We start from the raw sequence: 115343 nt of genomic DNA on the forward strand, positions 1-115343 counted from the left end.
GCCTTCCACGAAGCATTGCCGGAGCCGGCGGTACGCTTCCATCCGGCCTGGTCGCGCGAGGGCGCGGCCCCTGCGGAAACGCAAGCCGAGGACATCGCGGTGGACCTGGTGCGTCAGGCGCTGATTGACCACAAGGGCGCCAAGCATCCCGTCGCCGTGCTGGTGCGGGCGCGCAGCCACCTGGGCAATCTGACCCGCCGCCTGGCGCAGGAAGGCATACGCTGCCGGGCGGTGGATCTGGTGCCGCTGGCCTTGCGGCCGGTGGTGGCGGATCTGGTGCAACTGGTGCGGGCCTTGTCGCACCCCGGCGACCGCCTGGCCTGGCTGTCCGTGTTGCGCGCGCCGTACTGCGGCCTGACGCTGACCTCCTTGCAACGCCTGTTCGGCGACGATCACATCACGCCGGTGCCGGTGCTGCTGGAACGCGCGCTGCGCATCGCGCCGCAAACCGCGCCCGTGGCGGCCGCGAGCGCGCCGCAGGGCTCCCTGTTCGACGCGGCGCCCGACACGCCGGAAACGCCGGCGGCGCAGAACGTGCTTGGCGCCGACGAGTTCGAGCGCTTGCGCCAGGTGGCGGCCATCCTGCTCGACAAGCGCAACGCCGCCGGCGCCATGCCCTTCGCGGCCTGGGTGGAGTCGTTGTGGCGCCGTCTGGGCGGCCCGGCGTTGTATGCCGGCCTGTCCGTGGCCAACGACGCGGAAAGCCTGTTCCAGCTGATCGAGCGCCTGGCGCCGCATGGCGCCATCGATGTCGCCGCGCTGGATACCGGCATCGCGCGGCTGTTCGCCGCGCCGGACGCGGCGGACGAGGACACCGGCGCGGTCGAAATCATGACCATGCACAAGTCCAAGGGCCTGCAGTTCGAAACGGTCATCCTGTACGGCCTGCACCGCGCGCCGCGCGGCGACCAGGCGCCGCTGGTGCGCTTCGAGCAGAGCGGCGGCCGCGTGCTGTTCGGCCCGGTCAAGCCGCGCGCCGAAACCGAGGCCGATCCCTTGTCGCGCTATCTGGGCGCACGCGAGGCGCGCCGCGCGTCCTACGAAATCGACCGCCTGCTGTACGTGGCGGCGACGCGGGCGCGCAAGCGCCTGCACCTGGTGGGCCACGTATCGGTGGACGAGGCAAGCGGCCAAGTCAAGATGCCATCGTCCGCCAGCCTGCTGGGACGCTTGTGGCCTTGCCTGGCCGTGCCGACGCCGCCGTCGCTCGATGGCGAAACGATGGCGCCGCAGGCCGACGGCCCCGAGTGGCAGGGCGAGCCCCTGCGGCGCGTGGACCGCGCCGGCCTGGCGCAACTGGCGCGCATGGCGGACCTGGTCGTCAGCCCCGGCTTTGGCGCCGCGGCGCGCGGCGCCTGGGGCGATGGCGGCGAGCATCCGGCGTGGCAACTGGAAGCCGGCTACGACGCCGCCATCGGCACCTTGTCGCACGCCTGGCTGGCGCGCATCGGCCAGGACGGCGTGCACGCTTGGTCCGCCGACGCGCTGGCGCAGCGCCTGCCCGCCATGCGCCGCCAACTGACGCGCGCAGGCATCCCCGCCAGCCAGGCGGACGCCGCATCCGAAGCCGTGCTCGAAACCCTGCAAGCCACCCTGGCCGACGAACGCGGCCTGTGGCTGCTGTCGCAATCCGGCGCGCGCCGGGAATGGCCCCTGATCGACGCCGCTGGCAAGGTATCCGTCATCGACCTGGCCCTCAGCACCGAAGACGGCTGGCTCATCGTCGACTACAAAACTGGCCGGCCGCATCCGGGCGAGGCGCCAACTGCCTTCGCCACGCGCATGCGGCAGCGGCACGGCGACCAGTTGCTGCGCTATTGCGCGCAAGTCACGGCGCTGGACGGCCGCACGGCGCGCGCCGCGCTTTACTTCCCGCGGGCTCGCGCCTGGATCGATCTGTAGCGCGGGCCGCCTGCCCGGCGGCCCTCAGGTGAACGAGCGCACCGAGTTATTGATGCCGCGGGCGCAATCGAACACCAGCGGCCCCAGGCGCGCCAAAGCCTCTTCGAGAGTCCAGCGGCTGGTCGGCGCCACGATATGCACGGACGCAACGGGCGTGCCGCGCTGGCCCATGATGGGCGCGGCGATCGTCATGTCGCCGAGGAACAGTTCTTCCTTGTTGTGCGCGATGCCTTCGCGCCGCGCCTGCCGGACGATCTCCATCAGCTTCGCCGGATCGGTCTCGGTCCATTGCGTATGGCGCTGCAGCGCAGAGGCGTCCAGGATGGCCTGCGCCTGTTCCTCCGGCAGCGCGCCGAGGTAGGCGCGGCCGCTGGCCGTGCAGTACATGGGGATGCGGCTGCCGATGGGCATGTGGATGGGAATGAACTTCGCCGCCACGACCCGCGACACATACACCATCTCGTGGTCCAGGGGTTCGGTCAGGTTGACCGTTTCCCCCGTGATATTGGACAACTCGGCCAGAAAGGGATTCGCGGCTTCGACCAACGGGTCGGCCGCGATGTAGTTGTAGCCCAGCTCCAGGACCCGCAGAGTGGGGCTGAACTTGCGCGTCTTGGGCGACTTGCTGATGAGCCCCAGCTTTTCCAGCGTGTACACGGTGCGCTGGGCTGTGCTGACGCTCGTGCCCACGGCTTGCGCCACTTCGGACAGAGACATTGCGCTCTGCGCACCACGGAACGCGAACAGAACTTTCAGTCCCCTCGCGAACGAGTGGTTGAACATGCCTTCGTCGACTTCCAGTTCGGCCTGTTCCAGCATTTTCGGCTCCTCGTTTTCCCGTATTTTGGGTATTAATTACCGCCTAGCGATAATAATAAACCTTGGTGCGGGATTTTACTATTGCCCAAAGCGTATCTGCTCCAATATCCTGCGCTCATTCATCGGTTTTGCCGGAGTGTGTGAGCATGGGGCAGGGTCAGAAAACAGCGGGGACGCCGATCCTCCAGATCCAGAACGTCACCAAGACGTTCGGCGCGTCGGCGGCGTTGAAGGGCGTGAGCCTGGACGTGCGCGAAGGCGAGTTTCTGACGCTGTTGGGCCCCAGCGGTTGTGGCAAGACCACGCTGATCCGGATCATCGCCGGCTTTGAAACGCCCACCGCGGGCGAGGTGAAGATAGATGGACAGTCGATCCTGTCATCGCCGCCGTACCGCCGTCCGCTCGGGATGGTGTTCCAAAACTTAGCCCTGTTTCCGCATCTCACCGTCGCCGAGAACATCGGCTACGGCTTGAAAATGCGGCGCGAGCCGCCCGCCGCCATCCGCGGCAAGGTGGAGCGGTCGCTGGCGATGGTCGGCCTGGAAGGCTACGGCGCCCGCTACATCGGCCAGATCTCGGGCGGACAGAAGCAGCGCGTGGCGCTGGCGCGCGCCATTGTCATGGAGCCCCGGGTTCTGCTGCTGGACGAGCCGCTCGGCGCCCTGGATATGAAGATCCGCCGTCAGATGCAGACCGAGTTGAAGCTGATCCAGGAAAAACTCGGCACCACTTTCATCTTCGTGACGCATGACCAGGAAGAGGCGTTGACCATGTCCGATCGCGTCGCCGTGTTCCGCAACGGCCTGATCGACCAAGTCAGCGACCCCGCCACCATCTACGAAAAACCGCAGACCCGCTTTGTCGCTGAGTTCGTGGGAGACACGAATTTCTTCGAAGGCGTGGTGCAGGCCGGCGCGGTCCGTCTCGACTGTCCGGAACTCGGCTGCGAATTCGATCTGCCGGACTCGCGCTTCGCGGCAGGCAGCGCAGTGGGCATATCGCTGCGGCCGCAACACCTGAAACTGGCGCCCGCCGGCAACGTTCGCTTGCAGGCCCGCGTGGAGCGCCGCGTCTACGCTGGACAGAACACGCGCCTCTGGCTGCAGGCCGGCGCCCGGACCCTGATCGCCGATTGGCCAGCGCAGGACGGGCAACCGTTGCCGGCGCAGGGCGAAGCCGTCGGACTGACCTGGGACGACAGCCGCATTTCGGTCGTCTCCCTCTAGCGCTGTTCACTCTCACAGGAGTCGCACAATGAGCACCTATCGATTTGCCCACTGGACCGTCGCGGCGGTCATGGCCGTTTGCGGCACCGCCAGCGCGCAGGAAATCACCATGGCTACCTGGGGCGGCGGCGTGGGGGCGGCGTGGCGCGAGGCTTACGCGGAACCCTTTACGAAGGAAACGGGAATCGGCGTGAAGATCGTCGAAGTCCCCACTCCCGAGGCCCAGGTGCGCGCGCAGAAGGATGCGCCCAAGTTCAATGCGGCGCTTTCGTCGTTCTTCGAGGCCTCGCAGATGTACAGCGACGGACTGCTCGAAGACTTCGACATGAGCGAGGTTCCCGCGCTGAAGAACGTGCCGGAGAAGTACCTGCTCAAGGCGCCTTCCGGACGCCTCATAGGCGTCAGCACCTACTTCGCGTACTACGGCATCGCGGTCAACAAGGATCTTGCGAAACCTTCCGACTTCTCTTCGTGGAAGGCGCTGGGGGATTCCAAGTGGGCGGGAAAGCTGTCGGTCACCCGTCCGGTCTACAGCTCGGCCTACGACCTGACCATCATGTCCGTAGCCGAAGGCGGCAACGAGCGCGACACCGCCAAGGGCCTGGCGTTGCTGACCGCCTTGGGCAAGAACTCGTTGGCAATGTATAGCTCGATGGCGCAGATGAACCAGCTGCTGCAGCGCGGAGAAGTGACGGCTGCGCCCTACTACTCGACCCGCGTCTGGCAGATGAAGCGCGACGGGCAGACCAACATCGAGATGGTGATTCCGAAGGAGGGCGCGCTGATTCTTCCATACATCGTGGTTGTGCCCAAGAAGGCGCAGGGCCGCGCCAGCTACCTGAAGTGGCTGAACTATGTGGCCCAACCGGAGGGCCAGTCGCGCATTGCCGATATTGCCGGCTACCTGCCGCTGAACAGCACGGCCAAACTGTCTCCCGCGACAGAAAAGGAACTGGGCCAGCCGCTGACCGCCCTGCGCGACCAGCTCTATCAGCCGGATTGGAACTACATCGCCGAATCCCGCAAGTCGCGCATCGAGCTGGTCGAACGCGCGATGGCGGGCGCCGGCCGGTAAGCTTGGAGAAGCCGCAATGAAATCGACCCGGCCGCCGCTGATCCTGCTGCTTCCCCCGGCGATCCTGATCCTGATGTTCCTGACGGGGATCGCCTATCTCGCCGTGGAATCGCTGCGCACCGCGGATGGCTTTGGCCTGGACAATTTCGTGCGCTTCTTCGAGCGGGCCGACTACGTCGCGGTACTGCTGCGCACGATAGGGGTCGCGCTGGTCGTCACGTTCTTTTCCGTGCTGGTCGGTTATCCCATCGCCTATGCGATTTCGCGCTATCGCGGCAACCGCAATTTCCTGATGATGCTGGTCATCACGCCGTGGCTGGTCAGCGTGGTGGTGCGCACCTACGGCTGGGTGGTGATCCTGGGGCCCAAGGGCACGCTGAATTCGCTGTTGCTGTCGCTGGGTGTCATCGATACGCCGATGCGCCTGATTTTCAACATGACCGGGGTGGTGATTGGCCTGGTGCATGTCTTCAGTCCGTTTTTCATCGTCTCGGTGCTGGCGGTGCTGCTGCATCTGGATCGCGCCCTGGACGAGGCCTCGCAGACGCTGGCGGCCGGTCCGCTCAAGACCTTTTTGCATGTCACCCTGCCGCTGAGCCTGCCGGGTGTCATCACTGGCGCCATGCTGGTCTATCTGCTGTCGACCGGGGCCATCGTTACGCCGCTGTTGCTGGGGGGCGTGCGTGACGGCATGCTGGCTACGCAGATCTACCAGGACGTGCTGCAGGTTTTCGACTATCCGAAGGCAGCCAGCATGGCGATCGTGCTGCTGCTCGCGGCGTTCTCGCTGGTTATTCCCTTGCAACTGCTCGAACGCCGCGTCGCGGCGCGCGTGTCCGGAACGGGAGCCTGATATGCGCTGGCTATACCGCTTGCTGCTGGTTCTGCTGTTTGGCTTCCTGCCCTTGCCCATTCTGGTGGTGGCGGTGTCGTCGTTCACGTCCACCGGGTACTTCACCTTGCCGCTGGCGTCGCTCTCCTGGCGTTGGTATCTGGAGTTCTTCACCGATCCGCAATGGTTGGGTCTGTTGGCGGTCAGCGCCGGCATCGCCTTGCTGGTGGCATTCATCAGCACATCGGTGGCTCTGCTGGCCGCGCTCGTGCTGGACCGCAGCCGGATCAGGGGGGGCGGCATTATTGAAGCGCTGATCATGTTGCCATTGGTATTCCCCAACGCGGCGCTGGGCGTGGCGTTCCTGGGGCTGCTCGGCCTGCTCGGCGTCAGCGGCTCGTATTTGGGCATCGTATTGGCGCATTGCATCATCACGCTGCCGTTCGCGTACCGCCCCATCCTGAATTCCCTGCGCAAGTTGGACCCCGCGCTGGGAGAGGCAAGCATGAGCCTGGGCGCGCGGCCGGCGCAGGTCTTGCGCACCGTGACCCTGCCCATGCTCAAACCGGGGCTGATCACCGCCTTCCTGTTCTGCTTCATCGTGTCGTTCGACGAGGCGACGATCACCGTCTTCCTGGTCGCGCCGGACGTCAACACCTTGCCTGTGCGCATCCTCACGCAGATACAGGAAAGCGCCAGTCCCGTGATTGCCGCCATCGCCACGTTCCTGATTGTCTTCACGCTTGCGCTGGTGCTGCTGCTGGAACGCACGGTCGGCCTGGAGATGTTCGCCGCGCCAGAGCGCGACCACTGAATCGATTTTTCATGCCCGGAGCGCGATATGTACGAGATCCAGCCCGAAGACGCGGAACTTCTCAAACACTTCAGGACGACGACCACCAAGAACCGGCCGCTGAAGCTGAACCGCCTGCTCAACCGGTTGCGGATGGAGCCCATGGCCGGCAAGCAGGTCATCGTCTGCACCCAGCCTTACTCGGAGTACGCCATCGGCACGCTCGGCGCGGGGCGGGGCGATCCGGTCGAACTGGCGCCGCAGCGCTATGCCAAGCTGGCCGACGCCCAGTGGGCGCTGCTGAAGATCCGCTGGGCCATCCACTCGCCTTATCCCTGGCCGTCCGACCTGGACTGAACGCAGGCCGCCACACCGAGTCGCCCGAATCAAACTGACGGAGCTTGTATGTACGAGATCCTGGGGTACCCCAGCACCTGGACGATCGCGCCGGGAGAGACCATAGAATTCAAAGTGAGCTGCGCGCATGCGCTGCGCTATGACGCCGACCTGGTGCGTATCCGCAGCGGCGACGTTACGCCCGGCGCTCCCGGCTTGAAAGAGACCGTGGTGATGCAGGGCATCGCCACCGCCATCGCCGGGCGTCCCCAAGCCACCGAAACCGGTTCGCGCGCGGTGGCGCCCGCTTTCGGCGAGCCTGCCACGGGCTGCAAGAGCTGGATCCTGGCGGTGATGCCGACTTTGCCTTGCAACGGTGGCGATCAGGCGATCCTGTCGCGCTGGGACGACGCCGCGCGCGTCGGATATCTGTTGGGCCTGGATCGGGATGGCTGTCTGTTCTGGGAACAGGGCAGCGGCGGCAAGAGCGAGCGCGTCACGCTAGGATTGCCCATGACCGCGCGCCAGTGGTATCTGGTGGCGGTAACGCTGGACCTGGACTCGGGGACGGTCGATCTGCGGCAGGTGCCCGCCAACCCCTTGCTGGCCGTGAATTCGCATGCGCAGGCGAGCGGCCGGCTGCCGGCGGTCGATCCGGTCGCGTTGGCGCAGCTTCCGCTGACGATGGGCGCGGCCGCCACTGGCCTGCCGCGCCCACAATACGCCAAGCACTTCAACGGCCGCCTGGATTCGCCCACGCTGCTGCCGTATGGCGCCGGGGATGCAGACCTGGCGCAATTGCGCGTCGAGGCCCAAGGCCGCCGCCATGCCGCGCCGCCACTGCAGGCCTGGGATTTCTCGCAGCGCATCGACAGCGATGTGCTCGTCGACACGGCCAGGCCCTGGTCGGAGGGGCGCATCGAGAACCTGCCCGCGCGCGGCGTGCCCGGCCTGCGCTGGGATTCCAGCGTCATGTTCTGGCGCGAATGTCCCGACCATTTCGCCGCGCTGCACTTCCATGACGACACCCTGGAGGACGCGCGCTGGGAGACCGATTTCAGCCTGACCGTGCCTGACGACCTGCCCAGCGGCCTGTATGCGGCGCGCCTGACCGGCACAGCGGGAGAGCAGGAACGCATTACCTTCATCGTGCGGCCGAAGGCGGGCGGACCGCGCAAGCGGATCGCATTCCTCGCGTCGACGGCCACCTATATGGCGTATTCGAACTCGCACTACCGCCTGGATGAAGAAGGCATGGAAATGAAGTCGGGCAACTTCATGGTCCTGTATCCCTGGGAGACTTACCTGGGCGAACACCGCGAGTTGAGCCTTTCCATGTACGACACGCATTCGGACGGCTATGGCGTCTACTACGCCTCGCGCTTGCGGCCGGTCTTCAGCATGCATCTGCAATGCCGTACCTGGTCGTTGAACGGCGATACCCACTTCCTGGACTGGCTGGACGAAAAGGGCTTTGACTACGACGTCATCACGGACGACATGCTGCACGCCGAAGGCTTGCAGGCCCTGGAGGGCTACAGCGTGGTCATGACCGGGGCGCATCCCGAGTACTGGACCACGCGCATGTGGCAGGCAATGGTGGCGTACCAGGGGCAGGGCGGCCGCCTCATGTACATGGGCGGCAACGGCTTCTACTGGCGCTGCGCCTACCATCCCGAAAAGCCCTGGTTGATGGAACTGCGCCGCACCGAGACCGGCGCCCGCTACAGCGAGACGCCGGCCGGGGAGAGCTACCACAGCTATACCGGCGAATATGGCGGCACTTGGCGCCGCATCGGGCTGGCACCGCAGACGCTGACCGGCATCGGCACCACCGCGACCGGGTTCGACGCCTCGTCCTACTATCGCCGGCGGCCCGAAAGCCGCGACCCGCGCGTGGCTTTCATGTTCGAAGGCGTGGCGGATGAAATCATTGGCGATTTCGGCAGCAGCGGAGGCGGCGCGGCTGGCGACGAGATCGATCGCGTCGACTACCGGCTGGGTACGCCGCCGCATACGCTGATCGTCGCCCGATCGGAAAAGCATACGCGCTACTACAACGTGGTGCCCGAGGAGACGACCTACCACCACCCCACCATCAACGGTGAGGAAGCCAAGCACTGCTATGCGGACCTGGTGTTCTACGAGTGCCTGAACGGTGGTGCGGTTTTTTCCACGGGCTCGATCACGTGGGGGGCGTCGCTGGCCTGGAACGGCTACGACAACAACGTGTCGCGCATTACGGCGAACGTGCTGACCCGATTCGCGGAGGCCACCCCCTTCGTGTTCCCCCAGGCCAGCGGACGCTGAGATACACCATGCGCGCACCAGATTCGGCCGATGCCCCGCAATCCTTGTGGCAGCAGACCGCGGGGCAGGCGCCCGCCGCACCCGCCTTGGCGGCTTCCCTCCAATGCGACGTCGTCATCGTCGGCGCCGGCATTACCGGCTTGTCGACCGCCTTGCACCTGAGCGAACTCGGACTGCGCGTTTGCGTGTTGGATGCCCAGGAACCGGGCTGGGGCGCCTCCGGCCGCAACGGTGGGCAGGTCATTCCGGGCATCAAGCACGATCCGAAGGCGATCCTGGCGCGCTACGGCAAAGCGCTGGGAGAACCGCTATTGCAGATGGTGGCGTCTGCCTCCGACGCGGTATTCGAGCTTATCGAAAGGCATGCCATCGCCTGCCATGCCATGCGGGCCGGCTGGATACAGCCGGCCCATTCTCCTCGCGCATTGGAAACCGTGTCGGACCGCGCCCAGCAGTGGCTGGATCGTGGCGCAGCCGTGGAAATGCTGAACAAGGACGCCGTCAGCGCGAGGCTGGGCACGGACCGGTTCCTGGGCGGCTGGATCGACCGGCGCGCCGGCAGCATCCAGCCCCTGTCCTACACGCGCGGGCTGGTGGCGGCGGCGCAAGCGGCTGGCGCGTCGGTGCATGGACACACCCGCGTCACGGCGCTGGAACGATCAGGCCAGCAATGGCTGGCGCGCACGGAGCAGGGTGTCACTGTCCGCGCCGAGCACGCGCTGATCGCGACCAATGGCTACACCAACGGGCTCTGGCCCGGTCTGCAGCGCAGCGTCATCGCCGCCAACAGCTTCATCGTCGCCACCGGACCGCTGGATCCGAAGGCCTGCGGCCACATCATGCCCGGCGGCGTGGTGGCCTCGGACTCCCGCCGCCTGCTGCTGTACTTCCGCCGCGATCACGAGGGCCGTTTCGTGCTGGGAGGCCGGGGCCATTTCGCCGACCCCGCATCGGAACAGGATTGGGACCACCTGGTGCGCGGCGCGCGCATGCTGTTTCCGGAACTGGCCCGGATTCCCTTCACTTATCGCTGGGCCGGCCGGATCGCTTTGACACGCGATTTCGTGCCGCATGTCCATCAGCCATCGCCCAACCTGCATATCCTGCTGGGCTACAACGGCCGCGGAGTCGCCCTCGCCACGCAGATGGGCCGCTACCTCGCCCGGACCATCGCCGCGGGCGAGCCCATGCCATACCCCGTCACCCCCATCAGGCCACTGCCGTTCCACGGCCTTAAGCGGTTCTACATCGCGCTCGGCGTCGCCTACTACGGCCTGTGCGACAAGCTCTCGTAGACGCGCGCCTCCACCCTCCTGAGCACACCATGACCATCCAACACATCCCCCAGACCCGCGACACAGCCCAGCTGGACGACCTCGGCCCGGTCGGCATCCCGCTCAGCGAACCCGCCTGCGCATTGCGCGCCAGGAAAATAGTGGTCCCCGGCGCCGAAGCCACCAGCGCCGGCATCTGGGAATGCTCCCCCGGCCAATTCCGCCGCCAGGTCCTGGAAGGCGAAATCATGCACATCCTGGCCGGCGAAGGCTCCTTCACCCCCGACGGCCAGCCCCCGCTGCAATTCCGCGCAGGCGACACCCTGGCCATGCCCCCCAATACCCAAGGCGTCTGGGATATCCGCACCCCCGTCCGAAAACTCTACGTCCTGGCTCCCTCCAGTCAGGCGGAAAACTAAGCGTCTAGCCAACGACGCCCCGAGCAAGCAAAGTTCTGAAGACCCCACAAGGCAAAGCGAAGCGAGCCGAAGGGACCAGCGAAGCGAAGTCCCAAACTCCCTCCCCCTCGGGGGGAGGGCTGGGGAGGGGGCCCACATACTGCCCCCTGGGGCCCGCCGGCCGAGGTTCTAGCAAGCAAGCGAAGCGCAGCTCTGCTAGAATCTCGGCTGGCGGGCCCCTCCGCATGGTTCGGCGGTGAACCTGGTCAGGTCGGGAACGAAGCAGCCATAGTCGTTTAGGGTCAGTGCCGGAGTAAGGCTCGCCAACCGGATTCTTCAAAGCAACGCGTCATGCCAAACCCATGACGCGTTTGTTTTCAAGGGGGACGGGGTTATTTTCCAAGGATATCTTCCACGGGAATAAACCCGTCCCCTTTGCGTTTCAGGCCAGCTTCCGAAACAGGCTCTACAATCCACCCATGACTTATCTGGTACTGGCCCGCAAGTGGCGGCCGCGATCGTTCGATACCCTCGTGGGACAGGATCACGTGGTGCGCGCGCTGACGCATGCGCTCGACACCCAACGCCTGCACCACGCCTGGCTGTTCACAGGAACTCGGGGGGTGGGCAAGACCACGCTTTCGCGCATCCTGGCCAAGTCGCTCAACTGCGAAACAGGCATCACTTCCAAGCCTTGCGGCGTGTGCCGCGCGTGTACGGAAATCGATTCCGGGCGTTTCGTCGACTACCTCGAACTGGACGCGGCCTCGAACCGCGGCGTCGAGGAAATGACGCAGCTGCTGGAGCAGGCGGTGTACGCGCCGGGCGCGGGGCGCTTCAAGGTCTACATGATCGACGAAGTCCACATGCTGACCGGGCACGCGTTCAACGCCATGCTCAAGACGCTGGAAGAGCCACCGCCCCACGTCAAATTCATACTCGCCACCACCGACCCGCAGAAGATTCCGGTGACGGTGCTGTCGCGCTGCCTGCAGTTCAACCTGAAGCAGATGCCGGCCGATTCCATCGTCGGCCACCTGCAGGCCGTGCTCGGCCAGGAAGACGTGGGCTTCGAGGTCCCGGCCCTGCGGTTGATCGGGCAAGCGGCTTCGGGTTCCATGCGCGATGCCCTGTCGCTGACCGACCAGGCCATCGCCTACAGCGCCGGCAACCTGACCGAGGATGCCGTGCGAGGCATGCTCGGCACCATCGACCAGCGGCACCTGGTGCGCCTGCTGGACGCGCTGTCCGCCGGTGACGCCAAGAGCGTGCTGGCGGTGTCGGATGAATTGGCGATCCGCGGCCTGTCCTATGCCGGCGCCCTGGCCGACCTGGCCGTGCTCTTGTCGCGGGTGGCCATCGAGCAGCGTGTGCGCGGCGTGACGCCGGCCGAAGATCCCCTGGCCGGCGATATCGCCCGGCTGGCTCAGGTGTTGCATCCCGATGCGGTGCAGCTGTTCTATTCGGTTGCGGTGCATAGCCGCAGCGAACTGACCCTGGCGCCCGATGAGTACGCAGGCTTCATCATGGCCTGCCTGCGCATGCTGGCGCTCAATGGCGACGCAGGCCCGCAGACCGCGCTCGAAGCGCCTGCCGCGCCGGCCCGCCAGACGGCCGATGCGGCCGCGGCTCCCGCGCCGGTCGCCGCGCCTGCGCAAGCCCAGCCCGCACCTGCACCTGTGCCTGCACCGGTCTCGGCCGTTGCCGCGCCGGTGGCTGCTGCAATAGCCCCGGAACCCGCGGTCCAGGCGCCGGTTGCGGCTCCGCAGGCGTCCGCGCCCGCCGAGTCCTCCGCTCGCGCCGAACAGGCTCCCGAGCCGGCACCGGTTGCCGCAGAACCCGAACCCGTCGCCGTAGAACCCGAACCCGTCGCCGCGGCGCAAGCCCCGCAATCTACCCAGGCCGGCAGCGTGCCGCCTTGGGAGGACCTGCCGGCCGGAGCGCCGGCGGCGCCCGAGACCGAGGCCGGCAAGACCGCCGGTTCGGCGGCGCTGGCGGTCACGCCGGCTACCGCCGCGGCCATTGCGCCCGTGCCCGCGTCGCAAGCCGACCATGGCGATGGCCCGCCTTCCTGGGTCGACGAAGAAATCCCGTTCGAAGCCGAAGGCGGTTTCGCGCCGGACAACGGCTTTACGTCGGATCCCGACGACGATGATTTCGAAACCCTGGCCAGCGCGCCTTCGGCTGCGCCGCCCGCCGCCGCGCCCGTCCGGCGCGAAGGCCCTGCGCCCGCGCGCAAGCGGCAATCGTCGCGCGCCCGCATGGCGGATATGACTTCCGAAACCTGGCCCGAACTGGCCGCGCGCCTGCCGGTCACCGGCCTGGCGGCGGAGTTGGCGCGCCAGAGCGCATGGGCCGGCGTGCAAGGCGACGCCATCATTCTGCGCGTGGCCGTCAAGACACTGGCCGAAAGCGAAAGCCGCGTCCGTCTGCAGACCGTGCTGTGCGAACATTTCGGCCAGGGCATACGGCTGGACGTCGAGGTCGGCGTAACGGGCGAGGCGACGGCGCATGCCGTGGCCCAGGCCGAACGCGCCGCCCGCCAGCAGGCTGCTGAAGACGCGGTCGCTGTCGATCCTTTTGTACAGGCGCTGGTCGCCGATTTCGGCGGCCAGGTCGTGCCCGGCTCGATCCGCCACGTCGATTCCCCCGCCGCCGCTGCCTGAAGCGGCGGCCATCTCTCATTCCCCTCATTCAAGGAAGCATCGATCATGATGAAAGGACAACTGGCCGGCCTGATGCGCCAGGCGCAGCAAATGCAGGAAAACATGAAGAAGGCGCAGGACGCGCTGGCCGACATCCAGGTCGAAGGCGCTTCCGGCGGCGGCTTGGTCAAGGTCACCATGACCTGCCGCCACGACGTCAAGCGCGTGGCCATCGATCCGTCGCTGCTGGGCGACGACAAGGACATGCTGGAAGACCTGGTTGCCGCCGCGTTCAACGACGCGCTGCGCAAGGCCGAAGCCACCTCGCAGGAAAAGATGGCATCGGTCACCGCCGGCATGCCGTTGCCCCCGGGCATGAAGCTGCCGTTCTGAGCGCAGTCCCAAGGCCGCAATGGATCCGTTACTGCCCGAACCCGAGCCGCTCGTCTCGCTGATCGAGGCGCTGCGGCGCCTGCCCGGCGTGGGCGTGCGTTCTGCCCGGCGCATGGCCTATCACCTGCTGCAGCATGATCCGCAAGGCGCGGACATGCTGGGGCGGGCGCTGGCGGGCGCGGTCCAGGACCTGAAGCATTGCGCCCGCTGCAACAGCTTCTCGGAAGATGAGGTCTGCGGCACCTGCGTCAACCCCAAGCGCGATCCCTCGTTGCTGTGCATCGTCGAGACGCCGGCCGACCAGAACATGATCGAGTCCAGCCACGGCTACCGTGGCCTGTACTACGTGCTGATGGGCCGCGTCGCGCCGCTCGAAGGGATCGGTCCGCGCGAACTGGATTTCGAGCGGGTGATCAAGCGCGCGACCGACGGCGTGGTGCAGGAAGTCATCCTGGCCACCAACTTCACCGCCGAAGGCGAAACCACCGCCCATTTCCTGGGCGAAGCATTGGGCGAACGCGGGCTGCGCGTCACGCGGCTGGCGCGCGGCGTGCCTGCCGGCAGCGAGCTGGAATACGTAGACGCCGGCACCATCGCGTGGGCGCTGATGGAGCGCAAGACCACCTGATTCCGCAGTACCAGAACGCCTTGCCGGCAATGTATCGGCAACGGCAAAACAGTGAGGTAGACAAACCATGTCAGCGCTGACCGGACTGAAGGTCCTGGAACTCGGCACGCTCATTGCCGGCCCGTTCGCCGCGCGCATCTTCGGCGAATTCGGCGCCGACGTCATCAAGGTGGAAACGCCCCACGGGCCTGACGGCACGGGCGGCGGCGATCCCATCCGCAGCTGGCGCCATCTGCACGAGGGCAACTCCCTTTGGTGGACGGTGCAGGCCCGCAACAAGCAATCCATCGCACTCAATCTGAAAGATGCGCGCGCGCGGGAAATCGCCCGCAAGCTGGCGCTGGACGCCGACGTGGTGGTCGAGAATTACCGGCCAGGCGTGCTGGAGAAGTGGGGCCTGGGCTACGAGCAGCTACGCGCGATCAATCCCGCGCTCATCATGGTGCGCCTGTCCGGTTATGGGCAGACCGGTCCCATGAAGGACCAGCCGGGCTTCGGCGCCATCGGCGAATCCATGGGTGGGCTGCGCTATGTGTCGGGCCATCCGGACCGGCCGCCCCTGCGCGTCGGCATCTCCATCGGCGATTCCATCGCCGCGCTGCACGGCGTGATCGGCGCGATGATGGCGCTGCGCCACCGCGATGCCACCGGCGGACGCTGGAACGGCAAGCAGGGCGTGGATTGCCAGGCGGGGCAGGGGCAGATGGTGGACGTGGCGCTGTACGAGGCCGTGTTCAACATGATGGAGAGCCTGGTGCCGGAATATGACGTGGCCGGCGTGGTGCGCGAGCGCACGGGCGGCGCGCTGCCCGGCATCGTGCCATCGAATACCTACACCACCCGCGACGGCCAGAACATCGTCATCGCCGGCAACGGCGACGCGATATTCCACCGGCTAATGCGCGCCATCGGCCGCGATGATCTGGCCACGGACCCTGGCCTGGTGCGCAACGACGGCCGCGCCAAACGCGTGGAAGAGATCGACGGCGCGATCCAGCAGTGGTGCGGCGCGCGCGGCATCGAAGAGGCGCTGGGCGTCCTGAAGGGCGCCGACGTGCCCGTGGGCAAGATCTACAGCGTGGCCGACATGTTCGGCGATCCGCAATTCCTGGCGCGCCGCATGATAGAGCAGCATCGCTTCCCCGACGGCACGCCGGTCAAGCTGCCCGCGGTGGTGCCCAAGCTGTCGGAGACGCCGGGCGAGACGCGTTGGGTGGGCCCGGTATTAGGGGAACATACCGAGGAAGTCCTGAAATCGCTGGGGTATGATTCAGCGGCTATAGAAGAGCTGGCAAAGACCGGCGCTATCGGTCTGCCCGACAACTAGGAGACAACCACATGTCAGTCACTCGCCGTGATCTGCTCAAGATGGCCGGCGCCGCCGGCGTCATGGGCATGGCGCCCGCCATCGTGCGCGCGCAGAAGCTGGAGAAGACCAAGGTCCAGATCGCAGTCGGCGGCAAGCCGCTGATCTACTATCTCCCCCTGTCCATCGCGGAAGCCCGCGGCTACTTCAAGGACGAAGGGCTGGATGTCAGCATCGCCGACTTCGCGGGTGGCTCCAAGGCCTTGCAGGCCGTGGTGGGCGGCAGCGCCGACATCGTGTCGGGCGCGTTCGAACACACCTTGTCCATGCAGTCCAAGGGCCAGGCCTATCGCGCCTTCGTGCTGCAGGGCCGCGCGCCCATGATAGGCGTGGGCGTGTCCAAGAAGAACCTGCCCAACTACAAGGGCCCCGCCGACCTGAAGGGCAAGAAGATCGGCGTGACCGCGCCGGGCTCGTCCACCAACATGGTGGTCAGCTTCTTCCTGGCCAAGCACGGCCTGAAGGCCTCGGACGTGTCCATCATCGGCGTGGGCGCTGGCGCCGGCGCGGTGACCGCGCTGCGCAGCGGCCAGATCGACGCCATCTCCAACACCGACCCCGTGGTGTCGATGCTGGAAATGCCGGGCGACATCCAGATCATCGTCGACACGCGCACGCTCAAGGACACCAAGGACATTTTCGGCGGCAATATGCCGGCGGGCTGCCTGTACGCGCCGCAAGCCTTCATCGACGCCAATCCCAACACCACCCAGGCCCTGGCCAATGCCCTGGTGCGCGCCGACAAGTGGATCCAGAAGGCCGGCGCCGACGAAATCGCCAAGGTCGTGCCGGAAACCTATCTGCTGGGCGATCCGGCCGTCTACAAGGCTGCCATCGCCAAGAGCCTGGAAGGCCTGTCGCCGGACGGCCTGATCCCCGAGGACGGCGCCGCCACCGCGCTCAAGGCGCTGGCGGCCTACCAGGCGGACTTCGACGGTTCCAAGATCGATCCGTCCAAGGTCTGGACCAACGACTACGCCCGCCGCGCCAACGAGAAGTACCCCAATGGCTGAAGCCGCGCTGTCGCTGGAAAACATCAGCTGCACCTTTGTCTCCCGCGACGACCGGTCGCAGCGCTACACCGCCGTCAGCGACACCACCCTGGCCATCGAGCCGGGCGAGTTCGTGTCGGTGGTGGGCCCGACCGGCTGCGGCAAGTCCACCCTGCTCAACGTCGGCGCCGGGCTGCTGGCGCCGTCGTCGGGCAGCGTGAAGGTGTTCGGGCAGCCTTTGTCCGGCATCAATGAGCGCGCCGGCTACATGTTCCAGGGCGAGGCCCTGCTGCCCTGGCGCAGCGCGCTGGACAACGTGGTGGCCGGCCTGGACTTCGCCGGCGTGCCGCGTTCGCAGGCGCTGGAACGCGGCCGCGAATGGATGCGCCGCGTCGGCCTGGGCGGCTTTGAAAGCCGTTATCCGCACCAGATGTCGGGCGGCATGCGCAAGCGCGCGATGCTGGCGCAGACGCTGATCCGCGACCCCGACATCATCCTGATGGACGAACCGTTTTCGGCGCTGGACATCCAGACCCGCCAGCTCATGGAGAACGAGGTCCTGGACCTCTGGATGGCCAAGCGCAAGGCCGTGCTCTTCATCACGCACGACCTGGACGAGGCCATCGCCATGAGCGACCGCGTGGTGGTGCTGTCGGCGGGGCCGGGCACGCACCCCATCGGCGAATTCGTCATCGACCTGCCGCGTCCGCGCGACGTGGCCGAAGTGCGCACGCATCCACGCTTCGTCGAATTGCATGCCGCCATCTGGGGCGTGCTGCGCGAAGAAGTCCTAAAGGGCTACGCCCAACAGAAGCGAGCCTAGGCCATGCCCAAGCTGATCAAACCCGGTTCGGCCAGCCTGCGCTTCTGGCAGTTGCTGCTGCTCGTCATCATTTTGCTGGTCTGGCATTTCGCCTCGCGCGATCCCAAGGTGGCCTTCTTCTTCGGCGAACCGCTGAAGGTGTGGGGCCGCATCTGGGCCTGGTTCGTCACCAATGCGGACATCTATACCCACCTGGGCGTGACGCTGACCGAGACCGTGCTGGCCTTCTTCATCGGCACCATTGCCGGGCTGGCCTTTGGCCTGTGGCTGGGCCTGTCGCCGGGCGCCAGCGCAATCCTCGATCCCTACATCAAGGCCGCCAACTCGATGCCGCGCGTCATCCTGGCGCCCATCTTCGGCATGTGGTTCGGCCTGGGCATCTGGTCCAAGGTGGCGCTGGCTGTGACGCTGGTGTTCTTCATCGTGTTCTTCAACGTCTACCAGGGCGTGCGCGAAGTCAGCCCCACCTTGCTCGACAATGCTCGCATGCTGGGCGCGCGCCGGCGCCAGCTGCTGCGGCACGTGTACTTGCCGTCGGCCACCAGTTGGGTGTTCTCCAGCCTGCATACTTCGGTGGGCCTGGCTTTCGTGGGCGCGGTGGTGGGCGAGTACCTGGGCTCGGCCAGCGGCGTGGGCTACTTGATTCTGCAGGCCGAAGGCACCTTCGATGTGAACACCGTGTTCGCGGGCATCATCGTGCTGACGGCGTTCGCGCTGGTGCTGGACGCCGTCGTCGGCATAGGTGAGAAACGCCTGATGAAATGGCAGCCCCGGTCCGGCGAAACCGAAAAAATCTGAAGGAGTTCCCATGGCCCGTCTGCCCTATGCCGACCTGACCCATCCCGAAGCCAAGCCGCTGGTCGACCGCATCGTCGCCGAGCGCGGCAGCGTGCTGCACCTGTACCAGATGCTGCTGCACAGCCCCGCCGTGGCGGGCGGCTGGCTCAACTATCTGACTTCGATCCGCCAGCTCAGCACCTTGCCGGGCGACCTGCGGGAACTGGTGATCATGCGCGTGGCGGTCATCAACGGCGCGCCTTACGAGGCCGACCAGCATGCGCCGATCGCGCTGAAGGAAGGCGTGTCGCAGGCGCAACTGGACGCACTGGATGCTTGGGAAAGCTCGGACCTGTTCGACCAACGCGAAAAGGCCGTGCTGGCTTACACCGACGCCATGACGCGGCAGGTACAGGTGCCCGAGGCCGTATTCCAGGCCGCCCGGGCGGCGATGGGTTCGGAAAAACTCATCGTGGAACTGACTGCGACGGTAGCGGCCTACAACATGGTGTCGCGCTTCCTGGAAGCGTTGCAGGTGCATTCGCACGATCACCGCTGACGCAGGCGCGCGGCCGCCGGCCGCGCATCCTTTCGCCTGCGTAGCGACGGGCGCCGCGGCGCCCGCCCGGTTCAGGTCCGCTGCGCCTCGATCAGCGCATCCAGCTTGACCGCGTCCGCCACGAACAGGCGGATGCCTTCCGACAACTTCTCGCTGCCCATCGCGTCTTCATTGAGCAGGGTACGGAACGTGACTTCGTCCGCGCCGATGCGGGCGATGTTGGCGGGGACGTCGTCCGCGCGCAATTGTGCCGGCGCGTCGCCCTGGGTACCGGCCAGCTTGGTCAGCAGCTCCGGGCTGATGGTCAGCAGGTCGCAGCCCGACAGCGCCAGGATCTGGCCGACGTTGCGGAAGCTCGCGCCCATGATTTCCGTGGGGATGTCGAAGTGCTTGTAGTACTGGTAGATCCGGGTCACGGACAGCACGCCCGGATCGCGCGCGCCGGCGTTATCGGCTTCGACCCAATTGGCGCCGGCGGATTTCTTGTGCCAGTCGTAGATGCGGCCGACGAAGGGCGAGATCAGCTGCACGTGGGCGTCGGCGCAGGCCACGGCCTGCGGCAGCGAGAACAGCAGGGTCAGGTTGCAGCGCACGCCTTCCGATTGCAGGGCGCGGGCGGCCTGGATGCCTTCCCAGGTCGAGGCGATCTTGATCAGCACGCGCTCGCGCGGCACGCCGGCGGCTTCGTACAGGGCGATCAGGCTGCGGGCGCGCTCGATGGTGGCGCGGGTGTCGAAGGACAGGCGGGCATCGACCTCGGTCGAGACGCGGCCGGGCACGATGTCCAGGATGGCGCGGCCGAAGGCGACCAGCAGGCGGTCCATGAGTTCGGCGGTGGGCGCGCCGCGGTGCTCGCGCGCGGTCTTTTCCAGCAGGGGGCGGTAGGCGTCCTGCTGGACGGCCTTGAGAATAAGGGACGGGTTCGTCGTGGCGTCGGTGGGACGCAGCGCCTTCATGGCTTCGAAATCCCCCGTGTCGGCGACGACGGTGGTGTGGTTGCGCAGGGCGTCAAGTTGGCTGGACATGGACGATACGGCTCGCAGCAGGCTAGGGTTGAAGGTGTCCTAGCGTATCACTGAGGCCGCCAGGGCGCTGTCGGCTGGATGAGGGAGGGGGACGGCGGGACGCGGAAAAACAGGCCAAAACGCCGTTTCCGGCCTTATTTGGCGCGGTTCGCCAGGGAAAACGCCCGCTCAGGGTATAATCCGAAGGTTTGATTATCGATTCTAAAACCGGGGTTTACTGTGCTGCCGCAACTCTTTCCCGAGGGGATCAACCGCTTCCCTCCTGCAATTCTGGCTCTGGCGGACGGTACCATTTTTCGAGGCGTGTCGATCGGTGCGCCTGGGCATACCGTTGCCGAAGTGGTGTTCAACACCGCGATGACCGGGTACCAGGAAATTCTCACCGATCCCAGCTATAGCGGCCAGATCGTTACGCTGACCTATCCGCATATTGGCAATACTGGCGTCAACGCCGAAGACGTGGAAGCCAAGCGCGTCTTCGCCGCCGGCCTGGTGGTCCGTGACTGTCCCGCCCGCGTGTCGAACTTCCGTTCCACGCAATCGTTGCCTGAGTACCTCGCCGAGCAAGGCGTCGTCGCCATTTCCGGCATCGACACCCGCAAGCTCACCCGCATCCTCCGCGAAAAGGGCGCCCAGGGCGCCTGCATCTTCGTCGGCGCCGACGCTGAGCGCGCCGTCGAACTGGCCCGCGGCTTTGCCGGCATGGCCGGCCAGGACTTGGCCAAGGTGGTGTCGCTCAAGGACAGCGCCGAATGGACCGAAGGCACCTGGCAATTGGGCAAGGGCTTTTCCAAGCCCGACCAGTCCAAGTTCCACGTCGTGGCCTACGACTTCGGCATCAAGACCAACATCCTGCGCCTGCTGGCTGACCGCGGCTGCCGCCTGACGGTGGTGCCGGCCCAGACCAGCGCCGAGGAAGTCTTCAAGCTCAACCCCGACGGCGTGTTCCTGTCCAACGGCCCTGGCGACCCCGAGCCCTGCGACTACGCCATCGAGGCCACGCGCGCCTTCCTGGACAAGAAGCTGCCGGTGTTCGGCATCTGCCTGGGCCACCAGATCATGGGCCTGGCGCTGGGCGGCAAGACGCTCAAGATGAAGACCGGCCACCACGGCGCCAACCACCCCGTGCAGGACCTTCAGTCCAAGCGCGTGTTCATCACCAGCCAGAACCATGGCTTCGCGGTCGACGCGGCCAGCCTGCCGGCCACCGCGCGCGTGACGCATGTTTCGCTGTTCGACGGCACGCTGCAGGGCTTCGAGCTCACCGACCGCCCGGCCTTCTGCTTCCAGGGTCACCCCGAAGCCAGCCCGGGTCCGCACGACATCCTTGAACTGTTCGACAAGTTCATCGACCTGATGTCCGGCCAAAAGTAAAGATTGCATCATGCCCAAGCGTACAGACCTAAAAAGCATACTCATCATCGGCGCCGGCCCCATCATCATCGGGCAGGCCTGCGAATTCGACTATTCCGGCGCACAGGCGTGCAAGGCGCTCAAGGCCGAGGGCTATCGCACCATCCTGGTGAACAGCAACCCGGCCACGATCATGACGGATCCGGAAACGGCCGACGTCACCTACATCGAGCCCATCACCTGGCAAGCCGTCGAAAAGATCATCGAGCGTGAAAAGCCCGATGCGCTGCTGCCCACGATGGGCGGCCAGACCGCGCTGAACTGCGCGTTGGACCTGGCCCACCACGGCGTGCTGAAGAAGCACAACGTGGAACTGATCGGCGCCAACGAGCACGCCATCGAAAAGGCCGAGGACCGCCAGAAGTTCAAGCAGGCCATGACCGACATCGGCCTGGAATCGGCCAAGTCGGGCGTGGCCCACAGCATGGACGAAGCCTGGGAAGTGCAGCGCCGCATCGCGGCCGAAGTCGGCACTTCCGGTTTCCCCGCCGTGATCCGCCCCAGCTTCACCATGGGCGGTTCGGGCGGCGGCATCGCCTACAACGCCGAAGAATTCGAAACCATCTGCCGCCGCGGCCTGGAAGCTTCGCCCACCAGCGAACTGCTGATCGAAGAGTCGCTGCTGGGCTGGAAGGAATTCGAGATGGAAGTGGTCCGCGACAAGGCGGACAACTGCATCATCGTCTGCTCCATCGAAAACCTGGACCCGATGGGCGTGCACACGGGCGACTCCATTACCGTGGCGCCGGCTCAGACGCTGACCGACAAGGAATACCAGATCATGCGTAACGCATCGATCGCGGTATTGCGCGAGATCGGCGTGGATACGGGCGGCTCGAACGTGCAGTTCGCGGTCAACCCCCGCGACGGCCGCATGATCGTCATCGAGATGAACCCGCGCGTGTCGCGTTCGTCGGCGCTGGCCTCCAAGGCCACCGGCTTCCCCATCGCCAAGGTCGCCGCGCGCCTGGCCGTGGGCTACACGCTGGACGAACTCAAGAACGAAATCACCGGCGGTGCCACGCCCGCTTCGTTCGAACCCTCGATCGACTACGTCGTCACCAAGGTGCCGCGTTTCGCCTTCGAGAAATTCCCCACCGCCGACGCGCGCCTGACCACCCAGATGAAGTCCGTGGGTGAAGTCATGGCCATCGGCCGCACCTTCCAGGAATCATTCCAGAAGGCGCTGCGCGGTCTGGAAGTCGGCGTCGACGGCCTGAACCAGAAGACCACCGACCGCGAGAAGCTGCAGGTCGAACTGGGCGAACCCGGTCCGGAACGCATCTGGTACGTGGGCGACGCCTTCGCGCAGGGCTTCACGCTGGACGAAGTGCACAACATCACGCACATCGACCCGTGGTTCCTGTCGCAGATCAAGGAAATCGTCGACATCGAACTGGCGCTGGAACAGAAGACGCTGGCCGACCTGGACTACGCCACGCTGTGGGAACTCAAGCGCCGCGGTTTCTCCGACCGCCGCCTGGCTTTCCTGCTGGATTCCTCGGAATCCGAAGTGCGCAAGCTGCGCCACCAGTTGAATGTGCGTCCGGTCTACAAGCGCGTCGATACCTGCGCCGCTGAATTCGCCACCCGCACGGCCTACATGTACTCGACCTACGAGGAAGAGTGCGAAGCCGCGCCCACCGACCGCAAGAAGATCGTGGTGCTGGGTGGCGGTCCGAACCGCATCGGCCAGGGCATTGAGTTCGACTACTGCTGCGTGCATGCCGCGCTGGCGCTGCGCGACGATGGGTACGAGACCATCATGGTCAACTGCAACCCGGAAACCGTGTCCACCGACTACGACACTTCCGACCGCCTGTACTTCGAGCCGCTGACGCTCGAAGACGTGCTGGAAATCGTCCACAAGGAAAACCCGGTCGGCATGATCGTCCAGTACGGCGGCCAGACCCCGCTGAAGCTGGCGCGCGCCCTGGAAGCGAACGGCGTGCCCATCATCGGCACCAGCCCCGAATCCATCGACGTGGCCGAAGACCGCGAGCGCTTCCAGAAGCTGCTCAACAAGCTTGGCCTGCGCCAGCCGCCCAACCGCACCGCGCGCACGGAAGGCGAGGCCCTGGCCCACGCCGCCGAAATCGGCTATCCGCTGGTGGTCCGCCCCAGCTACGTGCTGGGCGGCCGTGCCATGGAAATCGTGCACGAGCAGCAAGACCTCGAGCGCTACATGCGCGAGGCCGTGAAGGTCAGCAATGACTCGCCCGTGCTGCTGGACCGCTTCCTGAACAACGCCACCGAAGTGGACGTGGACTGCCTGGCCGACGGCGAAACCGTCTTCATCGGCGGCGTCATGGAACACATCGAGCAGGCAGGCGTGCACTCGGGCGACTCGGCTTGCAGCCTGCCGCCGTACTCGCTGTCGGCGGAAGTCATCGCCGAGATCAAGCGCCAGACCACGATGATGGCCAAGGCGCTGAACGTCAGCGGCCTGATGAACGTGCAGTTCGCGATCCAGGGCGGCGACGTCTACGTGCTGGAAGTGAACCCGCGCGCTTCGCGCACGGTGCCTTACGTTTCCAAGGCCACCGGCCTGCAGCTGGCCAAGATCGCCGCGCGCGCCATGGCAGGCCAGACCCTGGCCGCCCAGGGCATCACCAAGGAAGTCGTGCCGCCTTACTTCTCGGTCAAGGAAGCCGTGTTCCCGTTCGTGAAGTTCCCGGGCGTGGACACCATCCTGGGTCCGGAAATGAAGTCGACCGGCGAAGTGATGGGCGTGGGCACGAGCTTCGGCGAAGCCTTCGTCAAGTCGCAATTGGCCGCGGGCGTGCGCCTGCCGGAATCCGGCACGGTGTTCATCAGCGTCAAGAACCAGGACAAGCCCCTGGCGGTGGAAGTGGCGCGCGGCCTGCACGCGCTTGGTTTCAAGCTGGTCGCCACGCGCGGCACGGCTGCCGAGATTGAATCTGCCGGCATCCCGGTGCAGTTGGTGAACAAGGTCAACGAAGGCCGTCCGCACATCGTCGACATGGTGAAGAACGGCGAGATCGCGCTGGTCATCAACACCGTCGAAGAGCGCCGCAACGCCATCGCTGATTCGCGCACCATCCGCACCCAGGCGCTGGCCGCCCGCGTGACCTTCTTCACGACCATCGCCGGCGCCCGCGCCGCTGTCGAAGGCATGCAGTATCTGCGCCAAGGTCTGGGCCTGCAGGTGTATCCGCTGCAGGAGCTGCACGCTTCCTTGCAAGGCTAAGCCGGCAAGCGACACAATAGGGCACGCGAGAGCGTGCCCTATTTTTTTGCAACGCGATTCCGCAACGCCACTACAGGCATCAGGCACACATGGAAAGAGTCTTCATCACCGGCGCCAGCAGCGGCCTGGGACGCGCCCTGGCGCAGCAGTACGCAGCCGCAGGCGCCACCCTGGGCCTGCTGGGCCGGCGCGAGGACGCCTTGCGGGAACTGGCCGACAGCCTGCCGGGCGAGCACCGCTGCTATGCGGTGGACGTGCGCGATCGCCAGGCCCTGCATGCCGCGGCCCAGGATTTCATTGCGTTCTGCCAGGGACGGGTGGACGTGGTCATCGCCAGCGCCGGCATCAGCGCAGGCACCCTGACCGAGCATGGCGAGGACTACGATGTCTTCAAGGCTATCGTCGATACCAATCTGCTGGCCACCGTGGCGACTTTCGAGCCCTTCATTGCGTCCATGCGGGCGGCGGGATCAGGCCGGCTGGTGGGCATTGCCAGCGTGGCGGGGGTGCGGGGGCTGCCGGGAGCGGGCGCCTATAGCGCGTCCAAATCGGCGGTGGTGACCTACTGCGAAAGCCTGCGGCTGGAACTGGCCGCCGAAGGCGTGGACGTGGTGACCATAGCGCCCGGTTACATCAAGACGGCGATGACGGCGCACAATCCGTATTCCATGCCGTTCCTGATGGAGGCGGATGCCTTCGCCCGCCGCGCGCGCAGCGCGATCGGGCGGGGCGCGTCCTATGTGGTGATTCCGTGGCAGATGGGCATCGTGGCCAAGCTGATGCGGCTTCTGCCCAACGCCGTCTACGACAGGCTGGCGCGCAACGCGCCGCGCAAGCCGCGCCGCGCGCGCTGAAGTCTCAGGGCACCACGTCGTTGCCGACCTCGTCGGTCACGTGGCCCACGTCGCCCCAGTCCAGCACCTGCCACTTGCGGCCCTGTACGCCGACGCGGTTGATGCTGACATTCAGCAGCGAGGCGTCGCGCGGCCCGTTCAGTGGCACGCCCGAGGCATGGCGCCAGATGATGTCCAGCACGCCGCCGTGCGTGAACATCAGGATGCGCTCGTCGTCGTGGCGGCTGGCAATGTCGTCCACGGTGGAGATGACGCGGGACTGGAACTGGCCCAGCGTTTCGCCGCCGTCCAGCGGGCGCAGCGGATCGCGGCTTTTCCAGGCGGCCGCAGCTTCGGGGGCCAGCACGTCGATGCGTTCGTGGTCCAGGCCCTCCAGCACGCCGAAGCCGCGCTCGCGGATGCCCGGCTCCACGCGCACGCGCAGGCCGAGCTGTTCGGACACGGGTACGGCGGTGGCGTGGGCGCGCTGCAGATCGCTGCTGTAGATGGCGTGGATGGGCGTGTGGCGGGCTTCCTCGCGCATGCGCGCGGCCAGCAGGCTGGCCTGGTTGACGCCGAATTCGTTCAGGGGGATGTCTTGCCAGCCTTGCAGGCGCCGCTGGCGGTTCCAGTCGGTTTCGCCGTGGCGGATGAACCAGATTTCAGTCATTACGATCTTGATGCAGAATTAAAGCTGGGCCGGCGCGATGGGCGCGCGCGGTTTCCAGATGGTTTGAATGATCGAGCTTAACGCGACCAGCGCGGGCTCGCTAGCGCGCTCGTAGGGCAGGATGAATCCGAGCATGGCGTCGACGCGCGCCTGGCCCCAGACGATGAAGTCGTTCGAGGCCGCGCCCGCCAGCGCCGCTTCCTCGCGCAGCAGGGCGCAACCGGCGCCCGCGCGCACCAGCGCGTCCAGGTTGGCCTGGTCGTCGTTCTGCATCACGATGCGCGGCGACAGGCCATGGCGTTCGAACATATCGCGTAGCAGCAGGTGCGTGTGGCTGCCAGCGGGGCCGTCCAGCCAGGGCAATTGCGCCACCTCGCGCCAGCCGCCGCGCTTGAGCACCGCGGCGTGCTCGCGGGGCATGGCGATGCGGTAGCGCACGCTGCGCAGCGGCTGCCAGAGCACGCCGCGCGGCGGATTGGCGGCGATGATCAGCGCCGCCGGCAGGCGGCCGGTGCTGACTTGCTCGGCCAGCGCGGCGGCGGGCAGGGTCTGGGTCTTGAGTTCGACCAGCGGCAGGCGCTGGGTGACGGCCGAGGCCAGTTCACCCAGGCGCAGGAAGTCCGGCTTCTCGCTGGGCACGCCAAGTTCGACCGCGCCATGCAGGCTGCCCTGCAGCTGCTGGGCCTCGGATTTGAACTGCGCGCCCAGCACCAGCAGCGATTCGGCGGTGGGCAGCAACACCTCGCCGGCCTTGGCCAGGGCCAGCCGGCCGCCGCTGCGGTCGAACAGCGCCACGCCCAGGCTTTGCTCCAGCGCCTTGATCTGGGCGGTCACGGCAGGCTGGGTCAGCGACAGCGCCTCGGCCGCCTTCGTCAGGTTGCCCAGCCGGGCGACCGTGACGAAGGCGCGGATCTGATAGATTTCCATGGGCCAGAGTTTAGGCCGCCAGCAGCCGCACTTGGGTAGGTTCCAGCCCGATGGAGACCGGGGCGCCGATCGGGAAGGGCGACAGCCCCGCCAGATGCGACTGGTCCGCCGTCAGCCGCTGTTCGCCGATCTGCACCTGATAGCGGGTAAATTCGCCCAGGAACTCGCTGCTTTCCACGATGCCCGGCAGCCAGACGTAGCGCGCGTCGCCCAGCCCGTCCGCCATTTCGATCTGCACGGTATGCGGACGGAAGCTGGCCGCCAACCGCGACGCGGCCGGCGCTTCTCCGGCAAGCGGCAAGCGCAGGTCGCCCACGCCTTCCACCGCCAGCACCAGGCTGCCGCTGGTGCGTTCGCGCACATCGCCTTCCAGCACGTTCATCGTGCCCACGAAGTTGGCGACGAAGCGGTTGACCGGATAGTCGAACAAGGTGCTGGGCGCCCCGATCTGCTGGACCACGCCATGGTCCAGCACCGCCATGCGGTCGGCGGTGGTCATGGCTTCTTCCTGGTCGTGGGTGACGAAGATGGTGGTGATGCCGAGCCGGCGCTGCAGGCTGAGCAAGTCCTGGCGCATCTGCACGCGCAGCTTCTTGTCCAGGTTGGACAGCGGCTCGTCCAGCAGCAGCACCTGGGGCTCGATGACGATGGTGCGGGCCAGGGCCACGCGCTGCTGCTGCCCGCCGGAAAGCTGGTTGGGCCGGCGCTTGCCGTACTGGGACAGGCCGACCAGGTCCAGCGCGGCTTCCACCTTGGCGCGGATCTCGGCGCGCGGCAGCTTGCGTTCGACCAGGCCGAAGGCCACGTTGTCCCACACCGTCATGTGCGGCCACAGGGCGTAGTTCTGGAACACCATGCCGATATTGCGGTTCCAGGGCGGCGTGCCGCTGATGTCCTTGCCGTCCACCAGCAGCTGTCCGGCGCTGTGCCGGTTGAAGCCGGCGATCAGGCGCAGCAGCGTGGACTTGCCCGAGCCTGACGGTCCCAGCAAGGCGAAGAACTCGCCGGGCTCGATGCTGATGTTGACGTCCTTGAGCACTTCCGTCTTGCCGTAGGACAGCCGGATGTTGCGGCATTCGACGCTGACTTTCTTCATGCGGATTCCCCTTCATTGCGAGCCGGCCGCTGGCGCGACTGGGCGCGCTCCACCAGCAGGTGCGATACATACGTGCCGATGGCCACTGCGGCCACCGCCAGGACGCCGAGCGCAGCGCCCGGGCCCCGGCCCGCCGCGCTCTGCATGTACAGATAGATGCCGTAGCTCATGGGCGCCTGGCTGTCCTTGGTCACCAGCATGATGGTGGCTGAAAGCTCTACCGCCGCTGTCACGAAGCTGGTAACGAAGCCTGCCAGCATGCCGCCGGCCATCAGCGGCACCACCACGCGGCGTATCGTGCTCATGCGGGTCGCCCCCAGCGATTGCGCGGCTTCCTCCAACGAGATGTTGATCTGCTGCAGCGACGCCACGCAGGAGCGCAACGCATAAGGCAGCCGCCTTACCGAGTACGCGATCATGATGATGATCCACGACGAGGTCAGCAGGGTGCCGGTGCCCGGCAGTTCGATGCCGCGGAAGGTGCGCAGAAAACCGATAGCCAGCACGATGCCCGGGATCGCCAGCGCGGCGGAGGCCAGGAAGTCCAGCCACTGCCGCGCGGGCAGCCGGGTGCGCAGCATCAGGTACGCAATGGCGGTGCCGAGGATCACGTCCACGCCCGCGGCCAGGCCGCAATAGAGCAGGGTGTTGGCAATCATGCCCTGCGATTCGGAGAACACCGCCGAGTAATGCGCCAGCGTATAGCCGTCCGGTAGCGGCGCGAAGCTCCAGACGCTGGCCAGCGACAGCAGCAGCACGCCCATGTGCGGCGACAGCACCAGCAGCAGCACCAGGATGATCCAGCCATAGGCCAGCACGCTTTCCATCGGCCGCAGCTTGCGCTTCTGGATGGAACTGCCGCCCTTCTGCAGGGTGGAATAGTCGCGGCCCTTGAGCACGCGCGCCGACAGCCACAGGGCCAGGATCGAGAACCCGACCATGATGACGCTGATCACATACCCCAGCGGGTCTTCCAGACCGACCTGCGTGATGCGCAGATAGGCTTGCGGCGCCAGCATGTTGGTGGTGCCCAGCACCAGCGGCGTGCCCAGGTCGTCGAATACCTTGACGAACACCAGGGACGCGCCGGCCACGTAACCGGGCAGGGCCAGCGGAAAGATCACGCGGCGGAAAAGGCGGAAACCCCGCGAGCCCAGGTTGAAGGCCGCTTCCTCCATGGCGCCGTCGATATTGCGCAGCGCCACCACCAGGTTCATCAGGATGAACGGGAAGTAGTGCAGCGACTCCACGAAGATGACGCCGTTCAAGCCTTCCATGAACGGAATGGTGAAGCCGAACCAGTCGTTGAGCAGCAGGTTCACGCTGCCCGAGCGGCCGAAGATCAGTTGCATCGCGACCGCGCCCACGAAGGGCGGCATGATCAGCGGTAGCACGCCCAGCGTCTGGATCAGCAGCGCGCCGCGGAAGTCGAAGCGCACGGTGAAGTACGCCAGCGGCACGGCGATGAGCGAGGCTAGCAGCGCCGACCAGCCCGCTACGTAGAGGCTGTTGAAGAAGGCTTCCTTCATCAGCGGCTGGTTGAAGAAGGCGCCGAAATGGCCCATGGTGAAGCTGCCGTCGGCGTTCACGAAGGCGCTGTAGAACACCGTGCCCACTGGCACGGCCAAAAACAGCAGCAGAAAACCGAACACCAGTAGCGCCGTCAGCAAGGGGCCGACGGGCAGGCGCGAGTGGCCCGAAGAATTCATCGAGATTCCCGAAATCGTTGCCAGGGGAAAACCGCGGCGGCGGACGGGACTGGTCCCGTCCGGCCCGCGCGCGTCCTGCGGGTGTGGCGGCCTAGAGCGCGGCAGCCTGCTTGGCGAGCTTCACGGCTTCTTCATAGTTCGCCTTGGAACGGCCGTTCCACTCGCCTTCCAGCTGGGTGATCTGCTGGTTCACGGCGGCGTCCTTCTTGTTGCCCGCGAAGATCGCCAGGAACGCCGGATCCGCGGCCTTCTTGCCGTCGACCAGCGGCGCCCAGGTCAGCTTGCGGGCCTGTGCCAGCAGCTCGGCAGCCTTGCCACTCTTGGCCTTGTCGCCCAGCTTGGCTTCGGCGTCGTAGATGGCCTTGGTGGCGGCCTGCAGTTCCTTCAGGCGGAACGTCACCGTCTGGTCATACAGCGACTGCACCACGTAGTAGCGCGACTGCGACAGGTCGGCGTTGAATTGCACCTTGCTGCGCTTGGCGATTTCGGCGGGGTCGGGATAGCCCTGGGGAATCTTGCCGGCCAGCGCCGTGTAGGGCAGCACCGGCAGGCGCGAGATCTTGGGCTCCAGCAGCAGTTCCTGCCCGGCCTGGCTGAGCGTGAAGGCGATGAACTTCTTGCCTTCCTCGGTGTTCTTCGCGCCCTGGATCAACGCGATGTTGGCCGGCACGATGGCGGTTTCGGAGGGGTAGACGAATTCCACCGGGAACTTGGAATACTTGCTGGACAGGCCGAAGAAGTCGATCACCGGCCCGGCGCCGAACTGGCCGTTGTTCACGCCATCGGGCACGCCGAACGAGCGCTCGGTGACCGCGCTGCTGTTGCCCGACATGCGCAGCAGCGTGCTCCAGCCCTCATCCCAGCCCTCGCCCTGGAGGATGGTTTCCACGGTCAGGTGCATGGTGCCCGAGCGCGACGGCGAAGTGATGCCGACGTGGCCGAACCATTGCGGCGACAGCAGGTCCTTCCATTCGACCGGCGCGGGGATCTTGTGCGCGGCGATGTAGCGCGTGTTGTAGATGATGCCGTAGCCGGCCAGGGCCTGGCCCAGGTACATGCCGCCCGGATCGTTGATGGGGTAGTTGCCGATCTTGTCCGGCACCTGCTTGTTGGCCACGTCGGCGGAGTTCGCCAGCAGCTTGTCGCGGCCCAGCACTTCGAAGGCGTCGGGCGCGCTGGCCCAGAACACCTCGGGACGCTGGCCGGCGGGCGTTTCGCGCACATAGGCGATGCCCGACACGGTGTTCTTGTTCAGGATTTCCAGCGTGATGCCGGGGTTGGCCTTTTCGAAGGCCGTCTTGTAGGCCTGGGTCAGGTCTTTGGGGAACGACGTGATCACCGTGACGGTGCCTGCCAGGGCAGGGGCCGCGCAAACGGCCAGCACCGCACCTGCAAGGGCTGTGCGCATTGCATGCATGGTTTGTCTCCGTGGTTTTAGATTTGTCCGGAGACAGTACTGGCCGGCCTGGACAGCGTCCAATCAGAAATTTTGATGCGCGCCATCAATGCGGGCGCCCCGGCCGCGCGGGGCGCCGTGCCTTGCCCGCTAGGCGGTGGCGGATACGCCGCCTTGCATGGCCCGGGCCTGCTTGTCCATCACTGCTGTGATCTGCTGCTGGATCTGCATCGCCTGGGCATTGAGCGCCATCAGTTGCTGGGCCTTCATTTCGGCCGGCATGCCGCTGGCCTTGACCTTGGCGATCTGGTCCATCACGCGCTTGAGCTGCTTCTGCAGTTCCTTGATCTGGCGCGTGTAGGCGTCGTCGTTGCTGGAGTCTTCGGTTTCCTTGGTTTCCTGCACGTTGCCCATTTTCAGGCCGCCGGGGGCGTTGACGCGGATCTTGCCGTCCGCGGACACCGTACTCGCTTCCGCGTCCGAGGCGCTCTTGGCTTCCTTGTTGGCCTGGATCTTCTGGGCCCAGAGGTCGGCCAGGCTGTTGATTCGGGAACTGCCGCTGATGGGATCGATCGCCATGATTGCTCCTGCCGCCTATGAGGATTTCGGGGTTTTCACTAGTACGGCATTCTGACGGTGAACTTAAGCATTGCCGCCCGTTTGCGGCCCCCTTTACACTGGCGCCCGCTCACACCCAACACCTACTTTGGGATATCCATGTCCAATTCCTACTTTCCACGCTGGCGCCTGGCGGACGACTCCGAACCCGGCGTCATCATCGCGCCCGATGAAAGACTGTCCTGGCCCAAGAACGTGGCCATGGGCGCGCAGCACGTGGTCGCCATGTTCGGCTCCACCGTGCTGGCGCCGCTGCTGATGGGTTTTGACCCGAACGTCGCCATCCTGATGTCAGGGATCGGCACCCTGATCTTCTTCCTGTTCGTCGGCGGCCGCGTTCCCAGCTACCTGGGCTCCAGCTTCGCCTTCATCGGCGGCGTGATCGCGGTGACCGGCTATGCCGGCGGTGGCGCCAACGCCAATATCGGCGTGGCCCTGGGCGCCATCATCGCCTGCGGCCTGGCCTACACGCTGATCGGCCTGATCGTCTGGTTCGTCAACGCGAGGGCCGGGGGCGGCGCGAACTGGATCGACACCCTGATGCCGCCCGTGGTCACGGGCGCGGTGGTCGCGGTCATCGGCCTGAACCTGGCCCCTATCGCCGCCAAGGGCGCGATGGGCGCGTCGGGCTTTGACAGCGTGATGTCCATGGTGACCATCCTTTGCGTGGGCGGCATCGCCGTGTTCACCAAGGGCATGGTGCAGCGCCTGCTGATCCTGGTCGGCATGATCCTGGCCTGCGTGTTGTACGGCATCCTCGCCAACGGCATGGGCCTGGGCAAGCCCATCGATTTCTCCGGCGTGGCCGCCGCGGCCTGGTTCGGCCTGCCGCACTTCGCCGCGCCGGTGTTCAAGGCCGAGGCCATGGGCCTGATCGTGCCCGTCGCCATCATCCTGGTGGCCGAGAACCTGGGCCACGTGAAGGCGGTCAGCGCCATGACCGGCCAGGACCTGGACCGCTACCTGGGCCGCGCCTTCGTCGGCGACGGGGTCGCCACCATGGTGTCCGGCGCGGTGGGCGGCACGGGCGTCACCACCTATGCCGAGAACATCGGCGTGATGGCAGTCACACGTATCTACTCGACGCTGGTGTTCGTGGTGGCGGCCCTGATCGCCATCGTGCTGGGCTTCTCGCCCAAGTTCGGCGCGCTGATCCAGATGATCCCCGCGCCCGTGCTGGGCGGCATGTCGGTGGTGGTGTTCGGTCTGATCGCCATCGCCGGCGCCCGCATCTGGGTGGTCAACCAGGTGGACTTCAGCGACAACCGCAACCTGATTGTGGCCGCGGTCACGCTGGTGCTGGGCGCGGGCGACTTCACGGTCAAGCTGGGCAATTTCACGCTGGGCGGCATCGGCACCGCCACCTTCGGCGCCATCATCCTGTACGCCCTGCTGCGCCGCAGGAAGTAAGCGGCGCGGCCATGCGCGGACCTGGCGTCCCGCGCATGGCCGGCTGGCGCGCCTAGGTGCGCGACAGCCGCGAGGCGGCGCCCGTGCCGGTTAGCGCCACCGGCGCCGCCTCGATCACCTGTCCCGATTGCGTCTTGAATACGGAGGTTGCCTCCGCCAGGCGCCGCGCCTGTTCCTCCATCGCGGCCGCTGCGGCGGAGGCTTCCTCGACCAGCGCGGCATTCTGCTGCGTGACCTCGTCCATCTGCGTGATCGCCAGGCTGACCTGGTCGATGCCGCCGGCCTGCTGGGCCGACGCTGCTGAAATTTCAGCCATGATCGCGGCCACCCTTTGCACCGAATCCACGATTTCCTGCATGGTCTGCCCGGTGGCAGCGACCTGGGCCGATCCGGCGGCGACGGTGTCCACCGAGGCCTCGATCAGCGTCTTGATCTCCTTGGCGGCCTGTGCGGCGCGTTGGGCCAGCGTACGGACTTCGCCCGCTACCACGGCAAAGCCCTTGCCCTGTTCGCCGGCGCGCGCGGCCTCGACTGCGGCGTTCAGCGCGAGGATATTGGTCTGGAAAGCGATGCCGTCGATCACCGACACGATGTCCGAGATCCGCCGCGAGCTGTCCGAGATGCCGTGCATGGTGGCCACTACCTGCTCCACGTTCTGGCCGCCGCGTTGCGCCACGTCCATGCTGACCGCAGCCAACTGATTGGCCTGGGCGGCGTTCTCCGCGTTCTGCTTGACGGTGACCGCCAGCTCTTCCATGGTCGAAGCCGTTTCCTCTAGCGCCGCGGCCTGCTCTTCGGTGCGCACCGACAGGTTGGCGTTGCCGGCCGCGATTTCAGCCGCGCCCACGTTGATCTCGTCTACTCCCTGTCGGACCGACGTTACGGTGCGGGTCAAGCCTTCCTGCATGCGTTTGAGCGAGGCGAACAGGACGCCGATCTCATTGTTGGAGCGGGTCTCCACGCGGTTCGTCAGGTCGCCGGCCGCGATGCGATCGAAGTGCCGGCCGGCCTCCTGCAGCGGACGGAGCACGGCGCGCCGGATGAAGGTCCAGCACAGCGCGGTCAGGAGCAGGGCGACCGATATCAGCGCGACCGCCGAGATCCGTGCGGTGGCGTAGGTCTGCTCGGAGCTTGCCAGCACGCCGTCGCTACGCTCCTGGACCCGGCCCAGGAAGGCTTGCATGTCTTTCATGAAGTAGGCGTCGGCCTGGGGCAGCCGCCCCTCGTCCTGACGGTACTTGGCTGGCGAGCGTGCCTTGATGTTGGACTCCAGCGTGTCCAGGATGGCGGCGTATTCGGTGAATCGCCCCTGCAGCGTCTGGGCTAGCTGCTCACCGCGCGGGCTCTTGGGTACGGCCATGTAGCGGGCGAAACGCTCGCGCGCCTGCTTCAGGTGGTTGGCGGCTTCCTCGCCAGCCAGCCCGGCCTGGTCCATGCCGCCGGCCTGCATGGAGGCCATCCCAGCGCCGAGCGCCAGCCGCGCGCGCAGCAGAGCGGCGTTGGCTTCGTAGAGCGGGTCGACCTGATGGACCGCGACATTGTTCAGGTCCTTGATCTCGGTCACGCTTTTCTCGGCGTTCATCCAGCTCAAGCCGCAAGCCAGCGTCAGGGCGACCACAAAGCAGCCCAGAACCAGCAGCATTCCAGTACGGACTTTCAGTTTTTCCAGCATGAGAGCTCCTCGTTCTTGAACGCGATCCGCTGCGTGCGGGAACGGCCCCGGCCGCCCGCCGCCTGGCGGAACGGCGAACGTCGCGCCGGATGGCTGCGATGCGTCCGCCACCACTGCAAACACCCGCAAAAATAAGACTCTTGCGCCTGGCTTGTGCTTGTGATCCGCCAGGCCCTGCGCAAGCGATAGTTCTCTTAATGCAATATGTATTTAATTGTTATTAATGACACAATTTGTTGTTTTATACTGCCTTAGCCCCGTTTTCCTGGCGTTTTTGGGAGTTGCTTTTCTACTGCAAGGCAAAAAACTATCGAAAAGTAGTTTTTATGCAACATGAGCGCCGGCAGATGCACCGCGCTGAGTCCGTGCCACCGGGCTTCCGGGTGAATCGGGAAAACCTGAAAGAAATGACGGGTTTTAGCGGGTTTTAGCGGGTTACAGCGGCGAAATGCGGCGAAAACGGCGTTTTCTCCGGCGGCTTGCAATTCCCGTGGACTTTGACCACAATATGACCTTGATTGCCCCGGTTCCGACCCGAGCCGGGGTTTTGTTTTGGTCGTCCGCGCCGCTCGTCAATGTCGATACCCCGATCGACGGCGCGCGCCAGGATTACGACCTTCACCGAGAACGCTCCGTCCGGGGCGTTTTCTACTTTTGTTTGGGAAACGACATGTCTGCCATTCCTTTGACCGTGCGCGGGGCCGAGCGCTTGCAAGAAGAGCTCCAGCGGCTGAAAACCGTGGAACGTCCTGCCGTTATCAACGCGATCGCTGAAGCGCGTGCGCAGGGTGATCTGTCGGAAAATGCCGAATATGACGCAGCTCGCGAGCGCCAAGGCTTTATCGAGGGCCGGATTGCCGAGCTTGAAGGCACGCTTTCCAATGCCCATCTGATCGACCCGACCGCCCTTGAGGCCGAAGGCCGCGCCGTGTTTGGCGCCACCGTCGACATCGAGGACCTGGATTCGGGCGATCGCGTGACGTACCAGATCGTCGGCGACGTTGAAGCCGACATCAAGTCGAACCTGATTTCCGTGTCGAGCCCGGTGGCGCGCGCGTTGATCGGCAAGAGCGAAGGCGACGTGGTCGAGGTCGTGGCCCCGGCTGGCGTTCGCGAGTATGAAGTCCTGGGCGTCCGTTACATCTGACGCCAATGTAGTAAGCTGGATGTTGTCAAAACACCATGGTTCGAACCGTGCGTTCGACTGAATTCCGCGGTTTAATGCGGATCGCTATGGTGGACCGGGCGCGTAAAGCGCCCGTTTTTGTGCCCGGCGCTTACCTTTTCGACGACTTGCGGCTGGTGCCGCTGCGTGCCCCGGCCCGCAGGCTGAGCGCGCTGCCGCCGCGGCGGGGAATGCCGTGACCGCTGGCAGTGGTCTTTTTGGTGCCGGGACGCATGGGCTTGCCGTTCTTGTTGAGCTGGTCCTGGGGCACGAAGCGCGTCTTCGGCTTGGGCTCTTCGGATTCGCTGCGGCGAGGGCGCTTTGCCAGGGTCTTGCCTTCGGCGGCCAGCTTCTTGGGCGTATGCGGCTCGGAGGCGCGGCGCTTGGCGGGGCGTTCGGGTTCCATGGCGGCCAGCGCGGCGGGCTTGATATTGCCGGCCAGCGGGCGGAACAGGATCAGCGTCTTGCCCAGGTGGTGCACGGGAGCGCAGGAAAGCGTGTCGCAGATGGTCGACAGCATTGCGTCGCGGGCCTCGCGGTCATCACCGCCGGCGCGCACCTTGATGAGGCCATGCGAAGTCAGTGCCAGGTCGATTTCCTTGAGCACGGCTTCGGTCAGGCCATTGTCGCCAATCAGGACGACGGGGCGCAGAGGGTGAGCGGCGGACCGAAGGTCGCTGCGCTCACGAGAGGTAAGTTCTAATATAGGCATGCGTGGAATTGTACGGTAATGGCCAAGAATAAATTCTCCAAAGACTGGATTCACCAGCACATCAACGATCCCTATGTGAAGCTGGCGCAACAGAAGGGCTACAGGGCCCGCGCCGCCTTCAAGCTGATCGAGATCCTGGATACCGAAAAGCTGATGCGCCGGGGCGACCTGGTGGTCGATCTGGGCTCGGCGCCCGGCAGCTGGTCCCAAGTGGCGCGCGAGCGCCTGGCGGGGCCGGGTGGGGTCGTGGACGGCCGCATCATTGCGCTCGACCTGCTGCCCATGGAGCCCGTGGCGGGCGTGGAATTCATCCAGGGCGACTTCCGCGATGATGAAGTTCTGAAACAATTGGAAGACATGGTCGGATCGCGCGCGGTGGATCTTGTTATTTCCGACATGGCCCCCAACTTGTCAGGGGTGGGTATTGCCGATTCCGCGCGCATCCAGCATGTGTGCGAGTTGGCGATGGAATTCTCCTGCGCCCACCTGAAGCCCAACGGGGTGCTGATCGTCAAGGCTTTCCACGGCAGCGGCTTTTCGCAGATCGTGGAGTCCTTCAAGCAGCGCTTCAAGCGGGTGGTCGAACGCAAGCCGAAGGCATCGCGGGACAAATCCTCCGAAACCTTTCTGGTTGCGCGCGATCTGAAGTAGCCCGGATTCGGGGCGCATCGCCCCAAGTCCGAAAAACTCACAGCCTGCCGGGACAACGACCAGAAAATTCGCGAATCAGACAAAACTTAAAGGGGCTCAGCCATCCCGGGACGCAATCTGGTCTGACAGGGTAGAATGAGCTATTGACATACTTGTGACTGTGCCATATGCGGGTGCGCGGTCGCCGGTCGGAATCGAAAGCAGGAGATCGACCTTGAATAATTCATTTTCGAAAGTCGCTGTCTGGATGGTGATAGCCCTCGTGCTGTTCACCGTCTTCAAACAGTTCGACGGACGCGCTCAGACCCAGGACGGCGTGACTTACACGCAGTTCATGGACGACGCCAAGGCGGGACGTATCCGCAAGGTCGACGTCCAGGGCGACGTGCTGTACGTCACCCCTGACGCAGGCCGTGCCTACACGCTGACTTCGCCGGGCGACCTCTGGATGGTCTCCGATCTGCTGAAGTACGGCGTCCAGGTCTCGGGCAAGCCGCGCGAAGAGCAATCGCTGCTGATGAGCATCTTCGTGTCGTGGTTCCCCATGCTGTTGCTGATCGGCGTCTGGGTCTTCTTCATGCGCCAGATGCAGGGCGGCGGCAAGGGCGGAGCATTCAGCTTCGGTAAATCGCGCGCCCGCATGCTCGACGAGAACACCAACCAGATCACCTTTGCCGACGTCGCCGGCTGCGACGAAGCCAAGGAAGACGTCCAGGAGCTGGTCGATTTCCTGCGCGACCCCAGCAAGTTCCAGAAGCTGGGCGGCCGCATTCCGCGCGGCGTGCTGATGGTCGGCTCGCCGGGTACCGGCAAGACGCTGCTGGCCAAGGCCATCGCGGGCGAAGCCAAGGTGCCGTTCTTCAGCATCTCGGGTTCCGACTTCGTTGAAATGTTCGTCGGCGTGGGCGCTGCCCGCGTGCGCGACATGTTCGAAAACGCCAAGAAGCATGCTCCCTGCATCATCTTCATCGACGAAATCGATGCGGTTGGCCGCCAGCGTGGCGCCGGCCTGGGCGGCGGCAACGATGAACGCGAACAGACGCTGAACCAGATGCTGGTGGAAATGGACGGCTTCGAGTCCGGCCAGGGCGTCATCGTCATCGCCGCGACCAACCGTCCCGACGTGCTGGATCCCGCGCTGCTGCGTCCGGGCCGCTTCGACCGTCAGGTCGTGGTGCCGCTGCCCGATATCCGCGGCCGCGAGCAGATCCTGAAGGTCCACATGCGCAAGGTCCCGCTGTCGCCCAACGTCGACGCGACCGTCCTGGCGCGCGGCACCCCGGGCTTCTCCGGCGCCGATCTGGCCAACCTGGTCAACGAAGCCGCGCTGTTCGCCGCCCGCCGCAATGGCCGCACGGTCGACATGTCCGATTTCGAAAAGGCCAAGGACAAGATCATCATGGGTGCGGAACGCCGCTCCATCGTGATGCCCGAAGAAGAGCGCAAGAACACCGCGTACCACGAGTCCGGCCACGCGATCGTCGCCCGCCTGCTGCCCAAGACCGACCCGGTCCACAAGGTCACCATCATCCCGCGCGGCCGTGCGCTGGGCGTGACCATGCAGCTGCCTGAGACCGACCGCTACAGCATGGACAAGGGCCGCCTGCTGTCCACCATCGCCGTGCTGTTCGGTGGCCGCATCGCCGAAGAAATCTTCATGGACCAGATGACGACGGGCGCCTCGAACGACTTCGAACGCGCCACCGCCATCGCCCGCGACATCGTCACGCGCTACGGCATGACCGACGAACTGGGTCCCATGGTCTACGCCGAGAACGAAGGCGAAGTGTTCCTGGGCCGCAGCGTCACCAAGACGACGCACATGTCGGAAGCCACCATGCAGAAGGTGGATACCGAGATCCGCCGCATCATCGACGAGCAGTACAGCGTTGCGCGCAAGATCCTGGAAGACAACCGCGACAAGGTCGAAGTGATGACCTCGGCGCTGCTCGAATGGGAAACCATCGACGCGGACCAGATCAACGACATCATCGAGGGCCGCCCCCCGCGTCCCCCGAAGACGCCTCAGGGTCCGTCGGATACGTCCGACACGCCGCCCACGGGCCTGGCGGCAGGTGGCAATACGGCTGCCGCTGTCTGAGGCTGCTCATCCTGAGTTATGGCAAATAACTTCCTTTGCGGGCGCTTCGAGTTTGATCTCGAGCGCCCGCTTGTCATGGGTATCGTCAACGTCACGCCGGATTCGTTTTCCGACGGAGGCCAGCACGACGATACCGATTCCGCAGTGGCGCATGCGCGCCAATTGATCGCCGAAGGCGCCCAGATCCTGGATCTGGGCGGCGAGTCCACGCGCCCCGGGGCGGATCCGGTCTCGGTGGCCGACGAACTGGCCCGACTGCTGCCGGTGATGGAGGCGCTGCGCGATTGCGGCGTGCCCCTGTCCATCGACACCTTCAAGCCGGAAGTCATGCGCGCCGTGCTGGACGCCGGCGCGGACATGATCAACGACATTTATGGCTTCAGGCAGCCCGGCGCCGTCGAGGCGGTGGCGCATTCGCGCTGCGGGCTATGCGTGATGCACATGAAGGGCGAGCCCCGCACCATGCAGGCCGCCCCACCCGAATACTCCGACCTGATCGGTGAAATCGGGCTCTTCCTGGGGGCTCGCGCGCACAAGTTGCGCGCCGCCTGGATCGATCCTCGCCGCATCGTGCTGGACCCGGGCTTCGGCTTCGGCAAGACGGGCGACCAGAATTTCCAACTGCTGCGCCGGCTGTCCAGCTTGCGCAGCGCCGGCTATCCATTGCTGATCGGCCTGTCGCGCAAATCCATGATCGGCCAGGCTACCGGCCGGCCCGTGGGCGACAGGTTGCCCGGCAGCATCGCCGCGGCGCTTGCCTGCGTGGCGCGTGGCGCTTCCATCGTGCGTGTGCACGATGTGGCGGCCACGGTTGACGCGCTCAAGGTATGGCACGCGGCAGAACAAGGAGCAATCAGTTCATGATTCGACGCAAATATTTCGGTACCGACGGTGTCCGCGGTGAAGTCGGCGGTCCGGTGATCAACGCCGAATTCGCCCTGCGCCTGGGCTACGCGGCCGGCCGCGTGCTGGCGCGCGAGCACGCCGTGCGCGGCGGCAGCCGTCCGCAGGTCGTGATCGGCAAGGACACGCGGATTTCCGGCTACATGCTGGAGTCGGCGCTGGAAGCCGGGCTGTCGGCCGCGGGCATCGACGTGCTGCTGGCCGGCCCGGTGCCCACGCCCGCAGTGGCCTACCTGACCCGGGCGCTGCGCCTGGTGGCGGGCATTGTCATCAGCGCTTCGCACAATCCGTACCAGGACAACGGCATCAAGTTCTTTTCGGCGCAGGGCATGAAGCTGCCCGACGAGATCGAGGCCGACATCGAAGCCGCCCTGGATGAACCGTTGGGCTGCGTCGCTTCGGAAGCCCTGGGACGCGCTCGCCGCATGGGCGATGCGCAGGGCCGCTATATCGAGTTCTGCAAAAGCACTTTCCCCAACGATCTGGACCTGAACGGCATGACGATCGTGGTGGACGCCGCCCACGGCGCCGCCTACAACATCGCGCCCCATGTGTTCCGCGAACTGGGTGCCGAGGTGCATGCCATCGGCGTCAATCCGGACGGCTTCAACATCAATAAGGGCGTAGGCGCGATGCACCCTGAGTTGCTGGCCAAGGAAGTGCAGGCTCGCGGCGCTCAATTGGGCATCGCGCTGGACGGCGACGCCGACCGCCTGCAGATGGTGGACGGCGAAGGCCGCATCTATAACGGCGACGAACTCATGTACGCCATCGTCCGCGAACGCATGCAGCGCGGCAAGGTGGAGGGCGTGGTCGGCACGCTGATGACCAACTTCGGCTTCGAGCGGGAAATGCAGCGCCTGGGCGTGGGCTTCGAACGCGCCAACGTCGGCGACCGCTACGTGCTGGAGCAGATGCAGGCGCGTGGCTGGCTGTACGGCGGCGAAAGCTCCGGCCACCTGCTGTGCCTGGATTGCCATTCGACCGGCGACGGCATTGTCGCCGCGCTGCAGGTCCTGACCGCGCTGCGCCGCAATTCGGTCGGACTGTCGGAGTGGGTGAGCGATCTGCGCATGTATCCGCAGAAGATGATCAACGTGCCGTTGACCCCGGGCCAGGACTGGAAGACGCACGCCGGCCTGAGCGCTGCGCGCAAGACGGTCGAAGCGGAACTGGACGGCCGCGGCCGCATCCTGATCCGCGCCTCGGGCACCGAGCCGAAGCTGCGCCTGATGGTCGAGGCCGAAGACGAAGCCCTGGCCGTCTCCTGCGCCGAGAAGCTTGCGGCCAGCCTGGGATAAACGCCGGCCCCCGATTCCAAGCAAGGCCACCCGGCGCGTGACGGGTGGCCTTGTTTGTTCAAGGGCTGTATAGATTTGTAAAGTTTTGTCGATTTGGGCGGAGGATTGATTTATTCGCTCCAGACTAAACTTCATAGTCACGTAACATATTGGTCAAGTCTTTGACATACAGGGCGTCCACACTGGCTGGACTCTCTAGGAGCTTCGCGCAATGCTGGAATTAGCACGCATCAATCCGAGCCGTAATGCCGCAGAACCTTGGACCGGCGCCGCCGCCAAGGTGCTGGTGGTGGGCTTGGCGCGCACCGCTGAAGAAATCGAGCAGATTCAACGCCTGCGCTACGACGTCTTCACCGAGGACATGGGCGCGGTGTTCCCCGACGCCCAGGACGGCATCGAGCAAGACCGCTTCGATCCGTTCTGCGAACATCTGATGGTCCGCGAGCTGGATACGGGCCGCGTTGTCGGCACCTACCGCATCCTGACGCCGGAAAAGGCGCGGGAGGCTGGCGGTTATTACTCGCAGTCCGAGTTCGACCTGTCCGGGCTGGGTTCCATCCAGGACGAGCTGGTCGAAGTCGGCCGCTCCTGCACGCACCCCGACTACCGTAGTGGCGGCGTCATCATGCTGCTGTGGTCGGGGCTGGCCGAATACCTGCGCCGCGGCGGCTACCAATACGTGCTGGGCTGCGCCAGCGTCAGCCTGCGCGACGACGGCGTGACCGCCGCCGAAGTGTGGCGCACCATTTCCAAGCAGTTGCCGCAAGGCGATGAGCCGCGCGTGACGCCGTTGCACCGCTATCCGGTGGAAAAGCTCAACAGCACCCTGCCGGCGCGCGTGCCGCCGCTGATCAAGGGCTATTTGAAGCTGGGCGCCAAGGTCTGTGGCGAGCCCGCCTGGGATCCGGACTTCAATGCCGCGGATTTTCCGGTGCTGCTCAAGATGGATCGCATGGACGAGCGCTATCGCCGCCACTTCGGGCTGGACCAGCCCGCCACTGCCCAGCGCTGACCATCATGCGCCGCCTGCTCCGCCGCATGAAGATCAGACTGATACGGCGAGCCACCCGGCCCTTGCGCATGGAGCTCAAGCGGCTGGATCGCGAAACCGATCTTTCGCCGTTCTAGATGACGCCGGCCCCGCAGTGCGGGGCCGGATGCAAACATTGCGGGCGCCAGGCCCGATCCTCAGAACTCCAGCAGTTCGAACGAAAATCCGACCTTGTTCCACTCGGCTTCTTCCGCGCGCAGCGTGAAGTCGCTCAGGGGATGTTGCGCCAGCCATTCGCGGTTGACGCGCACCACGATGGAGTTGTCGCGCACCGATGCCGTCAGCGGCAGCGGCTCGATTTCGTTGCGGCGGCGGAACAGCAGCACCGCCAGACGCAGGCTGAGGATGGCCTTCCATTGCGCGCGCGACCGCACCAGCGGTTCTAGTTTGGTCAGCTTGCCCTGATGGCCGAGCGCCAGCAGCGCCAGCAGTTGCTGGTCGGCGCGCGAGAAGCCCGGCATGTCGGCGTTTTCCAGCACGTAGGCAGTATGCTTGTGGTACGCATTGTGGGCGATGGACAGGCCCACTTCATGCAGATCGGCCGCCCAGCCCAGCGCGGGGCGCAGCTCGGCGCGTTCCGGGCCGTCCGGGAACAGCGCGTCGAACAGGGTGAGCGCGGCGTGGTGCACGCGGCGCGCCTGGTTGACGTCGACGTGGTAGCGCTTCATGAACTGGCGCACCGATTCGTCGCGCTTGTCGTGCTCGTCGTCGCGGCCCAGCAGGTCGTACAGCACGCCCAGGCGCAAGGCGCCGTCGCCGGTGTGCATGACGTCGATGCCCAGTTCGTCGAACAGGGCGCTCATGATGGCCAGGCCGCCCGGCAGCACGTCCGAGCGTTCGATCTTGATGCCGGGCAGTTCGGACGGAACCACGCGGCCGGAGCGGATGATGCGCTCCTTCAGCTTGTTCAGGCCGGCGCGCGTGATGCCGCGGTCCGAGAAGCGGCATTCGGTCAGGATGGCGAACAGCGCCTTGGCCGTGCCGGAAGAGCCGTAGGCCTCTTTCCAGCCCATCTTGCGGTACTGCTTGGCGATGACTTCGATCTCGCGGCGAGCGGCCAGTTCGGCCTGCTTCATCTGATGCGCGTCGACCACGCCGTCCGAGAAGAACTGGCGGCTGTAGCTGACGCAGCCCATGTAGAGCGAGGACATCAGCCCGGGCTCATGGCCCTTGCCGATGATGACTTCGGTGGAGCCGCCGCCGATGTCGATGACCAGGCGCTTGTTGGGCGAGGGGGGCAGGGTGTGGACCACGCCCGAGAAGATCAGGCGGGCCTCTTCGCGGCCGGCGATGACTTCGATGGGAAAGCCCAGCGCGGCTTCGGCGCGCGGCAGGAAGTCGCGGGTGTTGCGGGCGACGCGGAAGGTGTTGGTGGCAACGGCGCGGACCCGGTTGGGGTGGAAGCTGCGCAGGCGGTCGCCGAAGCGTTCCAGCACCGCGATGGCCCTGTCGATGGCGTCGTCGCCCAGCCGTTTTTCGGAGTCCAGGCCGGCCGCGAGCCGGACGGTTTCCTTGAGGCGGTCGATCTGATAGATCTGGGGCGTACCGTCCTGTTGAACGATGCGTCCGATGGAGAGGCGGAAGCTGTTGGACCCGAGGTCCACCGCGGCCAGAAGTTGATCCATGCGGCTCGTAATATTGGCTGAGAGGTGGGCCGATTATAGAGACCCCATGTGACAGCGCTCCCGGTTACGCTTTTTTTCTTACGGAACAGGGGCTTGCGGTGCATGGCCGCCCCGCTATATGTCCCGCTTTTAGCGTACGCTACGTTTTTGACGTAGTGTCATGGAACCGTCACTTTTTTGCAGTAAAACTCCACGCTCTCCCTACGTATGGAATCCGGTATGCCCTCACGCCCTCCTGCCGAGCCCTTGCTTCTGAACCGCGAACTGTCGCTGCTGAAATTCAACGAACGCGTGCTGGCGATGGCGGAGAGCCCCAAGACTCCCTTGCTGGAACGCCTGCGCTACGTGTGCATCGTCAGTTCCAACCTGGACGAGTTCTTCGAGATCCGGATTTCCAGCCTGAAGGAGCAGCAGCGCCAGTCGCCGAATCTGGTGGGGCCGGATGGCATGACGCCGGACCAGGCGTTCGAGAACGTGCAGCAGGCGGTGCACGAATTGGTCAACCGCCAGTACAACCTGCTCAATGACGAGATCCTGCCGGCCATGCATGCCGAGGGCATCTCGCTGCACCACGCGTCCGAGTGGAATCAGCAACAGCAGGAATGGGCGCGGGACGTATTCAACCGCGATGTGATGCCGCTCCTGACGCCTATCGGGCTGGACCCGGCGCATCCGTTTCCGCGCGTCTACAACAAGAGCCTGAATTTCATTGTGTCGCTGTCCGGCGCCGACGCCTTCGGCCGCCAGGCCTCGATCGCCGTGGTGCAGGCGCCGCGCGCCTTGCCGCGCCTGATCAAGATGCCGCAGGAGCTCTCCGGCCAGCCCGAGGGCTACATCCTGCTGACCTCGCTGCTGCGCGCCTTCGTGGGCGAGCTGTTCCCGGGGCTGGAGATGCTGGGCTGTTACCAGTGGCGGGTCACGCGCAACAGCGACCTGTTCGTGGACGAGGAAGAAGTCACCAACCTGCGGCACGCCTTGCAGGGCGAATTGTCCCAGCGCAACTTCGGCGCAGCGGTGCGTCTGGAAATCGACAAGCTGACGCCGGTCGAGCTGGAGCACTTCCTGCAGCGCGAGTTCTCGCTCAAGGCGGAGGACACCTACCGCGTGCCCGGGCCGGTGAACCTGTCGCGCCTGATGCAGCTGTGCAATTCGGATTCGCGTCCGGACCTGCTGTTCCCGGATTACCGGGCGCCCGTGCCGGCGCCGTTCGACCGCGTCGGCGACAAACCGGCCGAACTGTTCGAGGCCGTGGCCGAGCAGGACCGCCTGCTGCACCATCCCTACCAGTCCTTCCAGCCGGTCATCGACTTCCTGACCGCCGCCGCGCTGGATCCGGACGTCATGGCGATCAAGCAGACCATTTACCGCACCGGCGAGGATTCCGAGCTGATGAAGATCCTGCTGGCCGCCGCGCGCGCCGGCAAGGAAGTGACGGTGGTGGTGGAGCTGATGGCCCGCTTCGACGAGCAGACCAATATCAATTGGGCCTCCAAGCTGGAAGAGGTGGGAGCGCACGTGGTGTACGGCGTGGTGGCGCACAAGACGCACGCCAAGATGGCCGTGGTGTTGCGCCGCGAGAAAGGGCGCCTGCGCCGCTATGCCCACCTGGGCACGGGCAACTACCATCCGCGCACGGCGCGGCTGTACACCGACTTCGGCCTGCTCACCGCCGATCCGAAGCTGTGCGAGGACATGGACAAGGTGTTCGCGCAGCTGACCGGGCTGGGCGCGCGCCGTTCGCTCAAGGCGCTGATGCAGTCGCCTTTCACCATGCACGACGGCATGGTGGCGCTGATCCGCGCCGAGGCCCGGGCGGCCAAGGCCGGCAAGCGTTCGCGCATCATGGCCAAGATGAACTCGCTGCTGGAAGAGCAGATCATCGAGGAACTCTACAAGGCCGGCCAGGCCGGCGTGAAGATCGACCTGATCGTGCGCGGCGTGTGCGCGCTGCGCGCCGGCGTGCCGGGGCTGTCCGAGAACATCCGGGTGCGTTCCATCGTCGGCCGCTTCCTGGAGCATTCGCGGGTCTTCTATTTCTACGCCGAGGGCGAAGAGACCGTGTACCTGTCGTCGGCCGACTGGATGGACCGCAATTTCTTCCGCCGGGTCGAGATCGCTTTCCCGATCTACGACAAGACCCTGAAGAAGCGCGTCATCGACGAAGCCTTCACCTATGCGCTGCGCGACAATCAGCTGGCCTGGCAGCAGCAGGCCGACGGCGACTACGCCCGCGTCAAGAGCCGCCGCGAGCCCTTCAACGTGCACCAGTACCTGATGCAGAAGCTGGGCGTGTAACGTCCCGCCGTCCCACAGCCCCGCCGCCGTCCGGGGGGGCAGGGCCGCGGGGCGGTGTTCCAAAGCAGACCGCCGTTCCCCCGTCCGCTCTCTCATTCCCGCGCTCTCCCTCGTCTCTCGGGCTTGCCCGCGCGCCCTCGGCGCCGTTCGAGGCAGTGCGTCCCCCAATCCAGGCCGCGCGGATCCGGCTCCGCCGGTCCGCCACCGGCGCCCCCTGGGGGGAGGCGCGCAGCGCCTCGGGGGGGACAACATGACTGTCACTATCCTGTCATGTGAGGCTTTTAATATTCGAGGGTCGCTGAAAGACAGGCAGTTTCCAAAGCCTGCCAGACTCCTCCAACGAGCACAGAAGGAACCCTGATGTTCAAACGTGTCTTCAAACAAGTTTCCCTGGGCGTCGCGCTGAGCGCCGCCGTGTTTGCCGTCCAGGCCGCCGACGTGACCGGCGCCGGCGCATCGTTCCCGTACCCGATCTACGCCAAGTGGGCGTCCGACTACAAGGCTGCCACCAACAGCGCCGTCAACTACCAGTCCATCGGTTCGGGCGGCGGCCAGCAGCAGATCATCGCCAAGACCGTCGATTTCGGCGCCTCGGACGATCCCATGAAGGCAGCCGACCTGGAAAAGAACGGCCTGCTGCAATTCCCGGCCGTCATCGGCGGCACGGTTGCCGTGGTGAACGTCGACGGTATCGAACCCGGCAAGCTGAAGCTGTCGGGCAAGGTCCTGGCCGACATCTTCCTGGGCAAGATCAAGAAGTGGGATGACGCCGCCATCAAGGCAATGAACCCCGACCTCAAGCTGCCCTCGGCCGACATCATCGTCGTGCACCGTTCGGACGGCTCGGGCACCACCTTCGGCTGGACCAACTACCTGTCCAAGGTGTCGCCGGACTGGAAGTCGACCGTGGGCGAAGGCAAGGCCGTCAAGTGGCCCGTGGGCCAGGGCGGCAAGGGCAACGAAGGCGTCGCCGCCTACGTCGGCCAGTTGAAGAACTCGATCGGCTACGTCGAATACGCCTACGCCAAGCAGAACAAGCTGGCCTGGACGCAGTTGCAGAACAAGGACGGCAAGTTCGTCCAGCCGGAGCAGAAGGCTTTCGCCGCCGCGGCCGCCAACGCCGACTGGAAGAGCGCGCCGGGCATGGGCGTGGTCCTGACCGACGAGCCGGGCGCTGACTCCTGGCCCGTCACCGCCGCCACCTTCATCCTGATCCACAAGTCGCAAGACAAGCCGGCTCAGGGCAAGGCTGTCCTGGAATTCTTCGACTGGGCCTTCAAGAACGGCGCCAAGTCGGCCGAAGCCATGGACTACGTGCCGCTGCCGGAAGCCGTGACCAAGGAAATCCGCGCCGCCTGGGGCGAAGTCAAGGCCGCCGACGGCAAGGCCGTCTGGAAGTAATGGATGGAGCGCGGCGCGGGCCGGCAGCGATGCCAAGCCTCTGCCGCGCAACCCCTCAGCGGCCGTCCCCGGCGTTCTGCAATAGCGCAACGGCAGGGGCGGTCCGCAGCAAGACCTTCGAAGTTCTCCCCCAAGGTTTCCTAAGGAAAGTCCATCCATGAGCGCGGTAATGGATAATAGTGTGCCGCTTCCGCCCAGCGTGGCGGACTCCGTGACTACCGGCACGCCTTCGCCTATGAAGCAAAACAAAAACGCGCTGATGGATGCGCTATTCAAGAATCTGACCCGCCTGTTCGCCTTCCTGGTGTTCATCCTGCTGGCGGCGATTCTTGTTTCCCTGATCTACGGCAGCCGCGAGTCGCTGGCCAAATACGGCCTGTCGTTCCTCTGGCTCAATGACTGGGATCCGGTCAATTCGAACTACGGCGCCGTGGTGCCCATCATCGGCACCTTGCTGACCTCGGCCATCGCCCTGATCATCGCCGTGCCCGTGTCTTTCGGCATCGCCATCTTCCTGACCGAACTGTCGCCCACCTGGCTGCGCCGCCCGCTGGGCACCGCGGTCGAAATGCTGGCCGCCATTCCGTCCATCATCTACGGCATGTGGGGCCTGTTCGTCTTCGTCCCCGTATTCCAGCAGTATGTGCAGCCCTTCATGATCGCCACGCTGGGCAGCCTGCCCGTGATCGGCGGCATCTTCGCAGGCCCGCCCTTCGGCATCGGCATCTTCACCGCCGGCCTGATCCTCTCGATCATGATCATCCCGTTCATCGCCGCCGTCATGCGCGACGTGTTCGAACTGGTGCCGGCGATGTTGAAGGAATCCGCCTACGGCCTGGGCAGCACAACCTGGGAAGTGATGTGGCGCGTGGTACTGCCCTATACCAAGTCGGGCGTCATCGGCGGCATCATGCTGGGCCTGGGTCGCGCCCTCGGCGAGACCATGGCCGTGACCTTCGTCATCGGCAACGCCTTCAAGTGGTCCGGATCGCTGTTCTCGCCGGGCAACTCGATCGCCTCGGCGCTGGCCAACGAATTCAATGAAGCGGGCGGCATACAGAAGTCGGCGCTGCTGGAACTGGGCCTGATCCTGTTCCTGATCACGACCATCGTGCTGGCCCTGGCCAAGATGCTGCTGGTTCGCCTGTCCGCCGGCGAAGGCAAGAAAACCTGACGCGCCGCGAGCACAAGGAAAAGATCATGGCTGTATCCGTACTCAATATGCAGAACGGCACCTATCGCCGGCGTCGCGTGATCAACCGCATCATGCTGACCGTGTCGCTGGGGACGCTGATGTTCGGGCTGTTCTGGCTGTTCTGGATCATTCTGACGCTGTTGATGAAAGGCGCTCCCGCGCTCTCGTACACGCTCTTCACCGAGATCACGCCGCCGCCGGGGCAGACTGGCGGCCTGATCAACGCCATCTTCGGCAGCGTGATGATGGCTGGCGTGGGCACGCTCATTGGCACGCCCGTGGGCATTCTGGCCGGCACCTACCTGGCCGAATACGGCCAGCGCGGCTGGCTGGCGCCCGCCACGCGCTTCCTCAACGACGTGCTGCTGTCGGCCCCGTCCATCATCATCGGTCTGTTCATCTACGCCGTGTATGTGGCCCAGGTCGGACACTACTCCGGCTGGGCCGGCGCCATCGCGCTGTCCATCCTGGTGATCCCGGTCGTGGTGCGCACCACCGACAACATGCTGCTGCTGGTGCCCAACAGCCTGCGCGAAGCCGCGGCCGCGCTGGGCTGCCCCAAGTGGCGCATGATCACCCTGGTGTGCTATCGCGCCGCCAAGACCGGCATCATCACCGGCGTGCTGCTGGCCATCGCCCGGATCTCCGGCGAAACCGCGCCGCTGCTGTTCACCGCGCTGTCGAACCAGTTCATGTCCCTGAACATGAATGGCCCGATGGCCAACCTGCCGGTCGTGATCTACCAATACGCCGCCAGCCCCTTCAAGGACTGGAACAACCTGGCATGGGCCGGCGCCACGCTGATTACGCTGCTGGTGCTGGGCATCAACATCATTGCCCGCAACATGTTCCGCAAGTAAAGATCGCTTTGCCGGCGCGCTGGGCGCGCCGGAGCCAAGGGAAACCAAATGGAAAACACCGCTACCGCCGTCAAGAACAAGATCGAGGTCAAGAACCTGAACTTCTACTACGGCAAGTTCCATGCGATCCGCAATGTGAACATGTCGATCCAGGAGAAGAAGGTCACCGCCTTCATCGGCCCGTCGGGCTGCGGCAAGTCCACGCTGCTGCGCACCTTCAACCGCATGTTCGAGTTGTACCCCGGCCAGCGCGCCGAGGGCGAAATCATCCTGGACGGCGAAAACCTGCTGACGGCCAAGACCGACATCTCGCTGATCCGCGCCAAGGTCGGCATGGTGTTCCAGAAGCCCACGCCGTTCCCCATGAGCATCTACGACAACATCGCCTTCGGCGTGCGCCTGTTCGAGCGCCTGTCCAAGGGTGAAATGGACGAGCGCGTGGAATGGGCCCTGAGCAAGGCCGCGCTGTGGAACGAAGTGAAGGACAAGCTGCACCAGAGCGGCAACAGCCTGTCGGGCGGCCAGCAACAGCGCCTGTGCATCGCGCGCGGCGTGGCTATTAAGCCCGAAGTGCTGCTGCTCGATGAGCCGTGTTCGGCGCTGGACCCGATTTCGACCGCCAAGATTGAAGAATTGATCGCCGAACTGAAGAACGACTACACCGTCGTCATCGTGACGCACAACATGCAGCAGGCCGCGCGCTGCTCGGACTACACCGCCTACATGTACCTGGGCGAGCTGATGGAATTCGGCCAGACCGACCAGATCTTCGTCAAGCCTACGCGCAAGGAAACGGAAGACTACATCACGGGCCGCTTCGGCTGATCGCCGGGTTTCGACCCTATGAAAAAACGGCGCGCTTCGAAAAGCGCGCCGTTTTTTTTTACTGTTGCAGCAGGGCCTGCTTGGTCCGCGCTGCGGGCGCGAATAGGCTAGCCGTCCGGTATCTGGTATAGTTGCCACCCTTCGGGGCGTAGCGCAGCCTGGTAGCGCATCTGCTTTGGGAGCAGAGGGTCGTGAGTTCGAATCCCACCGCCCCGACCAATAAAATCAAAGGCTTAGCTCAATCATTGAGCTAAGCCTTTGTGCTTTGGGGGGCCAGCAGGGGGGCCAGCGCTAAGCGGAATCCTCAGCGGGGCGCCATTCCTTGCTGTGCGGTCTACTCTCCAGCCACGCAGTGACTTCGCGCGCACGCCAGCCCACAGAGCGCGCGGTGAGCTTCACCGGCGAAGGGAAGTCCTTTCGCTGAATAAGCTCATAGATCGTCGTCTTGGATAAGTTGAGCACTCGGACAAGATCCGCCAGGCGGTAAACGAGTTGATCGTTCATGCGTGGCCACCATGCTCGGCGCCGGCGCTTTCGAGCGATTCAGCAAGCGCCAGGAGGCGCTGCACGTCACCCGGATCCTGCCAGCCTAGCGTCGCGCTTTGCCACATGAGGAACGCACCATAGGCTCAGCCACTAACCTGAGTCACGGTGATATGGTTCAGTCGATGGTTGGGGTGGCGTGCCAAAAATTCTCTCAGGAAATCCGCGTGGGAATGAATCCGGGCTTCGGTCGCCTCGGTTAGTTGCCTGTAGCTCCAAGCCTTGCGGGGCGCCGTCGCCTTCTTAAACGCCTGATTGGTATCTCTCATGTCTATTCGTCCTCGTCGCCGGCGCTGGCGCGTTTGATATCGCGGCGCGGCGGTGTGAATTGGTCGGGGTGGGCGAGAAAGTAGGGGCCAGCAGGCGGCGCAGCCGGTGGCGGACGGTAGCGGTCGGCGCGGGGCTGGGATAGCGCCAGCGCCGTGATTTCCAGGCAGCGGGCAAGCACGGGCGACCGCATGGCCTCGGCCAGCGTACCGCGTAGATCGGCTGCGGCGTGGGCCTGGGCCAGCATGGCGGGAGAGGGCTTCACCATGCTCATGCCCCCCTCCTGAAGACCCAGCAATGCACCGTCGACGCCTTGCTGCTGCCTGCCTGACTGCTGTTCTGCCGAATCCGGCTCTTGACCGTCTTCACTTCCAGAAACTTGTATTGACGGCTGGTACGAAGAACCTTCTTCAAGTCGCGCAGCGCCGGAACCTGCTGGCGATGGTTGGCGGCGACATCGATAAATTCGTTGAGGTTGACCGCTATCACGTCCGCATCGCAGGAGTGATTGAGCTGGGGTAGCTGATCGTCATCGCCGTTCAGGTATGCATACGCATCCCAGAATTCCTGCACGATGGGATGGTCTGCATTGATGACCAGTTGCCGCTCAGCAGCCATGTTGCTGATGAGCTGGATTGCTGCTGTGTATTGCTCATCGGTGAGCTTCACGACAAGCCGCAATGCGTCCACGATAGCCATTAGCTGCGCGTGACACTTCAGGATGCGGGACATCTTCACGTCGGCACGGTCGCGGATGGCGTCGTGGTGGGCCTGATAGCGGGTCAGGATCGTTTCCATGATCGACGCTTCCCGCTTGGTGGCGGCCAGGACAAAGCCGGAAACTGCGCTGGTGGGCGTCGTTTCCAGCGCGACAGCGGCGGCGAGTGTTTTGGCGTTCTGGCCGGCCCGGTCGATGTTGATATGCACGATCCGGGAAAGAATCGCCTCGGAAGCGTTCACCTCATTGTTTTGCGAGATCACGATGGATCCGCGAAACGGCGGCTCATAGGCTTCGTTGCCTCCGTTGGCCACGCCGCGCGAACGAATGCTACGGCCGTTGTAGGCCGTTTTCAGCTCGTCCCAGTCGAAAGACTTGACGTGGGATTTCTCTTCGCCCAGGCGCTCGCGGTCGGACTCGATGAGAACGACGGGCAAGCCGGCCACCTGCGCGAAGTTGCGCGCTCGCGCTGGCGTGGTGGACTTGGAAGGGTCGAAGCCTTCGTAATCGTTGCGGCCGAAGAGCTTCCAGAGAAATTCAATGAGGGTGGACTTGCCGGATCCGGCTTCGCCCACGACTTCCAGGAACGGATAGCTCTTCTGCTTTTCGCGTATTTGCTCCGCGAACAATGACCCCAGCCAGAAGGCAAGGGTAACGATGCCTTTCGCGCCAAAGGCCGTCCAGACATGCATGCAGCCATGCGGTGGTGTACTCGCCGGGGTTGCTGTTGATCGCCAGGGTGACGGACTGATTCAGACTCTTGACGGACAGTTTGCCGATGTCGAAAAAGTCTTCTTGGTTGACTTCGTAGATGTGCCCACGCGATCAAGGATGTCTTGGCGATGACGCAGGCGGGCTGCGTGGTTCAACCCCGCTTCCAGGGCCACGATAACGCGCTGGAGGCGCCAAATCTCCCCAGGCCATAGCGCGCGCCGGCCTCGTCGGTGGGGTTTTGCGCGTACAGCGTGCGTATGCGAGCCGCAGGCATAGGCGCGGGCGGCGGTCGGTCGATGAAATCCATGGAGCACCTCAAAATACTGTGTAAATATACAGTAGTTTGAGGGTGTGCACGTCCTGGCGCGCAGTCTTCCCCCCTCCGCGCCTGCCCGCTAAATCTATGGAAAACGACTCAACCATGCGCCGCCCTGTGGCGCAAGCCTTGGTGCGCCTCTGAGGTGCGACTTTGGCGCGGGGCAGGTGACGCAAATAGACGCGCCATAGAGGCAGTTTTGCGACATGTAGTGGCGACCAGGAACCCTAGTCTTCGGCCGTTGCTTCATCACTATCAGCAGGTTCTTCTTCTCCTTCTTCTTCTTGGTGCCGTATGGCACGTAAGCGCGTCATCACTTCGTCGCCATACGGGGTGAGCGTCCAGTAAGTGTCGACGTCTTTAACGCTTCGCGGTTTGTCGTTCTTGGCGATTAGGCCAAGAGCCCGAAGTTGAATCTTCACTGTTTGGAAGTCGTCGGATTGAATCACGAACAGTTGAAGGACGAGCCCCGCAAACTTCCTATTCTTACCCAGTCGTTCAATGTTCCTATCTTGAACGAATTGGTTTAGCGCCTTTCTTAATGTTCCGTCGCTGGCCTCATGGATCATTAGCGGTGCGATAACAGCAAAAATTTCATTCCATCTAGCGTTAAAGGTTCCGGTGTAGCCTTGGGTGGTGTAACGGCGATCGTAGGTCTGGAAGCTGTACTTGATTTGGTGGTATTCATCACCCTGAGCGAGATCCTCTGATCCCTTTGGGGCAGATGTGCGAGCGCGGTCAAGTTCGCTTTGCAGTTCTTCGACTTGTCGGCGCAACTTAAGTAGTTCGGTAGTGGCCTCTCGATCTGCCAACTCGTTGGCCCTAACCCAACCCACGGCGGGAGTGGACTTGATTAGTTGAATTAGGCTTCGGCTGACCACCGATCCGAGTTCCTGTGGATTGGACCAGTGCTTGCAGAGCTTCTTTTCGACGGACTCCCGGAACGACTGGAGCTTGGCCTTCCCTTCTGCTGTGGACTCAGTATTGTCCGCAATAATCTTTCCTGGGTCTCGGTGCAGAAACGCAATTGTGGGTTTTTGCTTCGACAAGGCGTACCGATACTCCATCTCCGTATAGCTGATGCCTTCCGGGCCAATTGACCCGTACCTGCCGCCCAGGATCAGAACGTAATAATCGCAGTCATCAATAACGCGTTGGATGAGGCTCCATTGCGTCTCATCTGCGGCGGGGAATAGCTCCATTCCCGAAGGAATGCAGTCTAACTCCAAAAGTGCATGCATCACCTCCTGTCGCTCTTGCTCCAGATCGCGGAAGGTGCTGCTGACGAATATTTGATATCGCTTTTCCAACGTGATTCCCTATTCGCAAAACAATCTACATGAGGCGGCCGGCGGTTTGCTGTGTCTATACCAAATATTGATGGGTATGGGACGGCTCAAGGCACAGAAGCTTTCGACCGAGCGTCTTTGATCGGACCTGCGTGGAATTTTCGCAGATTGAGGAGGGGCTGGGAAAAGTCTAACCTTCCTAACTGGGGCCGAAGGTGATGTTTAAGTCATTGATTTTTATGGATAATATTGGTTGGGTTTAAAACCTAACCTGAAACCTAACCATGTCGTAAGTCATTGATTTATATAGATATCTATTTTTTATAAGGTTAGGGTATAGAAACCTAACCGGGTTAGGCGTTGGTTAGGAAAAGGTTAGGTTTTCTGAAATCTCGGAAAGCCGCATGAATAAAGGTTCTCCGGCCAATTCGCCATGTCCGGTTAGGAAGGTTAGGTTTTTCCCAGCCCCTCTCGAAATATTGGGAATGGCGGCTTTGCGGGCTGGCTGCAGATCTGCCCGCCTGTTCTGACCGCGCGTTGACGCTGGTGGCCTTGGCCAGATCTGCCACGCTGCTGCAGGTCGCGGCCGTGGCTCGGGCGGCGGCGGGCGGCGCCCTGGTGCGCGCGGCTGCGTTGCTGCTTTCAGCTACTTGATGCGGTGTGCCTCAACTTGCGAGTCCACAACTTGTGTTGCGTAAAAACTCGTACCTTCCTCTACCGTGTTCCACGGTGCGTCGAGAAGAATGGAGCCGAAGAAGCGACTGCGCATTTTTTCCGGTAGGGCGGTTGTGTCGAATGCGAGCGCACCGCTCATGCCGGCGTCTGCCATCATGGCCAGAGTCGTGTCAATGATCTCTTTTGGCGGTCTCGGGTCTTGGGGTCTCAGGAGTACGACAAGTGTTAGTCGGAAAAGCTCTGGATCTTCTGCGCTCTTGTGATGCCAAAAGAATAGAGGATCACCCCTCTCAGTGACGGGAGACATGAAAACACAATCATCTGTCTGTCCTGCGATTTCGGCTGCCCACTTCTTGTAGAGGTTCGCATGCTGCGGCTCTTCAGGGGGGTGCGATCGCAGCAATCGCGCGAGGAGGTTTGCCTGCGCTGAGTGCTTGAATGAGTTCGCCACTGCCAAACCGGCATCCCGAATATCTTGCAAATCGTCCGTGCTAAGGTCGACGCCCCTGGTCTCCGAGAGATGTTGGAAAAAGCGCGCTGAGCTGTACATGCGAAGGTGCCATCCGGGCTTGCATATTGCCAATTCCTGACAAAGTTCGGGAGCCGGACCCAATATTGATTTTCCGTCTTTCGCCCACCAGTCTGCCTTTCGCTCGTCAGTGACGAATATCAGGAAGCGCTTGTCATCTACCTTCTCTAGATATTGCAGTATCTGCTTCCAGATGTAGAGATCGCCCCATTCTCCCGCATAAGCCACATTGCGATCTAGAAAGCGTTCCCCTGCCTTGTTTCCGTCCGTCACACCGGGGGGATGCTTGTGTTCGGCACGCCGGCGACCCTCTTCGTTGTACTTGTTAATTTCTTCTTGGGTGGGAGTTGGACCCACGCGGCCATCAAAGATTGCCGCCAAGGATTCATTCACAGGATCGTCATGCGAACGCTGGGGCAGCTTGGAACCCGCTTCGTCAGCATGGACGGCCAGCGCTTCAGCTGCTTCCCTGAACGGTTTAACGAATCCTTCCGTACGGGCGTCATGCTTGAGTACGTCCTGTTTCTCCAAAAGAGACGTCAATGCAGTTATGTCCTGTCTGAATTTTCCTACTGCATCCCGGTGGGCCTGGAATGCCTGTTCTATCTTGCCCAGGCGGTTACGGTGAAACTCCAGGCCGACGTGGTAGGGCAACCAACAGCTTTCACGTATTTGAGTTAGCGCACTGAATAGGCGTGTGCGTGTATCTGGCCCCAGCTCGTAGAAATTGAGCAGCACGTTGGTGTCGAAGATGATGAGCGCTTGGGGCAGAGCCTCGTCGAAGGAAGTCGACGGTGGGTAGTGGCCGGGGAAAAGGTTTTTCATGTCTAAGGGGCGAGTTGAACGCCATATATGTATCCATTTCCTGCTTGGCTGTAAACAGCTATCAACATCATGATCGGGTACTTTTTCGGGTATACAGGATTTCCGAACGCAATAAAGCCCGTAAACTTGAGGCTTTTGCAGAGGAGTATGGATAACCCTCTGTATGCAACACATTGAGCGTAGCGACCGGCCCTAAGATTCTGACAAAGCGTCGTTTCTTTCCACCTCTTGTGGCCATGGCAACCAATCAGCGGTATCGCCTAGAAGATTGGTGAGATGTTGCTCGAGCGCGTCAAATGCAGACTGCCTCTGGCTCAACATGGTCTGACGTTGATAAGTTCGAGTGACCTTCTTAGGTTCTTTATGATTGAGGCAGCGGTCTATCACATCCTGCGTAAATCCGAGTTCACCCATGATGGTGGCCGCAGTGCGGCGTAGATCGTGTTGCGTCCAATGCCCCCTGGTAGATCTAAGTCAGTTGTGTTTTTGCGGCCGCGGATGCCGCCGCGATGTTTCAAGGGTGCACCGTCCATTATCTGACTCATGATGTTGCGCACCTGCAGGCCGGCAGCGCATGTTTGGTGCACGCTGCCTCTGGAAGCATTGGTCAGATACTTGTCCAGATGGCCAAGAAAGCAGGCGCTACGGTTTACGCGACCGCAAGTACCGAGGAAAAATGCCAGGTAGCCCGGCAGCATGGTGCGGACGCCGCGATGCTTTATGACGACGGCCGATTTGCTGATGCCGTTCGAGAATTGACTGCGGGCAAGGGCGTGGACGTTGTCTTTGATTCGCTCGGACGAGCCACTCTGCGGGATAGTTTCCGGGCGACACGCAAGCGGGGGTTGGTCGTCAATTACGGAAATGTATCCGGAAGCCTGAAGGACCTTGATCCGTATGAGCTGGGAGAAGCCGGTTCGCTGTTTCTTACCCGACCCAGGCTGGCGGATCATATGGCGGATGCCGCCACGGTGCAGCGTAGAGCCGACGACGTTTTTCAAGCGCTTTCCGAAGGGCGACTCAAAATAGGCATTTCCGAGAGGTATTCCTTCGGCGAAATCACGAAGGGGCACGCTCGCATCGAGTCCCGGCAGCAAATCGGCAAGGCGGTGGCTTGGATTCGAGCGTGAGTTCGAATCTCAGGCCAGCCGCAACAGCCGCCGCATCATTTCAGTCAGCTTCGGCTTGACTGCATCCTCTTCGAGCCGCAGCGGACCAGGGTCCGCCAGCATCATCAGCGAGACCGTCCCTATCAGCATCTGCATGGCGTTGCGGATCTCCGATTCGACGTCTTCGCCTGCCTTGGCCGGCATTTTGCGCGCGAGGGCCGGTACGAACACGGTATGGATGTGGCTGTTCAAGACGCGCAAGGGGTGCGATTCCGGGGCATCCACCGCAAAATCCCGCAGCACAGCCCTGTACATCCCTTGGTTTTGGCGACAGGCATCGACGTAAAAAACGACAATGGCGGCGGCGATATCCGACGCGGTGCCTTCGGTCCAGACGGCGTCTTGCCAGACGAGGTTGTCGGCTTGCGCTTGCGCCTCCGTAACCGCAGCCTCCAGGACTGCGGCCAGGAAAGTTTCTTTGTCCTGGAAACGGCCGTAGAACGCGCCGATGGATGTGCCTGCCAGACGTATGACATCACCGATCAGCACCAGGTCCAGGTTTGCGTGCCGTTCTATCAATTCCCGTCCGGCCTGGATCATCTTGGCCAAGGACTCCTCGCTGCGCAGTTGCCTGGGAGGGCGAGGAGCGGGCAATGATCTTGCGGCTGCGGCAACCGTCTTCCGAGCACCGGGGGCCTGTGTCGTCTTGGTTTTTTCTTCTGGCGATGGAGGAGCCATGGCAACAACTATCCTGGTTTGAAGCAATGTGGAACATTATGCCGTAGCGGGCGGGCAGGCCATGGCAACAACAATCCAGATCTGAAGCAGAGCGCAACATTCCGCCGGGGGCGGCGGCGTGTCTCTTCAGCGATCTGATCCTGGCTGCCGCCCGCCTGCGCGGGGAGGGACGACACGTCAGTGTCGAGCCTAGGGAAACCCCGCATTGAACGGGCAGGGGCACATCTCAATAATAGAATCAGAATTTAGATTCTGATTTAAGGTGAATTATGCCCGCAGGATGGCGAGTCGTCCACGCAGGTGTTAGCGCGCCTCGAATCGTCCCCTCCGCAACCTTCTCGCCCGATACCATGAACCATACCGATTTCGATCTGCCCAGCGATGTCGCGAAAGCCCTGGTGAATGCTCAGGTCTATGCCAACATTGACGAACTGCATTCCACCTATTCATGGGCGCGCGCCAACAACCCGTTGGGGCGCGCCGTCAACGAAGGCTTCGATCCTTTCTGGGTGGTGACCAAGCACGCGGACGTGGCCGCCATCTCGCGTGATAGCCAGATTTTCCGCAATGGCGACTATGCCACCATCAGCGCCCCCAAGGCCATGATCGACCACCTCAAGGCCGTGACCGGCAGCTATAACGGCGGCATCAAGACGCTGGTCCATGTGGACGGAGACGAACACAAGGGGCTGCGGACGTTGACGCAGGCATGGTTCATGCCGAACAGCATACTCAAACTGGACGAGCGGATCCGCGACCTGGCGTGCCGCACGGTAGACAAGCTGGCGGCGGCAGAGGGCGAGGTCATCGACTTCGCCACGCAGATCGCACTGCACTATCCGCTGCACGTCATCATGGACATTCTGGGGGTGCCGGCCGAGGACGAGGCCAGGATGCTGCTGCTGACGCAGGAATTGTTTGGCACCGAAGACCCCGAATTCAAACGCGAAGGGAAGGACGCGGGCGGCAACGATGATGCGCTGGCGCAGAATGTTCTGGCGATCGTGGCCGATTTTCGCGCCTACTTCGAAAAGGTCACCGCCGATCGGCGCGTAAATCCACGCAATGATGTGGCGACGCTGCTCGCGAACGCGGTCATAGACGGCGTGCCCCTCAGCGAGGACAGCCGCTTGGGATACTACGTCATCATCGCCACGGCGGGGCACGACACGACCTCGTCGTCGACAGCCGTCGCCATGTGGGCGCTCAGCCAATATCCCGAGTTGTTGCCGCGGCTTCAAGCCAACCCGGGCCTGATCCCGCAGTTCATCGACGAAGCGGTGCGCCTGGCGTCCCCGGTGCGGCACTTCATGCGCACAGCCGCTGCGGACACTGAAATCCGCGGTCGTCAGATTCACAAGGGCGACTGGCTGATGCTCTGCTACGGCTCCGCCAATCGGGACGAAGACGTCTTCGAGAACCCCTTTGAATTCAACATCGACCGCAAGCCGAATCGTCATCTGTCATTCGGCTTGGGGGCGCATATCTGTCTGGGGCAACACCTGGCAAAGATGGAGATGCGCATCCTGTTTGAAGAGATGATTCCAAGGCTGCAGCGAGTTGAACTCGCAGGTGATATGGCCATGAGCGCCTCGTGCTTCGTCGGCGGCCCCAAGCATTTGCCGGTCCGATGCTTCATGAACTAGCGGTTCTTCATCTCCTTCCGTAGAGCATTCTCGATGCAATCCCAAGTAACGAGCTCGGTGCGCGTCGCGCACCGGCGTCAGGAAACCGACGACATCATCAGTCTGGAGCTGGAAGCGTTGGACGGCGGCGCCTTGCCGCCTTTCGAAGCGGGAGCGCATATCGATGTACATGTCGCTCCCGGCATAGTCCGGCAGTATTCGCTGTGCAACGCCTCGTCGGAACGTCATCGCTATGTGATCGGCATCTTGAGGGATCCCCAGTCGCGCGGCGGTTCGGTGGCGATCCACGAACGCTTGCAACCCGGATCCGTGGTCGAGGTCAGTGCGCCGCGCAATCACTTCCCGCTGAAGCCGCAGGCTAAAAGCGTATTGATTGCGGGCGGAATCGGCATTACGCCCATGCTGTGCATGGCCGAAACACTGTTTGCCGCGGGTACGGCGTTTTCCTTGCACTACTGCGCCCGCGATCAGGGGAGGGCGGCTTTCCTGGACCGTATCGCCCAGTCTCCCTTCAGCGAAAACGTCGTCTTTCATTACGACGACAAGGCCGACGAGCAGAAGCTGCATCCGGATGAGCTGTTTTCCCAAGTGGGACCGGAAGAAGAGATCTACGTCTGCGGGCCCGCCGGCTTCATCGAATGGGTTTGCCAGGCGGCGGATCAGGCAGGCGTTCCGAAGCATCGCGTGCGCTACGAGCACTTCAGCGCCAAGCCCGTGGATACCTCTCAGGACGGCGCCTTCGACGTAAGAATCGCGAGTTCCGGCCAGCTCTTTCATATCCCTGCGGATCAATCCGTGGCCGACGTGCTGCTGGCTGCGGGCGTGGATATCTATACCTCCTGCGGGGAGGGGTCCTGCGGCTCCTGCGTCATGCGTCTGGTGGAAGGGGAAGCCGATCATCGCGACGTATTCCTTACCGACGAAGAGCATGCCAGCGGCAACCAGTTCACCCCGTGCTGCTCGCGCGCGAAGTCGCCGCTGCTTGTGCTTGATCTCTGATTTTTCATCGCGGCCCTCGGTAACGAGGTCCGTCAGCCAACGCGCGGCCGCTGGAAGTTCGCCTGGCCCGCAACATTGAGGTCCGAATCGCCATGGGCAATCCCATTGAGTTCAGCATGACCATAGATGGAAAGGCCGTTTTTGGGGCCACGCGCCTCGACGTGCTGGATCCAGCCACCGAGAACATCGTGGCCCGCGTGCCCGATGCCACGCCGCAGCAGCTGGACGAGGCCGTGGCCAGTGCGCGGCGTGCGGCGCCGGCCTGGGCCGGGTTGCCTTTGGAGGCGCGGCGAAAGCTGGTCGCCCGTGTGGGCGAGGTCATCCTGTCCAACCAGGAAGCGTTGGCGCAGTTGTTGACCCAAGAGCAGGGCAAGCCGCTTGCCGCGGCGCGCCAGGAACTGATGGCGGCCGCATACTGGTGCACGGAGACCGCCGGGCTGGATCTTCCCGCCGATGTGAGCAGCGAGACGCCGGAGGAACTGGTCAGGGTGTTGCGCGTGCCGGTAGGGGTGGTGGGCGGCATCGTGCCTTGGAACTTCCCGCTGGTACTGGCAATCTGGAAGGTGGCGCCTGCCCTGGTCACGGGCAATACCATGGTGCTGAAGCCCTCGCCATACACGCCGCTGACGACATTGAAGCTGGGTGAATTGCTGCGCGACGTACTGCCTCCGGGGGTGCTCAACGTCATCAGCGGGTCCGACGCGTTGGGTCCGCTGATGTCCGGGCATCCGGGCATCGACAAGATCAGTTTTACCGGGTCGACCCAGACTGGCCGTGCGGTGATGGCCTCCGCCGCCGGCAATCTGAAGCGGCTGACGCTCGAGCTGGGCGGAAACGACGCGGCCATCGTCATGTCAGACGCCGATATCGACGCGATTGCGCCCGTCATATTTTGGGGAGCCTTCACCAATAGCGCCCAGTACTGCCTCGCCATCAAACGCTTGTACATCCACGAAGATGTCTACGACCGGATGGCCCAGGCGCTGGCCAGACTGGCGCGCGAAACCAAGGTCGGGCCCGGCAATGCAGAGGGGGTCGAGCTCGGCCCCGTGCAGAACCGCCGCCAGTTCGAGCGGCTTAAAAACCTGCTTGAGGACACGCGCAGCCAGGGATACCGCCTGCTGGCGGGCGGCGCCCTGCCCGAAGGGAAGGGCTATTTCTTTCCGGTCACGCTGGTGGACAACCCTCCCGATACCGCGCGCGTGGTGCGCGAGGAGCCCTTTGGTCCGATCCTGCCGCTGCTCAAGTTCCGCAATGAGGAAGAAGTCATTGCGCGGGCCAACGATAGCGAATATGGCTTGGGCGGGTCGGTGTGGGGCGCAGACCAGGCCGCGGCCACGAGAGTTGCGCTTCGATTGAACACCGGCACGGTCTGGGTCAATCAGATCCACACGCTCAAGCCCGGCAAGCCCATGGCCGGGCACAAGCAATCGGGCGTAGGCATCGAGAATGGCGCCGAAGGTTTGCTGGAGTACACGGTGCTGCGGACGGTGTCATCGAAGCGGCCGCACTGAACGCGTGGCGGCATGTGGCCTTTCAGTGCGCCGGTTGGCGCAAACCACGGCAAGTCGCGTCACATCCAGGTCATGCGGCATGGCGTGGCTTCCATACATAGCGGTAGTCCAGGAAGAGAGCGATGAGTGATTACATATCAGGCAAGACCATGGTCGTCACTGGCGCTGGCGGGGGCTTCGGGCGCCTCGTCGCGCAGAAGGCCGCTGCGCGCGGAGCGCTGGTGACGTGCGGCGACGTCAACGTGGCGGCGGCGGAGGAAACCGTTGCCGATATTGTCGCGGCCGGCGGCCGGGCGCAGGCCATGGCCGCGGATGTCCGCATCCTGGATGACCTGAAACGCCTCGTCGACGCCAGTGTGCAGAAATATGGCTCGATCGAAGTGATGCTCAACAACGCAGGCATCATGCCGCTTGCCTTTATCGCCGACCATGCTCTCGCCTACGACGCCTGGATGCGCTGCATCGACATCAACATGAAGGGCGTCCTCAACGGCATGATTGCGGCCCATGATCAGATGATTTCCCAGGGGCGCGGCCACCTGGTCAACATCTCGTCCATATACGGGAATTTTCCGGTGGTGGGCGCGGCAATCTACGGCGCCACCAAGGCGGCAGTCAATTTCATGTCGGAAGCCGTGCGTATGGAAGCGCGCGGGAAGATCAAGGTGACGACCATCAAACCGACAGGCGTGCCTAGCACCGGGCTCGGCGGGTCCGTTGTCAATCAGGCCGCCGCCGTCGGCATAGTCGGGGCCAACATGGAACAGTTCGTGACCATGGTCAAGGGCTTGCAGGAAGGTTCCCTGCCCTCCGATCTGCGCGATCCGGAGAACATATCGCATGTGCCTCTGGAGCCCGGATCCATCGCCGATGCGGTACTTCTGGCCATCGATCAGCCCTGGGGAGTCTCGGTCAGCGACATGACGGTACGCGCTTCGGCGGATTGCTTCGTGCTTTGACGACGCAGTTCGAGGTTCCCAAGAAACTGGCAGTTTCCCACGCTGCCAGCCGCTGATTAGATCCAACGCATAGGCGCCGACATTGTAGGCTTTGCCGCGTATGCTCAAGAGGGTCTCCGATGGCCGTGGCCCATGCGGCCAGGCCGCGTCAGGAGCAATCTACGTGCGTTGGCAGCGGGCTGTCTGTTTACTTCTTGACAGAGCGGACCGCGGCGGGACTGAGCCCGGCTACGGGTCTCATCGGCTGGCGTGAAGGGCTGGTCTTGAGCCGGACTGCATGACCTTCGGACGACGCAATATCACTGATTTCAGTGATAGGCGCGTATGACTTAGTTGGCTAGAGTGCGCATCAATTATTTCAACCCACTCTACCAACGGTGAATAAATGAAGGTTCGGCAATTTGCAGTCGCGGCTTTGGCATGCTTTCCCATCGTCGCCTCGGCTGCGGACGTCGTGTTCGTCAATCAGTCGTCCTGGGAAATCCACGAGATCTACTTTTCGCCCGGCAAGCAAAAAAGCTGGGGCGAAGACCACCTGGACAAGGACGTGCTGCAAAAGGGCGATTCGCTCACTCTGTCCGGCGTGACCCGGGGCAAGTGGGATGTCCGTGTCGTCGACGAGGACGGCGATCAGTGCGTGCTCGAAGACGTCCAGATCGACGGCGCCGACAAGTGGGTGATTACCGACAAGGAACTGTTGGCTTGTCAGGCCGCCAGCTGATAGGCGTGACGCGAGCGGCAGGGTTTGCGGGACTGGCGTGAGGCAATTCGCGCCGGGAACGCTGGGCCCGACAAGCTAGCCAACGCAATCAAGAACCCGTTGCCCCGGCTGCGGGTTTTTTTTACGCACCATTGCTCGCATCAATGTGAAATACATCAATTTATTACGATATTACTAGTTGTAACTCAGAAAAAAGCCTTACGCCATACAGAGATATACCTAGTTTCAGGTATAGACGAAGAGTTTCAATCACCGTCTAATACTTGCAGTCAATAGACAAAATGATGCATTGACTTGAGCGAAAAAGGCCGCATTTCAGAAACAGTGTGTGCAACTTTTACGTAATGCTCTGGTTGGTGACTGGCAAAAACAGGCAAGGAGGGTTGGAAGCATGTCAGCGACTGTGTTTTATGAACGGGCTGTGGCGCTGGATCGGGCAGCGCACCAGGACACCAGGATCCAGATTCAGCCGGATCATTACGCATTCGCGCAGGACACGAATGCGCTGCCCATCGCCGCTAGCGAATTCGCCGACGCGGGCCGCCACTATCCCATCGTGTTCGTGGGCGACGACGCCGGCAACTTCCACGTAGCCGTGCTGCTGGGCCTGGAAGACAAGTCCAACCTGTTCGTGACCGAGTTGGGCACCTGGAAGGCCGACACCTATGTGCCCGCTTTTGCTCGCCGCTATCCCTTTGTGCTGGGCACTACGGCCGAGGCCGACCGACTGGCCGTGTGCATCGATGAGTCCTATCCCGGCGTCAATACCGCCGATGGCGTGGCTTTGTTCGAAGACGGCAAGGAAACCGGCTACCTGACGCAGATGATGGAATTCCTGCGCGTGTTCCAGGGCGAGATGGAACTGACCAAGAACATGGCCCAGCGCCTGAACGAGCTGGGTCTGCTCACGGCCAAGACCATCACGATTTCGCAGGCCGACGGCGACCGCTACCTGAGCGGCTTCTGGGTCGTGGACGAGCAGAAGTTCGCCGGCATCGACGATGCCCGCGTGACCGAGCTGCACCGTGCCGGCATCCTGCGCCTGATCGAACTGCATCGCGCGTCGCTGGGCAACGTCCAGCGCCTGGCCATGCAACTGGACGAGCAACGCCGCTTGAAGGCGCAGCAGCAGGACGCTGCGCCCACCAGCGCCGCCGCGCCCGCCGCGTCCGCGGCCTGATCCGCGCCGCAGGGCCATGCTGACCGCCACCTTGACTCCCGCGATCGGCCCGGCCCCCAGCCAAGCCGGCGCCGAGCCCGAGATCCACATTCCCCTGCATACCCTGCGGGGGGAGCAACGGATCTGGGCGGACCGCCTGCTCGCGGTGTTCAAGAACCGGCAGATCGACGGGGTCGAGTGGTCGATGAAGTTCTCGGCCGCGGGACTGGTCGGCAATCGCTTCATGCTGGGCATGCAGCGCGAAAACTGGCGCCAGCTGGATCTGGCCACGTTGTCGCGCGCGCTCGCCATGCCGCAGTCGCTGTGGATGCGGGTGGTGCAGGACATGGAGCATGCGCGCGCCATGTTCTTCGCCTACGAACCCGACGGCGCCGCCGGCACGTACCGCGTCTACCTGGAGTTCATGCCCACGTCCGAGGCGCTGCGCCAGCATGGCGTCCTGCCTTTGGGCTGCGGCTACAAATGGCATCCGGCCACGCAGCGCGAGGCGGCCGTGACCACTTATCGCATGCGTTATCTGCAGGACCGCGCGGCGTTCGATGCGCATCTGGAGCCCTATTTGGCCAAGCTCGCCAACCCGGTGCTGCGGCAGGTCGCGCAGGCGATCGTGGCGCAAGCATGCGTGGCAGCCGACCCCGCCGGCTTCATGTTCCTCGAAGTGGACGAGCCCGATACGCGGCGCGATTCGTTCACGCTGACCTTTCGCGGGGCAGACCTGCCCTTGAGAGCTTTCATTCCCGACCTCTTGCGTCTTGCCGCCAGCCTGGCTCTGGCGGAAAGCGATGTGCTGGGTTTTCTTTTGCCCGACGAACCCCGCAGCCTCTATAGCCTGGCTGCGGGGGCCGCGCGGGACGGACACGAGTTTCTGACTGTCTACTATGACTGACAACGACAAGCTTCTCTTCCGCCTGGCGCATGCGCGCAAGGGCCTGCTGGCGGTGGCGGCGCTGGCCGCATTGGGCATGGCGGGTTGCGCGACGCGCGACCAGAAAGCGCCGGTCGCGTCCGCTCCCGCAACGGCTTCCGCGACCGCGTCTGCTTCGGCTGCGGCGTCCTCCAGTCCGCAAACCGAAAGCGGCACGCTCAAGATCGGCCAGCACACCCCGCAAGAGGATTCGGGCTTTGGCAAGACGACGCCCAGCGCCCAGATGGACGAGGTTCCGCCCGCGCCCGCGCCGCGTTTCGACGAGAACACCACGTTCCCGGCGCCAGCGTCGTACCTGGCGGAGAACATGCCGGCGTACAACGGCGCCCAGTTGCCGGACCAGGCCGATCCGATGACGCTGGATCAGGTCTACATGATGGCGCTGCAGAATGATCCGCAGATGCAGGGGGCCTACCAGGAGCTGCAGGCCGTAGGGTATGGCGTCATGTCCGCCCGCGCGGGACTCTTGCCCAGCATCAGCGGCGAAGTCAATCGCAGCCGCGTACGTCAGAACGTGGTCGACAGCGAAAATAGCGTCTACCAGACGGGCCGCGCCAACTGGGCCGAGAACGGCTGGGCGCTGACCCTGAACCAGCCGATCTTCGAGCTGGGCGCATATCACAAGTGGCGCCAGTCGCAGGAGGCCGAGCGCAAGGAGGTGGCCAGCTACGCCTATGCGCAGCAAGACCTGATGCTGCGCACGGCAACCGCCTATCTCAGCGTCCTGGCCGCGCAGGATCAGATCGAACTGACCGAGGCCGAACGCCACACCACCCGGAAGCAGCAGGAGCTGGTGCAGGCGCGCTACCAAAGCGGCCAGGAAACCCGCGTGGGCCTGAGCGAAGTCCAGGCCCGCCTGGACATCCAGGACGCCAACACCCTGCTGGCGAGGAACGACTACCTCGACAAGCAGCAGGCCGTGCAGGAGATCGTCGGCTACGGCAACCTGAAGTTGCGTCCGGTGCGCAAGGATCTGCCGATGACGCTGCCCCTGCCCAACGATCCCCAGGCCTGGCTGCGCACGGCGCTGGACCAGAACTGGTCGATCCGCGCGGCCTCGGCAGGCGTGGCGGTGGCGGAGAAGGAAGTGTCGGTGCAGAAGGCCGGCTACTACCCCAGCGTCAATCTGCGCGCCTCCACGGGCCGCAATGAAACGGGGGGCAGCCTATTTGGCGGCGGCAGCACCGTGGCCGACACCCGCTTCACGGTGAACCTGTCGGTGCCGATCTTCCAGGGCGGCTACACCTACGGCATGAGCCACGCGGCGGCCAGCCGTCTGAGCGCGGCCTCGTCCGACCTGAGTCTGACCCGCCGCAAGGTGCAGCGCCAGGTGTTCTCGTCGTTCCAGAACATCGTGATCGGCATCGACCGGATCAAGGCGCTGAACAGCTCGGTGGAATCGTTCGAGCTGGCGCTGAAACTCAAGGAAGAGGGCTTCCAGGCAGGGCTGAACGACATCGTCAGCGTGCTGGACGCGACGCGCAATCTATACAACGCCAAGCGCCAGCAGGCGGAGGCTGGCTACAACTTCCTGCTGGACGGCCTGAAGCTCAAGCAGGCCGCCGGCACGCTGAACGCCGCGGACATCGCGGCGATCAGCCAGCAGATGCTGTAGAGCAAGACGGGCTTGCGGCGCCACGCGCAGGCCCGGCGGTACGCGGGCAAGACCACAACAGGGCCGTCCGGCGTTGCGCCGGATGGCTCGGAATCGTTTAAATCAGGGCGCTGCATGCGTCCGCACAAAAAGTGTCGAGCGACGATATGAGCATGAAGAAACTGGCGCGCAAACTCTGGACCGGCCGTTCCTCCCGCGAGGTGCAGCAATCCCTGTTTCGCAGGCGGCCGCTCTTCGAGGCGCTGGAGCGCCGCTATCTCATGTCGGCCGAATTGCTGGTGCCGCCGCCGCCGCCCGCCAGCGACCAGGCTCCGGTGGTGGCGCCTGCCCATCCCGGGGCCGGTGGTCCGGCCGCCGGCGCTCAGGGCAAGACGCCCAGCGCGCCCGGCTCGCATCCCTACCTGGTGGAGCGGGCTGCCTTCAAGGCCGCTACCCAGCACAGCGAGATGCTGACGCTGGAGCAATACGCCAAGGCCAACGCCACGCGCCAGGGCGATGCCAAGGCCTGGCTGCCCGGCCAGGAAGCGGGACAGGCCCGGCCGTCCGCGATGACCGCCAACATCCCCGGCTACACCACGAACTCCGAACAGACACCGGTGCGCCAGATCATCTTCGTGGATCCGGCGGTGGACAACGCCGAGCAGATCGTACAAGGCCTGTACGGCCTGATCAGCGGCAAGACCGAAGGCCTGGACGGGCTGGCAAGGCCCACCGGCGACGGCCCGCAATTGCAGGTGCTGCGCAGCCACGACACGGAGATCATCGTGCTGGACGGCCGCTACGACGGCGTGGACCAGATCACGCAGGTCCTGGGCCAGCATCGGGACCTGGCCGCGGTGCAGATCATGAGCCACGGCAGCGTTGGATCGTTGACGCTGGGCACTGCCGCGCTGGGCGCCGGCCAGCTGGACGCCTATAAGGATCAGTTGCGCGCCTGGGGCGACGCCCTGTCGGATGATGGCGACATCCTGCTCTATGGCTGCAATGTCGCTTCGGGCCGCGCGGGCATCGCTTTCGTGGACAGCCTGGCGGCCATCACGCGCGCCGACGTGGCGGCGGCCACGCATACCGTGGGCAGCGCCGCGCTGGGCGGCGATTGGGCGCTGGATTACCGCCGCGGCGTGATCGACGCCAACACGGTGACGGTCGCCAGCTGGAACGGCGTGATGGCCAGCGCCGCCGGTCTGCAGAGCGGCGGTTCCACCTTGCAGGGCGTGGCGGTCAATGAACATTTGATCGGCTACGGCAGCAATAACACATTCGTGTTCGACAACAATTCCACCGCGGCGCTGACGACGATCGAAGTGCGCCAGGGAATGAAGCTGGAGAACGGCGTCTGGATACGCAACGAAGACGACGACAATAGCAATAACACGCTGGATTTCTCGGGCATCCGGGGCAATGTCACGGCCATCATCAGCAGCAACGACGCCTACCAGATCACGTATTCGACGGTGGATGCCGGCAACAACTGGACCCAGCGCGTCGTCAACGTGGTGTTCAAGTCGGCCGACGGTACGCAAAGTCTGAAGATCGGCGACAAGACCTTCAACCTGATCGGCACGGCGCAGAGCGGCAAGACCATATTGGACTACAGCGGCTATGCGACCGGCGTGACGGTCGATCTGTCCGGCCCCACGGCGGACTCCAATGGCGAAGAAGTTCCGCCGCCGCCGCCGACCGGATTCGGCTATGTGCGCGCGATCAGCGGAGTCAAGGGTTCCACGCAGGGCGGCAACAGAATCACGGTGGTGGGCGACACCACGGTCACGATCAATAACTCGCAAGACATCGTCAAGGGCAGCGGCGGCGGCAATACCTACATCGCCGCGGGCGGCACCCTCGGTTTCACCCTGACCCAGCAGGCCGGCCAGAGCGGCAACACACTGGACCTCACCCAATTCGGTACTGATGTCACGGCCCGCGTGCAGACCGGCGGAGGCATCAGCGTCTTCATGGGCGCGGGCGTGGCGGCCGACGGCAGCGTCAACGGCCTGGCGACTGCGCTGGTCAACAACCTCGATGTACAGATGTTCTTCGGCGTGGCGGGCAGGACGACGCTGGATTACTCGGGCTATGAAGACAACGTCACCGTCAACCTGAACTTCCAGGACGGCAATACCGGCCTCTACGACGCCAGCGGCCTGGCGGGCGTGCTGAACATCAGCAACGTCATCGGCGCGGGTGGCGACTATGGCAACGACATCGTCGGCAGCCTGGGCGACAACATCATCACCGTGGCCTACAGCCGCGGACAGAACCGCATCAGCGGCGGCGGCGGGAACGATCTGGTGATCGGCAACCTGGCCGCAGGCGGCGCAACCGAATACATCGCGGGCGTGGAAAGCGACGCCGCGCTCAGTGGCGACAAGACCTCGGCCACGTTGACGAACATGCCGCCGGGCGCGGGCACCGCAAGCACGGTGACCCTGCGCGGCGTGAACGCCGTGACCTTGCAGGACTATCGCACCATCGACGCCGCGGCAGCGGCGGGCAGCACGAATCACGCCGCCACCAGCGTCACGCTGGACGGCACGAACTACCGTGGCGACCTGACGCTGATCGGCAGCGCGGGCGCCAACGTCCTGCTGGGCGGCCTGGGCCACAATACTTTTACCGGCTATCAAGGCGCCAACCAGCTGTGGGCGCAGGCGGGCGCGCAAAGCAACACGCTGGACGAGAACGGCCAGTGGAATTTCACGCTTACCAACAATCAGCTGTCGGCAAGCTACGCCTCCGATGGCACGCCCCTGGGTACCGGGGTGCCGGTTCCCACCTTGAGCAATACGCTGAACGGCGCCTTCAGCCAGGCGCGCCTGAACGGCGGCCTGGGCTCGACGCTGATCGATGCGTCGGCCTTCAGCGGCAATACGGTGCTGGTCAGCGGCCTGATGGCGGGCGGCGTGATCCGCGCGGGTTCGGGCGACAACACCCGGCACCAGATCATGCTGCTGGGCGGCCGCTACAACCTGTACGGCGGCACGGGCACCAATGCGGCCACCGAACTGGTGGTGGCGGCCGACGGCCTGACGGGCACGGACGGCGCGGGCTACCAGTCGCAGATGGCGGCCAGCGGCGGCGTGGGCTATGTGTCGTTCCAGCAGACGGGCGCCACCGGCTGGATCCAGCGCGCGGCCAACGAGTCCCAAACCACCGCTTCCACCTATGCCGGCATCTCCAGCGTGCGCGTCATCGGCGGCGAATACGGCAACTGGATCGATACCTCGCGCTTTGCCGGGGCGGCGGTGCTGGACGGCATAGCCGGCTTGTCCAACTATTTCATTATCAGCAATGCCTACGCCACCCAGGTGATCGGGTCCGCGGGGTCGAACACGATAGAGCTGTTCACCGGCGGCAGGAGCGTGTCCCTGGACAATAGCCAGGTGAAGATCGGGGCGGGCGCGTCGCAGGTCAACAGCACGTTCACCAACGTCAACGACTTCCGCTTCGTGGTGGAAGGCAGCAGCGCCAACATCGTGGACACCACGGCCCACACGGGTGTGACCACGCGGACCTATCTGTCGGATCTGAGCTCGGGCTATACGCCGGCGGAAGGGCCGGCGCTGGCGTTCGTGTTTCCCAACCACGCCAACGCGCGGGTCGATGTTGGCCTGGAAGGCGTGCGCACCATCCAGGACCTGCTGGACGCCATCGGTGCCGGAATCATGGTCAACGCGGCGGGCGAGCCGCTGCGTATCGCGGTCGGCGGCCCCAATGCCGGCAAGCTGATTCCGGCCAGCGACAGCAGCACGCCCTGGGATTATCTCTACGCGCTGACGGCCAGTCTGGACGTGCAGGGGCGTCTGCAGATCAGCTACAGCCAGGACGCGATTGCGGCAGGCTACTCCGGCGTGTTCTCGCTGGCGCCCGGCATGCAGACGGCGCTGAACGCCGACGGCACGGTGTCGAATTCGACGGTCAGCCTGTCGGACGCGGCCTACAAGCTGGGCCTGATCGCGGCCGGACAGGTGCAAAGCAGCTCCAACGGCACGGGCGTTCTGACGGGCGCGGCGCTCGCCATCGGCCATCAGACGCAGTTCGTACTGGCCGGCTCCAACTCGACCATCCGCTCAGGCGGCGGGGAAAATACGTTCGTCGTGAACTATGGCCAGCCCGGCCAGAATACCGGCGCCGGCAACAGCATCGTCACGCAATCCGGCGCGCGCAACAGCCTGGTGGTCAATACCGGCGTCGGCGCGGTGCTGTCGAACGCCAATGTGCACTATGTCGATGGCGGCTCGAATACGAGCCTGGTGACATTCGCGGGCGCGCCATTCTCGGACGCCACGGTCATCGCCACCAACACCAGCGGCGCGACCACGCTGGACGCCAGCGTCTGGACCCCGGCCGTCACGCTGGCCACTCGCGGCGGCTACGACACCCTCAAGGGCAATACCAGCAACGTTTCCTTCGTGGTGACGCAGCCGGCGGATACCGCCGCAGGCACCGTGACCGTGACGCTGGCGTCCAATAGCGGCACCGGCAACAGCCTGCAGGTCATGGCGCTGGGCGGCAGCGCCGCCTTGTCGAATCTTATCTCCACGACCGGCACGATCGCCGGGGTGACGCTGGGCGCGAATACGGACAAGTTGGATTACGTGCTGGACATCGGCAGCGGCACGCTCGATCAGGCGTTGACGGTCAGCGGCCGCAACGTCATCATCCGCGGCCAGTCGTACTCGGTGCTGCAGAACATTACGCTGGATGCGGGCTACGCCCTGCGTCTGGAAGGCGAGAAAATCACCGTCGGCGCCAGCAGCGGCGCCAATATCGTGCTGGCGGCCGGCGCGATCGAGCTGGCGGCGCAACGCTACCGCCCGTGGCGTAGCGCGATGGCCCAGATCTACAAGCTGGACGCCGCCATCACGGTCAACAACGCGACGCTGTGGGCCAAGGACACCGGCGGATCCGGGGTCAGCCTGACCAGCAAGATCGATAGCAAAGACTACGATCTGGATCCGCTGATCAAGAATGGCGCAAACCAGGGCGGCGTGCTGGGCGCGCTGGCGGGCGGCGTCAACTCGGCCTTCGACGCCCTGATGAAGTTCCTGGACGGCGCCAGCGCCATGGCGGCCTGGGCCGGCATTGAATACAACTCGTCGATCAAGGTCGGCACGCAGGCGCGGCTGGTGTCCAACGGCGACGTGAGCATCACGTCCACGACGTCGGCCACGGTCAAGCTGAGCCCCTTGGTCGCGAAGATCGCCGGCATAGCGGTGGGCGTGCTGCAGAACAAGTCGACCATCGATGTGCAGGGCACGGTGATCGCATCCAAGTCGATCACGATCAAGTCCGATCTCACCAACGAAATGGAGATCGCGCTGCTGCCGGGCCAGGTCGGCGCCGTGCCGGCGGTGATCGGCGTGGGCGTGGCGGTCATCATCAGCGAATCCACCGTGCACATCGGCGCGGGCGCCAGACTGGAAACCGGCTTGCTGCATGCCACCGATCCGATCACCCACGCGCTGAGCGGCGTGGGCGGAGACGTGACGATCCAGGCCCTGACCAGCCACAAGAGCACGATTTCGATATCGGCCGCGGGTGCGATGGCCGAAAGCGACGACACCAAGCCGGTGACGGGGGCCGACGGCAAGATCGATCCTTCCAAGGAAGCGGGCAAGTACAAGGCCGGCTACGCCAAGGTCGGCGTGGCAGTGGGCTTTGCGTACAACCAGCTGACCACTGAGGCCTTTATGGACGGCACGGTGGTGGCGCGCAATGCGGGCAAGGTGACCGTCGAGGCCAAGGCGCAGGACGCCGGCAGCGCCATCGCCGTCAAGACCATACTGGGCGGCCGCGCGGCCACCGGCAGCGATTTCCTCACGGCGGCGCAGACCGAGGCCAAGAACGCGGCCATCGCCAAGACCGTCAGCCCCATCGTGAGCGGCGCCCTGGGCGGCCTGGGCACCGGGGCACAGTACACCAAGAGTTTCTTCAGCGCGCTGGTGTCGGATAGCCGGGGCGGCAAGTTCGGCGACAAGATCAAGGAAATCAAGCAAGAGAAGGATTTCGAGGACCGCGCCAAGTACGACTCCGACATCCAGAAAGAAATCGACAACCCCTCCACCGAGTTCCAGGTCGGCGCGGCGCTGGGCATGTCGATGAACAACATCACGACCACGGCCCGCATCGGCAACGGCGTGGCGGCGGCCACGGTCAGCACGGCGGGCGGCGACGTCATCGTCAATGCGCAGACGCAATACAACACCAAGCTCACGGTCATGAGCGGGGTGGATGACCAGCCCATCGCCGACAAGCAGGCCTTCCTGAAAAAGAAGAACAACCTGACGACCAACCAGCCCGAGCGCGCGGCCGGTCCGGACGGTTCTGACTTCGGCGCCGCGGCTGCCGTGGTCATCGGCATCGACAATGTCAAGACCCAGGCGACCGTCAGCCAGTTCGCCACGATTACCACCCAGGGCGGCGACGTGGCGGTCACCGCCAGCAGCCTGAACCAGATCGACCCGAAAAAGCTGTGGCTGGTCAATCTGTACGCGCCGTTCGACGGCATCAACACCAAGTGGAACGACGCCGACGGCACCAAGGCAAAGGCGGAGGTGGCGGGCAAGGCGGCCGCGTCCTTCCTCAACAATCTGCAGGCCACGCTGACCAGCACCGGCGGCATCTCGTCCAGCTTCAGCAGCTGGGCCAGCGCCACGGCCAAGAGCAAGAAGCTGGCCCTGTCCGGCGCGTTCACGGTGCTGGTGCAGGACACCAAGACCCAGGCCCAGGCCGCGGGCAAGATCAATACGACGCTGTCCGGCGGCACGGCCGGCGATGTGACGGTGCAAGCGGAAAACTCCTCGCAGCGCCTGAACCTGGTGGGCAACATCATCCTGCCGTCGATATCCCTGGGCGGGGCGAAGTCGCTCCAGCAGGCCGCTCCCCGCGGCGCGTCCGAGGGCCGCTTCAGCTATGGCAAGGACCGGGTCAAGGGATTCCTGACGCCGAAGTACCAAGGCTTCGAGTACGGCAGCAGCTCGAAGGAAGGCTCGGCCATCGGCGTGTCGGTGTACGTGAACGCGGCCAGGCACGAAACCCGTGCCGTGGTCAGCGACACTGCCGAGATCAATGCGGGCAAGCTGACGGTCGATGCGGACAATGAACTGATTTCGGTAACGCTGGGGGCATCGGGCGGCCAGGCCAAGACCCTGGCGCTCAACGGCGTGGTGCTGGTCAACTCCACCAGCGCGACCACCCTGGCCCAGGTCGGCCGGGGCGCCCGCATCGTGGCGGCAGGCGCGGCGGACATCCAGGCGACGGATGCGACCTGGGTTGGCACGGTGGCGGGCGCCGCCGCCGGATCGCAGGCAGTGGGCGTGGGCATGAGCGTGTCCATCAATGACGTCAACCGCTGGACGCAGGCCCTGATCGGCGACACGCTGCGCGCGGCGGATGGCGCGCCTACGGCCTTGCCGGTGGGATCGTTCTCGGCGGCCGCGCTGACGATCCGGGCGGAGAACAAGGGCTTTGTCGGCAATCTGGCCGTGGCGGGTTCGCGCGTGTCCAGCCCGGTGGCGGGCGCGGGCGCGGGCGGCGGCACGGGGGCGGGGGCGGGCGGCAGGGGCGGGGCAGGGGGTACGGGTACCAGCCTGGACAACCTCAAGCTGCCCACTAGTCAGGGCGATGCGGCGCCGGGCACGGACAGTTCCGCGCCTGCGTCAACCACCGACCTGGGCTCCAAGCTGGAGGGGCTGAGCGGTCAGGTGACTCAGCTGACGCAGGATGCGGGCGCGGCGCCGGGAGGCGGCTCCGGCAGCCAGCAATCCAAGGCTGGCGTAGCCATTTCGGGTGCGGTGGCGGTCAACATGGTCAGCGACTTCGCGCAGGCCTACGTCAACGCCGCCGGCATGAAGATCACGATAGGCGGGGACGCCAAGGTCGAGGCGCAAAACGGCACCCATACGCTGGCCCTTTCGGGTTCGGCTGCGCTCGCGCAGTCGGATAGCGCAAAGTCCAACGTGGGGGTCGCGGGCGCCTATAGCATGAACATGCTGGGCGGCGAAGCGCGCGCCCAGGTGCTGGCCGTGGGCGAACTGGTGGTGGCGGCGGATCTGGCGCTGGCCGCGCGGCGTACCGGCGTGGCCGTGACTATCGCCGCCGGCATGGCCGGCGCCAAGGGGCAGAAGGGCGTGGCGGTGGCCGGTTCGGCCGCCGTCGGCGTGGCGGATTACGCCAACATCGCGCTGCTGGGCAACGCAGCCAAGGTCAGTGCGCGCGACGTGACATTGGAGGCCCGCGACCTGAGCGTGCTGGCCACGGTGGCGGGCGCGGTCGCCAGCTCGGACGGCAAGGCCGGCGTGGGCGCGGCGGTCGCGGTCAACGTCAGCACCAGCAAGGTCGAGGCGGGCATCCGCCAGGTGACCGGGCTGTTGTACACGGGCCGTGTCGATGTGTCGGCGGAATCCACCCAGGTTGCGGTGGGCTTCGCGGGCGCGCTGGGCGCGGCGCGAGATGGCGCGGGCGTGGGCGGATCGGTGTCCGTCAATGTCATGTCCAACCGCGTCGAAAGCTATCTGCTCAACAGCAAGGTCGTCTATGACGGCGCCGCCAGCGGCAGCCATGACGTCACCGTGCGGGCTCAGGACAAGACCACGCTGGTCGCCGTTACCGGCGCTGCGGGCGTAGGCAAGAAGGCGGGCGTGGGCATCGCCGTCAGCTACAACGAAATTGGCAACGCCGTCATGGCCGGCATCCAGGGTTCGACCGTGGATACCGGCGGCCATGGCGCCGTGAAGCTCACCGCCAAGGATACGTCCTCGCTGGGGGGCGGAGCGGTCGGCGTCGGCGTGGGCATGGGCGAGGCGAAGTTCGCGGGCGCGGGCTCGGTGCAGGTCAACCGCGTCGGGTCCGCCGTGGCGGCCTATGTGCTGCCGAGCCGCGACAGCAACGGCGCAGTCACGGCGCGCAGCCGCATCGACGCCTCGTCGCTGACGGTCGAGGCGACCGAGAACAATACGCTGGTCGCGGTGACGGGCGGGGTTGCGGTCACGGCCGGCGGCTCGGTGGCCGTGGGCGCGTCGGTCAGCGTCAACGAGTTCAGCTCGCGCACCAGCGCGCTGATCGAATACGCGGACGTGGACGTCACCGGCAAGGTAGACGTGTCGGCGCATTCGTCGCCGCTGCTGGTATCGGTGGGGGCGGCGGGCGCGCTGTCCAAGAAGTTCGCGCTGGCCGGAGCGGTCAACGTCAACATGATGCGCGCGGCCACCGAGGCCCGCATCAGCGACAGCACCGTCAAGGCAGGCAGCCAGGCAGGCTTCACGGGCGATGCCGTGCGCGTCAATGCCTCGGACGCGTCGGCCCTGTACGCCATCACGGTGGCGGGCGCGATCGCGACCCAGGGCGCGGCGGTGGGACTGGCCGTGGCCGTCAACATCATGGGCGGCAATACGGCTTTCGACCGCAATCTGCTGGCCTTCAACAATACGACACTGGCCGATTCGGGCGCAGCCGTCACCACCGTGGGCGTGGCCGACAACGGCGGCGCCGCCGCCAATCCCAAGGTCGCGGCTTCCATTCTGCGCAGCGACGTGCATGCGGTGCAGGGCAACGTCAACGTATTCGCCGGCCTGGTGGACCCCATGGCCGCGGGCGGCAATGCCCAGCTCAACGGCGGCGGTCAATTGCCGGTGGGCGACGGCGACATCCGCGTGGACCAGGGCGGCAGCACTCTGACCTTCACGGGCGATGCGGCGGCCGTCATCAACGGCGCCAAGGACGATAGCGGCAACGCCGGCATGCCGGCGCAAACTGGCGGCACGGGCGGCGAATTCTCGGGCTGGCAGACCGGCGACGGCGTCTACCTGAGTTCGGGCGCCGGCAACATCACGCTGGCAGACGGTACGGCCCTGCGCAATGACCGCGTGTACTACGTGATCCGGCGCGAGGCTCCTGACGGCCAGGCCATCATCCAGCTGGCGGATACCCAGGAAGACGCCCTGCGCGGCAAAGCGCTGCAATTCGGCAGCGTGACCAACCTGGCCGCGATCGGCTTCGCGCATGTGCGCATGCAGGAAGCGACCAGCGTCAACCTGCAACCCTTCCACGGCGTGGATGCCGGCGCGACGGTGAATACCGGCGCCAATACGCTGACCCTGGCGCTGCCGTTCCCGGGCGTGCAGGAAGGGGCGGCCATCGTTTACAGCGGTTCGGTCGGCGCCAACGGCCAGATCGAGGACGTGCTGGCCAACCGCATCCTGGCCCAGGGCAAGGATGTCTTGAAAGTCGGCGTGACCTATTACGTCGTCAACCTGAGCGCCGACCAGCGTTCGTTCCAGCTGCGCGACGGCCACGGCAACCTGGTCGATTTCAGCGGCGCGGCGGTGGGCGGCGCGCTGCAGCGCTTCAGCGTCAACAATCCGGCGGGGGCGGCCCTGAACGCGGACGGCAGCCTGACCTTGCCCAAGGCCCATGGCCTGGCCACGGGGGACAAGGTCGTCGTCAACCTGGCGGCAAACGGCGTGCTGACGGGTCTGTCCGACGACCACGTCTATGTGGTTGAAGTCGTCAACAGCACCACGCTGCGCTTCAAGGACGTGAACGGCGCCGCGGTGACGTTGGGCAAATTGGCCTATGTGCCGGAGTTCAACGCCGCCACCAAGCGCTACGAGTATTTCCTGACCGATGCCAATGGCGTCAAGCTGCTGGACGCGCAGAACAAGCCGATTTCGGTCAATCCGGACGCGATGATCGCGTTCACGCAGGTTGCGCTGGTGCGCCAGACCTCGCAGACCTCGACCAGCACGGGCAGCGACGGCACCCAGAACACCAGCATCACCCAAGGCACGCCGACCGACGCAACGCTGTCGGCTTCCTCGGCCCAGAGTCAGGCCATAGGCGAAAACAGCTTCTCGTTCGCCAGCGACGCGGGCTTGGCCACGGGCGACGTGGTCATCTACCGCAGCCAGGGCGCCAACATCGCTGGCCTGGTGGACGGCCAGCGCTACTACGTGATCAATGCCTCGCAAGGCGGCGCCTTCCGCTATCAGCTGGCGAGCTCGCTGGAGAATGCCCGCGACGGCATCGCCATGAAGCTGGGCGCGGCCACGGGCACGGGCGGCATCAGCCTGCAGAAGGCGGTGGATCGCATCACGTCCGGCGGCCTGATCTCGCTGGACATCGGTTCGCTGACGCAAGGCCATGCGCTGAGCAACAGCATGTTGAGCATCACGGTGGCCGGCGCTGGCGGCAAGTCGCTGGGCGGCGCGGGCGCCGTGGGCGTGAACATTTCGCGCTCCGAGGTCAGTGCCATCATCGACAACACGGGCGCGGCAGCCGGACACAAGGTGCGGGCCGAGGCTGGCGCGGTGTCGGTGTCGGCGCAGGACGCCAGCCGCATCGTGACGGCCACGGGCGCGCTGGGCATCTCCATCACCCAGGGAGCATCGGCCGCCATCGGCGCGTCCGTGAGCGTGGCGGACATGCGCAATGGCGTGCGCGCGGCGATCGCGCAGGCGACCGTCGAGGCCCAGGCCGTGCAGGTGCGCGCCGAAGAGCGCGCCAGCATCTACAACGTGTCGATCGGCCTGGCCGGCGGCGCGGGCGTGGCGGTAAGCGGATCGCTGGCCGTCAACACGATCCAGAACACGGTGCACGCGCAGATCCGCGACTCGTCGGTGACGGCGACCTCGGGCGATATCCGCATCGTCGCGCGCGACGTCGCCAGCATCGCGGCGTTGGCCGGCAATGTGGCGGTATCCGTGGGCGGCCGCGTGGCCGCCGGCATGGCTTTCGCGGTCAACCAGGTCTTCGATACGGTGTACGCGGGCGCGCTGCGTTCTTCCTTGTCGGCGACTGGCGATATCGTGGTGCAGGCCGCCTTTGCCAAGCCCGATGACTTGTCGCCCGGGTTGAATGCGCAGATTTCGGCGATGGCGGTCAGCGGCGCGGTCGCGGCCGGTGGGTCCGGCGCCAATGTGGGCTTTGGCGGATCGGCTGTGCTGAACTGGATCGCCAACAGCATCAAGGCCGAGATCGGCGAGACTGCGGTCGGACAGGATGTTGCGGCTGGCGGCGATATCGTGGTCCGGGCCAGCGACGAATCCACGATCAACAGCCTGGCGGGCGCGGTGGCCCTGGGGCTGGGATCGCAGGGCGCGAGCGTCGCGGTGGGCGCCAGCCTGTCCTACAACTATCTGGGCGGCGCGCCCGCGGGCAACGCGCGCGAGCACTCGATTTCGGCGCAGATCCGCGATACGCAGGGCGCCGTGCGCGGCGCGCACGTGGAGGTGGCCTCGCTCTTCAAGGGGCAGATCCACAACGTGACCGTGGCGGGCAGCGTGGCCGTGGGTACGGCGGCGGTGTCGGCGGGCGGCGCGGTGTCGGTCAACCGCCTGAACAGCAAGAACGACGCGGGCATACGCAACGCACGCCTGGTCGAGGCGCTGTCGGCAGGCGGCGCGCCGGGCGTGGCCGTGCAGGCGCGCGACGACGGCTATGTGCTGGCCGTGGCCGGCGGCCTGGGCGTGGCGGTGTCGCCGGGCAGCGGCGCGGGCATCGCGGCCGGAGTGTCGGCGACCCACAATACCGTCAACAACCAGACGCGGGCGTATATCGACGGCAGCGGCGCCGGCAACGGCAACCTGAATACGGCCATCGGTTCGGCGCATGGCATCGCGGTGGACGCGATCAACGAATCGCGCATCGTTTCGGTATCGATAGGCGTAGCGGCGGCAGTCGCCGTGGGGCAGGGATTCGCCGGGGCGGGCGCCGGCGCGGGCAGCGGCAATACCATCGGCGGATCGGTGGAGGCCACGCTGAAAAATGTGGTCCCGCTGAACAATGGATATATTGCCGGGGACGTACGCGTCAACGCCGAAAACACGGGCAGCATCGTGACCGTCGCAGGTGCCTTGGCGGTGGCGGTTTCCGCGGGCGGCATGGGCGCGGGCGCGTCGGTGGGCGTGTCGGTGGCGATCAGTGAAATCAGCACGACAGTGCGCGCGCTGGTCGAAAACTCCGTGATCCGGACGAACGGCACGGGTCAGGGCGTAACGGTGTCGGCGTCGGACCGGGCCACGATCACGGCCATTGCCGTTGGCGGCGCGGTCAGCGTGCAGGCCGGCAGTGCAGGCGTGGCGATCGCGGTCGGCACCAGCGTTGCGGTCAACAAGGTTTTCAATACGGTGCATGCCGACATCCGGGGCGGCAATATCCAGACGGCAGGAGCCGGACTGTCCGTCAGCGCGAGCCAGCAGGCCGACATTCTGTCGGTGGTGTTGGGCGCGTCCGTGGCGGTGTCGGTGGGCGACAGCGCCAATGCCGCCATCGGCGGCGGTGGCGCGTTGGCGCGCAACGTCATCTCGGCCAGCGTGCAGGCCGGTATCTCGGATGCATTCATCAGCACGGAGGGCGCGGGCGGGACGAAGGGCGGGCTGGACGTGCGGGCCCTGGGCCTGTCCCGGATCAACGCGGTGGTGCTGGGCATGTCCGCGTCGGTGTCGGTCAGCCACTACGCCGCCGCTTCGGCGTCCGTGGGCGTGGCTATGGCGGAAAACGTCATCGGCTACGACGTCAACAGCGCCGGCCAGGTGGTCGCGTTGGGGGCCGGCCGGCCGGTCAACGAGATCACGGCGTCGATCGACCGCAGTACGGTGACCGCGGGCGCCGTCACGGTGGATGCCAGCAATGTGAAGTTCAAAGGCGACGGCAGCGTCGACCGGCAACAGAGCATAGACGCCGTGGTGGTGGCGGGCGCGGTGGCGGTATCGGTGGCCTACGCGCCGCCTATCGTCGATGGCGCCAGCCTTGCGGTATCGGGAGCTGGCGCGGGGGCGCGGGCGGTCAACAAGATCAAGACCGCCATCACGGCCCGCATCACCGACCAGAACCAGGCCCACGCCTGGAACGCGGCCAGTGTGTCCGTCATGGCGACGGACCAGTCACGCATAGACAGCACGATTGCCGCCGTGGCAATTTCGGTGGCGGTGTCGCTGGGCGCGACGGCGTCGCTGTCGGTGGCCGTGTCGCTGGCCCAGAACGAGGTCGCCAACGACACGCTGGCCAAGGTGGATGGCGTGAACTTCACCGGCGCGCCGGTGATCACGGTCAAGGCGGATAGCCAGGCCAGCATCCACACGGTTGCGGTGGCGGTGTCGATCGCCGCCGGCGTCAGCCTGGGCGGGATTTCGCTGGCGGGCGGGGGCGCCGACGCGCACAACGTGATCGGGTCGTCCGCCGTGGCGATCATGAGCAATTCGCGCGTCAGCGGCAATGGCGCCAACGCGCTGACGATAGACGCCGGCATGAGCGGCACGATCAAGGCCACGGTGGTGGTCGCCAGCGTGGCCTTCACGGCCGCGGGCGGCTCGTTGGCCATCGGCGCTTCGCTGGCCGAGAATGAGATCACGCAGGCGGCAGGCGCGCGCGCCAGCCTCGCCAACACCCAGGTGTCCAATCTGGGCGCCATCAACGTCACTGCCGATACCGTGCAGACGCTGGAAGCGGTGGTGGTGGCCGGCGCCGTGGGGATCGCGTATCAGGGGGCTGCGCTCGCCGCGGCCGGATCGTCGGCCTATAACACCTCGCGCGCCGTCACGCGCGCCGAGGTCAACGGTTTGACGCAGATCGATCCCGACGTGCGCGCCGCGGACAGCTTGTACATCAAGGCGTCCAACCAATCCACTCTCAAGGCGACCGCCGCAGGCGCAAGCCTGGCCGGCACCTCCCAAGGCCTGGCGTTGTCGGTCGGCGTGGCGCTGGCCAGCAACAAGGCGCTGGGCGCGGTCGAGGCGGCGCTGTCGAATTCGGTGCTTAGCGCCGGCGCGGGGGCGCAGATGGCGCGCGCGACCATTGTCGCCGAGGACACCGCGACCCTGGAGGCCAAGGCCATCGGCGCGTCGCTGGCGTTCGCGATGCAGGGAGGATCGCTGTCGGTGGGCGCCTCGGTGGCGCGCAACGTCGCCGCCATGAGCGTGCAGTCTTCCGTGACCTCGTCGACGCTGAAGGTGTCGGACGCCGTGGCGGTGTCGGCCAAGGAAACCGTGACGCTGGACGGCGTGTCGGTCGCTGCCTCGGTGGCGGCGGGCTTTGCCGGCGTGGCGGTGTCGGGGGCGGGCGCCGAAAGCACGCAGACGGTCGCCAACGACGTAGGCGGCTACATCAGCGGATCCGTCATCACGGCCGGCACGGGCGTGTCGGTCAAGGCGGACAACAGCTCCAGCATCAAGGCGGTCAGCGGCGCGGTGTCGGTGAGCGTCACGGGCGCGGGCCTGGGGGCCAGCATCGGCGTGTCCATCGCTCGGAATACTTTCGGCGTGCACGCTGGCGACGGCGTGAACCGCTCGAACCGCGCGCTGGCCTACATCGAGAACAGCGCTATCTCCGTCAATCGCGGTAATGTGGACGTGCTGGCGACGTCCAGCGAAACGCTGACCAGCGTCAATTTCGCGGGCAGCGTGGCGGTGGCGGGTTTTGGCGGGTCTGCCGCCGGTTCCGGCGTGCAGGTCAGCAACCGTTTTGCCACGGCGACGTCGGCCTATATCGCGGGGTCCCAGGCCATAGCCGGCATCTCCGGCGGGGCCGGCTCCATAAATGTGCGCGCCCAGGACAGCAGCACCATCCTGAAGTCCGGCGCCTATGGCGTGGCGGTGGCGGCCTCGCTGCCTGTGCCGGGAAATTTCGGCTTGAACCTGGCCCTGGCTGTGACGCTGGTGGATAGCGTGGCGGCCAACGAGGTCAGCGCGTATATCGATACCGCCAGCGGCAGGAACGTCGGCGCGCAAGACGCGGTCTCCGTCGTGGCCGTCGAGAAGACCGAATTCAAGGGCCTGGACGCGGTCACCGCCTCGGTGGCGGTGGGTGGCGGCATCGCGGCCGCGGGCGCGGGGGTGCGAGTGACCAACACCACCCGCAACAATGTCAGCGCGCGGATTTCGGGCACGGGCAAGGTGGGGGCGCTGGGCAAGGTCGAGATCAAGGCCGATACCCAGGTCCGCGCCGAGATCGACCTGACCCAGGTCAGCGTTGCGGTGGGCATGGTGGGCGCGGCGATCGGCGTAGGCATTGCCGAGAACATCGCGCGCGACGCGACCACGGCAACCGTGGACGGCGCGACCGTCAGCGCGCCGCTGGTGGACATGAACGCGTTGGTGAGCGTGGACTTCGGCCAGACCCAGACCGCCGGCGTGGCCGCCACCACGGGGCTGGCCGTCAATGTGAACAAGGCGCTGGTGGACATCGCCACGACAACCCTGGCCGAAGCGCGCAATGGCGCGGTGCTGCAGGGCCTGTCGGTCAGCGCCCCGGGCCAGGGCGAGACCCCGGGCATGGTCAATATCAATGCGCAGGGCACGTACTACGGCCGCGCCTATTCGAAGGCGATCACCGGCGGCGTGATCGGTGTGGGAGTGATGAGCGCCGAAACCCGACTGGGCGGCTCGCTCAAGGCGTCGGTGGATAACGCGACGCTGCAGGGCGCCATCATCGGCGTTACGGCAAAGGGAACCACCGAGCGCAACGGCGAGGCCGGCCTGCTGGCCGAGGCCCGTTCGCTGGAAGTGGGCGGGTTGACGGTATCGATAGACAGCGCCACGCTGACGACCGCGCTGGATACGCGCGTGCAGATCGGCAACAACGCCCGCATCGATGGCACCCTGCTGAGCATCACGGCGGACCAGGTGCAGTCGATGGACGTCAAGATGGACGCCGGCACGATTGCGCTGGTGGCCGGAAGACAAGGCAAGATCGATGTCGTCGTGGGCGGCAAGTCCGCCATCGACATCGGCGGCGGCGCGCACGTGATCGGCAACAAGCTGGATTTCCGCAGCAACAATACCGTGCGCGGTACCTCCACCCTGAGCGGCTATTCGGTAAGAGTGGCGGGGGCCGACGTCAGCAAGCACACGGTTACGCTCAAGCCCGAGTCGACCATCAGCGTCAGCGGCGCGCGGCAGGCCGGCAGCACGATCGACACGGCGGGCATGACCGTGGTGCAGGCGCGGGGCAATTTCGATACCCCGGGCATGCTGGACCTGGTGGCGACCAACGACATCATCTACACCCAGCGCAACAAGATCACCGGCGTGTCCGGCGTGTCCGTGACGCTGTCGACCAACAAGCTCAGCACCGACGGCACGCTCGCCCAGGTCAAGGTAAACGGCGCATTCCTGCGCAATGCCTTCGGCGACGTGGTCATGGCCGCGAACACGCGCGGCGTGACAACCACCATCAGCGATCTGCTGGTGGTTTCCGTGTCCAGCTTCAGCAAGTCGGACAGCAACAACGATCTGACGGTGCGCAACGCCATCCAGATCGACAACGCCTCGATCGAAGGCGACAACATCCTGGCGCTGGCAGGCAACGGCAAAGCGACCGACCCGCTGTCGACCGGCTATCTGCTGGCCAACGATAACGTGTCGTTCACGCTGGTCGGAATCGCCCAGGTGCCGGCGGTGGACAGCGGCGCCAAGGCGCGCCAGATCAACACTGTGCTGATCGACGGGGTAGCGGCCAACGGCTCGCTGCTCAAAGCCCAGCGCAACGTGCGGCTGGAGACCAATCCCTCGAAGCTGGACCAGGCGCGCGTGAACGGTTCGGTGCAGGTAATCGGCCTGAACCTGAATCCCACGGTCAAGCTGGCCGACGGCGTGGTGGACACCACGTCCAGCAGGGTGGCCACGGGCGCGGCCACACGCATCATTGCGGGCGTGAACAATGCGGCCAACCTGTTCGTCATCCCGGCCGAACTGCTGGAGCAACTGGGCTATACCAGCGCCACGCTACCCGCTGCGGGAGCTCCTCTGCGGTTCGACTCGAATTCGCCCGCGGTCAAGGCGATCCTGGAGAAACTGCTGGGCGCGGGCAAGACCAGCCTGGACGGAGCGCCAGGAACGGTCAATATCGACGTGCGCTATGAGCTGACGGCGTTCAGCGCCAGCGACATCAAGGTCAACGTCACGGCCGGGATGATCATCGAGCACAACGGCAGCTACTACCGCTACAACAGCCCCAACAGCCGCGATCTGGATCTGGCGGCGGAGGACTACGCCAATAGCAGCTATTGGATGTACTTGAGCAATCCGACTGCCACCCAGGTGGGCGACGCCCTGAAGTCGAACTTCGGCAGCACAGCCGCCGGCAACGTCGGCAAGCTGTACTTCGTGCTGAAGACGGTGGACATCGCCCAGCCCACGCTGCGCTACGCCAGCCAGCAGAATGTCATCAGCGAGCAGATCCGCACGCTGACGCGGATGCAGGCCGAGCATGCCTCGAACCCGCAGGCCGTCGCGCGCTATCAGGCCAACATCGCCGCCTTGCAGCAGCAGCTGCAAAGCATCCAGATGGGCGTGAAGCTGCAGAACGGACAGATCCGCTACCTGGATTCGTTCAGCACGTTCTTCATCGACATGCCGGATATGTACGCGTCCGGCGGCTCGGTCTATGTGAACGCGACTGATACCGGCGGCGTGTACCGGTCGGGCATCGACGCCCGCGCCAACACCCAGATCAATATCGTCAACGACTCGCCGATGCTGATGAACGTCAGGGACGCGGTCGTGCTGGACGGCACCATCATCCGCCCGGGGTCCGACGGCCAGCTCAAGGTCTTCAAGACCGGGCACCTGTACGTCAATGACGTGTCCGTGAAGGGCGCGTCGGGGGCCGACACGGCCGAGGTCAGCATCAGCCAGATCAAGAACGGCTGGGCCGCGGACCCGTTCGGCGGGGCCTTGAACGATCCGTCAGACCCGGACAATGGCCTGGCGAAGATGATTGTGAACGCGCCGGTCGACCTGAGCCTGATGGGCGCGGTGGTCAACCCGCTGGGCAAGGTGTCGGTGGTCAACGCGCTGGGCAGCATCAACGTGTCGGGAACCATCCAGGCGCTCAGCCTGGACATCGTGGCCAAGGGCAACTTCAGCCTGCAAAGCGAAGGCTGGTACAACTCGGGCGTCGACCCCACGTTCCTGAACGACAAGTGGCAGAGCGTCATCAACGCCCTGAAGAACAGCGGCGTCAGCACCGGCATCGATGACACGATGCAGAACGTGCTGCTGAAGTGGGGCTACACCAAGCTCGATCCGTTCTCGAAGTACCTGAATGACAATCCGGCAGCGCGGGATTCGCGAATTTTCGCCCTGGGCGCCATCAGCATTTCGGCCTTGACGCTGAATATCGACGGCAAGATCCAGAGCGGCGTCACCGATGCCTACATCAAGATCGACAGCTCGTTCCGCGGCGATCAGGACAAGGCCTTGCAGGATGGCAATGGCTACGCCATCAACGGCGTATCGTTCAGCGCGGACGGATCCTTGAACCGCTATGGCGCCATCACGGGCCGCTTCGACTACGCCACGCAGACCATCATCCTGGACCCGATCAGGTTGGCGGGGGGCAGCATTTCGCTGACCGGGCAGATCGTGTCGGTGGGCAACGGCAACCTGGTTGTGGCCAACGGCTACGCCTCGGTCCATATCGATAACCAGACCACCTACGCACTGGTGACGCACGATATCGACGTCAGTACCTATCGCCGCGGCCGCATCGAAATCATCGACACGTCGCGCGGCCAGAAGGACCTGTACGAACTGCAGGGCCTGAACAATGTCGTGCATACGGTCTGGAACAAGTTCGTGCAGGTCACGCCCGACCCGACCGATCCTCTCGCGCTCAGCTGGATCTGGGTCTACGAGAACGCTGCGGGCCAGCGCGATGCGGGCGGATTGAAGAATTCCGCCGGCACGCTGCAGGATGGCCGCACGCTGACCCTGTCATACAAACCGCAGACCGGCCAGATGATGGTCTGGGTCATGGGCTGGACGTCGGGTGAGACCACTACCACGGTCTACACCACCAAGCGCTTCAACCTGTTCGGAGACTGGGACCCATTGGGTTGGCTGACGGACAACGACACCACCAAGTCCGGGCCGGTGACGGTCTATGAGACGCCGCGCCCCGTGCTGGTGTCTACCGTCCTGGCCTACGACGGCATCAATTCGGTGCCGGACGCGCTCAAGCAGCAGCTACAGGCCAGCGGCAAATTGAACGAGGCGTTGCTGCCGTCCACGATTGAAGGCAGCGGCACGCAGAGCCTGGTCGAGGACGCCAACGGCGACATCGTCGGCCCCGACGGCAAGCATTACCGCCTGGAATCGTCGGGCGGCACCGCGCTGGATACGTCCGCGTTCAGCGTGGCCTACCGCAAGTTCAATACTGGCGTGATCGTGCGCAACGACGGCCCGCACACCAGTGGCGGCGGCTGGCTGCGCACCAAGACCACCACGCTCACGCAGGTGGTCGAGAAGAAGCAGCAGGAGCTGTTCACCTTCTATGTTCCTGCATCGCAGGAGATCACGCTGAGCTTCCTGGGCTCCAGCAACAGCGACAACGCCATCTACATCCGTAGCAACGGCAACGTGACGCTGGCCGGCAACCTGATCGTCGGCAATGGCAAGACCGTGCACATCGAGGCCGTCTCGGCCTCCACGCCGACCTCCATCACGATGCAGGGCGAAGTCGGCATCATGGCACGCGACGTCAACGGCCAGATGCCGTCCGGCGCATCCGCCGTGGTCAACGTCGACGCCATCGCCCTGGGCGGCACGATCAACCTGAATATCATGGGTTCGAACGGCTATACCCGGGCCGAAGCGCGCAACGACATCCGGCTGAACTACTTCTCGGACGGCGGCGCCAGTTCCTGGGCCTCGCTGAAAAAGGTGGCCTCGTCCGCGGGCACGGTCTACATCGAAGCGCTCAACGGCATCTTCAGCCATGCGTCCGCCGGCAACGACACGGTGGTCTCGGGCAACCGGATCGAGCTGAACGCCGGTTATGGCGCTATCGGCACGGCATCCAAGGCGCTGGTCATCCACGCGCGCCAGGGCTTCGCGGCCCAGGCGGGCCTGGCTGGCGGCCCTGCCGGCGCCGACAAGAGCATCTATCTGGCGCAGAACGTCCTGAACGCCGATCTCACGTTGGTCAAGCCGGTGAACTGGAGCAACCCGCAAGCGGCCGTCTATGCGGAGCTGGGCGGCGTGCATATCAGCCTGAACGGCGGCTCGCTGCTGGACGGAGAATTGGCCGACACGCGCACCGCGACGGAAAAAGCCTACCCCACGGTCACGGCCAAGATCCTGGCCGAACTGAGCGCGCAGCTGGCGCAATACGACAGTTACTGGTCCGGCGTGCGTTCGTTGCAGACCGCCAGCGTGACGCTGGGCGGCGCGGGCACCTACCTGAGCACGCAGGCCGAAGGCGGCCAGTACCTGGCGGTCAGCATGACGGCCGACGAGTATGCAGCGGTCTTGCAGGCGGCCGTCGATGGCCAGCGCCTGGTGCGCCTGGCGTACAACAACAGCCTGAACGGCAACGCCCGCACCGAGATCCTGGGGTATCTGGGGCTGGTGGCGGGTAGCGGCGCGAATGGCGTCTATCAGTTCAGCTTCACGCTGTACGATCCGTCCAACCCGGGCGCCGGGCCGGTGTCGCTGGCTTCGCTGGGCTATACCGCCGGCAGCCAGGGGGTGCTGTACGGACCGTCGTATGCGCTGGCGGGAGCGGCCGAGCAGTCCAACTCCAATCTGCCGATCTCCTTCACTTTGCCCACGGGCGCCCTGACCACGCAGCAGGGATCGGACACGCTGCGCTTGCAGCTCAGCGCCGATCAGATGACGCAATTCGCCGCCAAGGCGGACCCGTCTATCGTCGATTACGCCCAGCGCGTGCTGGCGGGAATGCGCAGCTACACCACCATACTGGTGGGCGGGCAGGTGCTGTCGATCGACCAGATCCTGCCCACGGGATCATGGTGGGGGTCGAACAGCTTCGATACCGTCCTCATCCGGCTCAAGTCGCCGTATGTGGGCGATCTGACCACGGCCGATCCCAACGGCCACCGCGAACTGAACATCGTGCTGAGCAATGGCACCGATACGGCCGGGGCCGGCAGCTACACCGGAACCACCGACACGGTGCGGCCCGCTGTGCCGGCGGTGGGCGCCATCGGCTCGCCGCAAGCGGGCGACCAGGACATCACGTCGGCCATCGTCAACGCGATCCTGCAGCACAACCTGGCGAACCCGAACGACCAGATCGGCACGGGCGCAGGATCGCTATACGCGAACCTGACTGCCACCGCGCCGAATAGCGCATGGTCCGTGGTCGAACGCTCCGTGGTCTCCAATCAGCTGCTGCTTTCGGGCACGCAGTTGGGCTGGAGCATGCCAGGAAGCGTCTCCTCGGTGCAGGCCTACAACCAGTGGATGAACAATGCCGGGAACGGGTTGATCGGCAGCGAGATCACCTTCACGATAGACGGCGTGAGCTACACGCGCCGCATCGAGTCCCTGAGCCTGGTCCAGGCGGACGGTTCGCCCGCAAACAGCCTGTACAACTCGCAGAACCACGTGTCCGTGACCTTCTCCGGTGCGGCGGTGGAGACGAAGAACTACTACATCCGCAACGGCCTGGGCACGGTGGTTTCGACCCGCCTGCCGGCGGAACTGGTGTACGGCTTGACCGGCCTGGGCAAGGGTACGAGTTCGGGCGCGGCGTCGCTGGCCGTGGCCTACACGGTGCAGCGCGGCTTCGGCGCCTCTGCGCTCAAGCAGGGCGTGCTGACTTCCGACACGCCTACGTCCTACTGGGGTTGGTATGGCAGCAACCTGTTGCCGTTCCACACCTATACGGAGAAATCGGGCTCCGGCGCGGGCTACGCCGAGTACGTGGACATGGGCAACAGCTTCAGCTGGGATCTCACCGGCGCGGGCTTGAGCGACAGCGCGCGGACGCAGCTGGCCAACAGCATCAAGGCGCTGCTGCAGAGCGGGCAGTCGATCTCGCTGGCGGGTCTGGAGCTGTACATGACCAACCAGAACGGCGCCTTGCAGGGCCACGAGCTGGGCGTCTACGACAACGGCACGCTGCACATCCTGACCATCGTCGATGCCAACGGCAATCCGCTGACGGCCTCCAGTTCCGATAGCGACTGGCTGACCGGCCGCATCACCTTCAGCGGCAAGGTCTACGCGCAGAAATCGCAATTGATGGACTTGGACGTATACAAGAACACCAACGTCCACGATCCGGCCGCAACCGGCGCCTATACGCCGACCTTGCAGGGCAAGACCGTCAATGCAGGCATCCGCCTGGTCGATTCGGGCTTCGCGCAACAGTCCCTGACGCAGTTCGGCGTGGCCACGCTGACGCTGCCGGGCACGGACCGCCTGGTACAGGGCCAGCGCGTCGAACTGAGCTTTGCGAATTCGACGCAGACGGTCATCTACTACGTGCAGAGCGTGAACGGGCGCGTGGTGACCTTGTCCGACAGCGTGGACGGCGCCTTCAACGGCGGCGACCCCGTCACGGTGGGCAAGATCCTGGCCCTGGCGGGCAATGCTCCGGGAGCAGTTACTGTCAGGCTGTTGGACGCGGCCGCGAGCGGCGCTTCGGTGCAGGCCGACAACGTGATCACGCTGACCGACATGAATATCGTGCCGGTCACTGACGCCAACGGTCAGGTGACGGGCTACCGCGGCTTGCAGGATTTCGACCGGGTGTACCTGAACGACGTGCGCCTGCAGACCGGCAAGGTGTCGAGCCTGCAGACCAACGTGGCCTATTACGTGCTGGTGGGCGCCAACAATACGATCCAGCTGTTCGCCTCCAAGGAACAGGCGGTGCTGTATCAGCAGATCCAGGCGTTGAACCAGACGGCCGAAGGGCAGGCGCTGGCCAAGGCGCTGTTCACGGATGCCGGCATCACGGGTGAACTGCTGCGCGGCTTTGCGGCGGCGGACGTGCGCGGCATGTTCACCGTTTCCACGCATCTGTTCCAGACGCAGGCGGCGGGTTCCACCGAGGGCCTGAGCGCCCAGCTGCAAGCGTTGCATGAACAGTTGCGCAGCCAGGGCTTCGATCCCAACTACCTGCCGGCCGCGCTGGACATCGCAGCGACCAAGGACCTGGTCAAGTCGACGCGCAATCAGGTCGTCTACGACTATGTGGTCGACAAGGAACTGGCGCAGACGGCCGAGTACCACAACTACTGGCGCGATCGGCTGGAATCCGCCCTTGGAACGGCAGTCTCCGGATTGATCGCCGTGGCGGATGGCAGTTTCAAGCTGGCCAACATGAATATCGTCGATGACGGCACCGGGCAATTGCGTGCCTTGCGCACGGGCGACGAGATCTATTTCCGGCATTCCGTGGGCGACGTGCGGGCCGACACGGCCTATTACGCCGTCGTCGGCGCGGACGGCACGATCCGGTTGGCGGCATCGCTGGCCGACGCCATGCTCTACCAGACCGGCGCCGGGCAGAACGACGGCTTGCTGGCCCTGTACCCGAACCTGGGCCAGGCCATCACGCTGGCGTTCGACGCGTCCAGCCTGAACGGGGCGGGGGTGGAGGCGTATACACGCGTCTATTCGGTGCGTGCCGACGCGCCCGCGCAGACCGCGCAGGAGATCGCCCTGTACGGCCAGACCTATGATGCGGGCCATTTCTTCTATTTCTCGACGGCGACGTTGCGCAATATCGAGAACAACCTGCTGTATCCGGTGTCGGCGGCCATCAACGAGCAGGTCTTCGACCTGGAAGGCAGCGGCGAGGGCGCACCGCCCGCCGACCGCTTCCTGAACGTGAAGGCGGGCGCGGACATCGTGCTGCGCACCTCGGGCCAGGGCTCGATCGGCGCCGAACTCGGCGACTACACCCTGCAACTGCCCAGCCTGGGCGGGCTGTCGGAGGCCGACCGCGCCAACGTGTTCGACTCGCTGCCGGAGGCCGACAAGGCCATCCTGTCGCGCGCCAACGCGGTCAATCTGGCGGGCGTCTATCACACGCTTTACCGCTACATCGGCCCGGCCGGCACCATGTCGCTGGACCGCGCCAGCGTCGATTTCTCCGACACGTCGCTGTGGCAGCGCTTCGAGCCGCTGTTCTCCAACGATGCGTCGCTGATGCTGGGCAGGACGCTGACGGCCAACAGCGCCGTCCAGTTCCTGTTTGCCGACCGTTTCGACCTGTACCAGAACAGCCGTGACGTCTTCATCTACAACAGCAAGATGCTGGAAGGCGCAACGGCCGGCCAGCGCAGCCAGCTGCAGGCCAATATCGATGCCGCGCGCGCCAACGGCGTGCAGGTGGTGGATATCGGCAGCGGTTTCCTGGATCCGGTATGGAGCCAGATCAGCGTGCCATACATGGCGCAGGATGGCGCCAGCCCGCAGGCGCTGAGCGCCGGCATGCTGGTGGGCGACATGCGTGACCCGCGCTATCTGACGCTGAAACTGACGCGTTCGCTCGCGGTGCAGGCCGTAAACGGCGTGGTGTCCGCGTACAGCGACACCACGGTGGGCCTGGACTCGCCGCAGGGCAGCATCCGCCTGGGCGACATCCATGCCAAGGAAGGCATCACCATCACGGTCAGCGCGCAGGGCGGCTCCATCATCGGCACCGACGCCGGCACGCTGGAGAGCGTCGGCCAGGTCAGCCTGGTGGCCGACAAGGACGTCGTGGGCAGCACGCGCGACGCCAACGGCATCTATCAATACGATGGCGGCAAGCACCTGCAGCTGAACCTGGGCGCCGGCCATTCCCTGTACGTGGAAGCAGGCGGCGTGGCGCGCGTGTCGCAGCTGGGCGCGCAGGACCTGAACCTGGTCCTGGCTCACACCAAGGGCACGGCGGCAGGCGGCTCGTCCTACCAGGCGGACGCCAATCTGCTGGTCGGCCAGGTGGTGTCGGCCGGCAGCGTGACGTTGCAGGCGGGGCAATCGATCCTGAACGCCACGGCCACAGGGCAGCGTCAGTATGCGAACTTGGTGCTGTCGGATCTGAGCGCGACGGACCTTGCCGCATTGGGCTACACGCGGGAGGTGGTCCTGATCGCGGGCAAGTCCGTGGGCCAGTTGGGCGCGGACCTGTCGCAACAGGGCACGCCGCTGTTGATCAGCATCTCGCAGGGCGACTCGCAGGCTGTGGTGCGCGCCTCGGCGGCGCAAGGCGTCAATCTGTACGGCATGCACAGTCTGCGCCTGGGCGGCATCGATGTGGTCGATGCCAACGGGGTCCGCGGGGATGCACGCATCTACGCGCTGGATTCGATCCTGAACGGCACGGCGTCCGGCCAGGCCGCCGTCACGGCGCGCAATGCGTGGCTGGAAACCCTGTCCGGCACGATAGGCGAGCTGGGCTCGCCGCTGCTGACGGACATGTCCGGCCATCTGGTGGCCTCGGCCCAGGGCTCGATATCGCTCAGCCAGTTGGGCGTCCATGACCTGACGCTGTCGCGGGTGGAGTCGCGCGCACGCGACGAGGTGCATCTGGCCAGCCAGGCCAGCATCGTCAACGACAAGACGGCGCATCCGGGAGTTTCCAGCAGCCGGACGGACGCGGTCGTGACGGGCGGCAGCCTGTATTTCACGGCGGGCGGCTCGGTAGGCGGCTATGCGCAGTCAGACACCGCCGGCGGGCAGGTCAACGACGCCTTGATCGTGGCGGCGGTGGGGCCGCAGGCTACGATCAACGCCCTGGCGGGCGGCGATGTGGCGCTGGTGCAGGTGGGCGCGGCGGATGACGCGCAAGGCGTGTCGCAGGCGCTGTCCATGAACGTCGGCCGCATCGAGGCGAGTAACGCATGGCTGGTGGCGCGCCACGAAACCGGCCAGGCCACGGCGTCGGGCGATATCGTCCTGGCGGCGGATTCCGTGATCAGCGTCATGGGTGTGCTCAGTCTGCTGGCGGGTAACAATCTGTCGGTGGCGGGCCGCGGCGGCCTGATGCCGGGCGCGCTGGTCCAGGCGGGCCAGCGCATCAACCTGCGCGTGGACCGCGACGATCGCGGCCAGGCCGGCTACGGCAAGGCCGCGGTGGCGGACATCAATGGCCGTCTGCTGGCGCCGCAGGTCCATGTCTACGGCAGTGCAACGGGCGACAACGCCATCACGTTCGGCGCCACCGCCGAGATCGGCGGCGGTGTGGATGGCAATGGGGCTTTGACCCAAGGGGTCTTGCTGGACGTGACCGGCGGTTCGGGCCGGGACCGCGTGACGCTGCTGGCGCAGTTGATCGATCAGCAGGATACCGTCGTGCGTACCCTGGACGGCGACGATGCAGTGGTGTTCGATACCTCCGAGCTGCGCGGCAATGCCCTGGTGCAGACAGGGCAGGGCGATGATGCGGTGTCTGTGTTGAATACGCGGATTGCCGGTGCGCTAACCGTGCAGGCCGGCGAGGGCGACAACGTGGTTCTGCTGGACACCGCGACCGTGGGCGGCAATACCGCCATCACTACCGGTTCCGGCGTCGATCAGATCACGCTGCGGGATAGCGGTCTGTCGGGAGCGCTGACGGTGGACGCAGGCGATGGCGACAACACCGTTCTGCTGGACACCGCGACCGTGGGCGGCAATACCGACATCACGAGCGGCTCTGGCTTCGATCAGATTACGCTGCTGGATAGCCGCTTGACCGGTGCTCTGACCATGGACGCAGGCAATGGCGCCAACACCGTTCTGCTGAACCACGCGACCGTGGGTGGCAACACCGGCATCACGACCGGCTCTGGCGTCGATCAGATCACGCTGCTGGATAGTCACTTGACCGGTGCTTTGACCATGGAAGCGGGCAATGGCGACAACGCCGTTCTGCTGAAAACGGTGACAGTCGGAGGCAATACGCTGATCACGACCGGCTCTGGCGCCGATCAGATCATTGTGCTTGATAGCGGTCTGACCGGTGTTTTGACAATGGAAGCGGGCGATGGCGACAACGCCGTTCTGCTGAACACAGTGACAGTCGGAGGTAATACGCTGATCACGACCGGCTCTGGCGTCGACCAGATCACCTTGCTGGCTAGCGGCCTGGCGGGTGCGCTGACGGTGGAAGCGGGCAATGGCGACAACGCCGTTCTGCTGGACACCTTAACCGTGGGCGGCAACGCCCTGATCACGACCGGCTCTGGCGCCGATCAGATCACTTTGCTTGATAGCGGCCTGGCCGGCGCACTGACGGTGGAAGCGGGCAATGGCGACAACGCCGTGCTGCTGCACACCGTGACCGTAGGCGGCAATTCCGTCATCACGATGGGTTCCGGCGCGGACCTGATCACCCTGTCGGAGTCTGACTTCCTGGGCCATCTGGCCGTGGATGCCGGCGCGGGCGATGACAAGGTCTGGATGTCCCGGATCCTGCTGGCCCGGGGCGCGGCCGTGCAGGGGGGAGAGGGCGATGACTACATCTACCTGTCGGCGCGTGCGCTGGCGGGCGGGATTTCGCTGCGCGGCAACGACGGCAACGATCTCATCGTGCTGGATCAGCTGCCGTCCCTGACCAGCCAGCAAGGCGGTCCTGGCGTGACGGACCGCGTGGACGTGGACGCGGGCCGAGGCGTGGATCACATCATCGTGAACCTGAACGCGGCGCTGACCTCCATCATCGTCAACGTCCACGATTCCGACGACCACGGCCGCGAGAACCTGGCCGACGTCAACAAGCTGACCATCAACGGCACGGCGCAGGACGAGAGCTTCCTGATCCGCGCCAACTACGTTGCCAGGATTACGCCGCAAGGCACCGGCTACGCGGATGCGGTGCAACGCGTGAACTACGACCGCAGCATGACGGGCGGCCTGCGCCTGAATGCGGTGGATGGCGGCAACCGCTTCTATATCGACGACACCGGCACCCATGTGGTCATAGACGGCGGCCTGGGCAGCGACCCGGCCAAGCGCAACGAGTACCAGGTCGGGCAGTTGTACGCGCTGGACCGCCAGCTTCCGCAAGTGGCTGGCGCCGACCCGATCGGCACGGTGCTGACGACGCAGGGCTATCTGTCGCGCGGCAACAGCTATGGCATGACGCTGTATGGCGCGGAGAACAGCAGCAATGTGTTCCGCGTCTACAGCAATGCCGCGCCGCTGGCCTTGCATGGCGGCAAGCGCGACGACGAGTTCATGGTGTACGCCTTCAAGCAGGCGCAAGCGCAGGCTAACGGCGAACGCGGCTATGTCGTCAATGGGCCGGTGGCCATCGATGGCGGTGCGGGCCTGAACACCTACACCATGCTGGGTTCCGAGGACGCCGACGCCTTTGCGCTGACGCAGGAAGGCATACGCGGCGCGGGGCTGAACACCAGCTACCAGAACATCCAGCGCGTCAATCTGGATGCGCGCGAAGGCAATGACCACATCTATGTGCTGTCCACCCGCAGCAACGTCATCACGACCCTGATCGGCGGCAGCGGCAGCGATACCTTCGACCTGTCGGGAGATGTGGCGGGCAACACCATCGTCACGGGCCGCGGCGGTTCGCGCGATGTGTTCGATGGCGCGCAGCCGGTCAGTATCGCGGCGCAGCCGGGCGAGTTGGATGCCCACGGTGGCAACACCCTGTCGCTGTCGGTGAGCCTGGATGCCAGCGTGCTGCCGCGCCCGGCTTCCGGCCAGGCCTATGTGTCCTTGAGCAGCGCGATGGTGGCTTCGGCCCTGTACGGATCGCTGTCCCAAGGCACGGGTCTGTCTTCCTCGGACGCGCTGGCGGCTGCGATGCAGGGCTTGCAGGGGCGGGGCGTGCTGCTGTCCACGGACGGGGGCCAGACCTGGCATCAAAGCGTGGTGCTGGCTTTCGACGCCAATGGAAACGGGGCGCAGGCCTGGGGCGCCGCGCAGCAGGTTTTGATCAAAGTCGAGGACGGAACCGGTGTCGGCCTGCCGGCGCTGAGTCTGGCGGGCCGCGATCTGCATCTGTCCGCCTCGCTCTTCACCACTTTGCCGGGCCTGCAGGATGTGTCGCTGCCGCCCATCCTGGTGCGAGTGGCAGACCCGGCCTATGCCGGTCCGGCCAACGAACCGGGCAAGGTCCGCAGCCCGCGCGCTACCGACCAGCCGGTCATCGCGGTCGACCCTGCCACGGGCATCGGCTACGCCAATTTCGGCGATCAGCCGCACGATGTGTCGGGCATCCAGGGAACCCTGCTGGTCGAAGGGGGCACGCTGGACCGTCCGGGCTACGACGGCGCGCTGCATGCCGGCGTGGGGCTGCCGGGCGAGTCGGACGGCGTATTGGGCGCGCGCTACGACGGCGCGGCGCCGACGGCTCCTGCCAACGACCGTATCCGGATCTTCGACGATGGCACGAGCGCTGGCCAGACGGGCATGCAGGACCAGGTGGACAACCTGGGCGGGCTGGGCCGGCTGTACGACAACGCGCAGGCGGCCGATTTCGGCCGCATCACCGGACTGGGCATGACGCCAGGCCTGGGCGGCGCGGGCGGCACGGTGTCGCTGACCGGCCAGGCCGGGACCCATGTGTATGACCGCGGCGTCATCTTCCATGGCGTGCAGTCGGTCAACACCATGCTAGGCCAGGGCGACGACACCTACACGGTGCGCCACGCCACGGTCGGCACGGTAACGCTGGTGCAGGGCGGCGGCGGCAACAACCTGCTGGTGGCCGAGGGCGGCACGGTGGGCGGCGCTGACCGCCCCGTGCTGCTGTTCGGTTCGACCAGCCAGGACGATGCCTACTACACCGCGCGCCCCGGCCAGCGCCAGGCGGGCCAGGCTCTGCATTTCGGCGCGGCCGGCAACAACGTGCTGGATGCGCGCACCACCACGCAGGGCGTCATCCTGTATGGCGGCGCGGGCAACGACCGGATACTCGGCGGCTTGGGCAACGATCTGATCGCGGGCGGCGGCGGCCACAACACCATCGACGCGGGCCAGGGCAATAACATCGTGTTCGGGAACGCCGGCATGAACATCGACCTGGGCGCGCCGATGGACATGGGCGCGGCGGCGCGGGCGGATCTGCAATCGTTGGCGGCGCTGACTCTGGTGTTGACGCCGGAGCAGGCCGCCGGCCTGGCCGTGGGCAGCATGGCCGACGGGTTGGCCGCCGGGGGCAACACGATTGCGGCGGGCGACGGCAACAACATCGTATTTGCCAACTTCGGCCGCATCGTCACCGTGGACCCGGTGAACTACCTGCGCGACCGCGGCGACTTCATCGACACCGCGGCGCCGGGCGCCGGTGCGCGCTATCTGGCGGGCGCTGGTTTACGGATGCTGGAGACGATCAATCTGCCGGCGGGCGGGTTGAACACCATCACGGTGGGCGCGGGCCGCAATGCCTTGTTCGGCGGAATGGGCGAGGACCTCATCCGCGCGGCGGGCGCGGGCGGCTTTAACCTGATCGCCGGCGACGGCGCCCGGGCGCTGTACACCGCCGCCGGCCGCATCGCCGAGTTCGAAACCTTGTACTCGTCCGCGGGCGGCTCGGACAACCTCTACAACAATGGCGAGGGTGTGATGCTCGGGGGGATGGGCGCGGACCAGCTGGAGAGCGGCGCTGGCAAAAACGTCATGCTGGGCGACAACGGCCGCGTGGTCTTCGTCAACGACCGCGTCAGCCTGATCGAGACCACCGATATCGCTTTTGGCGGCGACGACATCCTGTTGGCGGGGCCGGGCGGCAACTACATGCTGGGCGGCCTGGGTGCGGACAAGTTCCGCGGCGACTTCTCCAAGGATGTGATGGTGGGCGACTTCGCGGCGATCTACATCGACCCGGCCAGTGGCCGCATCATCAACCTGATCCGCTTCGGCCAGGGTGGCAATACGCCCGACCTGATCACGCGGGCCATGGAGAACCTGTACTCCTGGAGCGGCAACTTCGGCGATTGGCCGCGGCCGGCATTCGGCGCGCTTGCCGGCAGGGGCGCGACGGATGGGCACTCGGGCGTGGACGGGCGTGCCATGGCCGCGCGCGTCAGCCTGGGCGCGGCGCGGCCCGACATCGTGATCGAGCGCCACGACGGCGGGCTTTCCGACTATGCTTCGTCGGCTGCGCCGCATCAGGTGTCGATGCGCACGGATCAGACGGTGCAGGATGGCGGCCAAAGCCACGCTGGCGGCGTGCAGAACGCTTCGCCAGCCCCGGCGCCGCAGTCCCGGCCGGAGGAAGACTCCGTCCGGCAGGATGCCGCGCCGGCGGTTGAGGGCGCCGCGCAAGCCGCGCAGCCGGACGCCAGGGCGCAGGCCGAGGTTCCGGTGTCCGACGCGTCCGCGGCCGAACGGGCGGCGATGGCGGCAGGGGTAGGCGTGCTGGGCTTGAGCGGGGCGTTGGGCGCGGCGGGCAAGGGTACGGTCGTGTTCAATTCGAAGACCAATACATGGGAACCCAAGGCTGCCCGCAAGCGCGGTTTGAGCGTGCGGCGGCGGGAACCCGAGCTTACGGAGATTGGAAGCGAGGATGAATGATGCAGTCGTGCCCGCGCAGGTGAAGCGCGCGGACCTGGCCTGGTGGTCCGCGTTGTCGGCCGCCAGCGACCGCCAGTCTTTCCTGGACGCCTGGTTGGCCTTGCAGGCCGGCCAACTGGCGGCGGTGCGTCATGCGGCCTTGATCCTGGGCGAACCGGATGCCGGTCCATTCGAAGTGGTGTCGCAATACCCGGCGGGCAGCCGCGCCGGCGCGGCGTTCTATGGCGCGGTCGACGAATCGCTGCAAGAGCGGGAGGTTGCGGTAGCGGCCGACGCGCGGGGGCTGGTGGTCGCCTATCCCATCGTGCTGGGCGGACGCATTCATGGCGTAGCCGCGTTCGAAACCGCGGTGCAGGCGCCCGAGCCCGTGGTGCAGGCCTTGCGCTGGGGCGCGGGGGTGCTGGAGTTCTGGCTGTTGCAGCGCCAGGAAACCGACAGCGCGCAGACCGTCGAGCGGCTGATGGTGGTGATCAACAGCGTGGCGCGCGCCCTCAAGGAAGGCCAGTTCAAGGATGTGGCGCTGACGCTGGTTACGGATCTGGCCACCCGCCTGGAATGCGACCGCGTCAGCATCGGCTTTCGCCAGGACGGACGCTCCAAGGTATATGCGTTGTCGCACAGCAGCCGGCTGGTGCAGAACATGAATCTGATGCGCGCCGTCGCCGAGGCCATGGACGAGGCCATCGATCAGAACACGACGCTGTGCCTGCCGCAGGACGAGGCTCGCACCATCCAGCTACGCGCGCATCAGAAGCTGGCGCGCGAGTTTGGCAACGGCAATGTGCTGACCGTGCCGTTCGCGCCCGAGGATGAGGCGCGCGGCGCCCTCGTGTTCGAGCGGCCGGACAAGCTGCCCTTCGACCGGCAGAGCATCGAGCTGTGCCAGAGCGTGGTGCTGCTCGCCGGCCGCGTGCTGTACCAGCGGCTGAGGCAGGAGCGCCCCTTCTGGCGCAAGTGGCGCGATGGGGCGGTGCGCGAAGCGGGCCGTCTGCTGGGGCCGCGCCATATCGGACGCAAGTTGGCCGCGATGGCATTGGTGGCCGCGGTGGCGCTGGGCGTGTTCGCGCACGGGCCGTACCGCATCAGCGCTACCGCCACCGTGCAGGGCGTGGTGCAGCGCGTGCTGGCGGCTCCTTTCGACGGCTACATCAGCGAGGCGACGCGCCGCGCCGGCGACCAGGTGAAGCAGGGCGATGCCCTGGCCGCGCTCGATACGCGCGAAACCGAGCTGGAACTGCTGCGCGCCGGCAACCTGGAAGTGCAGTACCGCCGACAGGCCGAAGAGGCCTCGGCGCGCGGCGACAGCGCGGCGTCGGCGATTGCGCAGGCGCAGGCGCGCCAGGCGCTGGCGCAGATGCAGTTCCACCGCGAACAGATCCAGCGTTCGACCCTGCGCGCGCCGTTCGACGGCACGATAGTCAGCGGCGACCTGAGCCAGCAGCTGGGCGAAGCCGTCAAGCGCGGGCAGGAGCTGTTCAAGCTGTCGCCGCCGGATGGCTACCGGCTGTGGCTGGACGTCGAAGACCGGCTGATCGACGACGTGGCGGTAGGGCAGACGGGCCGGGTTGCCCTGGCGGCCATGCCTGACCGGCAGATCCCTTTCACGGTCACGCGCATCGTGCCGCTGGCCCAGGTGCAGGAGGGCAAAACGGTGTTCCGCCTGGAGGCCAGCCTGGATGAGAAGGCGGCGCAGGCGCTGCGGCCGGGCATGGAAGGCGTGGGCCGCATCGATATCGACGAGCGCCGCTACGTCTGGATCTGGACGCACGGATTTTTCGATTGGCTCCGCCTGAAATGGTGGGCCTGGTTCGGCTGAAGAGCAGAAGATGTCTGGTACCGCGCTCTATAGCAATTCCTGGCACCGGGTCAGCGCGCTGCGCCCGCGGCTGCGTTCGCACATCCATATCCACCGCCACGTTTACCGGGGGCAGGTCTGGTACGTGATGCAGGACCAGAGCAATGGCGAATTCCATCGCTATACGCCCGAGGCCAATCTGATGATCAGCCTGCTGGATGGGCGCCGCACGGTGCAGGAGATCTGGGAGATCGCCTGCGGCCAGCTGGAGGGCGATGCCATGCCGCAGGACGAGGTCATCCGTCTGATGGCCCAGCTGCACCGGGCCGACGTGCTGACCACCGACCGCGCGCCGGACGTGCGCGACCTGGTCGAGCGCCGCAAGCGCCAGCGCATGCAGAAGATCAAGCAGTACGTCGGCAACCCCAGCGCGCTGAAAATGCCGCTGCTGGATCCGGACCGCTGGTTGACGCGGGCGCTGCCGTATTACCGCTGGCTGTTCACCTGGCTGGGCGCCTTGCTCTGGCTGGGCGTGGTCGGCACGGGCGCGGCGCTGGGCGCCATGCATTGGCAGACGTTGACACACAATATCTGGGACCAGGTGTTCTCCACCGGAAACGTGCTGGCGATGGCGCTGGTCTATCCGGTGGTGAAGGCCATCCACGAACTCGGCCACGCCTGCGCCGTGAAGGCGCGCGGGGGCGAGGTGCACGAGATCGGCCTGATGTTCCTGCTGCTGGTGCCCATTCCCTACGTGGACGCCTCGGCGGCATCGGCCTTCGCGGACAAACGCTGGCGCATGCTGGCGGGCGGAGCCGGCATCCTGGTGGAGCTGTTCCTGGCTGCCGTGGCGATGATAGCCTGGACCCAGCTGGATCCCGGGCTGGGACGTTCGCTGGCTTATACCGTCATCGTCCTGTGCGGCGTTTCCACGCTGTTCATGAACGGCAATCCGCTGTTGCGCTATGACGGCTATTACGTGCTGTCCGACGCCATTGAGATTCCCAATCTGGGCCAGCGCGCCAACGGCTACCTGGGCTATCTGTTCAAGCGCTATGCGCTAGGCCTGCGTGGCGTGGAAGCGCCGCGCGCCACGCCGGGCGAGCGCGCCTGGTTCGCCGGCTACGCGGTGCTGTCCTTCTGCTATCGCATGTTCATCATGTTTCTGGCCATCTTCATCATGGCCGGACAGTTCTTTTTCTTTGGCGTGCTGCTGGCGATGTGGGCACTGTTCAACACCATCGTGATGCCGCTGTGGCGCCTGGGCCGCCAGTTCTACGCCGATCCGCAGATCCAGGCGCACCGCTTGCGCTCCTATCTGATCTGCGGATTGTGCGTGGTTGGGGCGGCGGGCCTGGTGGGCGCCGTGCCGTTGCCTTCGTCCACCGATACGGAGGGCGTGGTCTGGGTGCCGCCTTCGGCCCAGGTCAGGGCGCCGGTGGCTGGCTTCGTCCGCGCGCGGCAAGCGGCCGACGATGCGCCGGTGGGGCAGGGCGTGCCCCTGCTGACGCTGGAAAACGACGAACTGATCCGGCGCGACGCCATGCTGGCCGCCCAGGTCGACGAGTATCAGGCCCGCTATGTGCAGGCCTACGCGCAGAATCAGGTGCAGGCGGCCATCATGCGCCACCAATGGACCAGCCTGCAGACAGAGCGGCGAACGATCCAGGAACAGGTACTGGCGCAGCAGGTGCGCAGCCCGCACGCCGGGCGCTATGTGCCGGCGCAGCCCGAGGACATGACAGGCCGCTATGTGCAGCGCGGCGAGCTGCTGGGTTATGTGTTGGCCGATGCCGAAACCGTGCGCGTGGTGGTGCCGCAATCCAGCCTGGAGCGCATCCACCGCTCGCTCAGGGACGTGCGCGTGCGGCTGGTGCAGGACAGCGGCAAGGAGTTCACGGCCACGATCGCGCGCGAGGTGCCGGCCGCCACCGACGAACTGCCCAGCCTGGCGCTCAGCCTGCAGGGCGGGGGCAGCATAGGTGTCGACCCGCGCAAGTCGCAGGAAGGGCGCGCCAAGTCCGCGGAGAACCTGTTCGTGATGGACCTGACGCTGCCCGCGGACGCGCCGCGCGCCTACCTGGGAGCCCGGGTCTACGTGAAGTTCTCGCACCAGCCCCGGCCGCTGGCACTGCAAGCCTACGACGCGGTGCGGCAGATGGTGCTACGCCAGTTCCGCTTCTGACATGCGCGCCTTCGACGCCCTCTGCCCCGACCCGCTCTATCCTGAAAAGGAAAGCGAGCGCCACGCCAATAAGCTGGAGGCCTGGGGCACGGCCGCCCTGCGCTGGCTGAGCCGCAAGCGCCGCCAGCCCCTGTGGCGCACTCGCCGCATCCTGGCGCGGGTGCGGCGCGAGACCGAGACGCTGGGCGAGATCGATCTGGCGGGCGTGCGCCGGCGCGCCGACGAGATCGCGTTCGACCTGCGCGCCAACGGCATCAACGCGGAAAGCGCGGCGCGCGCTTTCGCGCTGATCCGGCAGGCGGGCCGGCTGGCGCTGGGCAAGGCGCATTTCGACGTGCAGCTGCTGGGCGGCTGGGCCATGCTGCAAGGCATGGTGGCGGAGATGAACACCGGCGAGGGCAAGACGCTGACGGCTACGCTGCCGGCCGCCACGGTCGCCATGGCCGGCCTGCCGGTGCATGTCATCACCACCAATGACTACCTGGTCGAACGCGATGCGCAGATCATGGGCCCCCTCTACGAGGCGCTGGGCCTGTCGGTGGCCTGGGTCAGCATGGAAATGGACATACCCACGCGGCGCAAGGCCTATCAGGCGGACGTGGTGTACTGCTCCAACAAGACCCTGGTGTTCGACTATCTGCGGGACCTGATCGTGCTGGACAGCGACAAGGACGAAGACGCGCTGCGTCTGGAACGCCTGCGCGGAGCGCAGGGCAGGCTGGGCCAGCTGTACCTGCGCGGCCTGTGCTTTGCCATCGTGGACGAGGCGGATAGCGTGCTGGTGGACGAGGCGCGCACCCCGCTGATCATCTCGGGCGTGCAAGAAGACGATACCGCCGCGGTGACGCGCCAGGCCATGGAACTGGCCGGCGGCATGGCGCCCGGGCATTACCGCCTGCACCGCGGCGAACGCCGCGTGACCCTGACCGAACTGGGACGCGAGCATCTGGGTGGCGCATGCGCTGCGCTGGCGGCGCCCTGGAGCATTCCGTTCCGGCGCGAGGAGCTGGTCCTCAGCGCCCTGACCGTGCTGCACCTGTACCGGCTCGACGAGCAATACATCATCCGCGACGGCAAGATCATGGTGGTCGACGAGTTCACCGGCCGCGTGATGCCGGACCGGTCCTGGGGCCAGGGCCTGCACCAGATGCTGGAGCACAAAGAGGGGCTGGAACTGAGCGAGCCGCGCGCCACCCTCAAGAGCATCAGCTATCAGCGCTTCTTCAAGCACTATCTGCTGCTGTCCGGCATGACGGGCACGGCCGCCGAAATCCGTGCCGAACTCGGCCGCGTCTACGATCTGCCGGTGGTCCGCATCCCCACGCACCGCAAGTCGCGGCGGCGCCATGCGCCCGACGCCGTGTACCCCACGTTGGACGAAAAGTGGGCGGCGGTGCGCGACCGCGCGCGCGTCCTGCACCAGCAAGGGGTGCCCATCCTGATCGGCACGCGCTCGGTCGCCGCCTCCGAGCAGGTGGCCCGGGTGCTGGCCCAGGCCGGCCTGCCCGCCGTGGTGCTCAATGCCAAGCAGGATGCCGACGAGGCCGACATGATTGCGCGCGCCGGCGAACCCGGCAGCATCATGATCGCTACCAACATGGCAGGCCGGGGCACGGATATCCCCTTGTCGGACGCGGCGCGCGAGGCCGGCGGCCTGCACGTCATCCTGACCGAGCGGCACGAGTCCGCCCGCATCGACCGGCAACTGGAAGGCCGCAGCGGACGCCAGGGCGACCCCGGCCATGTCGAAGCGATCCTGTCGCTGGAAGACTCTGTGCTGGACAGCGTCGCAAGTGGCGTATGGGCGGCTCCCTTGCGGCTGCTGCGCGCCCGCAGGCGGGATAGCAGCCGGCTGGCGGCCCGCTGGCTGCGCTTCGCGCAGGCCCGCACCGAACGAAAACTGGCCCGCGAGCGCCGCCAAATGGTGGCCGCGGATGAAGAACTGGAGAATTCCCTGTCCTTTTCGGGGCAGGGCGACTGATATGCAAAGGCCCGATCCCATGACGCCATGCCACCGACTGTTCCGCCCGGCCCTGCTGGCTTGCCTGCTTGCCGCCACTGCCGCCGCTGCCCAGGGCCTGCCGCCCGATGTCCGTTTGCCGGTGCTGGCCGAGCCGGCCCTGTCGGCGCAGGGGGGCAACCTGAATGCGCCCCTGGCCTGCCTGATCGAACCCTTCCAGGTGTCTGAGCTGGGCAGCGCGTCGGCCGGCGTGCTGAGCAGCGTGCTGGTGCAGCGTGGCGATGTGGTCAAGAAAGGCCAGGTGGTAGCCGAACTGAACACCAGCGTCGACGAGGCCACCCTGGGCCTGCGCCGCGCCGAAGCAGCCTACCTGAGCCGTGTCGTCGACCGCAACACCGACCTGTTCAAGCGCCAGCTGCTGCCCGCGGGCGATTACGACGAAATGACCTCGCGCAGCCGCCAGGCGCAGCTGCAGGTGGCGCTGCAACAGGCGATCCTGGCCGAACGCAGCATCAAGAGCCCGTTCGACGGCGTGGTCGCCGAGCGCTTTGCCGGCCCCGGCGACCGAGTCAACGACAACAAGATCGTCAAACTGGCGCAGATCAATCCCTTGTTGGTCAAGGTCGTCGTGCCCGAAAGCCTGTACGGCCAGATCAAGGCAGACGCCCAGGCGCAGGTCAGCGTCAACCAGGCCATCGCCGACAAGCCACTGGACGCCAAGGTCTGGCGGATAGACCGGGTGATGGACGCGGCCAGCGGCACCTTTACCGTGCTGCTGCGGATGCCCAACGAGGGCAATGCGATTCCGTCGGGCATCCGCTGCTCGGTGACGTTCTGAATTTTTCTACCACCGATAACTCACCGTTCCGATCACCCGTCTGGGTTCGCCGTAAAAGCACCCATAGGTGCAGTTTCCGATGTAGGTCTTGTCCGCCAGGTTGGTGCCGTTGAGCGCCAGGCGCCAGGGGCCGGTGCTGTAGCTGATCATGGCATCGAACAGCGTGAAGGCGGGCACTTCGGCGTTGGTTTGGCTGCGCGTGCTGCCCACATAGCGCATGCCGGCGCCTGCCTTCAGGCCGGGCAGCCCGAAGCGGCCGAAGCTGTAGTCAGCCCAGACCGAAAGCTGGTTGTACGGGACGCCGGGAGTGCGCTGGCCTTCCAATTCAGGCTGCAAGGGGCTGGAGCGCGTGGTCCGGGCGTCGGTATAGGCGTAGGCGGCGATGAGGTTTAGGTCGCGGGTGAGGGCCGAGCGGACTTCGAACTCGAATCCGCGCGAGCGGACTTCGCCGGCCTGTACCGAATAGGTCATCGTCGGATCGGAAGGATCGGCGACCAGCTGGTTCTTGCGGGTGATCTGGTAAAGGGCGGCCGACACCAGGGTGCTGGAGCCGGGCGGCTGATAGCGCAGGCCGGCCTCGTATTGCTGGCCGGTGGTCGGCTTGAAGCGGCCGCCGGTGCGATCGTTGCCTTCGGTGGGTTCGAAGGACTCGCTGTAGCTCAGGAAGGGCGCGAGACCATTGGGGGCGAGATAGACCAATCCGGCCCGCCCGGTGAAGGCCTTGCTCTTCTCGTTGTCGGCGGTCTTTTCGCCCGTGAAGAAGTTGCTCGAGTCGAACCGCACCCAATCCTGGCGGCCGCCCAGCAGCACCACCCACCGCTCCGCGATTTTCATCTGATCCTGGAAGTACAGGCCCAGGCGGTTGGTATCGCTTTTCCAGGCATAGGGGTTTTGCGTTTCGACGTCGCTTATCGGCATGCCATAGACAGGGGCGTAGAGGTCGATATTGCCGAGTTCGCGCTGATACCGCTCGGATTCGTGGTGGGCGACGGAGTAGTCGATACCGGCAAGAAAGGTGTGTTCCACCGGCCCCGTGCGCAACTGGTATTGCAGCGATGTGTCCGAGACGACGCCTGAAGAGCGGTCCCAACGCGGCGCCGCGCCCCGATAGGCGGTAGTGCGGCCGTCGTCCTGCAGGCCGCTGATCCAGACCGAGCGGTACTCGTTGCTGGCGTGCATGTAGCGCAGGCTGTTGCGCAGCTTCATCTGGTCGTTGAAGGCATGTTCGAACAGATAGCCGACCGAGTAGCGCTCCAGGTCGAACTTGTCGTAGCCGGGCTCGCCGGTGAACCGGTCGCGCGGAATCTTGCCGTTGGGGTTGGGCAGGATGGTGCCGCTTTCGGGCAGGCCGTAGACGTAGCCGGTGCGGTCGTGCTGGTAGTCGGCGAGCAGCGTCAGCGTCGTGGCGGCACTGGGCCGCCAGGTCAGCGCGGGCGCTACAAAGGCCCGGCGATCGGGAACGTGGTCGATGAAGGTGTCGGCGTCGCGGCCCAGGAAGGTCAGCCGGTACGACCAGACGCCGGCTTCGTCCAGCGGTCCGCCGAAATCGCCGGAGACCTGCTTGCGGTCGAAGCTGCCGGCGTCGACGTTCAACTCGCGCAACGCCGTGGCCGGCGGCCGCTTGCTGATGGTGTTGATGATGCCGCCGGGCGCCGCCGCGCCGTAAAGCACCGAGGACGCGCCCTTGAGCACCTCGATGCGTTCCAGGCCATAGGGTTCCTGCTGACCGTTGAAGATGTTGACGGTGTACTTGGTGCCGTCGCGGTACTGGTTGCCGTTGCCGTCGAGCTGGAAGCCGCGGACGAGCAGCGTGTCAGAGGTGCGATCCAGCCCTTCCGAGCGGTTGACCCCAGCGACGTAGCCCAGCGCGTCTTGCAGGTTCTGCGGCTTGAGCATTTCGATTTCCTCGGCGCCGACGACGGTGATGGATTGCGGCGTCTCCAGCAGCGGCGTGTCGGTCTTGGTGCCGGTGGCGCTGCGCGTGGCCGCGTAGCCGTAGAAGGGGCCTGCGGCGGTTTCATGCGCGCCGACTACCTCGACGGCGGAAAGCACCTGGGCGCCGCTGGGCCGTAGCACATAGCCGCCGCTGGGCCGCGCGGTGGCCTCGAAACCGGTGCCTGCCAGCAATGCCTGCAAGCCGCCCTGCGCCGTGTAGCGGCCCTGGATTCCCTTGCTTTGGAGGCCGTTGGTCTGCTCGGTCGAGAAGGACAGCATCAGGCCGGACTCACGGCCGTAGCGGTTGAGCGCGGCCGTCAACGGACCGGCGGGGATGTCGTAGTAGCGTTGTTCCTCCGCGGCCTGCGCTTGCGCCATGGGGGCGCCCAGGGCAAGCGCGGCGATGGCGGCGCAACCTGGCAGGCCGCGCATGGCCATGCTGGCCAGGGCGTGCAGGCGCAGGCGCCTGGCCGCCGGAATGGAAGTCGTTGGTGTCGGGTGGTTCAAACCCATATGCAGTTCCCCGGAGCAAGAATGAAGGCAATGTGTGGTCCTACTCTTCTTGCCCCGCGAAAATCGAAAAGGGATCAACTGCTGCGATTCTTTCCGGCCGGACGGGACTGCACGGTCACCCAATAGCGGGTGAGGTGGCTCAGGCTGACGGGCAGGGTGTCGGCGAGCATTTCCAGGACGCGGTCGGTGTCGGCGGTGGGATAGGTGCCCGTGACCTTGAGATGCGCCACTGTTTCGTCCCAGGCCAGGCGGCCGGGACGATAGCGTGCAAGTTCAGCCAGGAACGCCGGCAGAGGCATGTCCTGGGCGACGATGATGCCTTGCGTCCAGGCCAGCGTGTCTTCGTTGGCGGGACCTGCCGCGCTAGCGGCATGGCGTCCGAGCCTGCCTTGCTGTCCGGCTTGCAAAAGGGCAGGCGCGCCGCTGGCTGGAGCCAGTTCCACGGCGCCTTCGAATACGGCGACCAGGCTTTCCGCACTGCTGCGTCCGTCCAGGTCGCGTACGGAAAAGCGTGTGCCCAGGGCGCGGATGCTGCCTTGGCCGGTGCGCACGATGAAGGGACGAGGGCCGCCCGCTGCCGGATCCGGCGCGGTGGTGACCAGCAGTTCGCCGCTGATGAGGCGCAACGCGCGCGCTGTCTGCGAAAACTGGATATCGATGGCGGTGCCGGCGTTGAGCGCGACCTGGGTGCCGTCGGGAAGCACACGGTTCAGAAGCTCGCCCGTGCCGGTCCGGTTATCGGACGTCCAGCGCCGCCAGGTGCGCTGTTCGTCCAGCATCGAGCCCGCGCCGCCGGCAAAGACGGCAAGCGCCAGCGCCTTGACGAGCCTGCGCCGCGCGAGGGAGCCGGGCGCGCTGAGGGCCGCTCGGGCCAAGGGGGCGGGCACGCCCTGCAATCTGGCTTGAAAGCCTTCGACATGCTGCCATGCCCGTTCGTGCTCGGGATCCGCCGCGCGCCATTCCCGCCAGCTCCGAAGCGTGTCAGAGGCTACGCTGTCCGCCTGAAGTTCGACCAGCCATTGCGCTGCCTGAAGACGGACGCTGGCGGCGATGGGGGTCATGGGCCGGGTTCCTTGCAACTCGGGGTCACGCGAAGCAGCAGTGTGCCAAAGCCTTGGCGATGTAGCGCTTGACCGTGGGAACCGACACCCCGAGTTCGACCGCGATCTCGCTTTGGCGCTTGCCGTCGATCTGGGACAGCAGAAAAGCTTGCCTCACCAGCCGGGGCAGGGCGTCGAGCAGGCGATCGATCTCGAGCAGGGTTTCGAGCAGGATGGCCTGGGTTTCGGGCGATGGCGTCTGCGGTTCCGGCAGAAGCGCCAGGGCTTCCAGGTAAGCCTGCTCGATGCGCTGGCGGCGGCGCAGATTCAGGACCAGCCCGTGCGCGATAGTGGTCAGCAGCGCGCGCGGCTCGCGTATTTCGGGCAAGGCATCCTTGGCAAGCAGGCGCACGAACGTGTCATGCGCCAGGTCGGCGGCGCTGCCGGCATCGCCGAGCTTGCGCCGCAGCCAGCCTTTCAGCCAACCGCCGTGGTCAATGTACAGACCTTCAATGTTCTGCTGCGGAAACGCGAATTTGCTGGCCGGCACGGCAAGTCCCCCACCGCGCGTCGGACCTGGATTCGGCCGGCATCAGTGTTTATGAGAATAATTCTTATTATATAACATGGGCGCTTGCCGATCGGTGAGAGCGCTGGGTCAGGCCGACCAATCCGCCACGAAATCGTCGCGGAACCGCCGTATCCAGTCCATGCGGGAGCGGGCCAGCAAGCGGCCGCCTTCGGTCTTCATCGAGGCGGCGATGCGCGCGAGCTTCACTTCGATGTGATCCAGGGCATAGGCACCGTCGTCCAGTTCCCGTTGCGTTCCGAGAGGATCGGCGGGATGGGCCAGGGCGCGTCCGAGTTGCCCGCCGACATGGAACATGCGGGCCAGTCCAACCGGGCCGAGCGCGTCGAGGCGGTCGGCGTCCTGCACGATGCGGGCCTCGATGGAAAGCGGCGGGATGTTGGCGGAGTAACTGTGCGCTTCGATGGCGTGATGCACGCTTTCGAGCTTGGAGTCTGGGTAGCCAATGGCCTGCAGTTCGCGCACGGCCTGGCCGGCGGCCATGGACGAGGCGCGCGCCCGGTCGGGATGGTTCTTGGGCAGGTTGACCAGGTCGTGCAGGTAGCTGGCGGCCATGACGACCATGGCGTCGGCTTCGGGATGGTGCGCCAGCATGCTGTGGGCGGCCTTCCAGACGCGTTCCAGGTGGCTCAGGTCATGGGCGCCGTCGCCGGTATCCGCGCTCTGGGCTATCTGTATGAGTTGCGGCCGCAAGGCCGCCAAATCTTCGCGCAGGTTCATTGCCTTCCATCAGTTCCGGGACTGGCGGAAAGTGTACACAGGGCGGTTCCAAGCCGCGCCGGGACGCGGGCCTGGAGCGGCGTCAGCCGCCCTGCGTCTGCATCCGTCCCGCCGCCGTGGAGCAGATCCGGTACACCAGCGCCGACACCACGAAGCTGGCGGGCGCGGCCAGGGTGGCCGCGAAGCCGGCCGTGTGCATCAGCGCCAGGCCGCAGATGGCGCCGGCGAACCATCCTGCCAGGCCGGCGCGGTTGAATGCCGCGCCGCCATGCTGCGGCGCGGATTCCGCGTTGCCAAGAATGTGGACCAGCGCCACCGCCACCCACGACACCACGAAGATGCCCTGGTAGGCCAGCGCCTGGAGCAGATAAGAGAACACGTCCAGCAGCATCAGCGCGTAGGTCACCGCGCCCACGATGATGGCCCACATCGCCTTGGGCCAGCGCATGCCCGGCCAGCGCGCGAAGAACGCCTGCATGTTGATGGTGGCCAGGTAGTAGTTGGCGGTATTGATGCGGGTTTGCGTGATCCATACGAACAGCAGTCCGCCCAGCCCCATCAGCTTGAGCAGCGCCAGCACCACCGACACTTCCGACAGGGCGGCGTCGCTGGGGATGGTGCTGACCAGATAGATGCCGGCGACGCCGTTGAGCAGGAAGGTCACCAGGTAGAACGGCATGCCGAAGTTGTAGCGGCTGTGGTAAGTCTGGTCCTCGCGCTTGCCGAAGCGGGCATAGTCGAAGGTGAACATCATCAGGACCCACACGCCCATGTAGTACACGAAGGCGTCCCACCAGCCGCCGGGGACGGGGCCTTCGGGCGGACCGAACGACAGCCAGGCGTCGCTGTAGCCGTATTCCTGCGTCGCCATCACGACGGCCAGCAACAGGCCCAGCAGATAGAACGGAAGCAGCACGCCGTTGAACTTGTCCAGCCAGCGCTGCACGCTGCCGAAGATCAGCAGCACGCTGTAGATGACCACCACCAGCGCCACCAGCCAATACGGCACGGCCGGGTACAGATGATGCGCGGCGACCGACATCACCGCGCCTTCGAACACCGCGTAGTAGATGGCGGTGGCGAAGAAGATCAGCGTGGCCAGCGCCGCGCCAGAGGTGCCGAACAGCCGGCGCGAGAACAGCGCCACCGACAGGCCGGTGCGGATGGCGTAGCGGCTGATGACGCCGTTGATCAGCCCGTAGCTGATCACCGACAACACCATGCCGATGATGGCGTTGCAGGCGCCGTACTTCAGCGCCAGCGTCGCGCCGACGACGATATAGAACACGGCGCTGCACACGGCCCACCAGGCCATGGTGAGCGCGTAGCGGGGCATGCGGTCGCCGTCGGCGACGGCGTGCAGCGAGTTGTCCGTCTCATCGGACGGTTTGCGTGGGGTCAGATTGGCCATGTCGGATCTCCTGGCGGGATCGGATGCTGCGGTTCGACTGCGGAACGGGCGCGCGTCGCCCTCCGGCCTTGCCAGGGGGCAAGGCCGGGATGCTGGAAAAAGCTGGAAGTTGGGCACGGACCGGCCGCGCCCCTGGGGTTAGCCGCTAAGCGCCTGATGCAGGCGCTCGAAGCGGGCGCGATAGTCGCGCCGCGCGGCGACGGCCTGTTCCAGCGTCACCCTTTCGAACCGGGCGCTCTGGTTGGGCTGCATCTGGCCGACCTTGTCCAGGTCGGCGCTGATGACGGTGCCTATCATGGCGTAGCCGCCGCCGGACACCGCGTCGCGGTGCAGGATGATGGGCTCCACGCCTGCCGGCACCTGGATCGAGCCGATGGGATAGCAGGCGTCGACGATATTCGATGGATCCGCGCCCGCGCCGAAGGGCTGCTCGCGGGTGCGAAAGCGCAGCGGGCGGCCTTGCTTGTAGCGGTAGCCGATGCGGTCGGCCTCCGAGGTCACGGTCCAGGCGTCTTCATAGAAGGTGGCGGCGGATTCGGATTCCAGGCGGTGGTCGTAAAGGCCGGGCAGCACGCGCAGCGTCTGCGACTTGGGCGGGGCCACGGCCAGCGCGGCGGGCAGTTCGCGGCCGACGCGCGTGCGGATGGAAGCCGGCCCCACCGCCAGCCGGTCGCCGGCCTGCAGCTTGCGGCCTTCGTGGCCGCCGATGGCGCCCAGCGCATAGGTCGAGCGGCTGCCCAGCACCACCGGCACGTCGATGCCGCCGGCCACGGCCAGGCAGGCGCGGGCGCCGGCCTGCACGAAGTCGAAGGACAGACGGCTGCCGGCCGGCACCGCCAGCGCCACATTGCAGGCCTGGGTCACGCCATCGATCTTGGGGATCATGCTGGCGCCCGTGACGGCGATGACGGCGGCGCGGTGAAACAGCAGTTCGGGGCCGAGCAGGGTGCATTCCAGCACGGCGGCGTCGGCGGCGTTGCCCACCAGCAGGTTGGCCGCCGCCAGCGCGTACTGGTCGAGCGCGCCCGACGGCGGAATGCCCAGGTGGTAGTGGCCTAGTCGGCCCGTGTCCTGCACCGACGTGGCCAGGCCGGGCTTGATGACTTCGATGATGGAATCGTTAGGCATGGAGCGTCTCCAGCAGTTGGGCGTTGCAGGCATCGGGCGCGCGCTGGAACTCGGCCAGCGAGAACGACACGGGCCGGATGCGCAGCTCGAAGCTGCCGGCCTCGACCTGCGCGGTGGCGTGGTCGTACTCGTCGCGGGTGATGGGCTTGAACTTCACAATGTCGCCCGGACGGAAGAACACCATGGAATCACGCAGATGCGCCTGGCGCTGGGCCGGCTCGAAGATCGGCGCGGGCGTGACGCCGAACATCTGGTAGCCGCCCGCGCCGCGCACCGAATAGATGCAGCCGAAGCAGCCGCCATGCCCCACCGTGTGCTTGGGGGTGTCGGTGCGGGGGCGCAGGTATTTCGGAACCTGCAGCTGGCGCTCGCGCTCGACCATTTGGTACATGAAGGGCAGGCCGGCCACGAAGCCCACCATGGATACGAACCAGGGCGAACCAGCGTGGGCGTCGATGAAGCCTTGCACCGAGTCGTGGCCGTTGATGCGCGCCGCGTACTCCAGATCCGTTGATTCAGGATCCTGA

70 protein-coding genes, 1 tRNA gene, 1 other RNA gene and 1 pseudogene (2 of these 73 cut by a window edge) are annotated in these 115343 nt (G+C 65.3%); 48 read left to right on the forward strand and 25 right to left on the reverse strand.

From position 1 onward, the window contains the following. Nucleotides 1-1902 carry the 3' portion of a UvrD-helicase domain-containing protein gene (locus AC3WOB_RS25055; protein WP_492276508.1) on the forward strand. The gene continues 1542 nt to the left of window position 1, outside the view, so only the last 1902 of its 3444 coding nucleotides appear in the window; its start codon lies beyond the left edge, outside the window; it ends in the stop codon at nucleotides 1900-1902. A gap of 24 nt (nucleotides 1903-1926) precedes the next feature. On the opposite strand, the gene AC3WOB_RS25060 is transcribed toward AC3WOB_RS25055, so the two are convergent. Then, nucleotides 1927-2721: an IclR family transcriptional regulator gene (locus tag AC3WOB_RS25060; protein WP_013395622.1), complete on the reverse strand. Its 795-nt coding sequence runs from the start codon at nucleotides 2719-2721 to the stop codon at nucleotides 1927-1929. A gap of 146 nt (nucleotides 2722-2867) precedes the next feature. Here AC3WOB_RS25060 and AC3WOB_RS25065 point away from each other — a divergent pair, with 146 nt between their 5' ends. From AC3WOB_RS25065 to AC3WOB_RS25145, 17 genes are all read left to right on the forward strand, one after another. Next, the gene (locus tag AC3WOB_RS25065) at nucleotides 2868-3947 is read left to right on the forward strand and encodes an ABC transporter ATP-binding protein (protein WP_492276509.1); all 1080 of its coding nucleotides are present in this window, start codon (nucleotides 2868-2870) and stop codon (nucleotides 3945-3947) included. A 28-nt stretch (nucleotides 3948-3975) separates the two neighbouring features. Continuing rightward, nucleotides 3976-5022 carry an extracellular solute-binding protein gene (locus AC3WOB_RS25070; RefSeq protein WP_492276510.1) on the forward strand — a complete coding sequence of 349 codons (1047 nt, stop codon included), beginning with the start codon at nucleotides 3976-3978 and terminating at the stop codon, nucleotides 5020-5022. A gap of 16 nt (nucleotides 5023-5038) precedes the next feature. Continuing rightward, complete coding sequence (locus AC3WOB_RS25075; RefSeq protein WP_492276511.1) at nucleotides 5039-5875, forward strand: ABC transporter permease; 837 nt, start codon at nucleotides 5039-5041, stop codon at nucleotides 5873-5875. 1 nt (nucleotide 5876) lies between these two features. Further along, nucleotides 5877-6668, forward strand: a complete 792-nt coding sequence (locus AC3WOB_RS25080; RefSeq protein WP_013395618.1) for an ABC transporter permease — start codon at nucleotides 5877-5879, stop codon at nucleotides 6666-6668. Between the two features lie 27 nt (nucleotides 6669-6695). Continuing rightward, nucleotides 6696-7004: a N,N-dimethylformamidase alpha subunit family protein gene (locus AC3WOB_RS25085; protein WP_013395617.1), complete on the forward strand. Its 309-nt coding sequence runs from the start codon at nucleotides 6696-6698 to the stop codon at nucleotides 7002-7004. Nucleotides 7005-7052: 48 nt separating this feature from the next. Then, nucleotides 7053-9293: a N,N-dimethylformamidase beta subunit family domain-containing protein gene (locus AC3WOB_RS25090; RefSeq protein ID WP_492276512.1), complete on the forward strand. Its 2241-nt coding sequence runs from the start codon at nucleotides 7053-7055 to the stop codon at nucleotides 9291-9293. 8 nt (nucleotides 9294-9301) lie between these two features. Then, nucleotides 9302-10588, forward strand: a complete 1287-nt coding sequence (locus tag AC3WOB_RS25095) for an NAD(P)/FAD-dependent oxidoreductase (RefSeq protein ID WP_013395615.1) — start codon at nucleotides 9302-9304, stop codon at nucleotides 10586-10588. A 29-nt stretch (nucleotides 10589-10617) separates the two neighbouring features. Then, complete coding sequence (locus tag AC3WOB_RS25100) at nucleotides 10618-10986, forward strand: cupin domain-containing protein (protein ID WP_492276513.1); 369 nt, start codon at nucleotides 10618-10620, stop codon at nucleotides 10984-10986. Nucleotides 10987-11195: 209 nt separating this feature from the next. Next, nucleotides 11196-11293, forward strand: an RNA gene (ffs, locus tag AC3WOB_RS25105) — signal recognition particle sRNA small type. A gap of 151 nt (nucleotides 11294-11444) precedes the next feature. Beyond that, nucleotides 11445-13631 (forward strand): DNA polymerase III subunit gamma/tau, encoded by a 2187-nt coding sequence (locus AC3WOB_RS25110; protein WP_492276514.1) that lies wholly within the window; start codon nucleotides 11445-11447, stop codon nucleotides 13629-13631. 45 nt (nucleotides 13632-13676) lie between these two features. After that, the gene (locus tag AC3WOB_RS25115) at nucleotides 13677-14003 is read left to right on the forward strand and encodes a YbaB/EbfC family nucleoid-associated protein (protein ID WP_013395612.1); all 327 of its coding nucleotides are present in this window, start codon (nucleotides 13677-13679) and stop codon (nucleotides 14001-14003) included. A gap of 19 nt (nucleotides 14004-14022) precedes the next feature. After that, the gene (recR, locus tag AC3WOB_RS25120; protein WP_013395611.1) at nucleotides 14023-14631 is read left to right on the forward strand and encodes a recombination mediator RecR; all 609 of its coding nucleotides are present in this window, start codon (nucleotides 14023-14025) and stop codon (nucleotides 14629-14631) included. A gap of 67 nt (nucleotides 14632-14698) precedes the next feature. Continuing rightward, nucleotides 14699-15958, forward strand: coding sequence for a CaiB/BaiF CoA transferase family protein (locus AC3WOB_RS25125; protein ID WP_013395610.1), 1260 nt, complete (start codon nucleotides 14699-14701; stop codon nucleotides 15956-15958). Nucleotides 15959-15969: 11 nt separating this feature from the next. After that, nucleotides 15970-17010 (forward strand): ABC transporter substrate-binding protein, encoded by a 1041-nt coding sequence (locus AC3WOB_RS25130; RefSeq protein WP_013395609.1) that lies wholly within the window; start codon nucleotides 15970-15972, stop codon nucleotides 17008-17010. After that, nucleotides 17003-17812, forward strand: a complete 810-nt coding sequence (locus AC3WOB_RS25135; RefSeq protein WP_013395608.1) for an ABC transporter ATP-binding protein — start codon at nucleotides 17003-17005, stop codon at nucleotides 17810-17812. The genes AC3WOB_RS25130 and AC3WOB_RS25135 overlap by 8 nt, the downstream gene beginning before the upstream one ends. 3 nt (nucleotides 17813-17815) lie before the next feature. Further along, complete coding sequence (locus AC3WOB_RS25140) at nucleotides 17816-18610, forward strand: ABC transporter permease (RefSeq protein WP_013395607.1); 795 nt, start codon at nucleotides 17816-17818, stop codon at nucleotides 18608-18610. 10 nt (nucleotides 18611-18620) lie between these two features. Further along, nucleotides 18621-19148, forward strand: coding sequence for a carboxymuconolactone decarboxylase family protein (locus AC3WOB_RS25145; RefSeq protein ID WP_013395606.1), 528 nt, complete (start codon nucleotides 18621-18623; stop codon nucleotides 19146-19148). Between the two features lie 71 nt (nucleotides 19149-19219). On the opposite strand, the gene tal is transcribed toward AC3WOB_RS25145, so the two are convergent. Next, nucleotides 19220-20173: a transaldolase gene (tal, locus tag AC3WOB_RS25150; protein WP_013395605.1), complete on the reverse strand. Its 954-nt coding sequence runs from the start codon at nucleotides 20171-20173 to the stop codon at nucleotides 19220-19222. A gap of 219 nt (nucleotides 20174-20392) precedes the next feature. Here tal and carA point away from each other — a divergent pair, with 219 nt between their 5' ends. The 3 genes from carA to AC3WOB_RS25165 all read left to right on the forward strand — a co-directional run bounded on the left by carA (nucleotide 20393) and on the right by AC3WOB_RS25165 (nucleotide 25651). Further along, the gene (gene carA, locus AC3WOB_RS25155) at nucleotides 20393-21547 is read left to right on the forward strand and encodes a glutamine-hydrolyzing carbamoyl-phosphate synthase small subunit (RefSeq protein ID WP_013395604.1); all 1155 of its coding nucleotides are present in this window, start codon (nucleotides 20393-20395) and stop codon (nucleotides 21545-21547) included. A 10-nt stretch (nucleotides 21548-21557) separates the two neighbouring features. Continuing rightward, nucleotides 21558-24797, forward strand: coding sequence for a carbamoyl-phosphate synthase large subunit (gene carB / locus AC3WOB_RS25160; RefSeq protein ID WP_013395603.1), 3240 nt, complete (start codon nucleotides 21558-21560; stop codon nucleotides 24795-24797). Nucleotides 24798-24886: 89 nt separating this feature from the next. Then, entirely contained in the window at nucleotides 24887-25651 is a 765-nt protein-coding gene (locus tag AC3WOB_RS25165) for an SDR family oxidoreductase (RefSeq protein ID WP_492276515.1), read from the forward strand. Nucleotides 25652-25655: 4 nt separating this feature from the next. Here AC3WOB_RS25165 and AC3WOB_RS25170 read toward each other — a convergent pair whose 3' ends face one another. The 6 genes from AC3WOB_RS25170 to AC3WOB_RS25195 form a co-directional block, all read right to left on the reverse strand. Further along, a complete protein-coding gene (locus tag AC3WOB_RS25170; protein WP_013395601.1) occupies nucleotides 25656-26300 on the reverse strand; it encodes a histidine phosphatase family protein in 645 nt (214 codons plus the stop codon). Nucleotides 26301-26318: 18 nt separating this feature from the next. Continuing rightward, nucleotides 26319-27227 carry a LysR family transcriptional regulator gene (locus tag AC3WOB_RS25175; RefSeq protein ID WP_492276516.1) on the reverse strand — a complete coding sequence of 303 codons (909 nt, stop codon included), beginning with the start codon at nucleotides 27225-27227 and terminating at the stop codon, nucleotides 26319-26321. 10 nt (nucleotides 27228-27237) lie between these two features. Next, nucleotides 27238-28323, reverse strand: coding sequence for an ABC transporter ATP-binding protein (locus tag AC3WOB_RS25180; protein WP_492276517.1), 1086 nt, complete (start codon nucleotides 28321-28323; stop codon nucleotides 27238-27240). Then, nucleotides 28320-30032 (reverse strand): ABC transporter permease, encoded by a 1713-nt coding sequence (locus tag AC3WOB_RS25185; RefSeq protein WP_013395598.1) that lies wholly within the window; start codon nucleotides 30030-30032, stop codon nucleotides 28320-28322. Before AC3WOB_RS25185 ends, AC3WOB_RS25180 begins: the two co-directional genes overlap by 4 nt. A 91-nt stretch (nucleotides 30033-30123) precedes the next feature. Further along, complete coding sequence (locus tag AC3WOB_RS25190; protein ID WP_492276518.1) at nucleotides 30124-31449, reverse strand: ABC transporter substrate-binding protein; 1326 nt, start codon at nucleotides 31447-31449, stop codon at nucleotides 30124-30126. A gap of 129 nt (nucleotides 31450-31578) precedes the next feature. Continuing rightward, on the reverse strand, nucleotides 31579-32007 hold the full coding sequence (locus tag AC3WOB_RS25195) for a FlxA-like family protein (RefSeq protein ID WP_013395596.1): 429 nt from the start codon (nucleotides 32005-32007) through the stop codon (nucleotides 31579-31581). A 138-nt stretch (nucleotides 32008-32145) separates the two neighbouring features. On the opposite strand from AC3WOB_RS25195, the gene AC3WOB_RS25200 reads away from it, so the two are divergent. Continuing rightward, nucleotides 32146-33456, forward strand: a complete 1311-nt coding sequence (locus AC3WOB_RS25200) for a solute carrier family 23 protein (RefSeq protein ID WP_013395595.1) — start codon at nucleotides 32146-32148, stop codon at nucleotides 33454-33456. Nucleotides 33457-33508: 52 nt separating this feature from the next. Here AC3WOB_RS25200 and AC3WOB_RS25205 read toward each other — a convergent pair whose 3' ends face one another. Then, entirely contained in the window at nucleotides 33509-35128 is a 1620-nt protein-coding gene (locus tag AC3WOB_RS25205; protein ID WP_492276519.1) for a methyl-accepting chemotaxis protein, read from the reverse strand. Nucleotides 35129-35798: 670 nt separating this feature from the next. Here AC3WOB_RS25205 and greA point away from each other — a divergent pair. Continuing rightward, entirely contained in the window at nucleotides 35799-36275 is a 477-nt protein-coding gene (greA, locus tag AC3WOB_RS25210; RefSeq protein WP_041654241.1) for a transcription elongation factor GreA, read from the forward strand. Between the two features lie 130 nt (nucleotides 36276-36405). On the opposite strand, the gene AC3WOB_RS25215 is transcribed toward greA, so the two are convergent. Beyond that, nucleotides 36406-37005 (reverse strand): YhbY family RNA-binding protein, encoded by a 600-nt coding sequence (locus AC3WOB_RS25215; RefSeq protein ID WP_013395592.1) that lies wholly within the window; start codon nucleotides 37003-37005, stop codon nucleotides 36406-36408. An 18-nt stretch (nucleotides 37006-37023) separates the two neighbouring features. On the opposite strand from AC3WOB_RS25215, the gene AC3WOB_RS25220 reads away from it, so the two are divergent. The 5 genes from AC3WOB_RS25220 (at nucleotide 37024) to AC3WOB_RS25240 (ending at nucleotide 42973) form a co-directional block, all read left to right on the forward strand. After that, on the forward strand, nucleotides 37024-37656 hold the full coding sequence (locus AC3WOB_RS25220) for an RlmE family RNA methyltransferase (RefSeq protein WP_013395591.1): 633 nt from the start codon (nucleotides 37024-37026) through the stop codon (nucleotides 37654-37656). A gap of 214 nt (nucleotides 37657-37870) precedes the next feature. Continuing rightward, a complete protein-coding gene (gene ftsH, locus AC3WOB_RS25225) occupies nucleotides 37871-39757 on the forward strand; it encodes an ATP-dependent zinc metalloprotease FtsH (protein WP_013395590.1) in 1887 nt (628 codons plus the stop codon). Nucleotides 39758-39775: 18 nt separating this feature from the next. Beyond that, a complete protein-coding gene (folP, locus tag AC3WOB_RS25230; protein ID WP_041654233.1) occupies nucleotides 39776-40621 on the forward strand; it encodes a dihydropteroate synthase in 846 nt (281 codons plus the stop codon). Then, nucleotides 40618-41961, forward strand: coding sequence for a phosphoglucosamine mutase (gene glmM, locus AC3WOB_RS25235; RefSeq protein ID WP_492276520.1), 1344 nt, complete (start codon nucleotides 40618-40620; stop codon nucleotides 41959-41961). Before folP ends, glmM begins: the two co-directional genes overlap by 4 nt. A gap of 211 nt (nucleotides 41962-42172) precedes the next feature. Further along, complete coding sequence (locus AC3WOB_RS25240) at nucleotides 42173-42973, forward strand: GNAT family N-acetyltransferase (protein WP_492276521.1); 801 nt, start codon at nucleotides 42173-42175, stop codon at nucleotides 42971-42973. A gap of 176 nt (nucleotides 42974-43149) precedes the next feature. On the opposite strand, the gene ppx is transcribed toward AC3WOB_RS25240, so the two are convergent. Then, nucleotides 43150-44637 (reverse strand): exopolyphosphatase, encoded by a 1488-nt coding sequence (ppx, locus tag AC3WOB_RS25245; protein ID WP_207465381.1) that lies wholly within the window; start codon nucleotides 44635-44637, stop codon nucleotides 43150-43152. 219 nt (nucleotides 44638-44856) lie between these two features. On the opposite strand from ppx, the gene ppk1 reads away from it, so the two are divergent. From ppk1 to AC3WOB_RS25275, 6 genes are all read left to right on the forward strand, one after another. Continuing rightward, nucleotides 44857-46932 carry a polyphosphate kinase 1 gene (ppk1, locus tag AC3WOB_RS25250; RefSeq protein ID WP_013395585.1) on the forward strand — a complete coding sequence of 692 codons (2076 nt, stop codon included), beginning with the start codon at nucleotides 44857-44859 and terminating at the stop codon, nucleotides 46930-46932. A gap of 360 nt (nucleotides 46933-47292) precedes the next feature. Further along, entirely contained in the window at nucleotides 47293-48333 is a 1041-nt protein-coding gene (gene pstS, locus AC3WOB_RS25255; RefSeq protein WP_013395584.1) for a phosphate ABC transporter substrate-binding protein PstS, read from the forward strand. 157 nt (nucleotides 48334-48490) lie between these two features. Then, nucleotides 48491-49507: a phosphate ABC transporter permease subunit PstC gene (gene pstC / locus AC3WOB_RS25260; RefSeq protein ID WP_013395583.1), complete on the forward strand. Its 1017-nt coding sequence runs from the start codon at nucleotides 48491-48493 to the stop codon at nucleotides 49505-49507. A 26-nt stretch (nucleotides 49508-49533) separates the two neighbouring features. Continuing rightward, nucleotides 49534-50388, forward strand: a complete 855-nt coding sequence (pstA, locus tag AC3WOB_RS25265) for a phosphate ABC transporter permease PstA (protein WP_013395582.1) — start codon at nucleotides 49534-49536, stop codon at nucleotides 50386-50388. Between the two features lie 48 nt (nucleotides 50389-50436). Continuing rightward, complete coding sequence (gene pstB / locus AC3WOB_RS25270) at nucleotides 50437-51213, forward strand: phosphate ABC transporter ATP-binding protein PstB (RefSeq protein ID WP_013395581.1); 777 nt, start codon at nucleotides 50437-50439, stop codon at nucleotides 51211-51213. A 142-nt stretch (nucleotides 51214-51355) separates the two neighbouring features. Then, nucleotides 51356-51432 (forward strand) — tRNA-Pro (locus AC3WOB_RS25275). Nucleotides 51433-51504: 72 nt separating this feature from the next. Here the strand turns inward: AC3WOB_RS25275 and AC3WOB_RS25280 are convergent. The 6 genes from AC3WOB_RS25280 to AC3WOB_RS25305 form a co-directional block, all read right to left on the reverse strand. Next, complete coding sequence (locus AC3WOB_RS25280) at nucleotides 51505-51717, reverse strand: helix-turn-helix transcriptional regulator (protein WP_088158931.1); 213 nt, start codon at nucleotides 51715-51717, stop codon at nucleotides 51505-51507. A 310-nt stretch (nucleotides 51718-52027) separates the two neighbouring features. Continuing rightward, a complete protein-coding gene (locus AC3WOB_RS25285; RefSeq protein WP_492276522.1) occupies nucleotides 52028-52297 on the reverse strand; it encodes a hypothetical protein in 270 nt (89 codons plus the stop codon). Next, nucleotides 52294-53433, reverse strand: coding sequence for a hypothetical protein (locus AC3WOB_RS25290; protein WP_492276523.1), 1140 nt, complete (start codon nucleotides 53431-53433; stop codon nucleotides 52294-52296). Before AC3WOB_RS25290 ends, AC3WOB_RS25285 begins: the two co-directional genes overlap by 4 nt. 565 nt (nucleotides 53434-53998) lie before the next feature. Beyond that, nucleotides 53999-55081: a DUF4062 domain-containing protein gene (locus tag AC3WOB_RS25295; protein WP_492276524.1), complete on the reverse strand. Its 1083-nt coding sequence runs from the start codon at nucleotides 55079-55081 to the stop codon at nucleotides 53999-54001. A 625-nt stretch (nucleotides 55082-55706) separates the two neighbouring features. After that, nucleotides 55707-57089 (reverse strand): PIN-like domain-containing protein, encoded by a 1383-nt coding sequence (locus AC3WOB_RS25300; RefSeq protein ID WP_492276525.1) that lies wholly within the window; start codon nucleotides 57087-57089, stop codon nucleotides 55707-55709. A gap of 192 nt (nucleotides 57090-57281) precedes the next feature. Then, nucleotides 57282-57503 (reverse strand): hypothetical protein, encoded by a 222-nt coding sequence (locus AC3WOB_RS25305; RefSeq protein WP_492276526.1) that lies wholly within the window; start codon nucleotides 57501-57503, stop codon nucleotides 57282-57284. 86 nt (nucleotides 57504-57589) lie between these two features. Between AC3WOB_RS25305 and AC3WOB_RS25310 the strand changes: the two are divergent. Continuing rightward, a pseudogene (locus AC3WOB_RS25310) lies at nucleotides 57590-58219 on the forward strand (zinc-binding dehydrogenase); the annotation flags it as partial. A gap of 9 nt (nucleotides 58220-58228) precedes the next feature. Here AC3WOB_RS25310 and AC3WOB_RS25315 read toward each other — a convergent pair. Then, on the reverse strand, nucleotides 58229-58798 hold the full coding sequence (locus AC3WOB_RS25315) for a TetR/AcrR family transcriptional regulator (protein WP_492276583.1): 570 nt from the start codon (nucleotides 58796-58798) through the stop codon (nucleotides 58229-58231). 488 nt (nucleotides 58799-59286) lie between these two features. Between AC3WOB_RS25315 and AC3WOB_RS25320 the strand changes: the two genes are divergently transcribed. From AC3WOB_RS25320 to AC3WOB_RS25380, 13 genes are all read left to right on the forward strand, one after another. Continuing rightward, nucleotides 59287-60582: a cytochrome P450 gene (locus AC3WOB_RS25320; protein ID WP_492276527.1), complete on the forward strand. Its 1296-nt coding sequence runs from the start codon at nucleotides 59287-59289 to the stop codon at nucleotides 60580-60582. Nucleotides 60583-60615: 33 nt separating this feature from the next. Then, nucleotides 60616-61581: a PDR/VanB family oxidoreductase gene (locus AC3WOB_RS25325; RefSeq protein ID WP_492276528.1), complete on the forward strand. Its 966-nt coding sequence runs from the start codon at nucleotides 60616-60618 to the stop codon at nucleotides 61579-61581. Between the two features lie 116 nt (nucleotides 61582-61697). Beyond that, nucleotides 61698-63095 (forward strand): aldehyde dehydrogenase family protein, encoded by a 1398-nt coding sequence (locus tag AC3WOB_RS25330; RefSeq protein ID WP_492276529.1) that lies wholly within the window; start codon nucleotides 61698-61700, stop codon nucleotides 63093-63095. A 122-nt stretch (nucleotides 63096-63217) separates the two neighbouring features. After that, nucleotides 63218-64054, forward strand: coding sequence for an SDR family oxidoreductase (locus tag AC3WOB_RS25335; RefSeq protein ID WP_492276530.1), 837 nt, complete (start codon nucleotides 63218-63220; stop codon nucleotides 64052-64054). Between the two features lie 385 nt (nucleotides 64055-64439). Continuing rightward, entirely contained in the window at nucleotides 64440-64775 is a 336-nt protein-coding gene (locus tag AC3WOB_RS25340) for a hypothetical protein (protein WP_492276531.1), read from the forward strand. Nucleotides 64776-65166: 391 nt separating this feature from the next. After that, complete coding sequence (locus AC3WOB_RS25345; protein WP_492276532.1) at nucleotides 65167-65955, forward strand: SapC family protein; 789 nt, start codon at nucleotides 65167-65169, stop codon at nucleotides 65953-65955. A 16-nt stretch (nucleotides 65956-65971) separates the two neighbouring features. Beyond that, nucleotides 65972-66841, forward strand: a complete 870-nt coding sequence (locus AC3WOB_RS25350) for a hypothetical protein (RefSeq protein WP_492276533.1) — start codon at nucleotides 65972-65974, stop codon at nucleotides 66839-66841. Then, nucleotides 66834-68495 (forward strand): TolC family outer membrane protein, encoded by a 1662-nt coding sequence (locus AC3WOB_RS25355; RefSeq protein ID WP_492276534.1) that lies wholly within the window; start codon nucleotides 66834-66836, stop codon nucleotides 68493-68495. The genes AC3WOB_RS25350 and AC3WOB_RS25355 overlap by 8 nt, the downstream gene beginning before the upstream one ends. A gap of 146 nt (nucleotides 68496-68641) precedes the next feature. Further along, nucleotides 68642-100702, forward strand: a complete 32061-nt coding sequence (locus AC3WOB_RS25360; protein ID WP_492276535.1) for a DUF4347 domain-containing protein — start codon at nucleotides 68642-68644, stop codon at nucleotides 100700-100702. Beyond that, nucleotides 100695-102518 (forward strand): efflux RND transporter periplasmic adaptor subunit, encoded by a 1824-nt coding sequence (locus AC3WOB_RS25365; protein ID WP_492276536.1) that lies wholly within the window; start codon nucleotides 100695-100697, stop codon nucleotides 102516-102518. The genes AC3WOB_RS25360 and AC3WOB_RS25365 overlap by 8 nt, the downstream gene beginning before the upstream one ends. A 10-nt stretch (nucleotides 102519-102528) precedes the next feature. After that, nucleotides 102529-104682: an efflux RND transporter periplasmic adaptor subunit gene (locus tag AC3WOB_RS25370; RefSeq protein WP_492276537.1), complete on the forward strand. Its 2154-nt coding sequence runs from the start codon at nucleotides 102529-102531 to the stop codon at nucleotides 104680-104682. Between the two features lies 1 nt (nucleotide 104683). After that, nucleotides 104684-106663, forward strand: coding sequence for a preprotein translocase subunit SecA (locus AC3WOB_RS25375; protein WP_492276538.1), 1980 nt, complete (start codon nucleotides 104684-104686; stop codon nucleotides 106661-106663). A gap of 1 nt (nucleotide 106664) precedes the next feature. Then, nucleotides 106665-107480 (forward strand): efflux RND transporter periplasmic adaptor subunit, encoded by an 816-nt coding sequence (locus tag AC3WOB_RS25380; protein WP_013395537.1) that lies wholly within the window; start codon nucleotides 106665-106667, stop codon nucleotides 107478-107480. Nucleotides 107481-107486: 6 nt separating this feature from the next. On the opposite strand, the gene AC3WOB_RS25385 is transcribed toward AC3WOB_RS25380, so the two are convergent. The 7 genes from AC3WOB_RS25385 to AC3WOB_RS25415 form a co-directional block, all read right to left on the reverse strand. Further along, a complete protein-coding gene (locus AC3WOB_RS25385; protein ID WP_492276539.1) occupies nucleotides 107487-109928 on the reverse strand; it encodes a TonB-dependent siderophore receptor in 2442 nt (813 codons plus the stop codon). 74 nt (nucleotides 109929-110002) lie between these two features. Further along, nucleotides 110003-110989, reverse strand: a complete 987-nt coding sequence (locus tag AC3WOB_RS25390) for a FecR domain-containing protein (RefSeq protein WP_492276540.1) — start codon at nucleotides 110987-110989, stop codon at nucleotides 110003-110005. A 25-nt stretch (nucleotides 110990-111014) separates the two neighbouring features. Further along, the gene (locus AC3WOB_RS25395; RefSeq protein WP_492276541.1) at nucleotides 111015-111518 is read right to left on the reverse strand and encodes a sigma-70 family RNA polymerase sigma factor; all 504 of its coding nucleotides are present in this window, start codon (nucleotides 111516-111518) and stop codon (nucleotides 111015-111017) included. A 108-nt stretch (nucleotides 111519-111626) separates the two neighbouring features. Further along, a complete protein-coding gene (locus AC3WOB_RS25400; RefSeq protein ID WP_492276542.1) occupies nucleotides 111627-112277 on the reverse strand; it encodes an HD domain-containing protein in 651 nt (216 codons plus the stop codon). 82 nt (nucleotides 112278-112359) lie between these two features. Next, nucleotides 112360-113688 (reverse strand): purine-cytosine permease family protein, encoded by a 1329-nt coding sequence (locus AC3WOB_RS25405; RefSeq protein WP_492276543.1) that lies wholly within the window; start codon nucleotides 113686-113688, stop codon nucleotides 112360-112362. A 138-nt stretch (nucleotides 113689-113826) separates the two neighbouring features. Next, nucleotides 113827-114816: a 5-oxoprolinase subunit C family protein gene (locus AC3WOB_RS25410; RefSeq protein WP_492276544.1), complete on the reverse strand. Its 990-nt coding sequence runs from the start codon at nucleotides 114814-114816 to the stop codon at nucleotides 113827-113829. Then, nucleotides 114809-115343: the 3' portion of a 5-oxoprolinase subunit B family protein gene (locus tag AC3WOB_RS25415; protein WP_492276545.1), read on the reverse strand. 338 nt of this gene lie beyond the right edge of the window; only the last 535 of its 873 coding nucleotides appear in the window; its start codon lies off the right edge, out of view; it ends in the stop codon at nucleotides 114809-114811. Before AC3WOB_RS25415 ends, AC3WOB_RS25410 begins: the two co-directional genes overlap by 8 nt.

It is taken from the genome of Achromobacter sp. FW305-C-30-7, assembly GCF_058783105.1.

Excerpts from the sequence above, each read along its gene's own strand:
- AC3WOB_RS25125 (WP_013395610.1), top strand. The coding sequence starts at position 14,699 with ATGTCAGCGCTGACCGGACTGAAGGTCCTGGAACTCGGCACGCTCATT.
- AC3WOB_RS25070 (WP_492276510.1), top strand. The coding sequence starts at position 3,976 with ATGAGCACCTATCGATTTGCCCACTGGACCGTCGCGGCGGTCATGGCC.
- pstS (WP_013395584.1), top strand. The coding sequence starts at position 47,293 with ATGTTCAAACGTGTCTTCAAACAAGTTTCCCTGGGCGTCGCGCTGAGC.
- AC3WOB_RS25355 (WP_492276534.1), top strand. The coding sequence starts at position 66,834 with ATGACTGACAACGACAAGCTTCTCTTCCGCCTGGCGCATGCGCGCAAG.
- AC3WOB_RS25345 (WP_492276532.1), top strand. The coding sequence starts at position 65,167 with ATGTCAGCGACTGTGTTTTATGAACGGGCTGTGGCGCTGGATCGGGCA.
- AC3WOB_RS25200 (WP_013395595.1), top strand. The coding sequence starts at position 32,146 with ATGTCCAATTCCTACTTTCCACGCTGGCGCCTGGCGGACGACTCCGAA.
- glmM (WP_492276520.1), top strand. The coding sequence starts at position 40,618 with ATGATTCGACGCAAATATTTCGGTACCGACGGTGTCCGCGGTGAAGTC.
- greA (WP_041654241.1), top strand. The coding sequence starts at position 35,799 with ATGTCTGCCATTCCTTTGACCGTGCGCGGGGCCGAGCGCTTGCAAGAA.
- AC3WOB_RS25140 (WP_013395607.1), top strand. The coding sequence starts at position 17,816 with ATGCCCAAGCTGATCAAACCCGGTTCGGCCAGCCTGCGCTTCTGGCAG.
- AC3WOB_RS25215 (WP_013395592.1), bottom strand. The coding sequence starts at position 37,005 with ATGCCTATATTAGAACTTACCTCTCGTGAGCGCAGCGACCTTCGGTCC.
- AC3WOB_RS25410 (WP_492276544.1), bottom strand. The coding sequence starts at position 114,816 with ATGCCTAACGATTCCATCATCGAAGTCATCAAGCCCGGCCTGGCCACG.
- AC3WOB_RS25145 (WP_013395606.1), top strand. The coding sequence starts at position 18,621 with ATGGCCCGTCTGCCCTATGCCGACCTGACCCATCCCGAAGCCAAGCCG.
- AC3WOB_RS25060 (WP_013395622.1), bottom strand. The coding sequence starts at position 2,721 with ATGCTGGAACAGGCCGAACTGGAAGTCGACGAAGGCATGTTCAACCAC.
- AC3WOB_RS25280 (WP_088158931.1), bottom strand. The coding sequence starts at position 51,717 with ATGAACGATCAACTCGTTTACCGCCTGGCGGATCTTGTCCGAGTGCTC.
- AC3WOB_RS25090 (WP_492276512.1), top strand. The coding sequence starts at position 7,053 with ATGTACGAGATCCTGGGGTACCCCAGCACCTGGACGATCGCGCCGGGA.
- AC3WOB_RS25165 (WP_492276515.1), top strand. The coding sequence starts at position 24,887 with ATGGAAAGAGTCTTCATCACCGGCGCCAGCAGCGGCCTGGGACGCGCC.
- AC3WOB_RS25330 (WP_492276529.1), top strand. The coding sequence starts at position 61,698 with ATGACCATAGATGGAAAGGCCGTTTTTGGGGCCACGCGCCTCGACGTG.
- AC3WOB_RS25315 (WP_492276583.1), bottom strand. The coding sequence starts at position 58,798 with ATGATCCAGGCCGGACGGGAATTGATAGAACGGCACGCAAACCTGGAC.
- AC3WOB_RS25290 (WP_492276523.1), bottom strand. The coding sequence starts at position 53,433 with ATGCATGTCTGGACGGCCTTTGGCGCGAAAGGCATCGTTACCCTTGCC.
- AC3WOB_RS25185 (WP_013395598.1), bottom strand. The coding sequence starts at position 30,032 with ATGAATTCTTCGGGCCACTCGCGCCTGCCCGTCGGCCCCTTGCTGACG.
- AC3WOB_RS25220 (WP_013395591.1), top strand. The coding sequence starts at position 37,024 with ATGGCCAAGAATAAATTCTCCAAAGACTGGATTCACCAGCACATCAAC.
- tal (WP_013395605.1), bottom strand. The coding sequence starts at position 20,173 with ATGTCCAGCCAACTTGACGCCCTGCGCAACCACACCACCGTCGTCGCC.
- pstC (WP_013395583.1), top strand. The coding sequence starts at position 48,491 with ATGAGCGCGGTAATGGATAATAGTGTGCCGCTTCCGCCCAGCGTGGCG.
- AC3WOB_RS25385 (WP_492276539.1), bottom strand. The coding sequence starts at position 109,928 with ATGGGTTTGAACCACCCGACACCAACGACTTCCATTCCGGCGGCCAGG.
- AC3WOB_RS25325 (WP_492276528.1), top strand. The coding sequence starts at position 60,616 with ATGCAATCCCAAGTAACGAGCTCGGTGCGCGTCGCGCACCGGCGTCAG.
- folP (WP_041654233.1), top strand. The coding sequence starts at position 39,776 with ATGGCAAATAACTTCCTTTGCGGGCGCTTCGAGTTTGATCTCGAGCGC.
- AC3WOB_RS25365 (WP_492276536.1), top strand. The coding sequence starts at position 100,695 with ATGAATGATGCAGTCGTGCCCGCGCAGGTGAAGCGCGCGGACCTGGCC.
- AC3WOB_RS25130 (WP_013395609.1), top strand. The coding sequence starts at position 15,970 with ATGTCAGTCACTCGCCGTGATCTGCTCAAGATGGCCGGCGCCGCCGGC.
- AC3WOB_RS25390 (WP_492276540.1), bottom strand. The coding sequence starts at position 110,989 with ATGACCCCCATCGCCGCCAGCGTCCGTCTTCAGGCAGCGCAATGGCTG.
- AC3WOB_RS25335 (WP_492276530.1), top strand. The coding sequence starts at position 63,218 with ATGAGTGATTACATATCAGGCAAGACCATGGTCGTCACTGGCGCTGGC.
- recR (WP_013395611.1), top strand. The coding sequence starts at position 14,023 with ATGGATCCGTTACTGCCCGAACCCGAGCCGCTCGTCTCGCTGATCGAG.
- AC3WOB_RS25375 (WP_492276538.1), top strand. The coding sequence starts at position 104,684 with ATGCGCGCCTTCGACGCCCTCTGCCCCGACCCGCTCTATCCTGAAAAG.
- AC3WOB_RS25240 (WP_492276521.1), top strand. The coding sequence starts at position 42,173 with ATGCTGGAATTAGCACGCATCAATCCGAGCCGTAATGCCGCAGAACCT.
- AC3WOB_RS25305 (WP_492276526.1), bottom strand. The coding sequence starts at position 57,503 with ATGGGTGAACTCGGATTTACGCAGGATGTGATAGACCGCTGCCTCAAT.
- ppk1 (WP_013395585.1), top strand. The coding sequence starts at position 44,857 with ATGCCCTCACGCCCTCCTGCCGAGCCCTTGCTTCTGAACCGCGAACTG.
- AC3WOB_RS25065 (WP_492276509.1), top strand. The coding sequence starts at position 2,868 with ATGGGGCAGGGTCAGAAAACAGCGGGGACGCCGATCCTCCAGATCCAG.
- AC3WOB_RS25095 (WP_013395615.1), top strand. The coding sequence starts at position 9,302 with ATGCGCGCACCAGATTCGGCCGATGCCCCGCAATCCTTGTGGCAGCAG.
- AC3WOB_RS25100 (WP_492276513.1), top strand. The coding sequence starts at position 10,618 with ATGACCATCCAACACATCCCCCAGACCCGCGACACAGCCCAGCTGGAC.
- AC3WOB_RS25285 (WP_492276522.1), bottom strand. The coding sequence starts at position 52,297 with ATGAGCATGGTGAAGCCCTCTCCCGCCATGCTGGCCCAGGCCCACGCC.
- AC3WOB_RS25170 (WP_013395601.1), bottom strand. The coding sequence starts at position 26,300 with ATGACTGAAATCTGGTTCATCCGCCACGGCGAAACCGACTGGAACCGC.
- AC3WOB_RS25195 (WP_013395596.1), bottom strand. The coding sequence starts at position 32,007 with ATGGCGATCGATCCCATCAGCGGCAGTTCCCGAATCAACAGCCTGGCC.
- AC3WOB_RS25300 (WP_492276525.1), bottom strand. The coding sequence starts at position 57,089 with ATGAAAAACCTTTTCCCCGGCCACTACCCACCGTCGACTTCCTTCGAC.
- AC3WOB_RS25340 (WP_492276531.1), top strand. The coding sequence starts at position 64,440 with ATGAAGGTTCGGCAATTTGCAGTCGCGGCTTTGGCATGCTTTCCCATC.
- AC3WOB_RS25085 (WP_013395617.1), top strand. The coding sequence starts at position 6,696 with ATGTACGAGATCCAGCCCGAAGACGCGGAACTTCTCAAACACTTCAGG.
- AC3WOB_RS25075 (WP_492276511.1), top strand. The coding sequence starts at position 5,039 with ATGAAATCGACCCGGCCGCCGCTGATCCTGCTGCTTCCCCCGGCGATC.
- AC3WOB_RS25135 (WP_013395608.1), top strand. The coding sequence starts at position 17,003 with ATGGCTGAAGCCGCGCTGTCGCTGGAAAACATCAGCTGCACCTTTGTC.
- AC3WOB_RS25350 (WP_492276533.1), top strand. The coding sequence starts at position 65,972 with ATGCTGACCGCCACCTTGACTCCCGCGATCGGCCCGGCCCCCAGCCAA.
- AC3WOB_RS25110 (WP_492276514.1), top strand. The coding sequence starts at position 11,445 with ATGACTTATCTGGTACTGGCCCGCAAGTGGCGGCCGCGATCGTTCGAT.
- carB (WP_013395603.1), top strand. The coding sequence starts at position 21,558 with ATGCCCAAGCGTACAGACCTAAAAAGCATACTCATCATCGGCGCCGGC.
- AC3WOB_RS25205 (WP_492276519.1), bottom strand. The coding sequence starts at position 35,128 with ATGCTGGAAAAACTGAAAGTCCGTACTGGAATGCTGCTGGTTCTGGGC.
- AC3WOB_RS25400 (WP_492276542.1), bottom strand. The coding sequence starts at position 112,277 with ATGAACCTGCGCGAAGATTTGGCGGCCTTGCGGCCGCAACTCATACAG.
- AC3WOB_RS25380 (WP_013395537.1), top strand. The coding sequence starts at position 106,665 with ATGCAAAGGCCCGATCCCATGACGCCATGCCACCGACTGTTCCGCCCG.
- AC3WOB_RS25320 (WP_492276527.1), top strand. The coding sequence starts at position 59,287 with ATGAACCATACCGATTTCGATCTGCCCAGCGATGTCGCGAAAGCCCTG.
- pstB (WP_013395581.1), top strand. The coding sequence starts at position 50,437 with ATGGAAAACACCGCTACCGCCGTCAAGAACAAGATCGAGGTCAAGAAC.
- AC3WOB_RS25405 (WP_492276543.1), bottom strand. The coding sequence starts at position 113,688 with ATGGCCAATCTGACCCCACGCAAACCGTCCGATGAGACGGACAACTCG.
- AC3WOB_RS25360 (WP_492276535.1), top strand. The coding sequence starts at position 68,642 with ATGAGCATGAAGAAACTGGCGCGCAAACTCTGGACCGGCCGTTCCTCC.
- AC3WOB_RS25115 (WP_013395612.1), top strand. The coding sequence starts at position 13,677 with ATGATGAAAGGACAACTGGCCGGCCTGATGCGCCAGGCGCAGCAAATG.
- AC3WOB_RS25180 (WP_492276517.1), bottom strand. The coding sequence starts at position 28,323 with ATGAAGAAAGTCAGCGTCGAATGCCGCAACATCCGGCTGTCCTACGGC.
- AC3WOB_RS25370 (WP_492276537.1), top strand. The coding sequence starts at position 102,529 with ATGTCTGGTACCGCGCTCTATAGCAATTCCTGGCACCGGGTCAGCGCG.
- AC3WOB_RS25190 (WP_492276518.1), bottom strand. The coding sequence starts at position 31,449 with ATGCATGCAATGCGCACAGCCCTTGCAGGTGCGGTGCTGGCCGTTTGC.
- AC3WOB_RS25175 (WP_492276516.1), bottom strand. The coding sequence starts at position 27,227 with ATGGAAATCTATCAGATCCGCGCCTTCGTCACGGTCGCCCGGCTGGGC.
- pstA (WP_013395582.1), top strand. The coding sequence starts at position 49,534 with ATGGCTGTATCCGTACTCAATATGCAGAACGGCACCTATCGCCGGCGT.
- ppx (WP_207465381.1), bottom strand. The coding sequence starts at position 44,637 with ATGGATCAACTTCTGGCCGCGGTGGACCTCGGGTCCAACAGCTTCCGC.
- AC3WOB_RS25080 (WP_013395618.1), top strand. The coding sequence starts at position 5,877 with ATGCGCTGGCTATACCGCTTGCTGCTGGTTCTGCTGTTTGGCTTCCTG.